Source organism: Alcaligenes phenolicus (assembly GCF_032063905.1).
Classification (GTDB): Bacteria; Pseudomonadota; Gammaproteobacteria; order Burkholderiales; family Burkholderiaceae_B; genus Alcaligenes; species Alcaligenes phenolicus.
In genome coordinates, this window is sequence record NZ_DAMBOE010000007.1 from 1 (window position 1) to 114,305 (window position 114,305).

At 57.0% G+C, this 114,305-nt stretch carries 107 protein-coding genes and 3 tRNA genes (1 of these 110 running past the window's edge); 53 read left to right on the forward strand and 57 right to left on the reverse strand.

The features are described from left to right. The first annotated feature begins 379 nt into the window (after positions 1-379). Positions 380-1,960, forward strand: a complete 1,581-nt coding sequence (locus U2949_RS14075; protein WP_257724059.1) for a phytoene desaturase family protein — start codon at positions 380-382, stop codon at positions 1,958-1,960. A 5-nt stretch (positions 1,961-1,965) separates the two neighbouring features. Here the strand turns inward: U2949_RS14075 and glcC are convergent, their stop codons facing one another. Further along, a complete protein-coding gene (gene glcC, locus U2949_RS14080) occupies positions 1,966-2,730 on the reverse strand; it encodes a transcriptional regulator GlcC (RefSeq protein WP_051316371.1) in 765 nt (254 codons plus the stop codon). Positions 2,731-2,925: 195 nt separating this feature from the next. Between glcC and glcD the strand changes: the two genes are divergently transcribed. The 3 genes from glcD to glcF are packed head-to-tail and all read left to right on the forward strand — an operon-like array spanning position 2,926 to position 6,715. Next, positions 2,926-4,425 carry a glycolate oxidase subunit GlcD gene (glcD, locus tag U2949_RS14085; RefSeq protein WP_026484614.1) on the forward strand — a complete coding sequence of 500 codons (1,500 nt, stop codon included), beginning with the start codon at positions 2,926-2,928 and terminating at the stop codon, positions 4,423-4,425. Continuing rightward, positions 4,425-5,510: a glycolate oxidase subunit GlcE gene (gene glcE, locus U2949_RS14090; protein WP_321288409.1), complete on the forward strand. Its 1,086-nt coding sequence runs from the start codon at positions 4,425-4,427 to the stop codon at positions 5,508-5,510. Before glcD ends, glcE begins: the two co-directional genes overlap by 1 nt. Then, positions 5,495-6,715, forward strand: coding sequence for a glycolate oxidase subunit GlcF (gene glcF, locus U2949_RS14095; RefSeq protein ID WP_321288411.1), 1,221 nt, complete (start codon positions 5,495-5,497; stop codon positions 6,713-6,715). Before glcE ends, glcF begins: the two co-directional genes overlap by 16 nt. A 226-nt stretch (positions 6,716-6,941) precedes the next feature. On the opposite strand, the gene U2949_RS14100 is transcribed toward glcF, so the two are convergent. The 8 genes from U2949_RS14100 to U2949_RS14135 form a co-directional block, all read right to left on the reverse strand. Then, entirely contained in the window at positions 6,942-7,895 is a 954-nt protein-coding gene (locus tag U2949_RS14100; RefSeq protein WP_026484611.1) for a Gfo/Idh/MocA family oxidoreductase, read from the reverse strand. A gap of 39 nt (positions 7,896-7,934) precedes the next feature. Next, the gene (locus U2949_RS14105; RefSeq protein WP_257724063.1) at positions 7,935-8,783 is read right to left on the reverse strand and encodes a class III extradiol dioxygenase subunit beta; all 849 of its coding nucleotides are present in this window, start codon (positions 8,781-8,783) and stop codon (positions 7,935-7,937) included. A 12-nt stretch (positions 8,784-8,795) separates the two neighbouring features. Further along, the gene (ligA, locus tag U2949_RS14110) at positions 8,796-9,188 is read right to left on the reverse strand and encodes a protocatechuate 4,5-dioxygenase subunit alpha (protein WP_026484609.1); all 393 of its coding nucleotides are present in this window, start codon (positions 9,186-9,188) and stop codon (positions 8,796-8,798) included. 16 nt (positions 9,189-9,204) lie between these two features. Then, on the reverse strand, positions 9,205-10,125 hold the full coding sequence (locus U2949_RS14115; RefSeq protein ID WP_257724064.1) for an amidohydrolase family protein: 921 nt from the start codon (positions 10,123-10,125) through the stop codon (positions 9,205-9,207). 10 nt (positions 10,126-10,135) lie between these two features. Beyond that, positions 10,136-10,819, reverse strand: coding sequence for a 4-carboxy-4-hydroxy-2-oxoadipate aldolase/oxaloacetate decarboxylase (gene ligK, locus U2949_RS14120; protein ID WP_026484607.1), 684 nt, complete (start codon positions 10,817-10,819; stop codon positions 10,136-10,138). Positions 10,820-10,851: 32 nt separating this feature from the next. Next, a complete protein-coding gene (locus tag U2949_RS14125; protein WP_026484606.1) occupies positions 10,852-11,880 on the reverse strand; it encodes an amidohydrolase family protein in 1,029 nt (342 codons plus the stop codon). 33 nt (positions 11,881-11,913) lie between these two features. Continuing rightward, positions 11,914-13,287 (reverse strand): MFS transporter, encoded by a 1,374-nt coding sequence (locus U2949_RS14130; protein ID WP_026484605.1) that lies wholly within the window; start codon positions 13,285-13,287, stop codon positions 11,914-11,916. 118 nt (positions 13,288-13,405) lie between these two features. Continuing rightward, the gene (locus U2949_RS14135; RefSeq protein WP_257724065.1) at positions 13,406-14,515 is read right to left on the reverse strand and encodes a 4-oxalomesaconate tautomerase; all 1,110 of its coding nucleotides are present in this window, start codon (positions 14,513-14,515) and stop codon (positions 13,406-13,408) included. Between the two features lie 136 nt (positions 14,516-14,651). On the opposite strand from U2949_RS14135, the gene U2949_RS14140 reads away from it, so the two are divergent. Then, positions 14,652-15,608, forward strand: a complete 957-nt coding sequence (locus tag U2949_RS14140; protein ID WP_022983202.1) for a LysR family transcriptional regulator — start codon at positions 14,652-14,654, stop codon at positions 15,606-15,608. On the opposite strand, the gene U2949_RS14145 is transcribed toward U2949_RS14140, so the two are convergent. The 6 genes from U2949_RS14145 to pobA all read right to left on the reverse strand — a co-directional run bounded on the left by U2949_RS14145 (position 15,605) and on the right by pobA (position 22,219). Further along, positions 15,605-16,978 carry an MFS transporter gene (locus tag U2949_RS14145; protein WP_257724066.1) on the reverse strand — a complete coding sequence of 458 codons (1,374 nt, stop codon included), beginning with the start codon at positions 16,976-16,978 and terminating at the stop codon, positions 15,605-15,607. The two genes, U2949_RS14140 and U2949_RS14145, sit on opposite strands and share 4 nt — an antisense overlap. 104 nt (positions 16,979-17,082) lie before the next feature. Further along, a complete protein-coding gene (locus tag U2949_RS14150; protein ID WP_026484602.1) occupies positions 17,083-18,534 on the reverse strand; it encodes an aldehyde dehydrogenase in 1,452 nt (483 codons plus the stop codon). A 36-nt stretch (positions 18,535-18,570) separates the two neighbouring features. Further along, the gene (locus tag U2949_RS14155; protein ID WP_257724067.1) at positions 18,571-20,136 is read right to left on the reverse strand and encodes an FAD-binding oxidoreductase; all 1,566 of its coding nucleotides are present in this window, start codon (positions 20,134-20,136) and stop codon (positions 18,571-18,573) included. Between the two features lie 10 nt (positions 20,137-20,146). After that, positions 20,147-20,638, reverse strand: a complete 492-nt coding sequence (locus U2949_RS14160) for a hypothetical protein (RefSeq protein WP_051316370.1) — start codon at positions 20,636-20,638, stop codon at positions 20,147-20,149. A gap of 10 nt (positions 20,639-20,648) precedes the next feature. Beyond that, positions 20,649-21,011: a c-type cytochrome gene (locus U2949_RS14165; RefSeq protein ID WP_051316369.1), complete on the reverse strand. Its 363-nt coding sequence runs from the start codon at positions 21,009-21,011 to the stop codon at positions 20,649-20,651. A gap of 38 nt (positions 21,012-21,049) precedes the next feature. After that, positions 21,050-22,219: a 4-hydroxybenzoate 3-monooxygenase gene (pobA, locus tag U2949_RS14170; RefSeq protein WP_257724068.1), complete on the reverse strand. Its 1,170-nt coding sequence runs from the start codon at positions 22,217-22,219 to the stop codon at positions 21,050-21,052. A 502-nt stretch (positions 22,220-22,721) separates the two neighbouring features. Between pobA and U2949_RS14175 the strand changes: the two genes are divergently transcribed. The 5 genes from U2949_RS14175 to U2949_RS14195 all read left to right on the forward strand — a co-directional run bounded on the left by U2949_RS14175 (position 22,722) and on the right by U2949_RS14195 (position 30,102). Continuing rightward, on the forward strand, positions 22,722-24,032 hold the full coding sequence (locus U2949_RS14175; RefSeq protein WP_257724069.1) for an alginate export family protein: 1,311 nt from the start codon (positions 22,722-22,724) through the stop codon (positions 24,030-24,032). Positions 24,033-24,237: 205 nt separating this feature from the next. Beyond that, complete coding sequence (locus U2949_RS14180; protein WP_026484598.1) at positions 24,238-25,704, forward strand: APC family permease; 1,467 nt, start codon at positions 24,238-24,240, stop codon at positions 25,702-25,704. Between the two features lie 126 nt (positions 25,705-25,830). Beyond that, complete coding sequence (locus U2949_RS14185; protein ID WP_257724070.1) at positions 25,831-26,778, forward strand: AraC family transcriptional regulator; 948 nt, start codon at positions 25,831-25,833, stop codon at positions 26,776-26,778. A gap of 197 nt (positions 26,779-26,975) precedes the next feature. Continuing rightward, a complete protein-coding gene (locus U2949_RS14190; protein WP_026484596.1) occupies positions 26,976-28,517 on the forward strand; it encodes an aldehyde dehydrogenase family protein in 1,542 nt (513 codons plus the stop codon). Positions 28,518-28,572: 55 nt separating this feature from the next. Beyond that, positions 28,573-30,102: an aldehyde dehydrogenase family protein gene (locus tag U2949_RS14195; RefSeq protein ID WP_080655561.1), complete on the forward strand. Its 1,530-nt coding sequence runs from the start codon at positions 28,573-28,575 to the stop codon at positions 30,100-30,102. Positions 30,103-30,173: 71 nt separating this feature from the next. Here the strand turns inward: U2949_RS14195 and U2949_RS14200 are convergent, their stop codons facing one another. From U2949_RS14200 to U2949_RS14210, 3 genes are all read right to left on the reverse strand, one after another. Further along, positions 30,174-31,472 carry an NAD(P)/FAD-dependent oxidoreductase gene (locus U2949_RS14200; protein ID WP_026484595.1) on the reverse strand — a complete coding sequence of 433 codons (1,299 nt, stop codon included), beginning with the start codon at positions 31,470-31,472 and terminating at the stop codon, positions 30,174-30,176. Between the two features lie 85 nt (positions 31,473-31,557). Continuing rightward, complete coding sequence (locus tag U2949_RS14205; RefSeq protein ID WP_026484594.1) at positions 31,558-31,980, reverse strand: Rid family hydrolase; 423 nt, start codon at positions 31,978-31,980, stop codon at positions 31,558-31,560. 74 nt (positions 31,981-32,054) lie between these two features. After that, on the reverse strand, positions 32,055-33,194 hold the full coding sequence (locus U2949_RS14210; RefSeq protein WP_197313692.1) for a tyramine oxidase subunit B: 1,140 nt from the start codon (positions 33,192-33,194) through the stop codon (positions 32,055-32,057). A 312-nt stretch (positions 33,195-33,506) separates the two neighbouring features. Here U2949_RS14210 and U2949_RS14215 point away from each other — a divergent pair, with 312 nt between their 5' ends. Beyond that, positions 33,507-34,610: an AraC family transcriptional regulator gene (locus U2949_RS14215; protein WP_321288422.1), complete on the forward strand. Its 1,104-nt coding sequence runs from the start codon at positions 33,507-33,509 to the stop codon at positions 34,608-34,610. Between the two features lie 50 nt (positions 34,611-34,660). Here the strand turns inward: U2949_RS14215 and U2949_RS14220 are convergent, their stop codons facing one another. Then, positions 34,661-34,882 (reverse strand): aldehyde dehydrogenase family protein, encoded by a 222-nt coding sequence (locus U2949_RS14220; protein WP_321288424.1) that lies wholly within the window; start codon positions 34,880-34,882, stop codon positions 34,661-34,663. A gap of 56 nt (positions 34,883-34,938) precedes the next feature. Continuing rightward, positions 34,939-35,373, reverse strand: a complete 435-nt coding sequence (locus U2949_RS14225) for a hypothetical protein (protein WP_321288426.1) — start codon at positions 35,371-35,373, stop codon at positions 34,939-34,941. Between the two features lie 304 nt (positions 35,374-35,677). Between U2949_RS14225 and U2949_RS14230 the strand changes: the two genes are divergently transcribed. Then, positions 35,678-36,736, forward strand: coding sequence for a DUF1176 domain-containing protein (locus U2949_RS14230; RefSeq protein WP_321288428.1), 1,059 nt, complete (start codon positions 35,678-35,680; stop codon positions 36,734-36,736). A gap of 328 nt (positions 36,737-37,064) precedes the next feature. Here U2949_RS14230 and U2949_RS14235 read toward each other — a convergent pair. After that, positions 37,065-37,140, reverse strand: a tRNA-Thr gene (locus U2949_RS14235). 111 nt (positions 37,141-37,251) lie between these two features. Between U2949_RS14235 and U2949_RS14240 the strand changes: the two genes are divergently transcribed. Then, positions 37,252-37,635 (forward strand): MAPEG family protein, encoded by a 384-nt coding sequence (locus tag U2949_RS14240; RefSeq protein WP_021446846.1) that lies wholly within the window; start codon positions 37,252-37,254, stop codon positions 37,633-37,635. A 104-nt stretch (positions 37,636-37,739) separates the two neighbouring features. Here U2949_RS14240 and U2949_RS14245 read toward each other — a convergent pair whose 3' ends face one another. Together U2949_RS14245 and U2949_RS14250 are read right to left on the reverse strand one after the other, a co-directional pair. Continuing rightward, positions 37,740-38,828, reverse strand: coding sequence for an AI-2E family transporter (locus U2949_RS14245; RefSeq protein WP_026484589.1), 1,089 nt, complete (start codon positions 38,826-38,828; stop codon positions 37,740-37,742). 243 nt (positions 38,829-39,071) lie between these two features. Further along, a complete protein-coding gene (locus U2949_RS14250) occupies positions 39,072-40,649 on the reverse strand; it encodes a Na/Pi cotransporter family protein (protein WP_257724075.1) in 1,578 nt (525 codons plus the stop codon). Positions 40,650-40,866: 217 nt separating this feature from the next. Here U2949_RS14250 and U2949_RS14255 point away from each other — a divergent pair, with 217 nt between their 5' ends. Continuing rightward, positions 40,867-41,313, forward strand: coding sequence for an IrmA family protein (locus U2949_RS14255; protein ID WP_257724076.1), 447 nt, complete (start codon positions 40,867-40,869; stop codon positions 41,311-41,313). Between the two features lie 114 nt (positions 41,314-41,427). Here the strand turns inward: U2949_RS14255 and U2949_RS14260 are convergent. Further along, positions 41,428-41,503: transfer RNA gene (locus U2949_RS14260), tRNA-Asn, on the reverse strand. 554 nt (positions 41,504-42,057) lie between these two features. Between U2949_RS14260 and U2949_RS14265 the strand changes: the two genes are divergently transcribed. Further along, positions 42,058-43,200, forward strand: coding sequence for a porin (locus tag U2949_RS14265; protein ID WP_321288432.1), 1,143 nt, complete (start codon positions 42,058-42,060; stop codon positions 43,198-43,200). A 261-nt stretch (positions 43,201-43,461) separates the two neighbouring features. On the opposite strand, the gene U2949_RS14270 is transcribed toward U2949_RS14265, so the two are convergent. Next, positions 43,462-43,537 (reverse strand) — tRNA-Asn (locus U2949_RS14270). Positions 43,538-43,867: 330 nt separating this feature from the next. Here U2949_RS14270 and U2949_RS14275 point away from each other — a divergent pair. Continuing rightward, positions 43,868-44,788, forward strand: coding sequence for a DMT family transporter (locus U2949_RS14275; protein WP_009456073.1), 921 nt, complete (start codon positions 43,868-43,870; stop codon positions 44,786-44,788). A gap of 18 nt (positions 44,789-44,806) precedes the next feature. Here U2949_RS14275 and U2949_RS14280 read toward each other — a convergent pair whose 3' ends face one another. Further along, entirely contained in the window at positions 44,807-46,030 is a 1,224-nt protein-coding gene (locus tag U2949_RS14280; protein WP_026484584.1) for a DUF3734 domain-containing protein, read from the reverse strand. A gap of 122 nt (positions 46,031-46,152) precedes the next feature. Next, complete coding sequence (locus U2949_RS14285) at positions 46,153-47,058, reverse strand: LysR family transcriptional regulator (protein WP_321288435.1); 906 nt, start codon at positions 47,056-47,058, stop codon at positions 46,153-46,155. Between the two features lie 100 nt (positions 47,059-47,158). On the opposite strand from U2949_RS14285, the gene U2949_RS14290 reads away from it, so the two are divergent. Beyond that, a complete protein-coding gene (locus U2949_RS14290) occupies positions 47,159-48,214 on the forward strand; it encodes a YeiH family protein (protein WP_026484582.1) in 1,056 nt (351 codons plus the stop codon). Between the two features lie 236 nt (positions 48,215-48,450). On the opposite strand, the gene U2949_RS14295 is transcribed toward U2949_RS14290, so the two are convergent. Both U2949_RS14295 and U2949_RS14300 read right to left on the reverse strand, forming a co-directional pair. Further along, the gene (locus tag U2949_RS14295; RefSeq protein WP_021446841.1) at positions 48,451-48,831 is read right to left on the reverse strand and encodes a SirB2 family protein; all 381 of its coding nucleotides are present in this window, start codon (positions 48,829-48,831) and stop codon (positions 48,451-48,453) included. A gap of 118 nt (positions 48,832-48,949) precedes the next feature. Beyond that, complete coding sequence (locus U2949_RS14300; protein ID WP_321288436.1) at positions 48,950-49,816, reverse strand: MBL fold metallo-hydrolase; 867 nt, start codon at positions 49,814-49,816, stop codon at positions 48,950-48,952. A 74-nt stretch (positions 49,817-49,890) separates the two neighbouring features. Between U2949_RS14300 and U2949_RS14305 the strand changes: the two genes are divergently transcribed. Genes U2949_RS14305 through U2949_RS14315 form a run of 3 tightly spaced genes read left to right on the forward strand, consistent with a single transcriptional unit; the run spans position 49,891 to position 51,056 of the window. Beyond that, complete coding sequence (locus U2949_RS14305) at positions 49,891-50,217, forward strand: ArsR/SmtB family transcription factor (protein WP_009456065.1); 327 nt, start codon at positions 49,891-49,893, stop codon at positions 50,215-50,217. After that, the gene (locus tag U2949_RS14310) at positions 50,207-50,635 is read left to right on the forward strand and encodes a YeeE/YedE family protein (RefSeq protein WP_026484580.1); all 429 of its coding nucleotides are present in this window, start codon (positions 50,207-50,209) and stop codon (positions 50,633-50,635) included. Before U2949_RS14305 ends, U2949_RS14310 begins: the two co-directional genes overlap by 11 nt. Positions 50,636-50,645: 10 nt before the next feature. Then, on the forward strand, positions 50,646-51,056 hold the full coding sequence (locus tag U2949_RS14315) for a DUF6691 family protein (RefSeq protein WP_009455401.1): 411 nt from the start codon (positions 50,646-50,648) through the stop codon (positions 51,054-51,056). An 18-nt stretch (positions 51,057-51,074) separates the two neighbouring features. Here U2949_RS14315 and cadR read toward each other — a convergent pair whose 3' ends face one another. Continuing rightward, a complete protein-coding gene (cadR, locus tag U2949_RS14320; protein WP_026484579.1) occupies positions 51,075-51,506 on the reverse strand; it encodes a Cd(II)/Pb(II)-responsive transcriptional regulator in 432 nt (143 codons plus the stop codon). Between the two features lie 78 nt (positions 51,507-51,584). Between cadR and U2949_RS14325 the strand changes: the two genes are divergently transcribed. Further along, complete coding sequence (locus U2949_RS14325; protein WP_257724078.1) at positions 51,585-53,906, forward strand: heavy metal translocating P-type ATPase; 2,322 nt, start codon at positions 51,585-51,587, stop codon at positions 53,904-53,906. Between the two features lie 185 nt (positions 53,907-54,091). Continuing rightward, positions 54,092-55,792: a SulP family inorganic anion transporter gene (locus U2949_RS14330; protein ID WP_026484577.1), complete on the forward strand. Its 1,701-nt coding sequence runs from the start codon at positions 54,092-54,094 to the stop codon at positions 55,790-55,792. 118 nt (positions 55,793-55,910) lie between these two features. Here the strand turns inward: U2949_RS14330 and U2949_RS14335 are convergent, their stop codons facing one another. From U2949_RS14335 to glpK, 4 genes are all read right to left on the reverse strand, one after another. Beyond that, on the reverse strand, positions 55,911-57,020 hold the full coding sequence (locus U2949_RS14335) for a formylglycine-generating enzyme family protein (RefSeq protein ID WP_026484576.1): 1,110 nt from the start codon (positions 57,018-57,020) through the stop codon (positions 55,911-55,913). Next, positions 57,007-58,728, reverse strand: coding sequence for an arylsulfatase (locus U2949_RS14340; protein WP_051316368.1), 1,722 nt, complete (start codon positions 58,726-58,728; stop codon positions 57,007-57,009). The genes U2949_RS14335 and U2949_RS14340 overlap by 14 nt, the downstream gene beginning before the upstream one ends. A 393-nt stretch (positions 58,729-59,121) precedes the next feature. Next, complete coding sequence (locus U2949_RS14345; protein WP_021446836.1) at positions 59,122-59,574, reverse strand: TM2 domain-containing protein; 453 nt, start codon at positions 59,572-59,574, stop codon at positions 59,122-59,124. 27 nt (positions 59,575-59,601) lie between these two features. Next, the gene (gene glpK / locus U2949_RS14350) at positions 59,602-61,095 is read right to left on the reverse strand and encodes a glycerol kinase GlpK (protein WP_321288441.1); all 1,494 of its coding nucleotides are present in this window, start codon (positions 61,093-61,095) and stop codon (positions 59,602-59,604) included. 200 nt (positions 61,096-61,295) lie between these two features. On the opposite strand from glpK, the gene U2949_RS14355 reads away from it, so the two are divergent. Then, the gene (locus U2949_RS14355) at positions 61,296-62,894 is read left to right on the forward strand and encodes a glycerol-3-phosphate dehydrogenase/oxidase (protein ID WP_026484573.1); all 1,599 of its coding nucleotides are present in this window, start codon (positions 61,296-61,298) and stop codon (positions 62,892-62,894) included. 123 nt (positions 62,895-63,017) lie between these two features. Here the strand turns inward: U2949_RS14355 and U2949_RS14360 are convergent, their stop codons facing one another. Continuing rightward, a complete protein-coding gene (locus tag U2949_RS14360) occupies positions 63,018-63,515 on the reverse strand; it encodes a C40 family peptidase (protein WP_321288443.1) in 498 nt (165 codons plus the stop codon). A gap of 437 nt (positions 63,516-63,952) precedes the next feature. Between U2949_RS14360 and flhD the strand changes: the two genes are divergently transcribed. From flhD to flhF, 14 genes are all read left to right on the forward strand, one after another. After that, complete coding sequence (gene flhD / locus U2949_RS14365; RefSeq protein WP_009455187.1) at positions 63,953-64,279, forward strand: flagellar transcriptional regulator FlhD; 327 nt, start codon at positions 63,953-63,955, stop codon at positions 64,277-64,279. 30 nt (positions 64,280-64,309) lie between these two features. Next, positions 64,310-64,960: a flagellar transcriptional regulator FlhC gene (gene flhC, locus U2949_RS14370; protein WP_026484571.1), complete on the forward strand. Its 651-nt coding sequence runs from the start codon at positions 64,310-64,312 to the stop codon at positions 64,958-64,960. A 191-nt stretch (positions 64,961-65,151) separates the two neighbouring features. Next, positions 65,152-66,027: a flagellar motor stator protein MotA gene (motA, locus tag U2949_RS14375; protein WP_026484570.1), complete on the forward strand. Its 876-nt coding sequence runs from the start codon at positions 65,152-65,154 to the stop codon at positions 66,025-66,027. Between the two features lie 12 nt (positions 66,028-66,039). Then, a complete protein-coding gene (gene motB, locus U2949_RS14380) occupies positions 66,040-66,978 on the forward strand; it encodes a flagellar motor protein MotB (protein WP_026484569.1) in 939 nt (312 codons plus the stop codon). 86 nt (positions 66,979-67,064) lie between these two features. After that, the gene (gene cheA, locus U2949_RS14385; protein ID WP_026484568.1) at positions 67,065-69,146 is read left to right on the forward strand and encodes a chemotaxis protein CheA; all 2,082 of its coding nucleotides are present in this window, start codon (positions 67,065-67,067) and stop codon (positions 69,144-69,146) included. Between the two features lie 16 nt (positions 69,147-69,162). After that, positions 69,163-69,663 carry a chemotaxis protein CheW gene (locus tag U2949_RS14390; protein ID WP_009455177.1) on the forward strand — a complete coding sequence of 167 codons (501 nt, stop codon included), beginning with the start codon at positions 69,163-69,165 and terminating at the stop codon, positions 69,661-69,663. 127 nt (positions 69,664-69,790) lie between these two features. Then, on the forward strand, positions 69,791-71,527 hold the full coding sequence (locus tag U2949_RS14395; protein ID WP_021446832.1) for a methyl-accepting chemotaxis protein: 1,737 nt from the start codon (positions 69,791-69,793) through the stop codon (positions 71,525-71,527). A gap of 4 nt (positions 71,528-71,531) precedes the next feature. Next, complete coding sequence (locus U2949_RS14400) at positions 71,532-72,374, forward strand: CheR family methyltransferase (RefSeq protein WP_026484567.1); 843 nt, start codon at positions 71,532-71,534, stop codon at positions 72,372-72,374. Between the two features lie 62 nt (positions 72,375-72,436). Further along, a complete protein-coding gene (locus U2949_RS14405) occupies positions 72,437-73,495 on the forward strand; it encodes a protein-glutamate methylesterase/protein-glutamine glutaminase (RefSeq protein WP_021446831.1) in 1,059 nt (352 codons plus the stop codon). Positions 73,496-73,539: 44 nt separating this feature from the next. After that, entirely contained in the window at positions 73,540-73,929 is a 390-nt protein-coding gene (cheY, locus tag U2949_RS14410) for a chemotaxis response regulator CheY (RefSeq protein WP_009458133.1), read from the forward strand. Positions 73,930-73,942: 13 nt separating this feature from the next. Next, positions 73,943-74,584, forward strand: coding sequence for a protein phosphatase CheZ (gene cheZ, locus U2949_RS14415; protein ID WP_021446830.1), 642 nt, complete (start codon positions 73,943-73,945; stop codon positions 74,582-74,584). 214 nt (positions 74,585-74,798) lie between these two features. Then, entirely contained in the window at positions 74,799-75,950 is a 1,152-nt protein-coding gene (flhB, locus tag U2949_RS14420; protein ID WP_021446829.1) for a flagellar biosynthesis protein FlhB, read from the forward strand. A gap of 5 nt (positions 75,951-75,955) precedes the next feature. Next, positions 75,956-78,067: a flagellar biosynthesis protein FlhA gene (gene flhA / locus U2949_RS14425; RefSeq protein ID WP_321288453.1), complete on the forward strand. Its 2,112-nt coding sequence runs from the start codon at positions 75,956-75,958 to the stop codon at positions 78,065-78,067. Further along, positions 78,064-80,412, forward strand: coding sequence for a flagellar biosynthesis protein FlhF (flhF, locus tag U2949_RS14430; protein WP_257724083.1), 2,349 nt, complete (start codon positions 78,064-78,066; stop codon positions 80,410-80,412). The genes flhA and flhF overlap by 4 nt, the downstream gene beginning before the upstream one ends. Before the next feature lie 74 nt (positions 80,413-80,486). Here the strand turns inward: flhF and flgN are convergent, their stop codons facing one another. The 3 genes from flgN to flgA form a co-directional block, all read right to left on the reverse strand. Next, on the reverse strand, positions 80,487-80,936 hold the full coding sequence (gene flgN / locus U2949_RS14435; protein ID WP_321288456.1) for a flagellar export chaperone FlgN: 450 nt from the start codon (positions 80,934-80,936) through the stop codon (positions 80,487-80,489). Between the two features lie 16 nt (positions 80,937-80,952). After that, a complete protein-coding gene (gene flgM, locus U2949_RS14440; RefSeq protein WP_035269036.1) occupies positions 80,953-81,243 on the reverse strand; it encodes a flagellar biosynthesis anti-sigma factor FlgM in 291 nt (96 codons plus the stop codon). A gap of 84 nt (positions 81,244-81,327) precedes the next feature. Continuing rightward, the gene (gene flgA / locus U2949_RS14445; RefSeq protein WP_021446825.1) at positions 81,328-82,032 is read right to left on the reverse strand and encodes a flagellar basal body P-ring formation chaperone FlgA; all 705 of its coding nucleotides are present in this window, start codon (positions 82,030-82,032) and stop codon (positions 81,328-81,330) included. Positions 82,033-82,207: 175 nt separating this feature from the next. Between flgA and flgB the strand changes: the two genes are divergently transcribed. The 16 genes from flgB (at position 82,208) to U2949_RS14525 (ending at position 99,063) form a co-directional block, all read left to right on the forward strand. Beyond that, a complete protein-coding gene (gene flgB / locus U2949_RS14450; protein WP_009458122.1) occupies positions 82,208-82,624 on the forward strand; it encodes a flagellar basal body rod protein FlgB in 417 nt (138 codons plus the stop codon). A gap of 12 nt (positions 82,625-82,636) precedes the next feature. Beyond that, complete coding sequence (gene flgC / locus U2949_RS14455; RefSeq protein ID WP_009458120.1) at positions 82,637-83,041, forward strand: flagellar basal body rod protein FlgC; 405 nt, start codon at positions 82,637-82,639, stop codon at positions 83,039-83,041. A 22-nt stretch (positions 83,042-83,063) separates the two neighbouring features. Then, positions 83,064-83,756, forward strand: a complete 693-nt coding sequence (locus U2949_RS14460) for a flagellar hook capping FlgD N-terminal domain-containing protein (protein ID WP_009458118.1) — start codon at positions 83,064-83,066, stop codon at positions 83,754-83,756. 54 nt (positions 83,757-83,810) lie between these two features. Beyond that, the gene (locus tag U2949_RS14465; RefSeq protein ID WP_083053889.1) at positions 83,811-85,199 is read left to right on the forward strand and encodes a flagellar hook protein FlgE; all 1,389 of its coding nucleotides are present in this window, start codon (positions 83,811-83,813) and stop codon (positions 85,197-85,199) included. An 8-nt stretch (positions 85,200-85,207) separates the two neighbouring features. Continuing rightward, entirely contained in the window at positions 85,208-85,957 is a 750-nt protein-coding gene (gene flgF, locus U2949_RS14470) for a flagellar basal-body rod protein FlgF (protein WP_009458114.1), read from the forward strand. A gap of 44 nt (positions 85,958-86,001) precedes the next feature. Continuing rightward, on the forward strand, positions 86,002-86,787 hold the full coding sequence (gene flgG, locus U2949_RS14475; protein ID WP_026484558.1) for a flagellar basal-body rod protein FlgG: 786 nt from the start codon (positions 86,002-86,004) through the stop codon (positions 86,785-86,787). Between the two features lie 19 nt (positions 86,788-86,806). Next, a complete protein-coding gene (locus U2949_RS14480) occupies positions 86,807-87,493 on the forward strand; it encodes a flagellar basal body L-ring protein FlgH (RefSeq protein ID WP_026484557.1) in 687 nt (228 codons plus the stop codon). Positions 87,494-87,519: 26 nt separating this feature from the next. Continuing rightward, the gene (locus U2949_RS14485) at positions 87,520-88,650 is read left to right on the forward strand and encodes a flagellar basal body P-ring protein FlgI (RefSeq protein ID WP_026484556.1); all 1,131 of its coding nucleotides are present in this window, start codon (positions 87,520-87,522) and stop codon (positions 88,648-88,650) included. Then, positions 88,650-89,615, forward strand: coding sequence for a flagellar assembly peptidoglycan hydrolase FlgJ (gene flgJ / locus U2949_RS14490; protein WP_035275244.1), 966 nt, complete (start codon positions 88,650-88,652; stop codon positions 89,613-89,615). The genes U2949_RS14485 and flgJ overlap by 1 nt, the downstream gene beginning before the upstream one ends. Before the next feature lie 105 nt (positions 89,616-89,720). Next, positions 89,721-91,436, forward strand: a complete 1,716-nt coding sequence (gene flgK / locus U2949_RS14495) for a flagellar hook-associated protein FlgK (protein ID WP_009458104.1) — start codon at positions 89,721-89,723, stop codon at positions 91,434-91,436. 35 nt (positions 91,437-91,471) lie between these two features. Then, on the forward strand, positions 91,472-92,689 hold the full coding sequence (gene flgL / locus U2949_RS14500) for a flagellar hook-associated protein FlgL (RefSeq protein WP_250756948.1): 1,218 nt from the start codon (positions 91,472-91,474) through the stop codon (positions 92,687-92,689). 68 nt (positions 92,690-92,757) lie between these two features. Further along, positions 92,758-94,182 carry a methyl-accepting chemotaxis protein gene (locus U2949_RS14505; RefSeq protein ID WP_282188399.1) on the forward strand — a complete coding sequence of 475 codons (1,425 nt, stop codon included), beginning with the start codon at positions 92,758-92,760 and terminating at the stop codon, positions 94,180-94,182. Continuing rightward, complete coding sequence (locus U2949_RS14510; protein ID WP_009458098.1) at positions 94,182-94,619, forward strand: hypothetical protein; 438 nt, start codon at positions 94,182-94,184, stop codon at positions 94,617-94,619. Before U2949_RS14505 ends, U2949_RS14510 begins: the two co-directional genes overlap by 1 nt. A 21-nt stretch (positions 94,620-94,640) precedes the next feature. Beyond that, on the forward strand, positions 94,641-96,347 hold the full coding sequence (locus U2949_RS14515) for a methyl-accepting chemotaxis protein (RefSeq protein ID WP_321288467.1): 1,707 nt from the start codon (positions 94,641-94,643) through the stop codon (positions 96,345-96,347). Between the two features lie 119 nt (positions 96,348-96,466). Beyond that, positions 96,467-98,377 carry a DUF294 nucleotidyltransferase-like domain-containing protein gene (locus U2949_RS14520; protein ID WP_321288469.1) on the forward strand — a complete coding sequence of 637 codons (1,911 nt, stop codon included), beginning with the start codon at positions 96,467-96,469 and terminating at the stop codon, positions 98,375-98,377. After that, the gene (locus U2949_RS14525; protein WP_026484548.1) at positions 98,374-99,063 is read left to right on the forward strand and encodes a 3'-5' exonuclease; all 690 of its coding nucleotides are present in this window, start codon (positions 98,374-98,376) and stop codon (positions 99,061-99,063) included. Before U2949_RS14520 ends, U2949_RS14525 begins: the two co-directional genes overlap by 4 nt. Here the strand turns inward: U2949_RS14525 and fliR are convergent. The 19 genes from fliR to fliD all read right to left on the reverse strand — a co-directional run. Further along, positions 99,060-99,845 (reverse strand): flagellar biosynthetic protein FliR, encoded by a 786-nt coding sequence (gene fliR / locus U2949_RS14530; protein ID WP_257724087.1) that lies wholly within the window; start codon positions 99,843-99,845, stop codon positions 99,060-99,062. The genes U2949_RS14525 and fliR overlap by 4 nt on opposite strands. Before the next feature lie 95 nt (positions 99,846-99,940). After that, a complete protein-coding gene (fliQ, locus tag U2949_RS14535) occupies positions 99,941-100,210 on the reverse strand; it encodes a flagellar biosynthesis protein FliQ (protein ID WP_003804652.1) in 270 nt (89 codons plus the stop codon). Positions 100,211-100,219: 9 nt separating this feature from the next. After that, positions 100,220-100,987 carry a flagellar type III secretion system pore protein FliP gene (gene fliP / locus U2949_RS14540; RefSeq protein ID WP_035269878.1) on the reverse strand — a complete coding sequence of 256 codons (768 nt, stop codon included), beginning with the start codon at positions 100,985-100,987 and terminating at the stop codon, positions 100,220-100,222. 7 nt (positions 100,988-100,994) lie between these two features. After that, positions 100,995-101,270, reverse strand: a complete 276-nt coding sequence (gene fliO, locus U2949_RS14545; RefSeq protein ID WP_026484545.1) for a flagellar biosynthetic protein FliO — start codon at positions 101,268-101,270, stop codon at positions 100,995-100,997. Positions 101,271-101,300: 30 nt separating this feature from the next. Continuing rightward, on the reverse strand, positions 101,301-101,804 hold the full coding sequence (gene fliN / locus U2949_RS14550; RefSeq protein WP_257724088.1) for a flagellar motor switch protein FliN: 504 nt from the start codon (positions 101,802-101,804) through the stop codon (positions 101,301-101,303). Continuing rightward, complete coding sequence (gene fliM / locus U2949_RS14555; RefSeq protein ID WP_009458081.1) at positions 101,801-102,808, reverse strand: flagellar motor switch protein FliM; 1,008 nt, start codon at positions 102,806-102,808, stop codon at positions 101,801-101,803. The genes fliN and fliM overlap by 4 nt, the downstream gene beginning before the upstream one ends. Further along, positions 102,809-103,294, reverse strand: a complete 486-nt coding sequence (locus U2949_RS14560; protein ID WP_321288473.1) for a flagellar basal body-associated FliL family protein — start codon at positions 103,292-103,294, stop codon at positions 102,809-102,811. 212 nt (positions 103,295-103,506) lie between these two features. After that, the gene (locus U2949_RS14565; protein WP_321288474.1) at positions 103,507-104,853 is read right to left on the reverse strand and encodes a flagellar hook-length control protein FliK; all 1,347 of its coding nucleotides are present in this window, start codon (positions 104,851-104,853) and stop codon (positions 103,507-103,509) included. A gap of 12 nt (positions 104,854-104,865) precedes the next feature. After that, complete coding sequence (gene fliJ, locus U2949_RS14570; RefSeq protein WP_009458076.1) at positions 104,866-105,315, reverse strand: flagellar export protein FliJ; 450 nt, start codon at positions 105,313-105,315, stop codon at positions 104,866-104,868. A gap of 2 nt (positions 105,316-105,317) precedes the next feature. Further along, positions 105,318-106,760: a flagellar protein export ATPase FliI gene (gene fliI / locus U2949_RS14575; protein ID WP_371477461.1), complete on the reverse strand. Its 1,443-nt coding sequence runs from the start codon at positions 106,758-106,760 to the stop codon at positions 105,318-105,320. Beyond that, complete coding sequence (gene fliH / locus U2949_RS14580) at positions 106,760-107,500, reverse strand: flagellar assembly protein FliH (protein WP_021446819.1); 741 nt, start codon at positions 107,498-107,500, stop codon at positions 106,760-106,762. Before fliH ends, fliI begins: the two co-directional genes overlap by 1 nt. An 85-nt stretch (positions 107,501-107,585) precedes the next feature. After that, a complete protein-coding gene (fliG, locus tag U2949_RS14585; RefSeq protein ID WP_026484542.1) occupies positions 107,586-108,596 on the reverse strand; it encodes a flagellar motor switch protein FliG in 1,011 nt (336 codons plus the stop codon). Further along, entirely contained in the window at positions 108,583-110,316 is a 1,734-nt protein-coding gene (gene fliF / locus U2949_RS14590) for a flagellar basal-body MS-ring/collar protein FliF (protein ID WP_026484541.1), read from the reverse strand. The genes fliG and fliF overlap by 14 nt, the downstream gene beginning before the upstream one ends. Before the next feature lie 104 nt (positions 110,317-110,420). After that, entirely contained in the window at positions 110,421-110,756 is a 336-nt protein-coding gene (gene fliE / locus U2949_RS14595; RefSeq protein WP_009458068.1) for a flagellar hook-basal body complex protein FliE, read from the reverse strand. A 142-nt stretch (positions 110,757-110,898) separates the two neighbouring features. After that, positions 110,899-111,219: an EscU/YscU/HrcU family type III secretion system export apparatus switch protein gene (locus U2949_RS14600; protein WP_026484540.1), complete on the reverse strand. Its 321-nt coding sequence runs from the start codon at positions 111,217-111,219 to the stop codon at positions 110,899-110,901. Then, complete coding sequence (locus U2949_RS14605; RefSeq protein ID WP_021446817.1) at positions 111,209-112,498, reverse strand: flagellar hook-length control protein FliK; 1,290 nt, start codon at positions 112,496-112,498, stop codon at positions 111,209-111,211. The genes U2949_RS14600 and U2949_RS14605 overlap by 11 nt, the downstream gene beginning before the upstream one ends. Further along, positions 112,495-112,830, reverse strand: a complete 336-nt coding sequence (locus tag U2949_RS14610) for a flagellar protein FliT (RefSeq protein WP_026484538.1) — start codon at positions 112,828-112,830, stop codon at positions 112,495-112,497. The genes U2949_RS14605 and U2949_RS14610 overlap by 4 nt, the downstream gene beginning before the upstream one ends. 78 nt (positions 112,831-112,908) lie before the next feature. Next, positions 112,909-113,340, reverse strand: coding sequence for a flagellar export chaperone FliS (gene fliS / locus U2949_RS14615; RefSeq protein WP_026484537.1), 432 nt, complete (start codon positions 113,338-113,340; stop codon positions 112,909-112,911). Positions 113,341-113,346: 6 nt separating this feature from the next. Next, positions 113,347-114,305: the 3' portion of a flagellar filament capping protein FliD gene (fliD, locus tag U2949_RS14620; protein WP_321288475.1), read on the reverse strand. It continues 430 nt past the right edge of the window; the window shows 959 of its 1,389 coding nt (coding positions 431-1,389); the start codon falls outside the window, past its right edge; it ends in the stop codon at positions 113,347-113,349.

The window sequence follows — 114,305 nt, forward strand, 5'->3', positions numbered from 1 at the left end:
GCCCAACCCTGGCAGGTCGGTCTTGGCATCCTGTGCCTGCACCCTAGGATTGACGGACAATGCGTCGCTGCTTACCTGTAGGGTGGTCGGCCGTTCCTCTCTTGCTGTACTGACTGTTTGTTGCTGAGACGCGGCGACAGACCACTACTTCTTCTTCTCTTCGTGCTCGTAGCATTAGCAACTGAGCTTTTCGCACCAATCAGCTTTGTCTACCAAGATTGGGGCCTGCAACTGCCGACATCTGTCTCCTTAGCTTAGGGCTGTAGCGTACTTAGTCACTGCCTGTATTCGTCCTTACTGATCCTCCTGAAATTCCTACTCAGTTTCCTCTTTGCGCCGTAGAATACGGATAAATACTTTAGAGCTAAAGGAGTTGCCCGTGGGTGCAGAGACGGTAGTAGACGCGATTGTGGTTGGAGCAGGGCACAACGGCTTGGCAGCAGCAGTTGAACTAGCCAGTAAGGGTTGGAAAGTTCAGGTTGTGGAAGCCAAAAGCTCTGCAGGTGGCGCGGTCAGCACTCAGGAGTTGACCTTGCCAGGCTTCAGGCATGATGTGTGCGCCATGAATCTGTCCTCCTTCGCGGGCTCTGCGTTCTTCCAACGCCATAAAGAAGCCTTGGCCCGCCATGGCTTGGCTTTCGTCCCCGCAGAGCATTGCTTTGCCAGCGTGTTCCGGGATCAAAGTTATTTGGGCGTCAGTACAGACCTGGAAACGACCTTGGAGCGTATTCGAGCTGTTTCTGAGAAGGACGCGCAGGCTTGGCAAGCCATGCTGGATGACTTCCAGAGCAAGGCTCCCCATTTGTTTGCTGTGCTCGGTAGCCCTATGCCTTCTTGGGGCTTGATGAAAAGCGCCTGGAAGAGCTGGCGGGAGCTGGGCAAGGATGGCGTTGCGGAGCTGATGCAATTGCTGCTGGCGACGCCTCGTGACTTTCTGGACCGCCATTTCGAGAGCGACTCAGTGAAAGCCATGATGGCAGCTTGGGGGCTACATGTGGATTTCACACCAGACACAGCCGGCGGTGCCTTGTTCCCTTATCTGGAGTCCATGGCCAATCAAGCCTTCGGTATGGTGATCGGGCAGGGCGGTGCTGACACGATTATCCGTGCCATGACGAGCTTGCTGCAGGAGCTGGGCGGTGAGCTGCTGTTGAATGCCCCCGTGCAGACAATTGAACAAGGGAATGGTCGCGCCAGTGGTGTTGTTTTGGCCGACGGTCGCCGCTTGAAGGCACGCAAGGCGGTCATCGCGAATCTGAATCCTCAGCTCGTCTTTGGGCGCTTGGTGCAGGCTGCTGCTGTCCCCAAGGATTATCAGAAGAAAGTCGATGCCTTCCGCCCCGGTTTGGGCACCATGATGATCCATTTGGCTCTGGATGGCTTGCCTGACTGGACAGCTGGCACCGAGCTACAGCGTTTCTCCTACGTGCATCTGGCTCCCGATATGGCCATGATGAGCCGGGTCTATGCAGAAGCAGCTGCAGGTTTATTGCCTGCCGAGCCCGTTCTTGTGGTTGGACAAGGTACAGCACTGGATCCTTCCCGCGCTCCGGAGGGGAAACATACCTTGTGGATTCAAGTGCGTGTGCTGCCTGCTAAGGTCAAGGGTGACGCTTCTGGCAAGCTTGCCGCTGGCGATTGGTCGCAGCTTAAGGATGCGTATGCAGAGCGCGTCCTGGATCTGCTTGAAAGTTACGCGCCTGGCCTGCGTAGCAAGATTCAGGCCCGCCACATCATGTCGCCCCAGGATCTGGAGCAGTTCAATGCGAACTTGATTGGTGGTGATAACCTCTCGGGCAGCCACCATCTGGATCAGAACTTCTTCTTCCGCCCAGTGGCCGGTTACTCCAAATACAAGACGCCGATCAAGGATCTGTATTTGTGCGGCGCTTCGACCTGGCCCGGTGCAGGGACCGGGGCTGGATCAGGTTATATGCTGGCCAATCTGTTAGCGAAGTAAGGGAGTTAGAGGCCATTCAGACGTTGCCGGGCGTGTTCCAGGCGCAGCTGTTTGGCCTCCATCTCCTGTAGTTGTCGTCGTATCCCATCGATATGTTCTTTGGCGGCGCGTCGGGCCAAGTCAGCTTGGCCTTGTGTGACGGCATTACATAAACGCGCATGTTGTCTGTCCAACCTGCGTTTGGAGTCATGGTCGGGATACAGGTGCTGCACGGATACGCGCACCGTCGATAACATCAAATCGTTGAACAGGCTGATCATGTGTACCAGCACCGGGTTGTGTGAAGCCTCACAGATTGCCGCATGAAAAGCATGATCTGCCCGCGCGACCTGTTCAGGCGCTGCATCCTGCATTTGCAAATCCTCCAGTTCCTGAAAGCGTCGTCGTATCATGATGTGATCGGCTTCCGTCCCCCTGGAGGCGGCTAGTTGAGCCGCCTCGCTTTCCAGCAGCTCACGCACTTCCAGCAAGTCATATAGAGTGCGCCCTTGCGCTTGAAGCAGGTGCTCCAGCGGCTTGCTGACGGCTGAATCAATCAGGTTGGCGACGAAGGAGCCTTTGCCATGTCGGGTTTCAATCAAGCCGCGCACGCGCAGGATTTGTAGCCCTTCGCGCAGGGCAGATCGGGACACCGCCAGTCTTTGCGTCAGTTGCCGCTCGGAGGGCAAAACTTGTCCCGGTTTCAGGACGCCATCCATAATAAAAGTTTCGATGCGTTGGGCGACCAGCTCGGCGGTGACTTCCAAACGCTTGGGTTCCTGCATTTTCATCCGTGGTCAGACCAGTTGTATGCCTGTGGAAATGATAACAAGCTGATTATCTATCTGTCTGATTTATAAGTATAAAGATAAACCCTAATACTCTCTTAGGGTAAAAACTGGTCGGACCAGTAGTCTGACGGCTGGACAAGCCAGCCCGCATCAAAGACCATCCGTTTCAGGAGACTTTAAAAGACAGGAGGCGTCATGAGCTTGCGCTACGACGAAAAACTGGACGGTGTGCTGCCCCGCGTGGACAGGATGCAGCTGCTTAGCCGTTTGCGTGATGATATTCCCGGCCTGGATGTGCTGCACACTGATGAGCAACTGCATCCTTACGAGTGTGATGGACTGAGTGTTTATCGCGCCAAACCCTTGCTGGTCGTTTTGCCCCGTAATGTGGAGCAGGTACAGGCCGTGATGCGCTTGGCTCACGAAGTCGGCGTGCCGGTGGTGGCCCGTGGTGCGGGTACCGGCTTGTCAGGCGGTGCCATGCCTTTGGAGCAGGGTATTTTGCTGGTGATGGCGCGCCTGAACCAGATTCTGGATCTGGACCCCATAGCCGGGATTGCTCGGGTTCAACCAGGCGTGCGTAACATCGCGATCTCACAGGCGGCTCAACCCTTTGGGCTGTACTACGCACCGGACCCGTCTTCGCAGATTGCCTGTTCGATTGGTGGCAACGTAGCGGAAAACGCGGGCGGCGTGCATTGCCTGAAATATGGTCTGACCGTACACAATATCTTGCGCCTGGAAGTTATTACCGTCACGGGCGAACGATTGATCCTGGGCTCCGAAGCCCTGGATACCCCCGGCTTTGATCTGATGGCCCTGTTTACGGGCTCTGAAGGGATGCTGGGCGTAGTCACAGAAATTACCGTCAAGTTACTGGCACGCCCTCCTTGTACGGTGGTGTTGCTGGCCAGCTTTGACGAAGTGGAAAAAGCAGCGGATGCCGTGGCACAGATTATTGCCCAAGGCATTGTGCCGGCAGGGCTGGAAATGATGGATCAAATGTCCATTCGTGCGGCCGAGGACTTTATTCACGCTGGCTATCCTGTGGATGCACAAGCGATCTTGCTCTGCGAGATTGATGGTGCTTTGGAGGATGTGCAGGATGATGTGGCCCGTGTCGAGCAGGTGCTGTTCAAGGCTGGTGCGCAAGAAGTGCGGGTTGCTCGGGACGAGCAGGAACGGCAGCGCTTCTGGGCCGGCCGTAAAAACGCCTTTCCTGCGGTGGGCCGGATTTCTCCCGACTATTACTGCATGGACGGCACCATTCCTCGTCGTCAGCTGGCGTATGTACTGAAGAAAACCGCCGAGCTTTCCGAAGAGTACGGCCTGCGTGTTGCCAACGTATTTCATGCGGGCGATGGCAATATGCACCCCCTGATTCTGTTCGATGCCAACGAGCCCGGCGAGCTGGAGCGAGCCGAAGCCTTGGGCGGCAAGATTCTGGAATTGTGTGTGGAAGTAGGCGGCACAATTACCGGCGAACATGGAGTGGGCCGAGAAAAAATCAATCAGATGTGTGTGCAGTTCAACGAAGACGAGCTGCAGTTTTTCCACGCGATCAAAGCCGCTTTTGATCCTAAAACCATGCTGAATCCCGGCAAGAACATTCCTACTTTGCATCGTTGTGCAGAAATGGGCGGCATGCACATCCATCACGGGCAATTGCCTTTCCCAGAGTTGGAGCGCTTCTGATGAGTACCGTAGAACATAAGAATCAGGATCGCAGCGCTGAACTGCTGGAGCAGGTTCAGCAAGCCCTGGAGACTAAAACCCCACTGCGCCTGCAAGGCGGCAATACCAAAGCCTTTCTGGGCAAAGCCGTGCAAGGGCAGGAGCTGAGTCTGGCAGGCCATGAAGGTGTGGTCGATTACGATCCGGCGGAACTGGTCGTCACGGTGCGTGCCGGGACCTCCGTGCAGGCGCTGGAAACGATCTTGAACGAGCAAGGCCAATGCCTGCCCTTTGAGCCGCCTCTGTTTGATGGCCGCGCCACTGTTGGTGGAGCCACCGCCTGTGGTTTGTCGGGACCGCGTCGTCCCTGGGTAGGTTCATTACGAGATTATGTACTGGGCTGCCGTTTGATCAGTGGTATGGGCACACATATGCGTTTTGGTGGCCAGGTTATGAAGAATGTGGCCGGTTATGACGTATCGCGCTTGATGGTCGGTGCACAGGGTTCTTTGGGTGTGATTACCGAGGTGTCTTTCAAAGTCTTGCCTCTCCCACGTAGTCGCGCCAGCCTGGTTCTGGAGGTAGCCCAGCAGGAAATCGCTGGTTTATTGCGTAGCTGGCGCGATCAAAGCCGTCCCATTACGGGCGCAGCTTGGCAGGACGGACGTTTGCATTTGCGTCTGGAAGGTGGTGATAGCTCGGTGCAATTGGCTCAAGAGCAAATCGGTGGCGAAGCTTTGGACTTGTCCTATTGGGACGATTTGTGCGAGCAGCGTCTGGAGTTTTTCAAGCAGCCCGGCACCTTGTGGCGAATCGCCTTGCCAGTCGATGCTCCCGTGCAAACATGGCCCGGCCAGATTCTGGTCGATTGGGGCGGGACACAGCTGTGGCTGAAATCCGATGCCGCTGCCGAGCAGATTCACGCGCAGGCTCAAGCCTTGAAAGGGCATGCCCGTTGCTGGTCCGGATCAGGTGCAGGGCAGGATGTCTTGCCCGAATCCTTGTTGATATGGCATCAGCGTTTGAAACAACAGCTGGATCCTGCTGCCATTTTTAATCCAGGTCGTCTCTTTCCTTTGGCGGAGTCCACATGCAAACACAACTGACACCATGGGCTCAGCAACTACCGCAAGCCGAGCAAGCCCAGGCCATTTTGCGCTCCTGTGTGCATTGCGGATTCTGTAATGCCACCTGTCCCACTTATCTGGACCAGGGCAATGAGCTGGACGGTCCCCGTGGCCGTATTTACCTGATCAAGATGTTCCTGGAAGGCAAGGCTACCTCGGAATTGACCCAGCATCACCTGGATCGCTGCCTGAGCTGCCGTAACTGTGAAACGACCTGTCCTTCGGGGGTGAAATATCACAATTTGCTGGATATAGGTCGGGCCGCTTTGGAACCCAAAGTAAAGCGGCCTTTGAAGGACCGCGCCATGCGAGTCGCCTTGACGCAAATTCTGCCTGAGCCTGGTCGAGTCGGTGCCTTGCTGGGGGTCGCGCGAACCATGCGCTCCTTGCTGCCATCTTCTTTACAGGAAAAAATTCCGCCCAAGCAAAATGCGGATTTGACGCGACCTGCACAGCGACACAGCAAACGAGTCCTGATGCTGGAAGGCTGTGTGCAGCCAGCCATGGCACCTTCTATTAACGCCGCGACGGCGCGAGTGCTGGATCGCTTGGGCATTAGCGTGACGCCCATCGCTCAGGCGGGCTGCTGTGGTGCCTCGTCCTTTCACTTGGGTGCGCAAGAGCAAGGCCTGGAGCAGGCGCGTCGCAATATCGACGCTTGGTGGCCGCAGATCGAACAAGGGGCGGTAGCGATTGTGCAGACCTCCAGCGGCTGCGGGGCCTTCGTGAAAGAGTACGTGGACTTGTTCAGAAATGATCCGGCCTATGCCGAGCGCGCTCGCCGTGTCAGTGAACTGGCCAAGGATCTGGTCGAAGTGCTGGAGGAGCAGCCTTTGGAGGAATGCCTGAACACGCAAACCCGCCCACGTCTGGCTTTTCATTGCCCTTGTACTTTGCAGCATGCGCAAAAACTGGGTGGGCGAGTCGAAGCTGTGCTGACTCGTCTGGGTTTTGATCTGGGCGCTGTGCCGGATAGCCACTTGTGCTGCGGCTCGGCTGGCACCTATTCGTTGACTCAACCCGAGATCGCAGGACGCCTGCGTGATCGCAAGATGGATGCGCTGGAAAGCAGCAAACCTGATCTGATTGTGACGGCCAATATGGCCTGCGGGAATCACTTGAATGGCGCAGGCCGGACCTCGGTCAAACATTGGATTGAGTTGGTGGATCAACTCCTGACGTAGGCGCAGGACGGTGGACTGCTTGAGCTGTCGGGTATCTTTCTGCTGCGCGTTGATGGGCTCAGAAAGGCCCGGTTCAAAGCAGTCGCACCGTCTGCGTGTGGATGTTGGGGCAGGCAGCGGCAAATTATGTGGTTTTGCTATTCTGCCTGCCGTTCGATAAATCCCCTTAAGGATGTGTTTGCCGCTGTTGTGCGGCAGTCTATGTTGCGGGAAGGGCGGTGCGGGCTTAGGCGATCAGTTGTTTTTCGAGCTGGTCCAGTGTTTCATAGCAGGCCAGCACTGAGGCCACGCTGGAGTTGGGCTCGCGATTTTCCAGAATGGCCGCGATGAACTCCCGGTCTTGCAGTTCAATCCCATCCATGGAAACATCCACCTGCGAGACGTCGATCACCTCGTCCTTGCCGGTGGACAGATCGTCGTAGCGGGCCAGATAGGTTCCTTTGTCGCAGATGTAGCGAAAGAAGGTGCCAAAAGGACCATCATTGTTGAACGATAGCGATAGCGTGCAAAGTGCGCCGCTCTCTGTCAACAACTGGATGGACATGTCCATGGCAATGCCAAGTTCAGGATGAATAGGGCCTTGGATGGCATTGGCCTTGATGACTTTGGAGCCAGTCTGGTATTGAAAAAGATCGACGGTGTGCGCGGCATGATGCCAGAGCAGATGGTCTGTCCAGGAACGCGGTTTGCCCAAAGCGTTGGTGTTGCTGCGGCGGAAAAAATAGGTCTGTACATCCATCTGCTGAATGTTCAACTCACCTGCCTGTATCTTTTGATGAATCCACTGATGGCTGGGGTTGAAGCGGCGCGTGTGGCCAACCATGGCCACTAGTCCCTTTTCCTGTTGTACTTGCAGCACTTCCTGGGCGCCGGTCAGGGTGTCCGCCAAGGGAATTTCAACCTGTACGTGTTTGCCCGCTTTCAGGCATGCCAGTGTTTGTTTGGCGTGCATTTGAGTTGGGGTACACAAGATGACGGCATCGACTTCCTTGCTGGCCAGCGCCTCGTTCAGATCGCCCGAGGCGTGGGGAACTCCGTACTTTTGCGCCACTTCCTGGGCCTTGGCCTGGGTGCTGGACACGATATAGTTGACTTGGGCTTCGGGGATGCGGGCCAGACCGTCCAGGTGCTTGATGCCGAAGGCGCCTGCGCCTACCAGTGCGATATTGACTTTCTTCATGTTTATTTCCTTTCGTTCAGAGTGTGGGGCCATGCCCGCTCACGCTGTCTCTTTGTTTTCCAGGATCAGGTGTCCGACCGCGGTATTGGAGGCGGGCACATGGTAGAAGCGGTGGCGCACATCGACGTGTGGATTCATGGCGCCACGTGCAACCAGCCACATCACCAGTTCAATGCCTTCCGAGCCTGCCTCACGCACGTAATCGATATGGGGCACCCGAGCCAGGGCATCGGGATCGGCGACCAGGCGATCCAGAAATTCGTTGTCCCATTGTGCGTTGATCAATCCAGCACGGGGGCCTTGCAACTGGTGGCTCATGCCGCCTGTCCCCCAGATCTGGACATTCAGGTCTTCGTCATACGAGGCGACTGCTCGACCGATCGCCCGGCCCAAATCCAGGCAACGTTGGCCGGACGGGGCCGGATACTGAACCACATTGACGTGCAAGGGGATCACCGGGCAGGGCCATTGTTCGACCTGTCCGAACATCAGGGACAGCGGAACGGTCAGGCCGTGGTCCACTTCCATTTTGTTGCATAGTGTCAGGTCGAAATCGTCCTGAATGACCGAGTGGGCAATGTGGGCTGCCAGTTCGGGGTGCCCTTGTACCGTAGGAACAGGGCGTTTTCCCCAGCCCTCGTCACTGGGTTCAAAAGAGGCGCCGGTGCCCAGGGCAAACGTGGGGATCAGGTCCAGGCTGAAGTTGTTGGCGTGGTCGTTGTAGACCAGGATGATGACATCCGGCTTGTTTTCCTGTTCCCATTGCTTGGAGAATTCGTAGCCGTCGAACACTTTTTTCCAGTAGGGCTCGGTGTGCTTGCCCAGGTCCAGCGCGGCACCGATAGCGGGAACGTGCGAGGTATAAACAGAGTGTTTGATTTTTGCCATGGTAGGTTCCGGTTATTTTTCTTGTTCGTGTAAGTAGCGGTTGCCTTGGGGGGAGCGGCCACCCTTGAGCATCATTTCCCGATAGTCCTGTTCGCTCATCCCGGTCATGCTGCCCGCCATTTGTTGGAAGGACAGGCCATCGGTAGCGCCGATCTTGGCCAGAAAGTAGATGTTGCCGCCCAGTTGCATGCAGCGATTCAGGTCACGGCTAAGTACAGCCTGTTTTTGCTCTGCACTCATTGGCCATTCATCCAGATAGGCGGACTCGTCCGCTTTAAAGCGGGCCCGATTTTCTGCTTTCATCAGTGACATGCAAAACTGGTTCAGGTGGTAGCCCTTACGCGATTGTTCCGAGTCAAAAATAATCGTGCCCGGTATATCCTGGTACGGTTTGTCCAGTGCCATCGTTATCTCCTCAAATTCATGTCAACTCTTCTGGCCAATACAGGCGCATCGGGTTGTCCACTAGTAGTAATTGTTGCTCTGTGGGACTGGGCGCAACTTGCGCCACATAGTCAACCAGCAAACCGTCATCGGGCATATGGTCTTTCAGGTTGGGGTGTGGCCAGTCAGTACCGAACAAAACGCGGTCGGGGAACTGCTGCATCAGCCTCCGGGCGAATGGTACGACATCCTGATAAGCATGCCGCTCGCCATGCAGGGCTGCAGGCCCGCTTTTGCTCAGACGTTCGGGACACGAGAGCTTGGACCAGATGTTCGGGTGTTCGGCCATCAAGCGTACGAACAGGTCGAACTCGGCACTTTCTGCCCCTTTGCTGACATCCGGACGGCCCATGTGATCAATGACGACTGTGGTCGGTAGACCGGTGAAAAAATCCCATAGTTCTGGCAAATCCTGTGCCTCGAAGTACACCACCACATGCCAGCCCAAAGGCGCTATTTTATGGGCAACGCTCAGCAGTTCTTCTTTCGGCGTGAAATCGACCAGACGTTTGACAAAATTGAAACGCACACCGCGCACGCCAGCCTGGTGCATGGCGTCCAACTGCTTTTGCGTGACATCCGAGCCCAGGGTGACAACGCCACGGGCCTTGCCTTGTGATGCCTGCAAGGCATCGAGCAGGGCGCTGTTGTCCTTGCCGTGGCAGGTGGCTTGCACAATGACGTTGCGGGCAAAGCCCAGGTGGTCGCGCAAGGCAAACAACTCCTGTTTACTGGCATCGCAGGGCGTGTATTTGCGCTCGGGGGCGAAGGGGAATTGCTCAGCGGGGCCAAACACATGACAGTGCGCATCAACCGCGCCTGCTGGCAACTGGAGTCGGGGTTTGGAGGGGGCGGCGTACCAGTCCAGCCAGCCGGGGGTTTTCTCGAAATGACTCATCTGCCTTCCTTCAGTCGATGTAACGGAGCCCGGCCTTCTCCAGGGGCTCGCGCATTTTGTACATATCCAGGCCCAGGACACCGCTGGCCAACTGGGCGCGTTTTTCCCCCTCGAAACTTTGTCGTTTTTGGGCAGCGGCCAGCGTGGCGGCGGCTTGGGCGGCGGGTACGCACACTACGCCATCATCATCAGCCACGATGACATCGCCAGGCGTGACCGACATGCCGGCACACACGACTGGAATATTGACTGAACCCAAGGTGGCCTTGATGGTGCCCTTGGAGGAGATGGCCTTGCTCCAGACGGGAAAGTTCATCGCCTGCAAGGTGTTGATATCGCGCACTCCGGCGTCAATGATCAAGGCGCGCGCCCCACGGGCCTGGAAGCTGGTGGCCAGCAGGTCACCAAAATAGCCGTCGCTACACTCCGAGGTCACCGCGGCGACCACGATATCGCCGGGCTGTATCTGCTCGGCGACGACGTGCAGCATCCAGTTGTCGCCCGGTTGCAGTAGCACCGTGACGGCGGTCCCCGAGACTTGCTGGCCGGGGTAAATCGGGCGCATATAAGGTTTGAGCAGACCGACACGGCCCATGGCTTCGTGGACAGTGGCTGAGCCCAGGGCTGCCAGTGCATCGGCGGCCTGGCGGTCGGCACGTTGAATGTTGCGGTACACGACACCCAGTTCGTACATGGTTGTTTCCTTGGTGAATGGTTGCAGGTGGCTTACAAGCCTTTTTTCTTCAGGGCAGCGTCCAGGCGCGGGAATACGCGGCGGGCGTTGCCTTCGTAGATCTGGTGGCGTTCCTGTTCGCTCAGGTTAAGCGTGGCTTCGATATAGCGTTTGGTATCGTCGTAGTAGTGGCCGGTCGTGGGGTCAATGCCGCGCACCGCGCCAATCATTTCGCTAGCGAACAGGATGTTCTTGACAGGGATAACCTCAGTCAGCAGGTCGATGCCCGGCTGGTGGTACACGCAGGTGTCAAAGAAGATGTTGTTGAGCAGGTGCTCGTCCAGCAGGGGCTTTTTCAGCTCCTGTGCCAGACCACGGAAACGGCCCCAGTGATAGGGCACAGCGCCGCCACCATGAGGGATAAGGAATTTGAGGGTGGGAAAGTCCTTGAACAGATCGCTGGTCAGGCATTGCATGAAGGCCGTGGTGTCCGCGTTCAGATAATGGGCACCGGTGGTGTGAAAGCAGGCATTGCAACTGGTCGATACGTGAATCATGGCAGGGATGTCGTACTCCACCATTTTTTCGTAAATGGGGTACCAGGAGCGGTCGGACAGCGGCGGGGCCGTCCAGTGACCACCGGACGGATCAGGGTTCAGGTTGATGCCGACGTTGCCATACTCTTCTACACACTTGATCAGTTCGGGAATGCAGGTTTTGGGGTCCACGCCCGGCGATTGCGGGAGCATGGCAGCCGGGATGAAATGGTCTGGAAACAGTTCGCTGACGCGATAGCACAGTTCGTTGCAAATGGCGGCCCAGGTGCTGGAGGTCTCGAAGTTGCCGATATGGTGGGCCATGAAACTAGCACGGGGACTGAAGATGGTCAGGTCCGAGCCGCGTTGTTTCATCAGCTTGAGCTGGTTGTTCTCGATGGTCTCGCGGATCTCGTCATCGCTGATCTTCAGATCACTGGCGCGGGGTGTTTGACTGGGATCTTTCAGGCCGGCGATCTGCAAGTCGCGCCAGGCCCCCAGTGCGGCGGGGGCGGTGGTGTAGTGCCCGTGTACGTCGATGATCATGGAAGGGTCTCCTGCGTCTTGATGATTAAGGGGTTAATGAGAGGGGGTTACCGTGCCGCCTTGCGTCTGCGCACGGCGGCTGTATTGCTTGATGAGGAGGGCGGTCATGGCGATGACGCCTGGGATCGCCACAACGGTAAAGATCTGGCTGAAATCCAGGTCACGTGCCGTCAGCTCGGCCACCAGGAAAGAGCCAGCAATGCCGCCAAAACGTCCGATGCCCAGCATCCAGGCCACGCCCGTGGCTCGTCCCCGGGTGGGGTAGTAGGCGGCTGCCAGCGCAGGCATGGAGGATTGCGCGGTATTCATGAGCGTGCCGGCCAGAAAGACGACCACGACCAGGCCGCCCAGATGTCCGGCCATCTGGCCTATCCACCAGATGGATAAAGCGGTCAATGCGTAGCCCAGAGCGATGATGCGGGTGGCGTTGAAGCGATCCATCAACCAGCCAGAGAGCACCGCACCTACACCACCCAACGGGAACAGGGCGGCCACCAGTGTGCTGGTCTGGGAGCTAAGCCCGGCCTCTTTGAACAGCACGGGCATCCAGTTCATCAAGGCGTAGAAAATGACCAGCCCCATGAAGTAGGCCAGCCAGAGCATGAGTGATCCCAAACGGTATTGACGCGATAACACGATACCGATGCCACTGTTGGCGGCAGGCTGGGGGCTGGTCTCGCTCAGGGTAAAGCGTTGGACGCCGTCCACGGCCTTGCCAGCAATGGGGGCCAGTACCCGGCGGATACGGTCGGCGCAGTCATTTCGGGCGACCATGTGGCGCACGGACTCGGGCAGCTTCGGGATCAGCACGAGCAGTAGCAGCAAGGGGGCAATGCCACCCAGTATCAATACACTGCGCCAGCCAAACTGGGGAATCATCCAGGAGGCCAGAAAGCCGCCCAGTGCGGCACCCAGAGGAAAGCCGCAGAACATGGCATTGGTCAGGGTGGCGCGACGGGCATCGGGGCAGTATTCGCTCATCAAGGTGACGGCGTTGGGCATGGCCGCTCCCAGCCCCAAACCGGTTACAAAGCGCAGAACAGCCAATGTCCAGATGTCCGGGGAGAAGCCTGAGGCCAGGCAGGCGAGGGCAAAAACCGCTACTGAGCTGACCAGTACCGTCTTTCTGCCCAGCCGGTCAGCCAGTGGCCCGGATAGCAAGGCCCCCGTTGCCAGTCCGAACAGAGCAGCGCTGAGTACGGGGGCCAGAGCAGGCTTGCTGACACCCCATTCGGCGATCAAAGAGGGGGCGATATAGCCGATGGCAGCCGTATCAAAACCATCGAGCAGCACAATCAGAAAGCACAAACTGAAGATGAGCCATTGAAAGCCAGAAAAGGGGGACTCGTTGAGCAAGGTTTGCACATCAAGGCTGGGTTGGTCTGTGTTGCTGGCTAGGGATGTCATGGTTTGTCTCGTCCAATATCATTGTTTTTCGGTGGGCACCGTATGCGCAGGCGCAGCCCACCCCCTGCCACCCCAGTGGCGCAAGCCCTGCGGTGTTCTTTTTTTGTTTGAAATGCGTTTAGTTCGAGTGCGGGACCAGAACGTCGCCGCGCATCAGTGCTCTTGCGGTACGCAGCAATGCTGCCTTGGTCACAATCTCGGGGTTTTCGGGGTCGCTATCGAGCGTGACGCTGAATTCGCCAGTGGGATGTTCGACTGATAACGTGACTGGACCTTGAGCTTGTTCGAAGCGGGCGATCCCCTCGCAAACCGTGCCGGGCAGTTTGATGGCCGTACCCACTGTCACGGCAGCCAGCACGCCAATGGCCTCATGGCATACATGGGGAATGAAACTACGGGTGGTCACAGCGCCGCCGTGTTCAGGCGGGGCGATCAGTGTCATCTTCGGGTAATTCTTGGTCGAGACATCGCCCAGTCCCATGCGTTCGGATATCTGCAGGCGCAACGCTTCTACGCGTTGCTTCAGTTCCGTATTGGCGTTGAGCTCAGCCACGCTTTCCAGACCGCTTACGCCCACATCGGTCGCCTTGAAAATCACTAGCGGCATACCGTTGTCAATGCAGGTGACATCCAGGGTGAACGGGGGCAAGCCATCCGCATGAACGGTGATGGTGTCTTTTGGGTTGCCCGTGGGTAGCAGGCCCGAGCAAACCGAGCCTGCCGTATCCAGAAAATTGATGGCAATCGGGGCGCTGGTGCCCGGTACACCGTTAATCGCGGCATCGCCGTCGTAGCTGATGACGCCTTCGGGGGTTTGCACCTGAATTTCGCTGACCATGCCGGTATTGAGCGTCAGGACTTTGACCGTGGTGGTGGGGCCTTGCGCCTGGATCAGGCCTTTTTCCAAGGCAAAGGGGACGACCGCCGCCAGCATATTGCCGCAATTGGGCTTGGTGTCCACCAGATCGGAGTCGGGCTGCAGTTGGGCAAACAAAAAGCTCAAATCAGCTTGGCCGGTGTTGCAGATGTCTACGATCCCCACTTTGCTGGTCAAGGCGTGGGCGCCACCGACGCCATCGATCTGCCTACGGTCGGGTGAGCCCATCAGCCTGAGCAAGAGTCGATCTCGTTCCTGGATATCGTCGGGCAGATCTTTGGCGTAGAAGAATGGACCTTTGGATGTACCCCCCCGCATCAGGATACAAGGAATGCTATATTGGCTGGCCATAGGTGGTGCTCCATAGGTCACTGAAAAAACAGGCAAACTGCGAGTCACATTGACTGTGTTCCCATTCGCTTTTGCTATGCGTACCTATTTTAGTAAGCCCGATAAAAGATAAAAGAACGAAACCCGACTAGTAGATATGTCAAAAAAACATAGCGAAGACAAGCGCCCTATGGAATACGTGATTGATCTCAAGCAATTGAGCTACTTCACGCATGTGGCCGAACTGGGCAGCTATACCCGAGCTGCAGAATTTACCAATGTGGCTCAGCCAGTCTTGAGCCGGCAGATTCGCAAGTTGGAAATTGATTTGCGGCAGAATTTGCTGATTCGTCACGGGCGCGGTGTCATGTTGACCGACGCTGGCAAGATCTTGCTCAAACACAGCCGCTTGATTTTGCGCCAGTTGGAGCAGGCGCAGGAGGATCTGAGTCTGTCTGAGGGCAAGCTGACGGGGCACATGTATTTAGGTTTGCCGCCTACGGTGGCGCGCACCATTTCTTTGGATGTCGTGCAGGCGTTCAAGGAACAATTACCCGATGCACACCTGACGATTATCGAGTCCCTGACGGTGAATCTGGAGGAGCAAATTCATCTGGATCGGGTCAATATGGGATTGCTGTATAACCCTTCTTCCTCGCCAACACTGGAGACACAGCTTCTGGCCGAGGAACAGTTGCACCTGATCTGCGGTGTGGACAGCCCTTATGCGCAGGGACGCAGCCGTATAGCGCTTAAAGATCTGGCCGATATTCCGCTGATCATGCCCAGCCTGTCCAACAGTTTTCGGATGTTGGTAGAAAAAGAGATGCAAAAGCTCAATCTGAAGCCGCAGATTGAGTTTGAGATCAACAGTGTGGGGGTGATCATTCAATTGTTGGCCAAAGGCATGGGGGCTGCCATTTTGTCCCGCTCGGTGTTGGAGTTCATCCCGCAAAGTGGCTTGCTGACGGCTATTCCAATCGAGCAACCGGCCTTGGTCAATCGTTTGTACCTGGCCTATTCTTCCAAACGTTTGCCCACCAAACTCCAGGTTAAAGTGCGGCAGATCCTGATTGATATTTGCCAGCGACATTTCCCTGGTCGGGATGATTAAGTGCCTTGCTTTTGGGTCATGTTATGTCCATCCATGGCATGCAGGCGTCGAAAAATGAATGCGGAGCTCAGGGTAATGAGCCCGACAATGACAAATGTGAACTGGAAGGCTGTGGTGGCCGTCTGTACGGATGAGGCGCCAAACAGGGCTTGTCCATAGCGCAGGAGCATGGCACCGATGGCGGTTCCCAAACCCATGGCCAGTTGCTGGTTTACCGCCATCAGGCTATTGCCGCTGCTTTTTTGATAGGGACGCAATCTGGCCATGGTCAGGGTGTTGACGGCGCTGAACTGAATCGAGTTGGCGGCTCCCAAAAGCAGTAAGTGCAGACTGATCCACACGGTACTGGTCTGCGCGTCAATAAAAGCCAGCGCCGTAATCAGCAGGCCGATCAGGATGGTATTGCTGAGTAAAATGGACCGATAGCCAAATCGGTTCAGCAATGGGTGCAAAAAGGGTTTGGCTACCATAGCGGAAATGGCCATGGGCAACAGTAAGAAAGCGGATTGCACGGGGCTGTAGGCAAGGCTGATCTGAAACAGCATGGGCAGCAAAAAGGGCAATGCTGCCATGCCGATCCGGCTAAGCAGATTGCTGCTCAAACCAATCCGATAGGTACGTACAGACAGCAGATGGCCTGGATACAAGGCGTTTTGTTTGTGCGTGCTATGGCGCTTGTAGCCTAGCAAAAGAAAAAAACCGGCCAGTATTAACATTCCTGACAAAGCGGGGCTGGCGATGTGGCCCGCCAATTCAAAGCCCAGCGTCAGCAGGCAGGCGCTGCCAATGAACAGCAGCAAGCCGTGCAGATCCAGTTTTCCCTGCGTTTCGGTGTAGTTAGGCATCCACTTGCTGGCAAAAAACAGGGACAGCAGGGCAAAGGGCAGATTGATAAGGAAAATCCAGTGCCAACTGGCATATTGCACCAGATAGCCGCCTACCAGCGGCCCCAGTATGGGCCCCAGCAGAGCGGGCATGACGGCATAGTTCAGTACACGCAATAACTCAGCATTGCGAAATGATTTCATCAGTACCAGTCGTGCCACTGGGGTCAGCAAGGCTCCGCCCATGCCCTGAATCACACGGGAGACCAGCAGCATGGACAACTGCGAGGACAGGGCACACAACAGCGATCCCAGGCCAAACAGAAACATGGCGGCCATGAAGATTCGTCGGGTGCCAAAACGGTCGCTCAGGTGCGCGCTGATGGGGATGCATACTGCCACAGTCAGGACGTAGCTGACGATGACCGACTGCATGTGCAGGGCTGAGGTGTTCAGGTCGCGGGCCATGCTGGGCAGCGCCGTGTTGAGTACGGTGACGTCCAGCATTTGCATGAAGATTGCCAACGCCAACAGCGCGGGCAACATGGTTTTTTGAAAAGGAGCAAGCGGTGCGGGGGCAGGGTGAGGCATGACAACAGGGCGCAGGGTCGGCCCGGGACCGATCCTGCGCCCGGGCCAGCATGCCAGATTTATAAAGGATACTGGCGGGGGGTCGTCTGGACGGTAATCCAGCGTAGTTCGGTGAACTCATTGATGGCGGACTTGCTGCCAAAGCGGCCATATCCGCTGGCTTTCATGCCGCCAAACGGGGCTTGGGCCTCATCATGGACGGTGGGGCCATTGATGTGGCAGATACCGCTTTGGATCTGTTTGGCAATACTCAGGCCTCGGTTCACATTCTGGGTGAATACCGCTGCCGCCAAGCCATATTCGCTATCGTTGGCCAAGCGGATTGCCTCGCTGTCCTCGTGATAGCGGGTCATGGTGACGACCGGGCCAAAGGATTCCGTGGCATAGAGCTGCATGTCGGGGGTGACGTCATTGACGATCAGCGGATGCATCAGGGCGCCCTCGATGTTCAGGGGGAGCGGCAAGGAGGCACCTTTGGCAACGGCGTCCTCTACCAGGGCTTTGATGCGCTGGGCAGACTGGGCACTTTCCAGATAGGCAAAGCGTGTGTCTGTCTGATCGGGTGAGCCAACCGGAATGGTCTTGATCTTGGCGACCAGTTTTTCCAGAAAGGACGAGGCAATCGACTCATGCACAATCAAACGCTCGGTTGACATGCAGATCTGGCCCTGGTTGAAGTAGGCGCCAAAGGCTACGCCGGCAACGGCCTGCTCCAGGTCGGCGTCTTCGCACACAATAACCGGTGCCTTGCCACCCAGTTCCAGCAGGACGGGTTTGAGGTATTTGGCGGCGGTGGCGGCGATGATCTTGCCGACCTTGGTGGAGCCGGTGAAGTTGATGCGTTTGACGGCCGGGTGAGCAATGAGCTGCTCGACGACGGCAGGCGCATCTTCGGGAGCGTGGGTAATAACGTTGATCACGCCGGCTCCGACCCCCGCGTCATTGAGCACTTGCCCCAGCAGAACATGGGTGGCCGGACACTGTTCGGAGGCTTTCAGGATGACGGTGTTGCCGCAGGCCAGGGGCATGGCCATGGCACGCGTGGCCAGAATTACGGGTGCATTCCAGGGAGCGATGCTCACGACCACGCCGCAGGGAACGCGATAGGCCATGGACAGGCTGCCGGGCAGATCCGAGGGGATGATGGAGCCGTCAATCTGCGTGGTCATGGCAGCGGCTTCACGCAAGATGTTGGCCGACAAATGTACGTTGAAACCATACCAGGAGTCGGTCGAACCTGTTTCCTGACGGACCGTGGCGATGAACTCGGCTGCGCGCTCGTCCATGAGGTCTGCCGCTTTGAGCAGGCGCAGGCGGCGCTCGGTGGGGCCCAGGGCTGACCAGTGCACAAAGGCTTGCTCGGCGGCCTGCAGCGCGGCTTGTACATCATCGGGCTGGGCGGCCGCCGCGACGGTTGCGGTTTGGCCGGTAACGGGATTCTGACGCGTAAATGTCTGTTGACCACTGGCCTCACGAAGCTGGCCATTGATCAGTAGTTGACTGGTGTTCATTATGTCTCCTGCAATGCTGCGGATAGATAGGCAAAGTTAAAACGGGTTGTTCAGGTCAATGCCCGATTTGCCCGGTGCCAGGATATTGTTCGGGTCCAGGGCGCGCTTGATCGCGTGTTCGACCTGGCGTTTCACCGTTCCGTATGATTGGGCGACCCGCTCCTGAAAGCGTGTATTGACCCGATACACGGCATACCCTTCTTTCTCGAACTCATCGAGCAGTTCATTAAAGCAGGCATCGGCCCGTGCCGTCTCTTGTGGATTGCTGCGATCGTAAAGCACATCGATGACATGGTGCATGTCTCGCCAGCCCACAATGAACTCACCGACGTAATCGAGCCCGTGCTTGTTCAAAATGGTCTTGGCCAGTGTTTTTTGCTTGTCGCATTCGCTGCCACGGGCCTGGCTGACGGGGGCGAACCACATGGAGCCACCGCCTCCGCGCCAGTTGTACAAGCCAAATTCCTGCAAATTGGGCACGCCCGACATCAGTTCGGCGCGGTATTTGAACGGTTGTGTGTCGCCTGCCTCTTCCTGGGTCACCAACGTGCCTTTACCCATTTTCTTGACTGCTTGCTGGACAATTTTCCAGTTCACATCCACTTGCTCTTGTGTACCGTACAGGGCGGCGTAGACGTTCCAGGCTCCCAGGTTCTTGTCTTTCTGGATTTGCTTCAGAACGCTATCCGGGGTGGCGCCCGGTTTACTCAGGTAGTCGCTGCGCCGCGTATTGCAGGTAGCGGCTTCCCACAGAATATTGGCAATAACTACCGAGTTGGGGATGACCTGGGCAATGCGCAAGGGGCGAATCATCTCCACGATATCGGCAATATCGGCCTCTTGCTCGAACTTGATTTCAAAGGGTTTGTAGACCGGGGGTTTGGGCATGAGCCAAAACCCCATTTTGGTGCAGATGCCGTAATTGGCCTGGGTAAACAACCCGTCCAGAGTGGGACCGTACCCCCATTTGAAAACTTGCCAGGCCTTGTCGCCCGGAACACTGCCCATGCCGGTACGCAATACCTGACCGTCGGCCAGCACCAGCTCCATGCCGCATTGCATCATGAAGTGTTCGCCGTACGGGGTATAGCCTACGCCACGATCCATCGTATTGCCCAGCGGGCCGGCAATGGCCGAGGGCGCAGAAAAAGACAGCATGAGAGGAATATTGTTGTCCTCCAGATAGTCGTAGAGCTGCTGATACGTCACCCCAGGTTCGACCAAAGCGGTGCACAGATCAGGGTCCACATGGAGGATCTTGTTCATTTTTTTCAGATCTAGCACCACCTGGCCCCGTTGTCCGGGCGCGGCCGAGCCATAACCGAAGTTGCGCCCAGTGGAAATGGTCCAGATAGGAATCGTGTGTTCGTTGCAGATCTTGACGATCTGCTGTACCTGCTCCACGGTGGTGGCCGACAGCACCGCCGAGGGTGTATGCGCCTCTTCGGGGACCGACATCATGATTTTGGTGTAGGGCTGAATCTGTGCCGACTCCAGCAGGACATTTTCCTTACCCAACAAGGTCTGGAACTGGGTCATCGCCTGTTGAAACTGGGACTGATCTACCCCTTTGGGTAGCACCATTTGTTTGTTGTTTTGCACGACCCCCTCCTTAAATTTCGAGCATGAACGACACGTGATGGCCGTTTACGTAGTGTGTGTTTTGAATGGCAGATTGTATGGGTGCGGCCCCGGCCAAGGCAGCGCCCAGACCTTGGCTGTCCCGGGTGCTGAGCTGTGGGTGGTGGGCCTGCCAATGCAGACGGCCCTGAGCGCTGCGCAGCAGATCGATCACAATGGTGGCGCTGGCATCATCGACCAGCCCCAGGATTTTTTTACGCCCTGTCTGCTCTAGCAGGGTTTGCCATTGGCGCAGAAAGGACAAGTCGGTGCTGGTGTACAGCACCTGGGGGGCTGATGCGGGCTGGTGTGTCTGTACGCCACTGAGAAATGCCGACGCGCATTGGCCCGGCGTAAGAATGACATGCAGGGGGGGCGCTTGCTGTACACGGTTTGCCCAGGCAGTGGCGCACGAACCCAGGCTGCCCAGGGCAGATCCTGTCAGTATCATGCCTTTGAGAACCTGACGACGTTGACTGTTCATGCCAGGCTCCTTATTTGCTGGTAGCGCTGGCGGGCACCCGGGCCGGGGAGGTGGACAGATACTGACCTAGCTCCTTGAGGGTGGCATCGCTGATATGGGTCTGCGGAAAGGCAGGCATGGCTCTTAGGCCGCTGCGCACAATAATGGCAAAGAACTCGGGCGGAAGCTGCCGGCCTTTCAGCTCCGGGCCGATTCCTGCTTCGTGACAGTAAATACAGGTTTTTTCGTAGGTTTTCTGCCCCAGTGTCTTTGCTTGTTCGGCGGCAGCGCCTGTCGAAAAACACAAGCTTCCCAGCCCCGCCAATGTCAGCAAGCGAGCCGTTCTGAGAGCGTGGCAAGTGAAGCCTTGTAGTGCTGGCCTGTGGTAAGCCATATCCGTCTCCTGGTTACGATTGATTTTGATGTTTTTTGTTAGTAGGGAAGACCAACGTAGTTCTCGGCAAGCAGGCGGGCGCCGTGCTCGGAGTTCATCAGTTGGTTAAATTCAGCTGCCTGAAGTTTGTGATCCCAGTGATTCATGTCCGGGAAGGTGTGCATCATCCGGGTCATGTACCAGGAGAACCGCTCCGCGCCCCAGATGCGTTTCAGACAACGATCCGAGTAGCTCTCTATTTTGTCGCGACACTGGTTCTGGTAGAAGTCCAGCAGCGCCTCCGAGAGGTACAAGACATCACTGGCGGCCAGATTCAGGCCTTTGGCGCCGGTGGGAGGAACAATATGGGCCGCATCACCTGCCAGGAACAGGTTGTGATGGCGCATGGGTTCAGTCACGAAGCTGCGTAAAGGGGCAATGCTTTTTTCAATGCTGGGGCCGGTGACCAGGTTGGCAGAACGTTCAGGCCCCAGACGAGTGCGTAGTTCGTCCCAGAAACGCTTATCGGACCAGTCTTCTATCTTGTCGCTCAAGGGCACTTGAAGATAGTAGCGGCTGCGCGTTTTGGAGCGTTGGCTGCACAGCACAAAGCCGCGCTCATGCTTTACATAGATCAGTTCGTCCGAGACTGGTGGGGTGTCAGCCATCAGGCCCAACCAGCCAAAGGGATACACACACTCGTAGGTTTTCAGGATATCGGCCGGAATGGCGGGACGCGATACACCATGAAAGCCGTCACAACCCACGATGAAGTCACAGTCCAGACGGTGTGTCTGCCCTCCGTGCTTATAGGTGACATAGGGGTGGTTGCTTTCTACTTCATGCAAGGCCACCTCTTGGGCTTCATAGACGGTTGTCGCGCCGATTTTTTCACGTGCCTGCATCAAGTCGCGGGTGACTTCGGTCTGGCCATAGACCACGACATGGCGATTGACCAGCTTTTCAAAATCGACTCGAAACGAGGTGTCGTCAAACACCAGTTCACAGCCATTGTGTACTAGACCGTTCTTTTTCAGATTATCGGTGACACCGGCCTGCTCCAAGGCATCGACGGTGACGCTTTCCAGCACGCCAGCTCGAATGCGGCCCAGAACGTAGTCTCCCGTTTGACGTTCAAGAATGATGTTGTCGATACCGTTTCGGGACAGAATCTGTCCCAGCAGCAAACCGGACGGGCCCGCTCCGATAATGGCTACTTGAGTTCGCATTTTTTTCTCCACCAAGATGTTGCTGTGTTACTCGCTGTTTGGCGTATTGTCGTGAAAAAAACAGCATACAAATACATCGAATATGTACTAGCAGCTATGCGTTTTTATGCGAACAGTGCTCTTTGAGTAGCCGAATCAATTTTAGGTATTTTGTCTGCACACTGGGCGTGCTTCTTTTTCCTTTTGCAAGGTGAGCGGATGAACTCAAGGCCCTGCCTGCCGGGTCAAAGCATTGTAGGTTCATTTTTTTGGCATGGCACGGCGCTGCCGTGGTGAGAGCAGCAAGGCCGGGTTATCCCTTGTCAAGATGAATAAGTGCAGGAAAGGGCTGCCATCTGCGTGAATGGGATAGCGGGACAGGAGGGGGGCTATTTAGCCTGATAGGGCTTGAATTTGTTGCTGCATGCCAAGGTTCTGGCGCTTAGCACAGGTTCTGCATACATCGGCATCCCACAGGATGATTTCAGGCTGTAGTTCCTATAAGAAAGAAAGGAGTTGCTCCATGCACTCAGTCATTCGCGCATCCTTGCTCGCTGCGGGCATCTTATGCGTCTCTATTCCTCAGTCTCAAGCCTACGAGCTCTATCGTGAAGAGGGTACTGAGCTCAATGCTGATTTGACCGTTGTCTTTGGTGTCTTGAACAGCAAGCATAACTATATAGGTCGTCCAGGCCGTTTTGGATGGCAGGAAGGGTTTGCCAAATATGGTTTAAGTGGTGAAACGGACCGCATTGGTGCTGGCTCTGTGTACGGTAGCCTGGCCTTGATCAGCTCTGGCACTTGGGGCGACGGCGACCCTGGCGGTTATTCGATAGGAAAAGAGAGGCGCACCAGTTTTGAGGATGCCTATGTGGGGTGGCGCTCGGGGAGCTTGTTTCCCTTCTTGGGCCAGGATGGCATTGATATTTCCTTTGGTCGGCAGAGCATCAAGGTTGGCCGAGGGTTTCTGGTCTATGACGATGCAGCCAATCCAGGCAGAGGTATGGGCAGGGAGTTTGATCGAGGTGGTGCTTACTATCTGGGCCCTCGTCATTCTTTTGCCAAGACCGCTGTTTTACGTTTGGGCGGCAAGGAGGGGCTGCATGGTAGTGCCATGTGGATCAAGTCCGACAACCCGGCAATGGCCAAGACGGAAATGGCGGTTGGGACGGTCGAGTACACCGCTGCTGAAGGGACCGTAGGCTTCAGTTATATCCGGGGTCTGGATGTAGATAAGCAGTACGCCGATGCCATGGCATTGGAGCGCAAGAATATGAACATTTACGGCCTGTTCGGAGAGGGAAGCGCGGGTATAGAAAATGCCAAATTCGGCTTCGATTTGGCTCGTCAGGACAAGCAGTCTGGCCATGAAACGGCGTGGTCTGTTCAAGCTGGCTACACCTTTGCCGATATGGCCTGGAGTCCGGAAATCAGTTACCGCTACAGCCATTACTCAAAGCGCTGGGATCCCTTCTTTACGGGTGGGTACTTGGATGATGGCTGGACGCATGGAGAGGTAGCAGGAAACTATGTCCCAGGTGCATTTGCCAGCAATCTGGCGGTACATGCCATCTCCTTGCGAGCCCGACCTTATGACAATCTGACTGTAGGCGCGATTTTCTATAACTACAGAACCGTTGCCAATCGAGATGTGCTCAACAGTGATGCCAATGCCGTCGATCTGTATCTGGACTGGGCGGTGACGGACCACATCACCATTACCCCTTTGGTGGGCTTGTACAAGCCACGCCAGTATGAGGCCAATGGCGGCAGCCAGAACAGAAATGCCTCAACCAATATCTATACGCAACTGGTCCTCAGCGCCAGTTTCTGATCCTGCTTTGAAATCCATGTGTTTGCTTGCGTTGAGCTGTCTTGGCACATCAGCTTGTTCGGTACCTGATTTTTTATGCATTTCGGCTTATTTGGCCGGAATTGCAAATTTTCGGGGAAGAACGGCAATACCTGCTTTCAGAGCGACAAATTAGCATTAATTGCACATGGCGCATAAATCACATAATACGAAAACGGAGACAACAATGAGCCTCATTGATGCGCGATCAGTGTCCACGCCGGGTTTGATTCCTGGTCAATTGGGCACTGCTGACATTATTTTCATGATTCTGGCCTGTGCTGCCCCTCTGGGGGTGTTGGGCGGGCTGGTTCCACTGGCTTTTGCGTTTGGCAATGGTGCGGGCACACCTGGCACCATGTTGCTGATTTGCCTGGTGATGCTGATCTTTGCGGTGGGCTATGTCCGCATGATTCCCCATGTGCGAAATGTGGGGGCCTTTTACGCCTATATTGCGACCAGCCTGAACAAACAGGTGGGGGTGGCAGCCGCCTATGTGGCCATCATTGCCTATATCTGCGCATCTACCTCAACCTTGGGGGCGATGGCCTTTTTTTCCACTGATTTTGTGCAAGAGGTTTTCGGCGTCACTACACGCTGGGAAATGTGGGCCGCGATCAGTGTTGCCTTGATTGCCTACCTAAGCTATCGAAAAATTACGATGGCGGCCAAAGTGCTGGCGGTGTTGTTGATTCTGGAGGTGGCCTTCATTCTGGTGCTGGATGTGCTGATTTTGTACCACGTCGGATTTACCGGCCTGGATTTCAGCAGCTTTACGCCTGCTGCCGTGCTGGCGCCTGGTTTTGGTATCTCCATTATCTATGCCATCAATGGCGTGGTTGGCTTTGAGGCAACCGCTATTTATCGAGAAGAGGCCAGAAATAGCCTGGTGACAATTCCACGGGCAACCTACGGTGCCATTTTGGTGTTGGGGACGTTTTATGTCTTTTCTTCCTGGTGCCTGGTGTTGAGCGTGACTCCCGAGAAACTGCAGGCAGTGGCCGCCGCAGACCCGGGACGTTTGCTCACCGGCATGGGTGAACAATATTTGGGCGAGTTAGGCCGTCATGCATTGAATCTGCTGGTTGTGACCAGCCTGTTTGCCGCTGCCCTGGGCTTTGCCAACAATATTGCCCGCTACTTGTTTGCGGTAGCGCGCGACGGTTTGATTCCGGCTGTGCTGGGCAAGGTTCATCCGCAACATGGTTCGCCGTATGTGGCGTGTCTCTTCTTGACCTGCATTTTTATTGTGGTGATTGGCGCTTTTGCCTTGGCCGGCCTGGACCCTTTGCTCAATCTGGCGACAAGTCTTTCATCCATGGGGGCCGTGGGCTTGATGTGTTTGCTCACGACTACATCTTTTTCTATCTGCGTCTTTTTCATCCGACGTGGTGAATATTCTTTGGCCAAGACAGGCGCCCCTTTGCTAGCGGGTCTGCTCCTGGCCATTGCGACCTGCTTGTCACTGGCTAATTATTCGGCACTGACAGGGACGGACTCTGTTCTGGTCAATAACCTGCCATTTCTGTTCCTGGTGGTGGTCATTGCGGGCTATCTGCATGGCAGTTGGCTGAAACGCAATCGGCCATCGGTCTACCTCAAAGTGGGCTCCACCCGAGTTGAGGAGGAGGTACTGGTACCCGCAGCCGCCTGATTGGCCGGTGCAGGAATTCTTGATTCAAGCGGAGGCGAGATGAGATACGAGACAATAGCTCAACGTCAGGCCCGAAGCCAGGCAGGGTGTGTGAACCCTGCGTTGAGGCTGGAGGGGTTTCCGGCGATGAATACACGGTTTGCGGATCAGGCGCGTGAACACTTGAGCGCAATTCTCGCCCCGCATCGGTTAGAACTGGATACGCGGCAAGCCGTGTGTTTTACGCATAATCGCTTGCTGCTGCAGGGACTCTCCTTGCATTTCATCGAGTATGGCGTACCCGCTGGTGTTGTCAGCCTTGAGGCCCAGGAGCTGAGCGATCACTACTTGTTCAAGATTCCGTTAAGTGGCATGGCCCAGTACCGTCAGGCGGGTGCTCATTTTGAGGTTCGGCCAGGTATGTTGTATGTCGTGCATCCCGGAGAGACATTTGTTTCCTCAATGTCGGCAGACTACACCCACCTGACCTTGCAGCTTAATGCGGCACTGATTGATTCCCTGGATGAGGAAGATGGGCTAAGTCCAGGGGGGCAGCGTGCCTTTTTTGAAATAGCTCGTATCAATGCCGACGGTCAGGCACGGGCCTTGTCAGGAATCTTGCAGGCGATTTGCGAGGACACGACCAGTGGCACTTCTTTGCTGGGCTTGCCCGCATTTCGGCAGACCATTGAAAAAATAGTCGTTAATGCCGTTCGTGCCTTGCCACGCAAATTAGCGCAACCCGCTTGCTCGGCAACAACGAGTCCGGCTCCGTTTTTCATCAAGCGAGCAGAAGAATATATGCATGCTCATTTAACGGCCCCCATCTGTGTTGACGATCTGGTGCAGGCGGTGGGCGTCAGCCGTCGCACCTTGCATGCCGGATTTCGCAATTTCCGGCAGACCACACCTGGCGCACAGTTAAAGCGCATGCGGCTGGAGGCAGCCCGATCCGCCTTGCTGGATGCTCGGGAAACAGGGGAGAACGTCACGGACATCGCGACACGTTATGGCTTTTTCCATCTGGGAAAGTTTGCACGTGATTTCAGGGTGCGATTCGGTCAAAGCCCCTCCGAAGTCCTCAAACCTCGCTGACGGCGACACGGCTCTTTTTTTGCTGCACTTAAGGGATAGTGGCTGCGCATTGGTGCCTATTGCCGCCGGAGCTGGATTGCTACGCTGGAGTGGCTAGCAGACTCCTGGTCGAAGTCCATGAGCTGTGCACTGAAGATTGAATCAACTTTGTTTTGAATGTTACCAAGCGGCCTGATCGTGCAGACCGCAGGGGCGGCATGTCTGTGGAGATTGAATTGCGTCTGGACAATGATTATGGATCGCTCGGGCAGAGCACGCGCTCTTTTCTGGACTCGTCACATGGCTTTCATATCGGTGGAAAGCAGGTCAGGGCTGCGTCGACGTATGCGTTGCAAGACCCAAGCACCGGGCAGGTTTTCGCCCATGCCGGACAGGCTCGGATGCTGGATGTGGCAGATGCCGTATCGGCAGCCAAAAAGGCTTTAGGGGGAGCTTGGTCAAGTTATCGCCCCCATCAGCGTGAGGCCTGTTTGCTGCGCCTGGCTGATTTGCTGGAGCAACATGCTCGCCCCTTGTCGGAAATCGAGACAGTGTGTAGCGGGCGCTTGTTGCAGAACACCTTGCATGTGGACGTGCATTACTCGGCTCATGTGTTGCGTTATATGGCGGGTTGGGCGACCAAACTGTCGGGGCGAACGACCCCTTTGTCGGTTCCCTATGTGCCTGACGGCGAGCTGGATGGTTTCACGTTTCGAGAAGCTGTAGGAGTGGTGGCTGCCATTGTCCCCTGGAATGTTGCTCTGGGGATTGCGATCTGGAAAATTGCACCGGCACTGGCGGCGGGCTGCACTATCGTTTTGAAGCCGGCACCCCAAACTCCGCTGACTGCTTTGTACCTGGCACAGCTGGCACTAGAGGCAGGCCTGCCTGAAGGGGTACTTAATGTGGTGACAGGCAGTGAGCCTGAGGTGGGGGTTGCGTTAGTGCGGGACCCGGATGTGGACATGGTGAGTTTTACCGGTTCTACCGAGGTTGGCAGGCAGATTGCGCTGGATGCGGCAGGGGCTTTTAAACGTTTCAGCCTGGAGTTAGGCGGTAAATCGCCCGTCATTATTGCCCAGGATGCCGATCTGTCGCGTGCTATTCCTCAGGCCGCTTGGGCCATCTTTGCCAATCATGGTCAGAACTGTTGTGCGGGATCACGCCTGTATGCTCATGCCCGTGTCTTTGATGAGGTTGTTGACGGTATTAGTGCGATTGCCGAGTCCATCACGTTGGGAGCTCCACTGGACTCGCAAAGTGCGATGGGCCCCTTGGTCAATCGTGCTCACAGTCAGCGTGTGCTCGCTTACGTGCAAGAAGGGATTCGAGAAGGAGCCTCGTTGCGCACGGGCGGGCAAGGCCTGGATCATCCTGGGGCTTATGTACGGCCGACGGTGCTTGCTGGGGTGAGCCCGCAGATGCGGGTCGTGCGTGAAGAAATATTTGGCCCTGTTCTGGTGGCTGCCTCGTTTGAGAATGATGCCCAGGCGGTGAGCTTGGCTAATGACTCCGAGTTTGGATTGGGTGCCAGCATCTGGAGTCGGGATCTGGACCGGGTGCGCTATATGACGCGCAAGCTTCAGGCCGGCTCTGTCTGGGTGAATACCCACAATACGCTTGATGTCAGCTTGCCATTTGGTGGCTGGAAGAGCTCGGGCATGGGGCATGACCTGAGCGAGGAGGCGGTTTTGGCACATACCCGTCTGAAGAGTTCCGTTCACCACTATCTGCAGATGGACACAACGGATTTGCCTTGATGGCACAGCCGTGCACGCACCACATCTATTTTTACTTGAATAAGCAGAGACACTTATGAAGCAAGCATCTGTTTTAAATCCGGACCTGGCCTTATCTGAAATACGTATGCCTGAAGGCCTGTTGTTATTGGATGGAAAGCTCAGTGGGGCCTCCCCGTCAGCACGACGGATTGATGTGCTCAATCCGGCAACGGGCGAGTTTATTACGACGATTCCAGCTTGTACGGCGGCGGATGTGGACCATGCTGTCATGGCGGCCCACCGTTGTTTTGAGAGTCAGGCCTGGCGGTCCATGCGTCCTTTGGACAGGGGGCGACTGTTGGAGCGTTTGGCTTTGCTGATCGAAGAACATGCAGAGGAACTGGCTCAGCTCGAGTCCCTGGATAGCGGCAAGCTGTTAAGTGTCACACGCATGATTGATATTCCTTTTGCGATCGAGGCGCTGCGTTATTTTGCAGGTTGGAGTTCTAAAATTTCCGGCGAATATATTGCCCTTTCACCTCTGGTTCAGGATGGGGCGTCCTACCGGGCTTATACCGAACGCAAGCCCATGGGTGTCGTGGGCGGAGTTACCCCTTGGAACTTTCCTCTGGGACAAGCTATTCAGAAATTGGCACCGGCAATCGCTTGTGGATGTACTGTTGTCCTCAAACCATCTGAAGAAACCTCCTTGACGACCTTGCGCTTGGGGGAGTTGATTCTGGAGGCGGGCTTTCCAGCAGGTGCAGTCAATATTGTCACGGGCTATGGCCATGATGCAGGAGCGGCTCTGGTCGAACATCCCCTGGTGCGCAAGATCTCGTTTACTGGCTCTACCGCGACAGGACAGCGAATTTGGGCAGCAGCGGCACCGACCATGAAACGTGTCACTCTGGAGCTGGGTGGCAAATCCCCCACCATTATTTTGGCCGATGCTGATTTGAGCCGAGCAGTGCCTGGGGCAGCTGCCGCTATTTTTTCCAATTCAGGTCAGATATGTACAGCGGGCTCGCGCTTGTTGATTGAGGCCGCGGTGTATGAGGAAGTGATTGCGGGTGTGGCCGATATCGCCAGGACGCTGAAATTGGGATGGGGAGCTGATCCGCAAGCTCAAATAGGTCCATTGATCTCTGCTCGCCAGCGGGAGCGGGTGGCTGGCCTGGTTCGCTCCAGTCTGGATGAGGGGGCGGTGGCATTGGCAGGCGGCGATATGATTGGCGAGGCAGGCTGGTTTTATCAGCCTACCGTGTTGACGGAGGTATCGCGTGAAATGCCCGTGATGCGTGAGGAAGTGTTTGGACCTGTGGTCTGCGCCTTGCGTATCGAGGAGTCCTCACAACTGGTCGATCTGGCCAATGACACGCCCTACGGTCTGGCTGCCAGTATCTGGACGCGTGATCTGGAGCGGGCTCATCTGCTTGCGGATCGAATTGATGCCGGGACGGTCTGGCTCAATACCCATAATGTGCTGGATTTGGCCGTGCCGTTTGGCGGCCGGAAACTGTCCGGGGTGGGGCGTGAGTTTGGTAGCGAGGCTATCCAGGCCTACACCGAACCGAAGGCAGTTTGTATGCGTCTGGATCGTGGAGCGATGGTTGGCTATTAATCTTTGAGTCTGCAGTGCCGTGTCTGAATGTCGCGGCGACCCCGATAGTGGAGGGGCGCCGCGATTTGTTTTTATTGTTGAAAACGATCGAGGCGATAGGGAGCCGGATCGACGAGAGGAGTAGTATCGCAGATCAGATCTGCGGCCAATTGACCAGCGGCCGGACCAGTACCAAAACCGTGGCCTGAAAATCCACTGGCCAAGGTGAGCCCAGGAATCTGTTCCAGCTTGCAAATGACGGGCAGGGAATCCGGGGTGACATCAATCATGCCCCCCCAGGCTTGCTTGATAATGGCGTGCTGAAAAACGGGCCAGGCTGCAATCAAGTTGTTCATGGCTTCTGTATTCAGAGCAGGCAAGGTAGGTGGGTCCATCGTTCTGATACGTTCGAAGGGAGAAATTTGATGTTCTTTCCAGCGGCGTCCCAACATAAGATCCGACAGGAAGTCACGGCCTAGAGAAATACGTACATTTTTCCATTGAGCACGCAGCATGGGCAGGTACTGCCTGCCCAGTAACAGACTGTCCAGCATCAAGGGAGCATACAGAGCCCCGCGTTGCGTAATGGTGAAGCCGCCGTCCAGGCGCTTGCGAAATGAGAAGTCGGGGGCACCGACGGCAATATCCGCAGGCCCCTCCAAAGGGGCGGTGCGCACGACAGAGGCCACCAGGGGTAGTGTTGGCAGTGAGACTCCCAGATTCCCCAGAAAGCGTCGAGACCAGAGGCCGCCTGCCAACAGCACCTGTTCGCAGTGTATTGCGCCGCGTTCGGTCATGACGCCACTGACGCGGCCTGCTGACATGATCAAGTTACGGACGGCACAGTTTTCGACGATCAGAACCCCTTTTTTCAGGGCAGCCTGCGCAATGGCACTGCAGGCCAAGGTGGGTTCGGCGCGACCATCAGAAGGGGTATAAATACCGCCCGCCCACCGACCCTGACCACCAGGCACCATATCATTGATCTGGGAAGGATTGAGCAGGCGAGAGTCCAGCGATAGATGCCGAACCGAGGCTAGCCATTGCTCATGCTGCTGCATTTCAGCCTCGCTGCGGGCCAGGTACATAATGCCAGCCTGACGGTAGCCCACATCGGCTCCGAGGCGTTCAGGCATTTGGGACCAGAGCTGGTCGGCGGCCAGGGCCAACGGTACATCAGGTGCCGTACGGCTCATTTTGCGCACCCAGCCTAGATTGCGGGAGGATTGCTCGCCTGCGATACGGCCCTTTTCAAGCACAACAACGGGGATGCCGCGTTCGGCCAGGGTCAGGGCGGCGCTAAGGCCAATGATGCCCGCGCCGATAATAACAACGGTTGAAGAGTCTGGCAGCTCGATAGAGCTGGATACAGGAGTGATGACGGGAGCCACAGCTCGTCTCCTTGGACTGTAGAGTAGACCGGATGTCTCGTTCCATGCGGCGCGACACCGGTCACCGTCAACCGCATGGCGCTTTTCAAGGGGTAATGGTCAGCTCTTTGATCGTGCCTTTGGAGGCACCGCGATAGGCCGTCACTTCAATTTCTACCCTGTACTCGGGTGAGCCCAGAGGAGGGCTGGTCATGGTGAGGGTTGGATTGATTCCACGCATTTTTTCACCATATACCTGCATGATGGTGTCCACATCCTCAGGAAACTGGATGAAGACGCGAGCAGCAACAATATCTGCCAGACAGGCGTCGACTGAGGTCAGTGCGGTTTCGATATTGCTCAGTACTTGCAATGTTTGTTCGCGCAAGTCGGTGGGAATAAGCTTGGTACGGGGATTGCGTCCGGCGGTGTTGGACATGAAGATCAGATTGTCGACGGCAACCAAACGCGAGTAGCTGCCCAACTCTTCAAATTTGGAGCCCGTTTTGACTTTGACGATAGAGGTCATGTTTATGTCCTGAAAGAGGCGGTGATGAAAGCGCCACACAAGGTGGTCAGGGCTGCTTGTGTGGCCACATGGGATTAACGCAGAACGGGTTCGTCCCAGAGATTGAGGCGGGTACCAATGCCTTGTTTGAGGGCATTGCGATACACCACTGTTCCCCAGGCCACGTCTTCAACCGGCATTCCGCCCACGGACATGATGATGATTTCTTCATCGTTTCGGCGGCCCGGTGCTTCTCCGGCCACGATCTGGCCCAGATCCTCCAGCTGATCGCGGGACATGCGGCCTTCAGCGATCAGATCCATGAAGCGAATCCCTACTACAGGCACACTGGCATGGACGGGTTTGGGGTTCTCTTCGTACCAGGCGTCATACAGACCGATATGGTCCAGAACCTTGCGAATTTCGGGGGACTCCATGTCCTGATCGATGTTGCCTAGCGCGGGCATGGCCAGAAAGGTGCCGGGGCGAACCCAGGCGCGCTTCACCGTGGGATAGGTGGAGGGGTCGCCAACCGCTCCCGAACCACAGAAGGTCACGATGTCACTGTCCCGAACCACAGCTTCATCGGTCTCCACAACCTGGACCGTGGTGATCTGTGGGAAGGTTTCCGCGAGCCAGGCCAGGAAAGCGTTCAGGTTTTTCTGGCCGCGTCCTTTGACCTTGACGGTGTCGATTTGCGGGCACACGGCCATAAAGGCAGACAGGGAGGTGCGAGCCATGACACCGGGGCCCAGGATGCCGACCACCTTGGAGTCCTTGCGTGCCAGATGACGCGCACCGACACCTGGAATGGCTCCTGTGCGATAGGCGGATAACAGGTTGGCAGACATAAATGCCAATGGTGCTCCGGTGTCCGCGTCATTGAGCACAAACATCAGGATGGAGCGTGGCAGCCCCTTTTCCCGGTTTTCTATATTGGAGCCGTACCATTTCATCCCCGCCGTACGGAAACGTCCGCCCAAATAGGCGGGCATGGCCATAAAGCGCCGGTCAGGGGTCGGTTTTGGCATGTCGGGGAAGGGGGAGTTCTCCGGAAAGACAACAATGGACCCGTGCGAGTTGTTGTTGGCTCCTGCCATTCGGTAGTCGTTATGGTGCAGCAGGCTGAACATCTCCTCCATCGTATCTACGCAACTGGCCATATCGGTCACGCCAGCACGAACCATGTCCTGTTCGGACAGATAGATAAAGTCGATCTTCGTCGAGGTGCTCATGTCTCATATCCTTGTAGTGCGTTATTTGCAATGACATGGTGCCCCAGCGACGAAGGTGGGGAAATTGCAAAGCGGGATAGAGAATTTGCAGAATAGGCCAGCTCGCATTGCCATTGATCTGGCGGGTAAATAATAAGGACAGGGGTAAATCCCGATATTGCAAGTAGCTGATTTTATAAATTATATATAGCGTGAAGCCCCTGATTGATTGAGGCTTGAAGATTTAAGCCGCAAAAAAAAGAAGCGATTTTACAGAGTGGCTTGATGGCGGTGAGTGTGTAGAAACAGGGAACAAAAGGGGGAGTTGCGAAGATGAGCCAGGGTCTTGACGAGTCGGTGGGGGTGGCTTGTGGCTTGGACACGGCCTGCCCAGATACCGTTAATCAGAATGAGGATAGGCAGGCCACAATACGAACCTTGTATCTGAGTGCTTTGGTTGACGCTTTGTCAGAGCATGGGCATCAGGTAGATACGCTGTTGCGTGAATACGGCTTTTATCGAAATCAGACGGCAACCCCTTACGAGCGCGTCCCCTTGCATCGCTACGTGTCCTTGCTCGAGCATGCCGCCAGGAAGTTTGATCGGCCTTATCTGGGATTGGAGATGGGGGCGCAGTTTGGCCTGGAAGAAATGGGGCCATTTCATGCTTTGTTTGTGGCAGCGGGGAGTTTGCGGGCTACGCTGGATTCGTTTGGCATGTTTCAAGGCCATTGGCAAACCAGAACATCCCTGGATGTGACCGCTCAGGCTGAGACCACGACGCTTAGTTACCGGATTCAGAATCGGGCCATTTGGCCGCGCAGTCAGGATGCCGAGTTCACGATGGCAGGTATGTCCTTGATGCTCAAGCAACTGGCGACACCCGGCTGGAAGCCGATTGAAGTTCATTTTGAACATTCGATTGTGGGGCGAGAGCAGACCTTGGTGCGTTTTTTCCGAGCTCCTGTCATTGGCAACCAGGTTGCCAATCAGTTGGTGATGCGCAACAGCGACCTGGATCGGCAGTTTTCCCGTGCCAGCGGGTTTCAGGATACCCGGCTCAAGTCTGTGCTGGAGTGTCATTTGCTGGACCTGATGGGACCAGAGATTACGGTGGCGAAAGCTGTGACAGAGCAAGTAGAGGAAGCGATTGCCCGGCGTTTGGGGCGTGCGCCGGTAGATTGCGATTCCATTGCTTTGGTTCTGGGGATGTCGGCTCGATCTTTGCGTCGACGCTTGATGGAAGAGGGGGCATCTTTTCGTAGCGTATTGCAGACCGTTCGCCAGGAGCGAGCACAAGCCATGTTGCAGTCTGCTGATCTGCCTTTGTCCGTTGTTGCTGAGCAGCTCGGTTATTCGGATACCGCGACTTTTTCGCGCGCCTTCAAAGAGTGGACGCGGGCTTCCCCGCGTCGTTTCTCCAGGCGGCAAAGCTGAGGCTGGCTTTTTTTTTCCCTTTTCAGCTCCGCCTTTGGTGCTTGCCTGGCTCAAACAGCAAACCCAGGTTGCGGTACGCTGTTTTGCACCGTGATGGCTTTCAGTTCCGAGTACATGCTCAAGGTTTCACAGCAATGTTCGCGTCCTATGCCGCTTTCCTTCATGCCACCAAAGGGCGAGCCGCTCGCCAGGTTGAAGTAACGGTTGATCCAGACGTAGCTCTGGATACAAGCCGGGCGCCAATTCGTTGGATGGTCTATGAGTGCTTTCAAACCGTTAAGGCTCGTCCCTGAAAACAGCGCGCAGGCTGTATGCCTGTGGCTGGTTTCTACCTGAGCTCACGTACCTTGCAACGAGTCTTCCCTAGCTCGTCCTCTCGGCAAGAGGTAGCCGCGGTACCGTCGGCATCAAAATAAATCCCCATATTTTCTTTCTTGTTGTTGGGCGGGCCGAAGCGATTGGCCGGGTTTCTGTTCTGCTCAAGCTGGGGCAGGCGGTTGCGCTCCAGTTGCTGTTCTCGTGCCGCTTGGCGTGCCTTTTCCTCATTGTTCATCGCCTTCTGGAAGTTTCTGCTGAACTCCGAGTCCTTGGCCGGATCTCTGGGTGTGGCTGCCGAGGGATACGCTTCGCGCGGCATGACGGAGGTCGAGCGCAGCTTTCTAAGATCTTCAGTCGTGACGGAAAAGTCCGGAGAAGCCGCATGGCTGGCAACGGCGAGGAAACTGAGCAAGCCAACTGCAATAGGGTTCAGATATCTGCGCATCAGAATTTACTCGACGTGGATGAGGTTTGATTATCTATCGTTTAATGGACATTGCATGTTTTTTCGTCTGCATTCTATACAAAGGATTTACACGAGCACAAACGGAAACAGGGTGGGCCAGGTGCTTGTGGCTTAGTTAGATAGCACCATGCTTGCAAGGGGCGATTGAACAGAATAATGTCACGAACGCACGTGGTCAGTCGTTTAATGTGGTTTTCTGACATGGGCTTGGGAGAACGCATTTAGCGTTGCCGCGACGTAATATGTGCTGTGTATCCAGATAACACCTTAGGGAGGAGAGAAAATGAGCGGGCAAAAACAAGATCACAGTGCGTTTTTTTCAGTACGAACCGCCGCCATATCGCTAGCGCTTTGTATGGGAGGTGCCGCGGCTAATGCTGCGTCAGTGACGTTTTCTCATAAAGACTGGGATCTACGTTGCGATAACACGCTAACCTGCCGTGCCGCCGGTTATGCGGCTGATGGTGAAGAGCTGGGTTCAACGGTGTTGTTGACGCGTAAAGCGGGCAGCGGAGAGCCGGTGGCAAATAGAGTCATGCTTGCACACTACAACGATCCCGAGTGGCCAAAAAACTCATTGCCAGAACTTGTTATTGCGGGCCGTAAAGCCGGCTCACTGAGTGTTGCGGGTGACGAGTCTTGGCAAATGAGTGAGGCGCAGTTAGCCCAGTTTTTGGCAGCCTTGAAAAAAGACGCCGTAATTTCCTTTCGTGGGAATGGCAACACTTATGCGTTCTCGGGGGCAGGCTCAAGTGCTGTCTTGTTGAAAATGGATGACGTTCAAGGACGTGTCAATACGCCAGGGGCTATTCTGCGTAAAGGGAAAGGCAGCGAGTCTACGGTCAAGGCACCTATTGCTGCGCCAGTTATCAACCGTGCTCCGGTAGTGGATAAAAGCTTGCGCCCCATGACAGCGCAAGAGGACGCCTTGATAAGGCCTGTGCTGTTGAAGGTGCTTGCTGCTGATGAGGAACAGTCCTGTAGTGCTGACATGCTGTCCGAGCCATGGGAAATTGCACGATTGAATCAGCAGTTCTCCCTGGTTGGCGCGCCTTGCTGGTTAGCCGCTTACAACGGTGGGGCAGCCTATTTTGTGATCAATAACAATATGCAGTCTGCTCCGGTGTTAGTGAGTACAAGCGCTACTGATTACGATAATGGAATGATCTCGTCCAGCATGAAGGGGCGGGGCTTGGGCGATTGCTGGAGTTACGAGGCATCGGTCTGGGATGGAACCGACTTTGTTGAAAGTGAACGCGGTGACACCGGGCGCTGTGCTCTGATTCGCGCTGGGGGCGCCTGGAATATTCCGGAGCATGTCAGCCAAGTGGTCGGGCCGTGAGCTTATAAAAAAGCTATCGATGTGGCCTTGGAGTATTGATCCCCCAGCTTTCGAGCCTGGGGGGTTATTTTTGTTGGTTCTCAGCTCGGCAATGGTGTGTTGATGAGCGGAGAAACCTAACGGTTTCTGGGCTGGGTTGCTATGGCCGCTGCATGTTTGGTATTGCTTGCCACATGCCTATTTTCATAAGGCTAGTCGTGGGGTTTTTTTTGGGGCCGTCTATGTGGAATAGTTGAAAGCAGGCGATTAATTGCTTCTGATGTCAGGAAGCTAAACCATTGATTCGATTAAATTATTGATTATTTTATTTCAATGGTTTTAGATTAGCTGGTGCCGATGAAAGGAATCGAACCCTCGACCTTCTCATTACGAATGAGCTGCTCTACCGACTGAGCTACATCGGCTAACCTAAGACGATAAGTATATCCTGTTTTTTTCGGGTTTGTAAATTCTGCGCACGCATTTGGGCTGCGGCGTGCTATGTTGGGCGTTTTCAGCCTGTGAAGGGGACGATGATGCTGGGGATCAAGATCAGTTTGGTGGTAGCGGCTTTCTTGCCTTGGTTGGCGGCGATTTGTGCCAAAGCCGGTGGGGCGGGCTTTACGAATCATGAGCCTCGTCCGTGGCTGGCCAGCCTGTCGGGCTGGCGTGGTCGGGCCAATGCGGCGCAGGCCAATGCATTTGAGGCTTTACCGTTCTTTTACGCGGCTGTCTTGCTGGCCTTATGGTCGGGGGCGGACGCCTTGCGCGTGCAAAACCTGATGATTTCCTGGATTGTGCTGCGCGTGCTGTATTTGCTGATGTACATAATGGACAAGGCCACCTTGCGTTCGCTGGTGTGGTTCCTGGCCTTGGCCGTCAATATCTGGATTGTGTTCCTGCCCGTGCTGCGGACTTGATGAAATGAAGAAGGGCCTGTTCTGTGCTTTTGATCAAGCATGGAACAGGCCCTGGGATTGCTTGTTTGGACTACTGGCAGGCCAGCCGCAAAGCTGGCCTGTTTTTATTTGCCGTTGCTTTCTTGCTCTTCCGCTTCCACGCGGGCGCTGACGGCCGAAGGGAACAGGTCCCAGCAGGCAATGAACATGGCGGCGATCAGCGGGCCAATCACAAAGCCGTTCAGGCCGAAAATCGACAAACCGCCCAGGGTGGAAATCAGGATCACGTAGTCCGGGATCTTGGTGTCTTTACCCACCAGCAGGGGGCGCAGCAGGTTGTCTACCAGGCCGATTACCAAAATACCAAAGGCGGTCAGGATGATGCCGGGGACGTAGTGGCCCGAGACAAAGAAGTAGATGGCAACCGGAGCCCAGATCAGCGAGGCGCCCACGGCAGGCAGCAAGGACAGCACGGCCATCAGCACACCCCAGAACAGTGCGCCCTGAATGTCCAGGAACCAGAACATGACCCCGCCCAGCGCACCTTGGGTGGCTGCCACAGCAATATTGCCTTTGACGGTAGCGCGTACCACAGTGGTGAATTTGCGGAACAGATGGGTTTTCTGGCCCTCGCTCAGAGGGATCAACTGGCGGTAATGACGACCCAGCTCCACGCCATCGCGCAGCAGGAAGAACAGCATGTACAGCATGATGCCCAGGCTGACCAGGAACTGGAAGGTGTTCTGGCCGACGTTCAGGGCCTGTTTGGTCAGGAACTGTCCGCCTTGAACAGCAAATTCAGAGAACTTCTCTTGCAGGGATGCAAAGTCATGCAGGCCAAAACGGGCGGCAAAATCCGTCACGCTAGGAGGCAGGGCATTCAGTATTTTTTGCAGGTAGGCGCCCGGATTGAGCTGACCGCTGTTCATCAAATCGTACAAAGAGGCGATTTGTTGAACCAGGGAAATGGAAATCAGGATGACCGGAATAATGACGATCAAAATGATGACCAGCAAACTGATCAGGGCAGATAGAGACCGCCGGCCTTTGGTTTTAGCCAGCAGTTTGCGTTGCAAGGGGGTAAACAAAATGGCCAGAACGGCACCCCAGAATATGGCGCCATAAAAGGGAAGAAGTATCCAGACAAAGGCAGCGGATACAGCGGCCAGCAAAAGCAAAAAAGTATGGAATTGTAGATTTGGCCGGGTGGACATGGAGTTTTTCCATTAGCGTGAATTTGAGCCGATTGTAAGGGGGAATCCTTACTATGAGCGTGAATCTTGGTATCTGTTTATTGGGTTTCTGTGGGCTTTAAAACACGCTTGTTTTGCATATTCTTGTCATATGAGTTTTGCGCGGCAGGAGAGCCCCAAAAGTTGCTTCAAGTATGAAGGGTAAGCTGGGGGCGCCTGCTTGCGGGTAGCGGCGCCAGCCGGGTTGATGCATGGGCTTGGGGCTTATTGCTCCGGTTGGCGAGCCAGCTGCAAGTAATAGCTGCTGCGCCAGATATGCTGGCTGCTGCGTTCGAACCAGCGGTGGGTGTCCGTAATGCGCAAGGTGCGCGAGACATCATCATGACCTTGTGGTGCGGCCAGAAGCTGGCTACGAACGGCGCTTAATAAATCGGCCAGGGCCTGGGCTCTGGCTTGTACTTGGTCCAGCCAATCAACAGGGGCCTGTCCGTGCAGGCCTTGCTGCGCCAGGGTATTGAGCTCTGTGGCCAGGGTTTGGGCTTGCTGGTAACGATTGTCCTGCAGGTCCGTGCTGGGCGGATGTTGCAATCGGCTGCGCAGGCGCTGCATGTGGTCAATGGTGTGCAAGAGCGCGCTGATACGGGCGGCAATGGCGGGATCATCGGCAGCGCTGGGGATGCGCAATACAAATTCGTAGGCTTGATCAAGGACTGTCTCGATTTGCTGCAGGTCGGCGGCAGCGGTGCTGGGGCGGCTCATGTTCAGACTGTGCTGATACAGATTTAGCAGGCGCTGGGCCAACTCTTCCAGAGTGCGTTGTGTGGTTTCCAGGGCCAGGGCCGGCACTTGCAGCAAGCTGTCGTCCAGATGGTGCTGGGGGCGGACAGCCCGATCGGGTACGAGACGTTGTACCCAGCGAGCAAACTGCTGGGTAAAGGGCAGGCACAAGGCAGCCCCCAGGCCGATGAACAGGCTGTGAAAGGCCGCCAGTCCTAATGCACCGGGAGGAACGTTGATGTAGGAGCCTGTGGCGTACATGGCTTTCAGGAACAAGGGCAGGATCAGCAGCCCCAATAGACCGGCAATAACGTTGAACAGAATGTAGGCAATGGCCGTGCGTTTGGCGTAAATGGTGCCACCGATGGCAACCAGTACGCCGGTCAGGGTGGTGCCTATGGAGGCACCTACGACAATGGCGGCGGCCTGGTCAAAGCTGACGGCACCGGCATCCAATGCGGTCAAGGTCATGGCGATTGCGGCGGTCGAGGATTGCAGCACGGCAGTCAGAGCCAGGCCGGTCAGCATGATCAACAGGTGTGCGCCATAGCCTCCTGTCGGCATATGGGCCAGGCTGAAGCTGGCTGCCAGCCCTTGCATGCCGTCTTGCAGCATGCCCAATCCCAGAAACAGAGTGCCAAAGCCCGCCAGGGCCCGGCCCAGCTCTTTATAGCGACCGGGGGCCAGCAGTTTGAGCAGGGCACCCAAGCCGATCAACGGCAGGGTGTAAAAGCCCAGATTCACTTTCAGCCCCAGGCCGGAGATGATCCAGCCGGTAGCGGTATTGCCCAGACTGGCACCGATGACTACGCCTATGGCTTGTGTAAAGGAGATCAGGCCCGCACTGACAAAGCCAATCAGTGTGACGGTGGTGGCGGTAGAGGATTGGGCCAGCGCGGTAATCAGGGCGCCGGAAGCAAAGGCCTTGATGGGCCTGCCGGTAAACGCCAGCAGGATCTGCTTGAGAGAGCCACCCGCAAAAGCCACCAGTCCTTCGGACAGCAGCATCATGCCAATCAGGAAAAGACCAAGCCCCCCTAAAAAGGGGAAAAGAGTATCAAGCATAAAAGAGTGCAAGCAGCGAAATAATCGGCAGGCTCCGGTGCGACAGACCGGGATAGAAATCAGGATGCTGCATTATCGCCAGTTACGCAGCCTATGGAGTGAAATACTTCAGTGTTGCAAACTGGACGTTTCTGGAAGCGTATATTGCAAACACAGCGGTCATTCTCTTTTTTGTGTATAAGAGCGCTTGGGCTTCTATTGCAAAAGAGAGGGCAATGTGGATTTTCGTAAAAGTGTGAAGCTGGCTGCAGGGGCCATGCTGCTGGGTAATGTGGTGGCTGGCCAGGCACAGGCGGTGCAGATGTGGCATTCCGATACGGTCTTTGCGAATCAGGGAATGTGCGCTGCGAATTTTACTTTTGATTCCCAAATGGAGCCGGTGCAGCAACTGAGGGTTCATATTCAGGTGCTAAGCAAGAAGAACAATAAGCTGGTGGCCGAGGATGTGATCGAGGTGGACGATTTTGGCAGTTCCAGTGCCGATCGCTATGCCACTGGTTATTGGTATAACGAAATCGCTTGCGATCAGAATTTGCGAGTGGTGGTGACGGGGGCGACTGCAGTGATGAATGGCGAGCGTGTTGATTTGCTGGCCAAGGATCTGCTGGAGGTGGAGAACTTCGTGCCATATGAGATCAGCATTACACCCGCAGGAGCCAAGTAAGCGATTCTGGATAGTGATCTTGCAGACAAGGCCTCTTGAGCAATCAAGAGGCTTTTTTCATGAGGCCAGACGTAGAAAAGCCCAGCTACTTGCGTAGCTGGGCTTTTGTATTTTTGGCTCCCCGACCAGGGCTCGAACCTGGGACCTGCGGATTAACAGTCCGTCGCTCTACCGACTGAGCTATCGGGGACCAGCAAAGAAAATAATTATAGGGTAAAGCTATTGATATTGTAAAGAGGTATTTTATGAGAAACCTATTTTCATAAATGCAAAACTGGATACGGCCTTGGCAATAGGCGTAAATCCTGATTTTTCCGTTGGGAACATACCGTCTGGTCAACAAGGCTCATACACCTGGTTTGTAGCAAATGGTTGCAAGCCTTTTGTTTATTGGCTTTGCGACCATTTAGCCCATTTTCTGCTGAATTCTCTGTAGGTGAAAAACTAGGGAAAATGCGTATGAAACCCAGTAAACACGACGGATTGAGTTTATTGACACCAATATTGTTTATGTCTGAAATATAAATGCTTGCAGTATATGTGTCTCAACTATCAAGCCCCTTTCATCCCTGTTTCAGGGCCTGGTTCATTGAGATTTCTTGCTTCAAGAAATAGGAGGGAGTGCAGGGGTTCGGCGCCGGGAAATCATCTTTTCAGGCGGTGGCACCCAGCACTTGAACAAGAGCCGGACAACGATAAGAAATCCGGCATTCAGACGTTTACAGAGAACAGAGAACAGAGAACATGAAAAAAACTATCTTGGCAGCCATGTTGATGCCTGTGTTGGCGATTCCTGCATACGCCGCATCGAACGTGACCTTGTACGGCGTGGTGGATACAGGCCTGGGCTACGAGCAGTGGAAAGGGAGCGACCTGAAAGGCGGCGCAGAAAAACAAAGCCGTTTTGGTCTGTACGATCAGGGTTGGATGGGTAACCGCTGGGGCCTGATGGGCAGCGAAGATCTGGGTGGCGGTCTGAAAGCCAACTTCATGCTGGAAAGCGGCTTTGATCTGAGCGATGGCAAGATGCGCCAGAACCGCTTGTTTGGTCGCCAAGCCACCTTGGGTCTGAGCGGCGAATCCTGGGGTCGTGTGGATCTGGGCCGTCAAACCACCGTGACTTCCCTGTACGTTGCCGGTGTAGCCAGTCCCTTTGGTGGCAACGGCTACCAGTACGGCGTGGGTGCTGCATTTGATGCGGCCAACACGGTTCGTTACGACAATATGGTCGCCTACCAGAGCCCCGAGTTCTCCGGCTTACAGTTCGGTGCTGGCTATTCTTTCAACACCAACGGCGCACAAAAGTGGGATCGTAGCGGTTTGACTGGCAATGCCATCAACAGCGACGACGCCAACGTGAAAGCCTTTAGCGTGGCCATGCGCTACACCAATGGTCCTTTGAAAGCGGCCTTGAGCTTTGACCAGGCCCGTTATGGTTCGGCTCGTGAGCAAGGCGGCAACCTGGTTCCGGCTGAAAGCGGCAATGTCAGCGCCTGGAACCTGGCTGCCAGCTACAAATTCAGCTTTGCCACCTTGCACGCTGCTTTTGGCCAAAGCCGTAATGGTTACATCGGTGGCTCGCTGCAAACCGAACAGTTTGGTCCCGGACTGCACAAAGACCTGAAGGTCAATTCCTACGCGCTGGGCGTGACAGTTCCTGCAGGCAAGGCCGGCTCGGTTCTGGCCTCCTGGACCATGGCTGACCCACGTTCCACTCCACGCAGTACCGATGATGCCAAGACCCAGCACGTGTTCAGCGCTGGCTACCTGCACAACCTGTCCAAGCGCACCAATCTGTACGCGATTGGCTCCTACGCTCGCAACATCGGCTACTACAGCGATCTGAAGAGCACAGTTGCCACGGTCGGTATCACGCACCGTTTCTGATCTTTCTGACTGATTCTGCCAGTTCCGGGTCGACGTAGTGCGTTAGCAGCGGCGGCATCGTCCCGGGCAGGGGCTAGGTCAGGGGAAAAGAGCCACAGCGGGGCTGCATCAACATGCAGTCCCGCTGTCTTTTTTGGCTGAGGGATTTTGTTTGTCCAAATGTTAATGGCGCCGTTGCTTCGTTATCGGACAGACGCGTTTTGTAAGGACAAAAAAAATCAGCCCAAAGCAAATGCTATGGGCTGATTTCAATGGTTTTCTTGGCTCCCCGACCAGGGCTCGAACCTGGGACCTGCGGATTAACAGTCCGTCGCTCTACCGACTGAGCTATCGGGGACCAGAGAAAAAGAATATAGCATGTATTTTGCGAAATGTGCAAGTTTTCATGGAGGAACAGCACAAAAGTTTTGGCATGTTGGTGCTGTTTTCACTGGTGGGCAGGCTAAGTCCTTGTCTTTATTGGGGAGTTGGCTCGACATCGTGTCATTCGCGATATTCCGGTTTTGGAGACTTGTTCACTCTAGTGGGCCATTGGCTGCAATAGTGGCAGGGTCAACGTGGCCGCTGCCAGAAGCAAAGAGTAGAATCGACGGCTTGTTGACTCTTTTTTCGCTGGGGCCAGCAGCTCTTGTGCTGACGGTGTCGCCCTGCAAAGTGATGAATTCCCATGCAAGCTAGTCAAAGCTCCAGTGCGCAGCGCAGTTCCTTTTTAATTGGACTGGCCCTGTCGGGGGGCGGCTCTATTCTTTTCTCCGCCAAAGCGGTGGTTGCCAAGCTGACCTACCAATACGATGTCAACGCCCTGACCGTTATTGGCTTTCGAATGCTCTTGTCGCTGCCTTTCTTTCTGGCTATTGCCCTTTGGCAAGTGAAGAAAGTACGGCAGGGCAAGCTGGCCGCGCTGACTGGTCGTCAGAAGCTGGAGCTGGTGGTGCTGGGCTTTCTGGGCTATTACCTGGCCAGTTTGCTGGACTTTATCGGCCTTGAATATATTTCGGCAGGGCTGGAGCGGCTGATTCTGTTTTTGTCGCCTACCTTTGTGCTGATGTTCTCCGCTATCTTTCTGAAACGACGCATTCTGCCCAAACAATGGCTGGCTCTGGCGCTGGCCTATTTAGGGGTAGGACTGGTCTTTGTGCAGGACTTGAGCCTGACCGGCGATGATGTGCTGCTGGGTGCGCTTTGCGTGTTGGGTTCGGCCATTTCCTATGCCATCTACCTGATTGGTTCGGGCGAGCTGCTCAAGGCCATTGGTTCTACACGGCTGGTGGCGTATGCCATGTCCTTCTCGGCGGTCTACACCCTGATTCACTTTTTTGCCGTGCTGGGCTGGCAGGGGCTGGTGCAGCCTGCGCCGGTCTATGGCCTGTCCATGATTCACGCCGTCTGCAATACGGTGTTGCCGACCTTTATGACTATGTGGGCAGTGGAGCGAGTAGGCGCGCCCATGAGTGCTCAAATGGGGCTGATTGGCCCAGTTTCGGTTTTGTTTCTGGCGAACTGGTTTCTGGGGGAGCCGATTACGCTCATGCAATTGCTGGGTACGGCCTTTGTACTTAGCGGCGCGATGGTCTTGAGCCGTCGCTAAGTCCCGGCGCAGGCTGGCTTACTTGCCGTTGTTGGCCAGCCGTTTTTCGATTTCATCGCGGTGCACGTCGTAGGTGGTGAAGCCGGCCAGGTTCTCTGGCATATTCAGCTTGTCCCTGTGTATCAGCGTCTGACGAATATCATCCAGACCGCTACGCCAGTGCTCGCGCATGGTCATGCGACCAAACTGATAATCCTTGTAGTGCTGCTCGTAGGGCTGGTTGCGGTAAATCAGGTGCACCACGTTGTAGCGCTTGTTGCTGGCCAGCTCTTCGGCCAGGCGGCACGGCAACAGGTCTTTGCGTTGATCTTCGGGGATCAGGGTAAGCAACTCTGACAGGATATGACGCATGTACTGCGAATGACGCATGTCTTCGGTCACCATACGGGTACGACTGGAGTAGCGGATCTCGTTCAAGCGGTCGCTGACTTCGCCCATATTGTTGGGCACCGGGCCACGCGCACTCCACAAGTCCACTTGAAACACCAGCGTGTCCCGGCGGGGCGACTGATCCAGCACATAAGAGAGCGGCGTATTGGAAACCAGACCGCCGTCCCAGTAATACTGACCATCAATTTCCACGGGGGCGAAAGCCGGGGGCAGGGCACCCGAGGCCATGAAGTGTTCGGCTCGCAAGGTGGTGCGATGGTTGTCAAAATAAACAAAGTTGCCCGTGCCTACATTGACCGCACCTACCGAGATGCGCTGACGCTTGTCGTTGATGCGATCAAAGTCACATAAACGCTCCAGCGTGTCTTTCAGGGCGCTGGTGTCGTAATAGCTGGCACCTTCGGGCACGCCCGGTGTGGCTTGCATCGGAGGGGGGAAACGGGGGCGGAAAAAGCCACGCTGTCCCAAGACCAGGGCGTTGCTGGCATTGAAGGCGCTGATGGCCTCACGCATTACATCGTTGATACCAAAGAGGGCACGCTCCAGGCAGGCTGGGCTGGACCAGCCATAGTAGGGCTCGCAAATGGTATTCCAGAACTCCCGCAGGCGTTCTACCTGTCGCTCGGGGGGATTGCCCGCAATAATCGCGGTGTTCAAGGCCCCAATCGAAATCCCGGATAAACAGTCTGGTTCGATTCCTGCTTCCAGCAAACCTTCATATACACCGGCTTGATAGGCTCCCAAAGCGCCGCCGCCTTGCAACACCAGAGCTACCGTTTCGTAGGGTGGCAAATAGGAGGGACGGGCAAAAGCGGGGACATCTTGCGCTTGTGGCGTAGGAACAGTGTTCATGGCATCACTCGGTTCAAGAGGTGGGCAGGAGAGCGGGACTTATGGTCCCTTCTGTTTGTGCTGCACTGCAGCAAGAATAACATTGCTGCAGGTGTCAACCATCATCAGAATGCAAACTTGCGTCAAGTTTCCGATGTGCTCGAACCGGACTCCGGGCTGTGTACATGTTCCGCAAAAGCGCTTAACACCTGGCTACGGTAGCGTTCTTTATGCAGGACCAGGGACAGGCGGCGCTTCAAATCCAGAAAAGGGGTGTCCAAGATGCGTAGTCGCTGATTGGCAACAGCATCCAGGGTAGCTGCCTGTGGCAGGCAAGCCAGGCCCAGTCCGGCGATGACCGCCTGTTTGATGGCTTCTACCTGACCCAGTTCCATCAGCACATGGCCGCCAGGCAGCACATTCAAGGCTTGTTCGGTCAGCGCTCGGGAGGCCGAGCCACGTTCGCGCATGATCCAGCTCATGCCCGCAAAGTCCTGTTTTTCCAAGGTGGCCTTGGTAGCCAGCGGGTGATCGGGGGCGGCGCAGACGACCAGCGCATCTTCGCGCCAGATCCAGGTTTCCAACTGAGGGTGATTGACCGGACCTTCCACGCAGGCAATGTCGCAGCCGTGTTCCAGCAATTGATTGATGATGTTGGCCGTGTTGTCCACGGACACATGCAGGGACACACGGGGATGCTGGCGCACAAACTGCCCCACCAGATCCCCGATCAGATAGTTGCCGACGGTATTGCTGGCTCCGATGCGGATTTCACCACGCAACTCGCTTTCTTCCTGCTGGCTTTGCATCTCCCGCAGGCGCTCCAGAATTTCGCGAGCGTGCGGCAGTAATTGCTTGCCGCGGCTGGTCAGCTGCATGCGCCCCGGCGTGCGTTCAAACAGGGGACAGTCCAGCTGCTTTTCCAGCTCGGCCAAAGCCATGCTGGCGGCGGGTTGGGACAAGTGAATCTGGGCTGCGCAAGCACGCACGGTGCCCAAGGTGGCAATGCCTACGAACACTTCCAGTTGTCTGATGCTGATCGCATTCATGATAAATAAAATTGATACTTACGATAAGTAATAATGAATTTTTTAATACTCGGGGTCAACCTAAAATTACTTTTACTTATTACATATCTGGAATGACGAGATGAGCAGTGTGACCGATTTACCAGCAGGAAGCACGACCCTGAAGGCACAGGGCAAATCGGGTTTCTCTCTGAAGCCGTCGCGTTGGTGGGGTTTTTTACTGGCGGTGGCCGTTGGTGTTGCGGCTATGGGCCTGGGCAAAGTGTGGCCTTTGATTGGCGGTCCGGTTTTTGCGATTGTCCTGGGGATGGTACTGCGTAACAGCATGGGCGTGGCTACGGTGTTTCAGCCCGGTTTGCGCTTTTCGTCCAAGGTGTTGTTGCAGTGGTCGATTATTGGTCTGGGTTTTGGTTTGAGCCTGCCGCAAGTGATGCGTACCGGTATGGATTCGCTGGCGGTGACCCTGGTGACCTTGACGGTGGCGTTTGTGACGGCACTGGTGCTGGGCCGAGCCTTGGGGATTCCATCCAAACTGCGCACCCTGATTGGGGTGGGGACGGCGATTTGTGGGGGCTCGGCCATTGCAGCGGTCACGCCCATTCTCAAGCCTGAGGAACATGAAACCGCACTGGCGATTTCCACCATCTTTATCTTCAATATTGTGGCCGTGCTGATTTTCCCCTTGGCCGGTCACATGATGAATATGTCGGACGCAGGTTTTGGGGTGTGGGCGGGAACCGCCATCAACGATACGTCTTCGGTAGTGGCTGCAGGCTATAGCTACAGCCGTCAGGCGGGTGACCACGCCACTATCGTCAAGTTGACTCGGGCAACCTTGATCATCCCGATCTGCCTGATTCTGGCGGGTCTGGAAGTGTGGCGCTCACGTCAGGCTGGCCGGGACTTTGACTTGATGCGTGTGTTCCCCTGGTTCATTGTCTGGTTCATGGTGGCCTCGGCTCTGCGCTCGCTGGGTTGGGTGCCGGTGGAGTGGCTGGAACCCCTGCGTTTTCTGGCTGAGTTCCTGATGGTGCTGGCCCTGGCAGCTATCGGTTTGTGTTCGGACTTGCGTGTGATGGCCCGAGCCGGTGTGCGGCCTGCCTTGCTGGGGCTGGGAGTCTGGATCGCGGTGGCGGTCAGCAGTTTGCTGGTACAGCGCTGGATAGGTGTCTGGTAAGACAGGTATGTAAAAGCCCCTGTCAGTGGAAGATAACTTTCACTGACAGGGGCTTTTTTGTCGCCGGGCCGTCCCAAGACAAAAAACTCCCCCTCGGGGGGGGGGGCAGCAAGCCGAAGGCGTAGCATGGGGGCTTGTTTTGTCGCCGGGCCGTCCCAAGACAAAAACTCCCCCTCGGGGGGGGCAGCAAGCCGAAGGCGTAGCGTGGGGGCTTTTTTTGTATGTGGGCTACTGGTTTAGACGAACCAGGACGCCGGGCTGCGATTCAGCGCCACGCCTACGATATAGGCAAAGATGGCAATCGCAATCAGCGCCGCCACGCCGCGGCTAAAGGCGGTTTTACCGCGCTTGATGGCATAGCTGCCCACTACGATGTAGACCACCAGCAACACAATCTTGGTTAGCAGCCAGGGCTGGTTGGCGGCAGCGCCCAACATGCCGGCCAGCGCCAGACCACAGACCAGCAAGACGGTATCGATGACATGCGGGGCAATGCGCACAAAGCGATTCTGCAAACAGGATGAGCCGGACACTGACCAGAAGGCCCGAATAATGAAAAACAAAATGCTCAGCCCGGCGGCTGTCATGTGCAAGTGTTTGAGGGCCACGTAAGTCATGCCTATTATTTCCTTCTGAAGTTCAGGGTGCAGAAAAGGGCAGTATACGCAGGCTGAGCCTTAAAAGTTTTTCTATGTCCGAGCCTGTGTCTGCCCGGACGCAAAAAAACAGTCGTATTCAAAGCAGATTGACGGGCAGTTTCAGATAGATCTGACCATTGCTTTCTGGTTCGGGAAAGTGTCCGGCGCGGATATTGACTTGAATGGAAGGCAGTATCAGGCGCGGCATGCCCAGGGTTTTATCGCGTGCGCGGCGGCGCTCGCAAAACTGTTCCTGGCTGATGCCGTCGTGTACGTGGATGTTGCCGTCCTTCTGCTCCTGAACCGTGCAGTAGAACTGGGGCTCCCGTCCTTCAGGCGGATAGTCGTGGCACATGAACAAGACCGTATCTGCAGGCAGGGCCAGCAGGCGCTGGATGGATTCATAAAGCTGGCTGGCGCTGCCACCCGGAAAGTCGCAACGGGCGGTACCGACATCGGGCAGGAACAAGGTGTCGCCCACAAATACGCCCAGACCTTGAACGTGATAGGCCATATCTGCCGGTGTATGACCGGGCACGTGCAAAGCCTGTACCTGAATGGCGCCGATCTGGAACGGTTCCTGATCCTTGAACAGCGTATCGAAGGGTGTGCCGTTGGCCTGTACTTCGGCCTCTATATTAAAGATGCGGCTGAACGTGGACTGCACTTGCTTGATGTGTTCGCCAATGGCTATTTTTCCGCCCACCTGTTCTTGCAGCCAGACCGCAGCGGACAGATGGTCGGCATGGGCATGGGTTTCCAGAATCCATTGCACCTCCAGTTGATGCTGGCGCACAAAGTCCACGACCTTCTGGGCAGACACGGTGCTGCTGCGGCCGGAGGCGGCGTCGTAGTCCAGCACCGAGTCAATGATGGCGCATTCGCGTTGACTTTCGGCATAAACCACGTAGGTGAACGTGGACGTGTCCGTATGAAAGAAGCTGGCGACCTGGGCTTGGAGCATGTCAGACCTCTTGTTGCTTATAAAATATTAAAAGATATTATATAATAATATATATTGTGTTTTTGTAGAACGTTATGAATCAAACCGAACTGGAAGCCCTGCGACAGGTAGCGGGCCGAGCCAGCAGCTTGCTGGGCAGCTTGGCCAACCCCGACCGCCTGATGATTCTGTGCACGTTGGTGCAGGGCGAATGCAATGTGGGGGAGCTGGCGCAGCGCAGTGGAATTTCACAACCTACTTTATCCCAGCAATTGACGGTTTTGCGGCGCGAAGAGCTGATTGCCAGCCGCAAAGAGGGCAAGTACGTCTATTACCGCCTGGAAAACCCGGCGGTGCTGGCTGTCATGCAAACTTTATATGGAATTTTTTGTGCCCCAGGAGGCATTGATGATCGCAATTGACTGGAGTTCCTTTACCCCGTGGAGCGCCTTGTTTGGCGGCGCCTTGATTGGTTTGGCGGCCGCGGTGCTGGTGCTGTTCAATGGTCGGGTGTTTGGCATATCCGGCCTGCTGTCGGGCACCTGGAGCGGGGAGGCGGGTGACAAGGGCTGGCGCTGGATGGCCTTGTTGGGCCTGGCGGCGGCACCCTGGCTGTACCGCCTGGCCGGGGAAACCGTACCTGTCGTGCAGCCGCAGCCCTGGATGTGGGTGGTGGTAGCCGGTTTGCTGGTGGGGTTCGGAACCCGTTTGGGGTCGGGGTGCACCAGTGGTCATGGTGTGTGTGGTCTGTCGCGTTTGTCACCCCGTTCTTTGGTGGCAACGCTGACGTTCATGGCCAGCGGCTTTCTGACCGTGTTTGTCTTGCGTCATCTGATCTAAGGAGCCCGCCATGCATTATTTCATCGCTTTAGTTTCCGGCCTGATTTTTGGCTTGGGTTTGTTGATTTCCGGCTTGGCCAACCCCAGCAAGGTGCTGGCGTTTCTGGATCTGGCTGGAGCCTGGGACCCGTCTTTGGCCTTGGTAATGGCCGCGGCAATTGCGGTGGCGATTGTGCCGTTCAGTCTTGCGCGTCGTCGTCCTTGTGCTTTTGTGACAGGCCAGCCCATGAATCTGCCCAAGCAGCGTCAAATAGACCGTCCCTTGGTGTTGGGTGCTTTGATTTTCGGCGCTGGTTGGGGTGTGGCAGGTTTCTGCCCTGGGCCGGCCATTGTGCTGGCAGCGTCGGGCGCACCGTTGGCTATTTTGTTTCTGGTCGCGATGCTGATCGGAATGTGGGCGGCAGGGCGGGTGCGTGGCTAAGGACCACGTCACACAGCCCTAGCCCAAATGGGTAGTGGGAGCCGGGACTTGATCCGGCTCCATATTCACCAAACCCTGCAAAATGCCGCAATGCTCCAGGCCACCGGCCTGCCCGCAGCGGCGACGCAGTTCAATCAGTTGTTTTTGCAGGTGTTCAAGCTCGGCAATGCGTACGGCCACATGCTCGATGTGTTCATCCAGCAAATCGTTGACCGGGGCGCAGTCTTGCGCCGGGCCGTCCATGAATGCCAGCAGGCCGCGAATTTCTTCGTGCGTCATATCCAGGCTGCGGCAGTTGCGAATAAAACGTAGCCGTTCCAGGTGGATACTGCGGTACAGGCGGTAGTTGCCCTCGCTGCGCTCCGGCTCGGGCAGCAGCCCAACTTTCTCGTAATAGCGGATGGTTTCCGTGTTGCAGTGGCTTTTTTCCGCCAACTCACCAATTTTCATTGCTTGGCCTCCAAAGGGCTTGACCTTGTAGTTACTTTAGGCTTTCTACTGGTCCCATGCAAGAAGCGAGGAACTGCTATGACATCAGCTAACAACACATCAAAGCTCGGCGTGGGGCAGTGCACAACATCAGCCTGCCAGACCGAGCACGTACATGACCATAGTCATGATCACGACCATGCGGCGGGCGATCACAGCCACGAGCATAGCCATGATCACGATCACAGCCATGCAGAACAAGCGTCGCACTCCCACGAGGAGGCGTGCTGCTCGGCACCCGCGTTTGGCCCATCGGTGACCTTGGCGGCCAGTACCTCTACGCGTCTGGTCGTGCATATTGCTGATATGGATTGCCCGGCGGAAGAGAACATGATTCGCTCCGGCCTGAAAAAGTTGGATCAGGTGCAGAACCTGGGTTTTGACCTGATGCAGCGGGTTTTGACGGTAGACCACGTGGATGGTGCCCGTGACAAGGTGCTGGGTGCGTTGCGCGGCCTGGGCTTTGAGCCCCGCATGGCCGATGAAGAGCCTGTGAAGCAGGTGTCGCCCAAGCAAGGCCTGATTCGCATTGCCGGCGCCGTGGTGCTCGCTTTGGCCGCCGAGATCAGCCACTGGCTGGCGGCCCCCGAGTGGCTGGTGATTGTTCTGGCTCTGGCAGCGATTCTGTCCGGTGGTGTGCAGGTCTACAAGAAAGGCTGGATTGCGCTGCGTAATGGTCAGCTCAACATTAACGCCTTGATGAGTATTGCCGTCACGGGTGCGGTGATCCTGGCCCAATGGCCTGAAGCCGCCATGGTGATGTCCCTGTTCAGCCTGGCTGAGTGGATCGAAGCTCGTTCCCTGGACCGCGCCCGTAATGCGGTGGACAGCCTGCTCAAGCTGGTTCCGGATGAAGTGCTGGTCAGTGCCGATGGCAAGGATTGGCAGCGCGTCCCGGCCAATCAGGTGCAGGCAGGCTGGCAAGTACGTGTGGCCCCCGGCGAGCGTTTTGGCCTGGATGGCAAAGTTCTGCAAGGGCTAAGCACGGTTAACCAGGCTCCAATCACGGGTGAAAGTGCCCCCGTGGACAAAGCGCCCGGTGACGAGGTTTTTGCAGGCACCATCAATGGCATGGGCGAACTGGTGTATCAGGTCCAGGCCGCGCATGATGAAACCTTGCTGGCCCGCATCACACGTTCGGTTCAGGAGGCCCAGGCCAACAAGGCTCCGATTCAGCGCTTTGTCGACCAGTTCTCCCGCATCTACACCCCGCTGGTTGTGGTGGCAGCGGCCTTGATGGCTGTAGCCTTGCCCTTGATCTGGGGAGTGAGCTGGTCGGAGTCCGTGTACCGTGCTCTGGTTCTGCTGGTGATTGCTTGTCCTTGCGCTCTGGTGATTTCTACGCCTGTGGCCGTGGTCAGCGCTTTGGCCAGTGCCGCACGTGCCGGTATTTTGATTAAAGGTGGCGTGTATCTGGAGCGGGCTCGTCAGCTGCGTTACCTGGCGGTGGACAAGACCGGAACGTTGACTTTGGGCGAGCCTTCCTTGAGCGAATATGGCAGCCTGCGCCCAAGCCTGTCGGATAGCGAAGTGCTGGATATGGCCGTTGCTCTGGCCGAGCGTTCGGATCATCCTGCCTCGCAAGCGATTGCCCGTGGCCGTGTGGCATCGGGTCTGGTGCGCCTGGATCAATTCGAAGCTTTGGCGGGTAATGGTGTGCAAGCACAAGGCACGACTGGCCAATTGCGTCTGGGCAAGCGTAGCTGGGTGCTGGGGCAGAACAAGGCTGAGTCCAGCCAGGCCGAGCAGCAAGCGGTAGAGAGCGGTGCCACCATGGTGTATCTGGGTGACGAGCACGGTCTGCTGGCCTGGTTCGCCATGATGGATACGCTGCGTCCCACCACCAGCCAGGCGATTCGCGATCTGCAAGCGCAGGGTGTTCAGGTGGAAGTGCTTTCGGGCGACCACGAGCAAGCCGTGCGTCATGTCGCCCAGCAAGCCGGAATCAAGGATTTCCGAGGTGGTTTGCTGCCACAGGACAAGCTGGACCGTATCGAGGAAAAACTGGGTAACGGTTTGGTGGCGATGGTGGGTGATGGCATCAATGATGCACCCGCCCTGGCTCGTGCCGATGTGGGTATCGCGATGGGAGCTTTGGGTTCGGACATTGCGATCGAGACCGCTGACGTGGCCTTGATGGACGATGATCTGGGCAAGATTGCCTTGCTGATGCGTCAGTCTCGAGCCTTGCATGCCGTGTTGTGGCAGAACATCAGCCTGGCTTTGGGTATCAAGGCCGTGTTCCTGGTGATGGCCCTGACTGGCCAGGCCACCATGTGGATGGCCGTGTTTGCCGACGTGGGTGCAAGCTTGCTGGTGGTGCTGAACAGTTTGCGTTTGCTGCGCGCCCGCAACCCTTGAATTCCGTGTTCGTTGTCACTAAGCCCCACCTCTTTTAGGTGGGGCTTTTTTTTCCTCGTCAAATAAGCCCATCACTAACGTGAAGTTTTTTTGACACGCAGTAGTATCATTAAGGCTTCATTTGGGTTGAGGCCCTGCTTGTTTCTCATCTGTGTCGAGCAGGCTGGGCATGACAAGGACGCGCGATGATTGCACTGCTGGAAGCGGGTCGAGCCGGACTCCTGGGGCGAAAACACTGGCTAAATAACCTGTTGGCTGGTTTGGTGGTGGGGGTGGTGGCCTTGCCGCTGGCCATGGCCTTTGCCATTGCCTCCGGGGTCAAGCCCGAGCAGGGTTTGTATACCGCCATTATTGCCGGTTTGGCGGTGTCTTTATTTGGCGGCAGCCGGGTTCAGATTGCCGGGCCGACGGGCGCGTTCATTGTCATCTTGTCCGGGGTGGTGGCCCAACATGGGGTGGCGGGCCTGCAAATTGCGACGCTGATGGCCGGGGTGATCTTGCTGCTGCTGGGCCTGCTGCGCCTGGGAGCTGTGATCCGCTTTATTCCCGATCCGGTCATCGTGGGTTTTACCGCCGGTATCGGGGTGATCATTTGGGTGGGCCAATGGCGGGACTTTTTTGGCCTTCCCGTCGTCGAGGGCCAGCACTTTCACGAGAAACTCTGGTTCTTGCTGCAGAACCTGCCGTCCCTGGATTGGGCAACCACGCTGCTGGGGATTTTGTCTCTGGCGATTCTGATTGTCGTGCCCAAAATCCCAAGTCTGGCGCGTTTGCCCGGACCGCTGGTGGCCCTGGTGGTCATCACGCTTATCCAGGCGATTTTCCGTTTTGAGTCGGTAGCCACTATCGGCTCCAGCTTTGGTGCCTTGCCCAGCGGCTTGCCGTCTTTTCAATGGCCGGAAATTACGCTGACTCGCGTGGTGGAGCTGATCGGGCCTGCGTTTGCAATTGCCATGCTGGGTGCGATCGAGTCCTTGCTGTCCGCTGTCGTGGCCGACTCCATGACAGGGACCCGTCACGACTCCAATCAGGAATTGGTGGGCCAAGGGATTGCCAACGTGCTCTCGCCCTTGTTTGGCGGGATTGCGGCTACCGGGGCCATTGCCCGTACCGCTACCAATATCCGTAATGGCGGTGACAGCCCCATTGCCGGCGTGGTGCATGTCATTTTCCTGGTGCTGGTTCTGCTGTTGCTGGCCCCGCTGGCGGCTTATATCCCGCTGACGGTGTTGGCGGCAATTCTGTTCATGGTGGCCTGGAATATGAGTCAGGCCAAGCTGGTCGTTCGCCTGCAGCGCCGTATGCCTACCGCTGACTTGTTCATTCTGTGGGTGACTTTCGCTCTGACGGTATTTGCGGATCTGGTCGTGGCCGTCAATATTGGGGTGATTCTGGCCATGCTGTATGTGCTCAAACGCACCTCGGATGGGGTGCAAGTGCGGGCCCTGGAAGGCCGCCGTTTACAGCGGGCACTGGATTTGTCCTTTAGCCAGGAGTTGCGCCAGGATATTTCGGTGCTGACTCTGGAAGGACCGTACTTCTTTGCCAGTGTGGAAGCGGTGAATCGTTCCTTGCTGACGGTGCCGGAGCAGGTTCGGGCCGTGGTCTTGCGCCTGAATTACGTGCCTTTTGTGGATGCGACGGCCATGCAGGCTTTGGAGACTGCCTTGGCGGAGCTGGAACAGCGCAATGTCATGGTGGCGCTGTGCGAGGCGAACGAGAAAGTGGGTCGCAAGCTGATTCGCATGGGTCTGTTCAAGCAGATTCACGCGCATCGCGTTTTTGATAGCTTGCAGAATGCGTGGGAAAGCGTCAGCGAGACCCTGGACCATCAGGCCGTCAAGCAGAAAGAAACGGCCACGCCTGAAACGGGAATGGCAACGTAGACCTTGATGCCTTGCTTGTCTGCCCTGAAAGAACTTGATAGTGAACAATCCCCTCGTCAAAAGCGAGGGGATTGTTGTTTGGTGCCGGGCTTGGCAAGGGCGAGCCCGGCTTTTGAGCTTAGTTTTTTATTTCATTAAGCACCGTACGAAAGCCCACATGCTGGGTAGACATGGTGGTTTCCTGGGGTTGCCGTGAAGCCGGGCGATAGCGCACGCAGAAGTTCGCCGCACACAGAAACGAGCCGCCCTTGATCACGCCTGTTGCCGGATTTCCGTTGGCATCCCTTGCTGCCGCGAGAAGGGGTTTGGGCATCAGGGGGCGATGCTGGGGTTGCCATGCACTGCGTGTCCATTCCCAGACATTGCCGACCGAATCCCACAGGCCATAGCTATTAGCCGGGAAGCAGCCCACGGGGGCGGTGCCTTCGTAGCCGTCGCGCAGCAGGTTTTGGGCAGGGAAATTACCTTGCCAGGTGTTGGCCATCAAGCGGCCGTGCACTTCAGGCGTATTGCCCCAAGGGTAGGTAGCGCCGTCCAGACCACCGCGCGCTGCAAACTCCCATTGCTCTTCGGTGGGCAGATCGCGTCCCAACCAGCGGGCGTAAGCCTGCGCATCCTCGTAGGCAATATGGACGACGGGATGATTGTCCCGGCCGTTCAGATTGGTATCGGGACCACCGGGATGCCGCCAGTTGGCGCCCGGCACCCATACCCACCAGTTGTAATTGCTGGGAGGGGCATGTTGATCGTGCCCATCGTGGTGATCGTGATCATGCGTTGCTGCCGGTGGCGTGAAGACGGCGGATCCGGGCTGACGATACTGCTCGGGAACCTGAACATGCGGCGGAAATTCCGGCACCCGTTCCGCCTGGGTGACATAGCCTGTGGCCGCCACAAATTGTGCGAATTGGGCATTGGTGACTTCGTGCTGGTCTATTTGAAAAGCCTGGACCTCCACGGGATGTACCGGCTTTTCTTCCGGATAGCCTTCGTCGGACCCCATCAGAAAGCGCCCCCCAGGAATGGTGACCAAACCAGCCTGATTGGCGGCTCCTTGCCTGGCCGGGCCGAAGCCTGTTGGTATGCCGCTATAGGCTTGGCAATCGTGGGCCGGAACCGGAGGAGGGAGAGTATCGGAGCCTTCTGCCGCTGCAGGCAGCGGGGCTGCTGTCAGCAGCCCGCATACCGTCAGCAGTGCCTTGGCTCGGGAGAGCTTAAAGGACTTCATCCAGATCCTTGTAGTAGTTCAGGCTGTTGCTGTAGCCTGGGCGCGAAGCCAGACCTTCAAAATCCTCCACCCCGTTGCGCTTGGCATATTGCTCGTATTCGGCAATCAGCTCTTTCAGTTTTTCAGGGTGTTTTTCGGACAGGTCATTCAGTTCGGAGCGGTCTTCGACCACATTGAACAGTTCCCAGCGGTCTTTGCCCCACGGTGCATTGGCGTACACGATTTTCCAGTCACCCACGCGCATGGCGCGGCGGCCATTCAGCTCCCAGCCTTGGCGGAAGGTTTCATGGACCTGATCGCTGCGACCGGTCAGCACATCCACCATGGAGTTGCCTTGCATGGGGATGACCTGGCGGCCACGGTATTCGCCCTTGGGTTGTTCGATCTGGGCCAAGGCCAGAATGGTGGGGGCGATGTCGGTTACGTGGGCCGGAGCGCGCACAAATTCGCCCTGACGCTTGCCACCGGGTACGCGCATGATGCTGGGCACCGAGATACCGCCTTCATACATAAAGGCTTTGTACAGATTGAAGGGGGTGGAGCCAACTTGCGCCCAGCCTGGGCCATATTCCACAAAGGAGCCGGGACGGCCCGTGTTTTCATAGCTGTTATCGCGATGCTTGTGGGCCCAGGCGCGGGTTTCACCTTCATCCAGCACGGTATTGCCGTCGGCACCGTTATCGGACATGAAGATCACAACGGTGTTGTCGTACTGGCCGGTTTGCTTCAGGTGCTCGATGACACGGCCAATCTGTGCATCCATGGCTTCCACCATCGCGGCGTAGACGGCCATACGTTTGCTTTCAACACGTTGCTGTTCAGGACTCAGCTCTTTCCAGCGTGGCCAGGCCGGATTGCCCACATAGCCTTGCATATCCTGGGGCACCAGACCCAGCTTTTTCATGCGTTCCAGACGTTCCTCACGCAGCACGTCATAGCCTGCGTCATAGCGGCCTTCATATTTACGTATGTATTCCTCGGGCGCGTGCAAGGGCCAATGGGGAGCCGTAAAGGCCAGGTAGGCGAAGAAAGGCTGGTCCTTGCGTTTGTCCGCATCGATATAAGACATCAGGCGTGAGGCAAAAAACTCGCTGGAGTAGAAGTCCTTGGGCAATTGCACTTCCTTGCCGTTCTCGCGGTACAGGGCAACCGGTGCTTTATTGGCATCAAAGGTGATGATGCCGCTTTGGTCAAAGTGGCTGGCGCCGCCGTGCATCAAGGCGTAGGACTGGTCAAAGCCGCGATTGGGCGGGGCGACTTCCTCTTTTACGCCCAGATGCCACTTGCCCGCCATATAGGTGCGGTAGCCATTGTCTTGCAGGACCAGGGGGAAGGGCAGGGCCTGGTCGCTTAGAAAGCCTTCGTAGCCGGGCAGGGCGCGCTGTTGGGGCGTCATCAGTTCGGCCATGCCACCAAAGCCAACCTGGTGGTTGTCCGCGCCGGACATCAGCATGGCGCGGGTGGGGGAACAGAAGGGGGACGCGTAAAAGTCGGTCAGTGCTACGCCGTCTTTGACCAGGGCATCCAGGTTAGGAGTGGAAATTTCCCCGCCAAACGCGCCAATGTCTGAATATCCCAGATCATCGGCCACGATCAGCAAAATATTGGGGCGTTGTGTCTCTGTGGCTGCGTGACTGCTTAGCGTACAGGCGGCCAAAGCCAGGCCCAGCAAGTTGCGCAGTAAATAGCTAGTTTTAGTGCGTCGCATTTTCTTGTGTCTCAATCTAGTTATGTTTATAGGTGGAACGGATGTGTAGACAGAGCCAGCAACAAAGGCCTCACACTTTTGATCTGAGCCGCCGCTGCCAGTCTTTTAGAGGCTGGCGTGTCTCCCCCAATTCGATTGGACACGAAGCGGCGTGGGGATTTCCAAGACTAAAAAGGTTTGCTTGTATACCTGGAAGGTATGGTGGCTAATATAAGTATTGAAAATCAAGGAACTAGGCTTGTACGTGGCATGGGCTGTGGTTTTCCCTGATGGGGCCACAAAATGTTCTGAATTGGGTCTGTCTGATTGCTGTTGTCGGGCTCCGGGAATGCGTCCGGCGCTCAGTCATGAAAAAAGCCCCAGCAAGTGGGGCTTTGGTGAGCAGTCTGGAAATTAACGGGCCAGCTTGAACTCGTCGTCGCCCATGAAGGCGTAACGCAAGGCGTCGATCAAGGCCAGGAAATAGGCCAGCGGCGACCAGATGGCAAAAAGCACCAGGAACAGCAAGCCCATGCCGATCTGGCCCAGGTAAAAGCGGTGCACGCCCAGCCAGCCCAGGAAAATCGCCAGCACAATCGCGATCTTGCGGTGGCTGTTGGGCTTGGACATTTCATCTTTCTTGTTCTTGGAAATCCAGATCACCAGCGGGACGGTAATGATCAAGGCGATCAGTGCCTTGCCCCAATGCACGGTCAGGTAGCGCTGAACTTGCTGCATCAATTCGATGAAGTCATGGAACAGGAATCCCAGGTACGAGGAAATGTAGTGGAAAATGGCCTCGCCAAAGGTCAGGCCCAACATCACGATCAGGAAGATGGCAATGCCCAGAATGATTTTTTGCAGCATGGTGTTTCCGTCAAAAAAACAGCAAGTTCAATAAGTGCGTGCCTGACGCACGGCTTGTTCCCAACTGAGCATCAGGTTCTGGGCTTCATCGCGCGACATGGCGGGTTCGAAAACCCGGTCGCATTGCCATAGCGCCGCAATCTCAGGCAGACCTGAATACAGACCGCTGCCCAAGCCTGCCAGATAGGCGGCGCCCAGCGCGGTCGTCTCAATAGTAACGGGACGCACGACAGGCAGGCCCAACAAGTCTGCCTGAAATTGCATCAGAAGATTATTGGCGCAGGCCCCACCGTCTACACGCAGCTCGTGCAAGGCCGGGCCGCCGTTGGCCTGTACATCCCGATTCATGGCTTGCAGCACGGCGGCGCTTTGGTAGGCAATGCTGTCCAGAGCAGCACGGGCAATGTGGGCCATGGTGGAGGCGCGTGTCAGGCCGGTAATGGTGCCGCGGGCTTGGGCATCCCAATAGGGGGCGCCCAGGCCGGTGAAGGCAGGGACCAGTCGTACGCCTTGTGCATCCGGCACGCTACGAGCCAGCTCTTCGACTTGCGCGCTATGTTCCAGTGCGCCCAGACCATCGCGCAGCCATTGGACAACTGCCCCTCCAATAAAGACGCTGCCTTCCAGAGCATAGGCGGGGGTGTCGCCATGATGGGCGGCGCTGGTTGCGATCAGGCCGTTATGGGATTGGGGGACTTGCGAGCCACAGTGCATCAACAGGAAGCAGCCTGTGCCATAGGTATTCTTGGCCATGCCGGGTGTTGTGCAAGCCTGGCCGAACAGGGCGCTTTGTTGGTCGCCCGCCACACCACAAATGGGAATGGGGCTACCCAGAATTTCGGGGCTGCAATGGCCAAACTCGGAGGCGGAGCTCTGTACCTGGGGCAAGACGCTGGCCGGGATGTTGAACAGGGCCAGCAATTCATCGTCCCATTGCTGGCTATGAATGTTGTAGAGCAGGGTGCGGGAGGCATTGCTGACATCGGTGGCATGGACTTTGCCGCCGCTTAAATGCCAGATCAGCCAGCTATCAATCGTGCCGAAAGCCAGTTCACCACGCGCTGCACGTTCACGGGCGCCGGGTACGGAGTCCAGCAGCCAACGCAGCTTGGAGGCCGAAAAATAGGCATCAATAGGCAGGCCGGTTTTGCCGGTAATGGTGGCTTCGTGCCCTTGTTCGCGCAACTGGGCGCAGAAGTCCTCGGCGCGTCTGTCTTGCCAGACGATGGCCTTGTGCAGGGCCTGCCCGGTTTGCCGATCCCATAGCACTGTGGTTTCACGCTGATTGGTAATGCCAATGGCGTGTATGTCCTGAGGGCGTAGCCCTGCCTGCTCAATCGCTTGCCGGGCGGTCCGGAACTGGGTGTCCAGGATTTCCTGGGAATCATGCTCCACCCAGTCTGTACGCGGGTAGTATTGCTGAGTTTCCTGCTGCGCCTTGGCCAGAATGCGGCCGTCTGCCGCTACCACAAGGCTGCGCGAGCTGGAGGTTCCCTGATCAAGAGCAAGTATGAATGTCATGCGAATGAGGCAGTAAAAGCGGAGCAGACCACAGTGTACTGGCTCTGTGTGGTCTGTGTCCGGTCGCAGAAGGGGACTTGATACGCGAGCAAACAAGTTTCACTGGACGGTAAAAGTTCAGGGGCTAAAATCAGGGTAAATCCCGAGCCAGTCAGTGTTTTTTTCGGGTGTCTGCTAATTTCAGGTCCAAAGCTCATCTTATGACTACATTAAGTTCCCCCTTATTGACCGACAGAGCCCAGATGCTGGGCGCCTTGGCGCGCACCACGCAGGTGGATATGGTCGTGGTGGGTGGTGGCGCTACCGGCTTGGGCGTGGCTCTGGACGCGGCCTTGCGGGGCTTGAGTGTGGTTGTGCTGGAAGCCTGGGACTTTGCCAAGGGCACGTCCTCGCGGGCGACCAAGCTGGTACACGGCGGGGTGCGATACCTTGCCCAGGGCAATGTCAGTCTGGTGCGTGAAGCCTTGCGCGAGCGTATGCATTTGCTCAGCAATGCGCCCCATCTGGCGCAGCGCCTGCCTTTTGTCATGCCCAGCTACAAGTGCTGGGAGACGCCGTTTTACGGGGTGGGCCTGATGGCCTATGACGGTTTGGCGGGGCGCGAGGGGCTGGGTCATACCCAATTTTTGAGTGCTTCCAAGATCCGGCAGCTTTTGCCCGGTGCGCGGCAAAGTGGCCTGAAAGGCGGTGTGAAATATTGGGACGGCCAGTTTGATGATGCCCGTCTGGCCTTGGCCCTGGCCCGTACGGCGGCACTGAATGGGGCCTTGCTCATCAATTACTGTCCGGTTGTGGATGTGATGCACAGCGAGGGCAAGGTCTGCGGCGTGCGCTGCCAGGACAAGGAAAGCGGTCAGACCTACGAGATCCAGAGCAAATGCGTGGTCAATGCCACGGGCGTGTGGGTGGATCAGGTGCGACAACTGGATGCACAGGAAGCCGGGCGTGAACTGCGCCCTATGGTTTCGCCCAGCCAGGGCGTGCACTTGGTGGTTGATCAGGAGTTCTTGCCCGGTGAACATGCCTTACTTGTGCCACGTACCAAGGATGGCCGGGTCTTGTTTGCCGTGCCTTGGTTGGGCAAGCTGATTTTGGGCACGACGGATACTCCCCGAGACGATATTCCGCTGGAGCCGCGCCCTTTGGCTCAGGAAGTGGATTTCATTCTGAAAGAGTCCGCGAATTATCTGCAAAAAGCGCCCACGGTGCAGGATGTGCGCAGTATCTGGGTGGGGCTGCGACCGTTGGTGCGCCCTGCAGCCGAGTCGGCCGCGGGGCAGACGCAATCCATCAGCCGGGAACATAGCATTACGGTGAGTGCGAATGGTTTGCTGACAGTCACTGGCGGCAAATGGACGACGTATCGTGCCATGGCCGAAGATGTGCTGGAACGCTGCCAGCAGTCCGGCTTGCTGGGGCCTTTGCCAGCCTGTCGGACTCAGGAGCAACGTTTGGTCGGTGCTTCTTATGTAGGCGACCAGCGTTCTCTGGGGCGTACAGCTGGTCTGGATGCGTATGGCAGCGAGGCCGATTGGGTGCAGACCTTGCCGGGAGCGGATCAGGAATTGGTGCCGGGCTTGAGTGTGGCCATGGTGCGCTTTGCTTGCCGCTTTGAATATGCCCGCACCGTTGAAGACATGCTGGCCCGTCGTTCGCGCCTTTTGTTCCTTGATGCGCGCCTGGCGCAATCGCTTGCCCCAGCGGTGGCGGCAATTATGGAAGAAGAAACCGGGCGCTCGCCCGAGCTGGAGGCCTTTCTGGAACTTGCCGAGCAATACGCCACCGTGCCTACGCGTTAAACGTATGGCAACAAGAAAGGGCCCGTTCATTACGGGCCCTTTTGCTTTCTGCGCTCAATGAAATTGAGCCTGTGAAAGATCAGGCCTGCTTCCTTTCAATGCCTGCGCTGGCTTGCCGATGAGTCAATCAAAGAAAGTGCGAGCTGTTTCAAAGCGTTTGGCGAAATAGGGATTGTCCAGTGAATCAATCCGCACGCGTCCACCACTGGAGGGAGCGTTGATGAATTGTCGCTTGCCTATATAGATGCCTACATGTGAGTTCGGGGTGCCCAGCGTATTGAAAAACACCAGATCACCTGGGCGCAGCTGTGAACGGCTGACACGCCGGGCTGCACTGGCCTGGTCGCCGGTGCGACGTGGAATGGGGGAGCTGGATTCCTGACTGAATACATAGTGCACCAGGCCGCTGCAATCAAAGCCGGTAGACGGTTCGCGTCCGCCGTAGCGGTAAGGCGTATCCAGCAAGCTCAGGGCAGACAGGACGATGGCTGAGCGGCGCTGCTCATCCACACCAATGGGTTTGCCGGCGGGTAGGCGGGAGGAGGGCGTGTGCGCACAAGCCGCCAGGATCAGTGTCAGGCACAAGGCAAACAGACGTTGCGTAAAAGCAGCAGGAACCATGGGCTGTTACAAAACCGATGTGGGGGCGGCGGGGAAAGCTGTCCCCAGAAGATTATCCGATATTTCAACGCTTTTTAGGCAGCGCATGAGATGGATCGTCGAAATATGAATTAATTAATGGCTAATGTATGCAACAAAACATAATTTTGATACAGGCGCTTTGATCTTTGTCATGTTACATCTCGTTTATAACTACAACATTAAGTGAGCATCTGATAATATTCTGCTGTGTCTTGATACGTTTATTGCATATATTTGATGTTTTCCATGTTTTTAGAGCATTAAAACAGGGTGTGTGTCGGAAGCGTCAAGAATGTAAAAATTATATTCATGCAATAGATTGCAAGGCATGATACATATTTATGTAACTTTACATGTTTTAAATGTGTTTTGTTACAAGAAACTGGCTGATTAACAGATTTACAAGGATGGCTGACATGCCCGTATCGGAAAATTCGCTGCTGAATGATATTCAGGAAGTCAATTTGTCGTACTTGTTACTCGCGCAGCGCCTGCTGCGGGAGAATTTTTCGGCAGGTATGTTCCGTTTGGGCTTCGATACCGATGTGGCAGAGACCTTGTTGCGTCTGTCGCCAGCCCAATTGGTCAAGCTGGCCAGCTCCAGCTCGTTGATTTGCGGCTTTCGCTTCAATGACTACGACCTGCTCACCACCTTGACGCAGGATGTGCTGGGAGGGGTATTGCAGCAGGCTCACTCCACCATTCTTCTGTCTCAGCGCGCGACGGCAGAACAAGCCGGTTAAACCGGCTGCGAACTTATTACATCAAGAACTATGGCTATAAAAAGCGTCGCCAAAGAAGCCCAGGAAATTGGGCTTGCTTCCGACATGATTGAGCTGGGGGCGCGCTTGCAGGTCCTGCAAGCAGAAACATCATTAAGTTACGACCGGCTGGCCCGTCTGTACCGTGAAGTCAAAGGCTGCTCGCCACCCAAAGGGATGTTGCCTTTTTCTGTCGACTGGTTCATGACCTGGTTGCCCAATATTCATTCCAGCCTGTTCTACAGCATTTACCAGTTCATGGCCGTACATACGCCGTGCGACAAAAGCCGTGCACTGGTCGAGGCCTATCGCCTTTACCTGGAGCAATCGTCGGCCGGGCGTCTGGAAGTGGGGCCGGACGAAGAGCCTGTGCTGAGTTTTACCCGTGCCTGGATGCTGCTGCGCTTTTTTGATAGCGGTTTGTTGCAGCTGTCCCAGTGCGAGCGCTGCAAGGGGGGCTTTGTGGCCCATGCGCACGATCCTGAGTCAGGCTTTATTTGTGCCATTTGCCGTCCGCCACCACGGGCTGGCAAGACCCGTGCCAGCAAGGCACGCAGTACACCTAAATCTGCGGGCGGCAAAAGTCGAAAATCAGAGTCGCTCAAGGAGCCGCAAGCCAGGGTCACGGGGCACGTCAACGCACAGGTAGACGTGCCCATCTAGCAATAGCTTTTGTCGTCAGTGTGCAGCAAAGCCGGATAGATGCTGGTTTTTGATGTGGATCTGATAAGAATCTGAATGTGTCAAGGCAACTGGAAGCGTCGATCTAGGCTGGAAAAAGGCCATTAACGCGTCGTTTTAGCCCGGTTGCTTGCCGCCATCATTAGCAGCGTGTATTTGAAGAAGGCGTATCCGTGCTTATTATCCTTGGATATATCATTGTTTTCGTCTCCGTTTTCGGGAGCTTTGTGGGGCTGGGCGGGCACTTGGGTGCGCTCTACCAGCCTTTTGAATTACTGCTGATTGGTGGCGCGGCCCTGGGGGCCTATTTTGCGTCCAACAGCGGCAAGTCCATCAAGCTGCTGGCCAAAGCGTTGCCGATTGCATTTCGCAGCAGCCCCTACAACAAGCAGTTGTACATGCAGTTGATGGGCATGTTGTCTGTGCTGCTGAACAAGGCTCGACGCGATGGCATGATGTCCATCGAAGCGGATATCGAAAACCCCGAACAAAGTCCCATCTTTGCCGATTACCCCAATGTGGTGAAAGATCCGGCTTTGATGAACTTTGTGTCCGACTACCTGCGTTTGATGATCAGCGGCAATATGAGCTCGTTTGAAATCGAAACGCTGATGGACCAGGATATCGAGACCCACCAGCACGAACGCAACGTGCCGGCACGTGCCTTGCGTGAAGTGGCTGACGCCTTGCCCGCTTTCGGGATTGTGGCGGCGGTGCTGGGTGTGGTGAAAGCGCTGGCCTCCGTAGACCAGCCGCCTGCCGTGCTGGCTGACCTGATTTCCAAGGCCATGGTTGGTACCTTCCTGGGTATCTTGCTGGCCTACGGCTTTGTCGCTCCCTTGGCGGCCACCATCGAACGCCGTACCTCGGATTCGGTCAAGGTGCTGGAGTGCATCAAGGTCACTTTGCTGGCCAATCTGAATGGTTACCCGCCCCAGCTTGCCGTGGAATTTGGCCGTAAAGTGCTGTTTTCCTCCGATCGCCCTTCGTTCCAGGAGCTGGAAGAGCATGTACGTCAGGCCCGCTCGGGTGCTGGTCGCAAAGCCTAAGCGGATGCGTTCATGAGCAATCATAAAGATCGCGTGGTCATCCGTCGCAAGAAGACGGCCCATGCCGAGCATCATGGTGGTAGCTGGAAAATTGCCTACGCTGACTTCATGACGGCGATGATGGCTTTTTTCCTGGTGATGTGGATTCTTTCCCTGGTTCCCAAGCAGGACTTGAAGGAAATTGCCGATTACTTCCGCATGCCCTTGATGGATGCCGTTTCGGGTGGCTATCAGGCCGACTATTCGCGCAGCGTCATTCCCGGTGGCCAGCCCAGCCTGGTTCCCAATCCCCATCCCGGCACGAACAACAGCCAGGCGGCCGATGATCGCCAGGATGTGGAGCGCCTGGAGGATTTGAAGTCGGCCCTGGAAGAGCTGATCCGCATTGACCCCGTCCTGCAAGAGTTCCGTCCGCAGTTGTTGCTGGACATGACCCAGGACGGTTTGCGCATCCAGATTATTGACCGTCAAAGCCGCCCCATGTTTTCCACGGGTAGTGCACAGGTACAGATTTACATGCGGGCCATTTTGCGCTCGCTAAGCGCTCCCTTGAACGAGATGCCTAACCGTATTCTGATTTCCGGTCATACCGACTCGCTGCAGTATGCCAGTGGCGAGCGTTTGTACAGTAACTGGGAGCTGTCGGCCGACCGTGCCAATGCGGCTCGACAGGAGCTGGTAGCTGGTGGTCTGGCCGAGGCCAAGGTCAAGCAGGTCGTGGGTTTGGCCGATAGTGTCAGCCTGGTTAAAGATAACCCCGCCGCAGCCGTAAATCGACGTATCAGCCTGCTCGTGCTCAATAGCCGGGCCGAACGACGCATGGACGAGCAAGCCGCAAGCGGTTCGGAAGAGTTTGATTTGCGCGAAGCCATGCAGGAGACCGAGGGGCCAATCAGTATTCATATTCCCGGTCTGCCTGAAATGCCTTCTGCCTTGCCAGTGGTGCCCTAGGGCTTGTTAACAGGCCCGACGGCCCAGGTGTTTGGGCTGTGCTTTTTGTTTTGTTGTTCTAAGCCATAACCAGGAAGGAAGTGTTCATGAGCTCCGGCGTAGATCTGAGTCAGTTTTACGAAACCTTTTTCGATGAAGCCGATGAGTTGCTGGCGGACATGGAGCGCTTGCTGCTGGAGCTGGATCTGGATGAGCCTGATCGCGATCAGCTCAATGCCATCTTCCGGGCCGCGCACTCGATCAAGGGCGGTGCAGGCACGTTTGGTTGCTTCGGCCAGCTGGCTGAAACTACCCACTTACTCGAAAATCTGCTCGATCTGGTCCGTAATGGCGAGATGCAATTGCGCAAGGACATGATTGACCTCTTTCTGGAAACCAAGGACGTGCTAACCGGACAAGTCAATGCCTACCGCGAGGAACAGGAGCCTGACGAGGAAGCCTATACCCGTATCTGCGCGCAATTGAGGCAACTGGCCCTGGAGCAAAAGGGCATTCTGGCAACGGACGCGAAAGGAACCGAAGCGATTCTGCAAGCCGAAGCGGAACCCGAGCCGGAACCGGCCGCCAACACGGATGGCTTGCCACTGTGGGTGTCCATGGGACCGGTATCGGATAAAGATGCCGAGGCGCTGCAACAAGAAATGGAGTTGATGGGCACCATCGTCCATCAAACCCGTGAAGGCGATCGCCTGGATATCTGGGTGGAAACCACAGGTTCAGCTGACGACATCCTGGCCGTGTGCTGCTTTATTCTGAATGCCGATCAGGTGTCGGTAAAACCGGCTGCAGCTCCTGGGCAAGCGGCGGCTCCAGCATCCGCCGCAGCTTCTGCTCCTGCCGCCGCCGTAGCTGTCGAGCCCGCCGCTGTCGCTCCGGCCGCTCCAGCACCAGCCCCTGTTGCGGCTGAACCTGAAAAAACCGAAACGCCTGCTCCTGCTGCTGCCCCCAAAGCCGCCGACAAACCCGCCAAGGCCGCCGCTCCCAAAGAGTCCGGCACGATCCGTGTGGGCGTGGAAAAAGTTGACCAGATCATCAACCTGGTGGGCGAGCTGGTGATTACACAAGCCATGCTGGTGCAAACCGCCTCGACGCTGGACCCGGTCGTGCATGATCGTCTGTTAAATGGCATCGAACAGTTGGAGCGCAATGCGCGCGACCTGCAAGAGTCCGTAATGTCCATTCGCATGATGCCGATGGATTACGTGTTCAGCCGCTTTCCGCGTGTGGTGCGTGAAAGCGCGGCCCGCATGAACAAGAAGATTCGTCTGGTCACCAAAGGTCAGGCCACCGAGCTGGACAAGAGCCTGATCGAACGCATTATTGATCCGCTCACTCACCTGGTACGCAACAGTATCGACCACGGCATTGAAATGCCCGAGGATCGTCTGGCAGCGGGCAAGGAAGAAGAGGGCGTGCTGACCTTGTCGGCCCAGCACCAGGGCGGCCATATCATTATTGAAGTGGTGGACGATGGTGCCGGCCTGAACCGCGAACGTATTCTGAAAAAAGCCATGTCCTCGGGCCTGCCGGTGACCGAGAGCATGCCGGACGACGAAGTTTGGCAGTTGATCTTTGCCCCCGGCTTTTCCACCGCCGACAAAGTCACGGAAATTTCCGGACGCGGTGTGGGCATGGATGTGGTGCGACGCAATATCCAAAGCATGGGCGGCCATGTGCAGCTGTACTCGCGTGCAGGCAAGGGAACGACCACCCGTATTGTTTTGCCGCTGACTTTGGCGATTCTGGATGGCATGTCGGTACAGGTAGGCAATGAGGTGTTCATCCTGCCGCTGGCTCACGTAACCGAATCCATGCAGCCTACTGAAGAGCAGTTGCGCAGCGTCACCGATACCGATCACGTCATGTTTGTGCGTGGCGAGTATCTGCCCCTGATTTCCCTGCGTGACATCTTCTCGGTTGAAGGGGCCGAGACCGATGTGACGCGCGCGATTGCCGTTATCTTGCAGGCCGAAGACATGCGCTTTGCCTTGTTGGTCGATCACCTGATTGGTCAGCATCAAGTCGTGGTCAAGAACCTGGAAGCCAACTATAGAAAAATTCCGGGTATTTCCGCTGCCACCATTTTGGGCGATGGCAGCGTAGCCCTGATTGTTGATGTTTTTGCCTTGCAACGTCTGGCGCGTGACCCCGCCTCGACGTGGGCCTGATTATTCGGAGATCTTTATGTCCAACGACTTTACTTCCCACTCCGAAGCTGCCGAGGCTGGCGGCAAGGAGTATCTGGTATTTACTCTGGGCGACCAGGAATACGGCATCGATATTCTGAAAGTTCAGGAGATCCGGGGCTACGACTCCCAGACCGTCACTCGTATCGCCAACGTGCCCAATTTCATCAAGGGCGTTACCAATCTGCGTGGCGTAATTGTTCCTATCGCGGACTTGCGGGTGCGTTTCAACATGGAACGGGTGGAGTACGACCACCAGACCGTCGTGGTGATTCTGAACTTGCACGACCGCGTAGTGGGTGTGGTGGTGGATGGTGTCTCGGATGTACTGGTGCTGCAATCGTCCCAGATCAGCGCTGCTCCCAGCTTCGGCACCGCCTTCTCGACCGAGTACCTGACCGGTATCGGTACGCTGGGCGAACGCATGCTGATTTTGGTGGATATTGAAAAACTGATGACCAGTGAAGAGATGGCTCTGGTTGACAGCGCAGTGGCCTGATCGCCCGAGTCTGCAAAGACTTGCCGGGCGGGGACTTGTTTAACGGGTCCTTCAAGGAATGTTCGGGCCGGGGGAGGCGTCACAAGCGCCTCTGATGTTCGGATCTACTCTAGACAAGGTGCTTGCAATGCTGGATGGATTACGTTTAGCCAATCTGAAGGTGCGGACCAGTCTGATTCTGGTACTGGTGTTTTTTTTAGCAATGCTGGTGGCAGGCGCCGCTCTGGGGATTTTGTCCTTGCGCGCCAATAACGGTGCGCTGCAAAGCATCGTGGTCAATCAGCGTGTAGGCTCGGCCATGTATCAGGCCATCGAGCGCTACAAAGAGACTCAAACCCTGATTGGACGAGCGGCCATCAGCTATGTGGTCAGCAATGATCTGCAAAACCAGGACTTGATGGCCGAATGGAGCGATGTGGCTCCCAAAACCTCGGCGATCAGCTCGGCAACCCGCGATGCCCTGGATGCCACGCGCAAGCAGTTTGAGCTGGCCCAGGAATCCTTCTTTGAATACCAGGGTGTCGCTACCCAGCTGGAAGGCACCAATGATTACTACCAGCGTGTCGATGCGGCGTTCATGTCCCTGATGCAAGGTGGCGTGCTGCCCTTGATCGCCTACCTGGAGCAAGGTGATATTGCGGGTTTCCGCAGCTATGTGGCGACTACCACCAAGTTCCTGGAAGAGGATCTGTACAGCGCCTTGAACACCTTGCAGGAAGCTCAGCAGCGTTCTATCGACTCGCAATACCAGAAAGAAAACGACCAGTACAACATGGTGATTCGTCTGGTGGGTCTGGCCATGGTGCTTTGTCTGTTTATCTCCTTGGCAGTGTATGTGTTCCTGAATCGCATGGTGTTGCGCCCCTTGCGTCAGGCTGGTGCGCACTTTGATCGCATTGCCAGCGGGGATCTGACCCAGCGCGTGGAAGTGAAGTCCACCAATGAAATTGGTGTGCTGTATGACGCCGTGCGTCGCATGCAGGGCAGCTTGCAGTCCATGGTGCAAACCGTGCGTCAGGGCGTGGAAGAGATCACCTTTGGTTCGCGCGAAATTTATGTGGGCAATACGGACTTGAGCAGTCGCACGGAAGAGCAGGCCGCCTCCTTGCAGCAGACTGCGGCCAGCATGGAGCAGTTGGCCAGCACGGTTCGCCAGAACTCGGACAATGCCCAGCAAGCGGACCAGGTTGCCAAGAATGCTTCCGAAGTGGCTCTGCGCGGTGGCCAGGCGGTCTCTACCGTGGTGCAAACCATGGAAGACTTGTCGGCCAGTTCGGGACAGATTGCCCAGATCGTGAACGTGATCGACGGCATTGCCTTCCAGACCAATATTCTGGCCTTGAACGCCGCGGTGGAAGCCGCCCGTGCGGGCGAGCAGGGCAAGGGTTTTGCGGTGGTGGCCGGTGAAGTACGCAGTCTGGCCCAGCGCAGTGCGCAAGCGGCGCGCGAGATCAAGGGCTTGATCGAGCAGTCGCTGGCTAAAGTTAAAGAAGGGACTCGACAGGTGGATGAGGCGGGCAAGGTGGTCATGGAAGTGGTCAGCTCGGTACAGAGCGTAACGACCATCATGGCGGAAATCTCCTCGGCCTCAAACGAGCAGTCCGAAGGAATTGAGCAGGTGAACCGGGCGGTTGCGCAAATGGATGTGGTTGTGCAGCAGAACGCGGCCCTGGTCGAGCAGGCTACCGCTGCGGCGGGCTCCTTGCAGGATCAGGCAACCCGTTTGTCCGATGCGGTGTCGGCGTTCAAAGTCAGTGCGCAAGACATTATTGATGATCCGTTTGAAGCGCCCGAGCCGGAACGATTACGTTCTACCGAGCGTCTGTCGGCGGGGCCTTTTAGCGGGACCTTGGCCAGCCTGTAGTTATATGAGCACATCTGTGGAACCTTTTGTTTATACATTGCCCTCGATCCCGCAAGCCTCGAGGGCCGACTGTGAGCGAGCCGCGCGCTTGCTCAAGTCGTATGCGGGCATCATCTTAGGTACCCACAAAGAAGATATGGTGGCCCGCACGCTGGGTATGCGCAGTCAGAACGCGGGCATGCGCGAGGTACGCCAGTACCTGGATATTCTGGAACAGGACACCCATAGCCAGGAGTGGCAGGACTTCGTCAACGCCTTCACCATCAATCACACCGCGTTTTTTCGGGAGCAGCATCACTTCGATATTCTGGGCAAGTTTGTCAGTACACGCGGCAAACCCCTGGATATCTGGTGCAGCGCCGCCTCTACGGGCGAGGAGGCGTATTCCATTGCCATGACGGTGCGCGAACACTGCCCTTCACCGGATGTGAACGTATCCATTCTGGCTAGCGATATTGACTCGGCAGCCTTGGACAAGGCCCGTCAGGGCGTGTATACCCTGGAGCGCATTCAGCCCGTGCCCGATTTGTGGCTGCCGCGTTACTTTCAGCGTGGCGTGGGCGCTCGCAAGGGGCTGGCACGCGTCAAACCCGTGTTGCGCAATATGGTGGAGTTCGAGGAGTTCAATCTGGTGGGGCCGGCCTGGCCGTCCTCCAGCCGTTTTGATGTGATCTTCTGTAGAAACACCATGATTTATTTTGATCGTGATGATCAGACACGCATTCTGGAGCGCTTTGCCGCCGTCACCAAGCCTGGCGGACTGCTGTTTGTGGGGCATTCCGAGAACTTCTCTTATCTGACCAAGGCCTTTCGTTTGCTGGGTCAGACGGTGTATGTCCGGAACTAGGGCCCATTAGTTTCACCCCGCCCCAAGCTCTGTTGGCGTTTGAAATCGGGATTATGAGTAGCATGAAGAAAATTCGAGTTTTGTGTGTAGACGATTCTGCCCTGGTGCGCAGCCTGATGGTGGAAATTATCAACAGTCATGCGGATATGGAAGTGGTGGCCGTGGCCCCTGATCCGCTGGTGGCGCGCGAGCTGATCAAAGAACACAATCCGGATGTGCTGACGCTGGACGTCGAGATGCCGCGTATGGACGGGCTGGACTTTCTGGAGCGACTGATGCGCTTGCGTCCCATGCCCGTGGTGATGGTGTCCTCGCTGACCGAGCGCAATTCGGACGTGACTTTGCGTGCCCTGGAGCTGGGCGCGGTGGACTTTGTGACCAAGCCCAAGCTGGGCCTGCGTGATGGCTTGCTGGATTACTCGGACCTGATCGCCGACAAGATCCGCGCCGCGTCCATTGCCCGTCCGCGTCGTGCGACCCCGGCCCCGGCAGGGTCCGCTCCGGCTCGTCGCCTGACGCACAACTTTTCGACCACTGAAAAGCTGATCATGATCGGTGCATCTACCGGCGGCACCGAGGCCATTCGTCAGGTGCTGGAGCCTTTGCCGGCCAATTGTCCGGCCATCATGATTACCCAACATATGCCAGCCGGTTTCACGCGCTCGTTTGTGAACCGTCTGGATGGACTGTGTTCCATGCAGGTGCACGAGGCCGAAGATGGTCAGCGCGTGTTGCCCGGCCATGTGTATCTGGCTCCCGGTGGCGTGGCGCACATGAAGCTGGCCCGCTCGGGTGCCAATTATGTGGTCAAGCTGGTGGACAGTGAACCTGTCAACCGCCACCGGCCCTCGGTTGATGTGCTGTTTCACTCTGCCGCCGAGCTGGCCGGACGCAATGCCGTGGGTGTCATTCTGACCGGCATGGGCAAGGACGGCGCGCAAGGTTTGCTGGCCATGAAACAGGCCGGTGCCATGACTTTTGCCCAGGACGAAGCCACCAGCGTGGTCTTTGGCATGCCGCGTGAAGCCCTGCAAATTGGCGCGGCGGACATCGCCTTGCCCTTGGGGCAGATCAGCGAACGAATTCTGGCCAGTGTGGGGGCCTTTGGGCACCGTGTATAAACGGTCCTGAACGCACTGGCATGCTACTCATTTGGAGAATGTAAATGGTACAAAAAAATATAAAAATTCTCGTCGTCGATGACTTTCCCACCATGCGCCGGATCATCAAGAACCTGCTCAAGGATCTGGGATACGAGAATGTAGACGAAGCAGAAGATGGTCAGATGGGCCTGGAAAAACTGCGCAACGGCAATTTCGAGTTTGTGGTCTCTGACTGGAATATGCCGAATCTGGATGGGCTGGAAATGCTCAAGCAGATTCGTGCCGATGCCAACCTGTCCTCTTTGCCTGTGCTGATGGTGACCGCCGAAGCCAAGAAAGAGAACATTATTGCCGCCGCCCAGGCGGGCGCCAATGGCTACGTCGTCAAACCCTTTACCGCCGCAACTCTGGAAGAGAAGCTGAACAAGATCTTCGAGAAAATGGCCGGTTAATACGGAGTACGTCATGGATCCACAGCAAACCCCGAATCATCCCGACCCCCAAAGCGTACCGGTTGATCTGGTCTACCGCATCGCCAATCTGACCCGCCTGCTGCGGGAAAGCATGCGCGAACTGGGGCTGGATCAGGCCATTAAAGATGCCGCGCACGCGATTCCGGATGCCCGTGATCGTCTGCACTATGTGGCTCGCATGACTGAGCAGGCCGCTAACCGGGTACTGAACGCGGCCGAGCAGGTGCGTCCTTTGCAGGAGTCCTTGCAAGAGGATGCCCAGGCCCTGGATGCCGAATGGGAACAGTGGTTTGAACAGCCTCTGGACCAGGACCAGGCCCGAGAACTGGTCAAGCGTACCCGCGGCTTCTTGCGCGATGTGCCCGTCAAGGCCCAGCAGACGCAGGACAATCTGCTGGAAATCATCATGGCCCAGGATTTTCAGGATCTGACCGGGCAGGTGATCACGCGCATGCTGGGTGTGGTTGGCACCATCGAGACCGAGCTGGTCCAGGTGCTGGTCGATAATGTCCCCACAGAAAAACGCGAAGAAACTCAAAGCCTTATCAACGGCCCGGTGGTCTCGCCGGTCGCCTCGGAAGTGGTCACCAGCCAGGACCAGGTGGACGACTTGCTGGCGAATCTGGGCTTTTAACCCCGCCCAAATTCGATCATCGCGTTTGCTTCAGAAAGGCGCTGCACCTTGCAGCGCCTTTTTGCTTGTGGGGAACAGCCTGCTTTTATCGGGCTTTCTCCGCGCTATCAGAGCCGCGGTGCTCTTTTAGAATGACCCCGCGGCCTGCAGTGCGAACGCGACATTCGTGCTGGGCGCGTGTTTCATTCTTTCAATTCCTGCGTCTTGGCAGTCCATGGCAGAAGACAGCGATCTCGAAAAAACAGAACCGGCCTCACCCCGGCGCCTGGAAAAGGCGCGGGAAGAAGGGCAGGTGGCGCGTTCCAGAGAGCTGACGACATTCCTGATGCTGCTGGCCGGGATTGGCGGAATTTGGGCCGGGGCCAGCTATTTGTACGAGACCTTCGGCGGCATTGTGCGTCGCAGCGTCTGGTTTGATCCGCGCGTAGCGCACGATCCCAGCGCTATGGTGGTACAGGCGGCCGGTCTGGCAGGCGAAGCATTAAAAGGTCTGGCACCGCTGTTCCTGCTGCTGGTTGTGGTCGCGATCTTTGCCTCGATCGCGCTGGGCGGCATGAGCTTTAGCGGCAAGGCCTTGCAGCCCAAGTTCGAGCGCATGAATCCGGCCAAGGGTATCAAGCGCATGTTTTCCATGCAGACCGTGATCGAGCTGATCAAGACCCTGGCCAAAGCCGGTCTGGTGGGCTCAGTGGCGGTGTATGTGATCTGGACCGAGCGCGAGCAGATGACGGCCCTGATGTATGTGCATCCCACGGCGGCCATAGCCACGGGGATGACGCTGATCATCAAGTGTTGTGCCCTGATCGCTGCCAGCTTGCTGGTGATTGTCTTGATTGACGCGCCCTGGCAGTTGTGGAGCTTTTACAAGAAGCTGCGCATGTCGCGCCAGGATGTGAAAGAAGAACATAAGGAAAGCGAGGGTGACCCGCATGTGAAAGGGCGCATCCGGCAGCAGCAACGGTCCATGGCCCGTTCGCGCATGATGTCCCAGGTGCCGGGGGCCGATGTGGTGGTTACCAACCCTACGCATTATGCGGTGGCCTTGAAGTATCAGGACGGCAAGGGCGGTGCCCCCCGTGTGGTTGCCAAAGGCACGGGGCTGATTGCTGCCAAGATTCGCGGGCTGGCCGCCGAGCACAAGGTGGCCATGCTGGAGGCGCCTGCGCTGGCACGGGCCTTGTACTTCAACGTGGAGCTGGAGCGCGAGATTCCTGTGGACTTGTACTCGGCCGTGGCCGAAGTGCTGGCCTGGGTTTATCAGCTTCGTAACTGGAACAAGGGGCAGGGCGAGCGCCCGATCATGCCCACCCGATTGAAAGTGCCAACTGGCATGGATGAAGGGCCACTGCGTTCGCGCAAACACTAAAAGCAATGAACAATTTTTTTGCCTTACTGAAACAAAACGGTGGTCAACACGCCCGGCTTTTAGCGGGTCCGGTGCTGATCCTCATGGTGATGGCCATGATGATTCTGCCCTTGCCGCCGTTTTTGCTGGACCTGCTGTTCACCTTTAACATCGCCCTGGCCGTCATGATCCTGCTGGTGGCCATGTTCACCAAAAAGCCACTGGATTTTGCTGCTTTCCCGGCAGTGCTGTTGTTTGCGACCTTGTTACGCCTGGCCCTGAACGTGGCCTCTACCCGAGTGGTACTGATGAACGGCCACAAAGGCCCGGACGCTGCCGGTCAGGTGATTGAGGCTTTTGGCCACTTTCTGGTGGGCGGTAACTTTGCCGTTGGTCTGATCGTGTTCGTGATTCTGGTCATCATCAACTTTGTGGTGATTACCAAGGGTGCAGGCCGTATTGCGGAAGTGGGGGCACGCTTTACCCTGGACGCCTTGCCGGGCAAGCAGATGGCCATTGATGCAGACTTGAACGCCGGCCTGATTGGCGAAGACGATGCCCGTCGTCGCCGTACCGAGGTTTCGCAGGAAGCCGAGTTTTACGGCTCCATGGACGGTGCCAGCAAGTTCGTGCGCGGGGACGCGGTGGCGGGCTTGCTGATCATGGTCATCAACGTGATTGGTGGTCTGATTATTGGTGTCCTGCAGCATGACTTGTCTTTCTCGGAAGCCGGTCGCGTTTACACCTTGTTGACCATTGGTGACGGCCTGGTCGCCCAGATTCCAGCCCTGATCATTTCTACCGCCGCCGGTGTGGTGGTGTCGCGTGTGGCGACGGATGAAGACGTGGGCCAGCAAATGGTCAGCCAGCTTTTCCGCAATCCCATGGTGCTGTACATCACCGCCGGGATTCTGGGTTTGATGGGTTTGATTCCCGGCATGCCCAATCTGGTGTTCCTGCTGCTGGCCGCGATACTGGGCGCTGGAGCGTGGATGATGCAAAAGCATCAGCTCGAACAGCAGCAGCAAGCCAGCGAACCCAATGATGAAGTCCTGGCCGCAGCCGATTCTGCCGCCAGTGAAGCCAGCTGGAATGATGTGTCCATGGTGGACCCGCTGGGCCTGGAAGTGGGCTATCGCCTGATCTCTTTGGTAGACCATGCGCAAAACGGCGAGCTGCTGCATCGTATCCGCAGCTTGCGTAAAAAGTTCGCGCAGGAAGTGGGCTTTTTGCCGCCTGTGGTTCACATTCGGGACAATCTGGAGCTCAAGCCCAACGACTATCGCATCCTGTTAGCCGGGGTGGAAATTGGCCGCGGTACCGCCACGCCAGGGCAGTGGCTGGCCATTGATCCCGGTGGCGTCACCATGAAGCTGCCCGGCACACCTACTACGGACCCGGCCTTTGGTCTGCCCGCCGTGTGGGTGGATGTCAGCATGCGCGAACAGGCCCAGATTGCGGGCTACACCGTGGTGGATGCCAGCACGGTAATTGCCACGCATATCAACCACTTGCTGCATCGCCACGGGGCCGATTTGCTGGGCCGTCAGGAAGTGCAGCAATTGCTGGATCACGTGGGCCGCGAAGCGCCCAAGCTGGTCGAAGATTTCGTACCGCAAACCTTGTCCCTCAGCCTCTTGCTCAAGGTCTTGCGTGGACTGTTGGCTGAAGATGTGCCGATTCGCGATATGCGCAGCATTGTGGAAACGCTGGCTGAACACGCACCGCGCATTCTGGCTCCCGGCGCGGTTCAGCCCGGCCAGGAGGCAGGCGAATTGCTTGCGGTTCTGCGCGTGGCCTTGGGGCGCGCTATTGTGCAGCAGTGGTTCCCTGGCGAGGGCGAGTTGCGTGTGATTGGTCTGGATGCCCGCCTGGAGCGGGTCCTGACGCAGGCGCTGACCAGCAGTGGTGCACTGGAACCAGGTCTGGCCGAGTCGGTACTGACTGATGCCATGCGTGCGGCCCAGTTCCAGGAGGAACATGGGGATCCGCCCGTGCTGGTTGTGCCGCCTGTTTTGCGGGCCACCTTGTCGCGTTTCTTGCGTCACCACATCCCACAACTGGGTGTCTTGTCCAACGCTGAAATTCCTGAAGAACGCATCCTTCGGGTCACCACCATTATTGGTCAGTCTGAATGAATATAAGTCGCTTTTTTGGTAGTACCAGCCGGGAGGCCATGCGTCAGGTGCGCATCGCTTTGGGCCCCGATGCCTTGATTGTGTCCAACCGCCGTGTCAATGGTGGCGTTGAGATTCTGGCTACCGACTCCAGTTCGGTACCGGGTGGCGCCACCGAACGTGCGCCCATGCCCAGCAGTGCACCGCATCAAGCCGCGGGGATACGTCAGCAGGAAATGGCACCGCCGCCTGCTGCCGACAATGTGATGGGTGCGATTGGGGCATTGCGTGGTGCCCTGGAAGGCCGCATGGATGATCTGGTCTGGAGTCACCAGATGCGGCGCTCGCCTGTAGCGGTGAATCTATTTCAGAGTCTTTTATCGCAAGGCTTCAGTACCGCCTTGTTGCGAGCCATGCTCAAGCGCCTGCCCGAAGAACTGGGCGCGCGTGCGGCCTTGCAATGGGTGCGGACCGAGCTGGAAACCCATTTGCCGGTGCTGCGTTCCGAGGACTCCTTGTGGCAGCCCGGCTTGGCCTTGGCTCTAGTGGGCCCCACGGGTGTGGGCAAGACCACCACGCTGGCCAAACTGGCTGCGCGTGCCGTGCGTCGTTTTGGTCCCGATAAGGTCGTTCTGCTGACGACTGACACCTATCGGATCGGTGCGCACGAGCAACTGAAAATTTATGGCGACCTGATGCGGGTAGCCGTGCATATCGTTCAGGACGTGGCGCAACTGCGTAGCGTGATGCTGGGTGTGCGGCCCGATCAGGTGATCCTGATCGACAATATGGGCATCAGCCAGCGCGACCGTTATGTGCGAGAACAAGCTGCCTTGTTAGCTAGTGCCGGACGTCGGGTGCAACGCTTGCTGGTCCTGAACGCCGCCAGCCAGGGTGATACCTTGGATGAGGTAGCCCGCAGCTATACGCAAGATGGTGGTACACCGCTAAGCGGTTGCATCATCTCCAAAGTGGACGAGGCGATCAAGCTGGGTGGGCCGCTGGATACGGCCATCCGTTTCAAGCTGCCAATTCATTACGTGTCCAACGGCCAGAAAGTGCCCGAGGATTTGCGTTTCATGAGTGCCGCCGATCTGGTCGACTCTGCCTTGCAGGTGCGCGAGAACCAGCGCCCCTTGTACGCGCCCAGTTCCGGTGATCTGGCTGCCTTGCTGGAAAGCGGTGGCCAGTCCGCCCAGGAGCAACAGGCTGAAGAAGAACGCCGTGCGCGTGTCTTGCCGCGTCTGTTGTCGGCTGCCTCTGCGGGTGGCCCTATCGCCCTGGAGCAGGCCCGTCGAGCAGCCGCCGATCTGGACGAGCGTCTGGCCTGCGCGGAAGCCTACGATTTCTGGCGCGATCTGCATGCGCAAAATGCCCCTGTGCAGGATGGGGCGGCGGCACAGCGTGCCGAAGGCCTGATGCGTGCCGCGTGTCAGGAAGTCAGTGAGGGCAATGTGTCCCGCTTGCTGGTGATCCATGCCGATCATCAGCTTGCCGGTAGCCAGGAGCAATGCTCGTTCAGTTTCCTGTTCAGTCCTAAAGGTCAGGCCTTGAGCGTGCCGTATTATCAACGCCAAACGCCCTCCCAATGGTCGGATGTACGGGGCGTGCGCAGCATGGAACGGCCGGGCCCGACACAGGCACTGAACCAGGCCATGCAGGTCTTGAATGCCCAGGCCCAACCGGTAAACTTGCTGCATATTTTTGAAGGTGGTTCGCCCACCATGTGGCGTCAATGGGCTGATCTGGAAGCCGACTGGCTGGCCTTGATTCCGGGTGCGACTTCCTTGTGGCACAAGGACGGCAAGACCACGCCTAATGCCCTGGGTAAACAGCTGGCCTTCCACGCGATTCCCGATCTGGCCGCACGCTTGCATCTGGAAACGCTGGGCCGCGCCAAGCAGGGTGAAATCGCCCTGTGGTACGCCGTGGAGCCAGTGCAACTGCGACAGCGCAATGCCGAGCCTGTGCATCTGGACCTGATCATCCTGCGCACCGTGCGTCGTCACGACGGCAAAGTGTTGAAAACCCGTTTTGCCTTGATGCACCAAGGCGCAGGCTCCGAGGCCATTGCCCCGGCCAGTCTGGCCTGCTACATGATGCTGCGTAGCGAAGTGCAGGAAATGGCGCGCTTGCTAAGCACTGTGCGTGGCATTTTGCCTGCCAGCAATTCCGCGTTTGAAGAAGAACTCAACTTGCTGGCCGCCGCCCAATTGACGCTGGCCGCCTGGGATTTGCTGCAGGCACCGGACAATCTGGGTGTGCGACAACTCAGCGCACGCTTGCTGGGCAAACCGGGGCTGAAGTCCAGCCACGCGGTTGATGCGCTGGTGAAGATGCTGGTGCTGAAAGAAGCAATGAGCTAAACCCAGCAAGATTGCAAAAGCCTGCCGTGTGGCAGGCTTTTTTTTGTCTGTCAGAGCGCAGCTTTGGCTTGGCCCTAAACCTTCAAGCTCAAGGAAGACTGCGTATTCTGTGTTTTCCCGGACGCGTCGTAAAAGGTATTACGACCCGTGAAGGCTTCCAGGGCGTCCAGGTTTTGCTGCGTGTCGACCAAAAAGGTATCCACCAGAATGCGGTTGTTGTCGCTGGCGTTGCGTACTTTCTCGCTCAGTTCGATCAGTTGGTCCAGCTCGTGTTCCAGTTCGTCTTCTTCGGCGGCGTAGCGCAGGCCCTGGATGTTGTTTTCCAGCTCGCGCTCTTGCAGGAGCTGGGCGCGAGCCTGGTCCTGTTGCTCGATACGTTCAACCAGCTGATATTTGCGCAGTGTGATCTGGGCCAGTTCTTGTGGCTCGAAGCTGCGCAGCAGCAGGGTGTTTTCTTCTACCAGCAACTGCTCGAAATCCAGCAGGGCCTGGTGTTGATCGGCAAGACAGGTTTGCAAAGACATGGCCGTTTCAGGTGAGTTACTTGAGAAGATCGCGCACGGAGGCAATCAGGGAGTCGGCGATCCGACTGGTGTCAATTTTGAGCTCGCCGGCTGCAATGGCCTCGCGCAAGGCTTCGACTTTTTTCATGTCGACATCGGCACTGCTGTCTTGCAGGGAATTGAGCTGGCGGGCTGCAGCGCTGAAGTCCACTTCGTTGGTGCTGCTGCTGTTGTTGTACGCGTGGCGCGCACGAGGGGATGCCGTGCTGCGCTCTGCAGCAGACGTTTCAGCAAGGGGTGTCTTGAGGGGGGAGGGGCTGATCTTCACGTGTTTCTCCGTGCGGCCTGTTCTTTGCGTTGATCTTGTAACGGCGCTCTGGACGCAAACTTTAGCATGCTCATCCGATTTAGTTTAGAGAACGACCTGAACCGTGGATGCATCCAGTACCGTGGCTGAAATCACTTGCCCCGAACTGGCCTTGATCTGAATCTGGGTGCCTGGTGAGCCGCTTTGCAGCGCCTGGCCCTCGCCGGTCGCTACAAAACCCATACCGCGCGCAATGGTGCGCACCATCTGGCCGCGTGTTACCGACTGCGGGTCGCGTAGAGCCGAAGCCCGTATCGCATTGCCCAAAGGAATACGCTGGCTGGCGACATACCCGATGATCTGGTTGGGATCAATGACCACGCCATTGGCCAGAGCCAGCAAATCCCCCTCGCGCTCAAGCAGATCGTCCTGATTGATGGTCTCGCCCGGATTGATGCGGCGGTTGGTGACGTAATAGTGTCCCTGAATAGACAAGGTGGCGCTGATGGAGGTGCTCCAGCTTTGTGGGCTCAGGCAGCGCACGCCAATACTCATGCGCGATCGCAGGCGTTGACCGCTGGGCAGAAATATCTGGTTCTGGGTGCAGGCAGGCATGGCGTTCAGGCGCGCGCTGTCCAGGGTGATCGTGGCGATACCGGGATACATTTGCGCCAGCTTGAGCAGATAGTCCTGCGCCTGGTCCTGCATGGCTTGCACGCTCAGCGCCTGAACGCTCTCTTGAGCGCGCACGTTCGCTGTTGCACCCAGAGCGAACAGGCATACGCAGATCAGGAGTCTATATAAGGTCATGACTGAATTTTACGGACTCAGTCGCCAGGTCAAGAGCTGAACTGGCCGATAAATTGCGTTTTGTTCCCTGATTTGTGAAGCAGTGCCTCTGGCTACCATTCTGTTATAGCGGTGAAAAGGCGTGCGCGCGTTCACCTGGATCTCAAACTTGAACACAGAATATTGGCTTGACTCCATGATTGATCGCATCGGTGAGCACCTGAAGTTTTACCAGACGGCCCTGGCTGTGCGCCAGGAGCGCCAGGAGGTGCTGGCCTCCAATATTGCCAATGCCGACACGCCTAACTACAAGGCCAGGGATATGGACTTTACGGCCACCTTGAAGGCCGCTTTAGGGGGGCAGGGCCAGATGGCATTGCCCAATACCAGTTTGTCCTTGACCTCAGCCCGTCATATTCCCGCCCAGGCAACCCGTCCGCCCAGCACGGACGAGTTGCTCTATCGCGTTCCTGTGCAACCTTCTCTGGACGGCAATACGGTCGAGATGGATGTGGAGCGCATGCAATTTGCCGATAACACCTTGCACTATCAAAGCACGATCAACCTGGCTTCCCAGCGCTTGAAAGGCTTGATGGCGGCCTTGCAACAGTAATAGCGAGTCTTCATGTCCAGTTTCAGTATTTTCCAGATTGCCGGTTCTGCTCTGACGGCACAATCGCAGCGCTTGAACGTGTCGGCCAGCAACCTGGCTAACGCCGATAGCGTGGTTGGACCCGATGGCCAGCCCTACAAGGCCCGCCAAGTGGTGTTTCAAATGACTCCTCAGGGCAACAGCCCCGTGGGTGGCGTGCAAGTGGTGGGTGTGCAGGAAAGTGATGCGCCCGGCCGTTTGCAATATGACCCCGGCAATCCCTACGCCGACGAACAAGGCTATGTGACTCTGCCCAATGTGGATGTGGTGGCCGAGACCGTCAATATGCTGGCTGCGTCGCGCTCCTATCAGGCCAATGTGGAAGTGGTGAACACCTCCAAGAACCTGATGTTGCGCACCTTGACCATTGGTCAGTAAGCCGGTTTACGGAAGATAGAACATGAGCACAGTCAATAACGATCGCACTGCCCTGGACCCCACCGCAGGGGCCATGGCTGGTGTGGATGCCCGCAACAAAAGCGCCATGGCGGAAACGGAAGACCGCTTTCTGACCATGCTGATTACGCAGCTGCGTAATCAGGACCCGCTCAACCCCATGGATAACGCTCAGGTCACGACCCAGATGGCGCAAATGTCCACGGTGGCGGGGATTCAGCAATTGAATAACACCTTGCTGGCTGTGGCCGGGCAAATGGACGTCAGCCAGTCCATGCAGGCCGCCAATCTGATCGGCAAGCAAGTGCTGGTGCCGGGCTCGAAAGTGTCCCTGGGGACTAGCCAGGATGGCGAAAAAGTGGCCATGCCCTACGGCATTGATCTGGTCAGCGGAGCGACTTCGACCGTGGTTCAGATCAAGGACAGCAGCGGCAAAGTGGTTCGTGAATACGATCTGGGCGCCAAAGACGCGGGCGTGTACTCGCTGGAGTGGGACGGCCTGGATAACGATGGTTCACCGCTGGCCGACGGTTCGTACACCGTCAGTGTATTGGCCAGTAATGACGGCACGGCCGTCACAGCCAGCCCATTGACGCATGGCAAGGTCGATAGCGTGGCTTATACCTCCAGCGGTTTGATGCTGGACCTTGGCCTGGCGGGTTCGTTCTCCCTGCTGGATATACGCAAAATCATGTAAGCGCCGCTTGCCCCAACAGCGGGCTGGGCCAACACGACATTAAAAGGAAAGTTCATGAGCTTCGGACAAGGATTGAGCGGCTTGAACGCCGCCTCCCAAAACCTGGATTCTATTGGTAATAACATCGCCAACTCGGGCACGGTGGGCTACAAGGCCTCGACCGTGCAGTTTGCGGACGTGTATGCCAACTCGCGCATCGGTCTGGGTGTGCAGGTATCGCGGGTCAGCCAGCGTTTCTCGGTAGGTAACGTCAGCAACTCGGGTAACCAGTTCGACATGGCGATTGACGGTGCAAACGGTTTGTTCCGCCTGGAGCAAAGTAACGGCGCTGTCCTGTTCTCGCGCAATGGCCAGTTCTATCCGGACAAGGCGGGCTATCTGGTTAATGCCCAAGGTCATTACCTGACCGGTTACGGCCCAGGTGGTAGCCAGCTGGAGCGCTTGCAAGTGCCTTCGGCCAACGTGCCTCCCAAAGCCACGACAGCCCTGGATTTCAAGCCCAACCTGCCCGGCGGTGCCGAAGCAATTCCAACGACCAAAACACAGCAAAAAGTTGATGCCAACGGTGATCTGGTATTCAAGCCCAAACTGGATGCCAACGGTAATCCTGAAATGACTCCCAAGCTGGACGCCAACGGTGATCCTGTTCTGGACGGAAGCGGTAACCCCGTCATGGAACCCGTGATGGAACCAGACATGGAAACCGTTGCGGTCAATGTGTTTGATCCCAAAGACCCCACGACTTACAGCAACGCATTCAGCTACTCCGTCTACGATTCGCTGGGTAACAGCCACGAGGTTTCCCAATACTTCGTCAAGCGCCCCGCCAATGCGGCCGGTGAGAGTGTGTGGGACGTGTACTACATGGAAGGCAGCACGCCCTTGTCGCCTGCCAGCGCGACCTTGACCTTTAACGGTTCAGGCGTGATGACCAGCCCCAATCCGGCTACTGTCAATCTGACCCTGGCCAACCCCGGTGGCAATGCGTCGCCTGCTGATGATCTGGTGTTTGATGTGCGTTATACCGGCACCACCCAGTTCGGTGGCGAGTTTGCCAAGGGCAAGCCTTACCAGGACGGTTATGCCACGGGTGAGTACGCTGGCATGAGCATCGACAAGGACGGCACCATGATTGCTTCCTACACCAACGGTGTAACGCAGCGTCTGGGTTCCCTTGTTCTGGCTGACTTCAGCAATCTGCAAGGTCTGAGCCCTGTAGGTGGTAATGCCTGGGCTGAAACCGGCGCATCGGGCCAGCCTATCCTGGGTCGCCCCGGCGAGAACGGCTTGGCCACGATCAAGGGTCAGGCGGTGGAAGATTCCAACGTGGATATGGGTCAGGAACTGGTCAATATGATTATTGCCCAGCGTACCTACCAGGCGAATGCCCAGACCATCAAGACGCAGGATCAGGTTCTGCAAACCCTGGTCAACCTGCGTTAAGAGCTGTCATGGATCGCCTGATTTACACCGCCATGAATGGCGCCCAGCGCACGCTGGAGCAACAAGACGTCATTACCAACAACCTGGCCAACGTGAACACGTCCGGTTTTCGCCAGCAGCTGGCGTATTACCGTTCCGTGCCCGTCACAAGCGATGTGGGTTCGCAAACCCGCGTAGGCACGGCCACGGTGACGCCTGGCAGCCGTTTTCAACCTGGCGCCATGGCCGAGACCGGCAATGCGCTGGATGTGGCCATTGCGGGCGAGGGCTGGTTTGCCGTTCGTGCGCTGGATGGTCAGGAAGCCTATACGCGGGCAGGCGATCTGGTGGTCAATGCCCAGAACCAGCTGGTGACACAAGGTGGCTTGCCCGTGCTCAGCGCCGATGGGCAGGTCATTGAAATCCCGGATCGCGGATCGATCACGTTCTCCAGCGATGGTCAGTTGACCGCGCTGGGTGCGGGTGACAACCCACGCGATATCCAGGTGATGGGCCAATTGAAGATGGTCAATCCCCCTTCTGCTGACTTGTTGCGGGGGCAGGATGGTTTGTTTCGCATGAGCAATGGTGCGCCGGCCCCGGCTGATCCGTCAGTGCGTATGGTTTCGGGCTTTATCGAGAAAAGCAATGTGAACCCGGCTGAAGCGATGGTGGCCATGATTGCCAATGCGCGCCGCTTTGAAACCCAGATGAAGGTCATCCAGGACGCCAGCGCACGCGAAGATCGGGCCAACTCTCTACTTTCTTTTAATGGCTAAGCCGCGCTGATTGCGCAGGCGCTAGCTGCAAGGACTACACACACATGATTCGCTCTCTGTGGATTGCCAAGACCGGTCTGGAAGCCCAGCAGACCAATATGGACGTTATCTCCAATAACTTGGCCAACGTGAATACCACCGGCTTCAAACGTACCCGTGCGGTGTTTGAGGACTTGATGTACCAAACCATTCGTCAGCCTGGCGCTCAAGTCGGTGCTGCCAACCAGTTGCCTACCGGCTTGCAGGTTGGCACCGGTGTGCGCACCGTAGCCACCGAGCGTATTCATACCCAGGGTGACATGAAGCACACGGGCCACAATATGGATATCGCGATTCAGGGTAGCGGTTTCCTGCAGGTGGAAATGCCGGACGGCACGTTTGCCTACACACGTGACGGTAGCTTGCAGCGCGACCAGAACGGTCAGTTGGTTACTGCTGGCGGTTATCCCATTCAGCCTCCCATCAATATCCCTGATAACGCGCTGGAACTGACGATTGGCCGTGATGGCACCGTGTCGGTGACTCAGCCCGGTGCCGCCGGTGCCAGCGTGGAAGTGGGCCAATTGCAATTGAGCACCTTCGTGAACCCGGCTGGTTTGCAGAGCATGGGCGAGAACTTGTACATCGAAACCGATGCCTCGGGCGCCGCCAACTTCCTGCAACCCGGCATGGACGGTGCAGGTCTGGTCATGCACAAGTACAACGAAACCTCCAACGTCAATGTGGCCGAGGAGCTGGTCAATATGATCAGTACCCAGCGCGCCTACGAAATCAACAGCAAGGCCGTTTCCACGGCTGACCAGATGCTGGCTCGCCTGACACAGCTGTAAATCTAAAGAGATCGTGACAATGTTCCAAGCTCTGATGAGCCGTCTTGCCTTGTGTGCGCTTGTGGTCCTGTCCGGTTGTGCGCTGGTGCCCCCTGAAGATGTGGTAACCGGCCCCCTGACGGCGGCCCCGCCACCGGCGGTGCCTGCCGCCGTAGTGGCCAATGGCTCCATCTACCAGCCCTCGGCTTACGGCAACTATCCGCTGTTTGAAGACAGACGGCCACGTAATGTGGGTGACATTGTCACGATCATGATCCAGGAGCGGACCAACGCGGCCAAGAATGTTTCGACCAATACGGATCGGACCGGAAGCGGTGGTCTGGACTTTACCGGCGTTCCAGCTTTCCTGCCTAACGAAGTGGGCAGCAAGCAGAACTTCGAAGTCAGTGGCTCGAACAAGGCCCAGGGCAAGGGCTCCAGCCGTGCCGACAATACCTTTAGCGGCACCTTGACGACGACCGTGGTCGGCGTTTTGCCTAACGGCAATTTGCAGGTGGCCGGTGAGAAGCAGATCGCCATTAACCGTGGCAGCGAGCACATCCGCTTTTCTGGTGTGGTAGACCCACGCTCCATTACCGGCAGCAATACGGTGTCCTCCACCCAGGTGGCCGATGCCCGTATCGAGTTTCGTAGCAAAGGGGTTATGGACGAAGTCCAGACCATGGGTTGGCTACAGCGTTTTTTCCTGAATATTTCTCCGTTCTGAGCCTTTTGCTTGCTATGGCGTTTTCCATGAGTCGTACTCGTTTTTCTTCTTGTCGCCAAGTGCTGCAAGCCGCCATGCTGGCGGCGGGCCTGTTGCTGGCTCCGGTCAGTCAGGCCGAGCGTATCAAGGATCTGGCATCCATTCAGGGCGTGCGAGACAACCCGCTGATCGGCTACGGTCTGGTCGTGGGTCTGGATGGCAGCGGTGACCAGGTGCGTCAGGCTCCTTTCACTCAGCAAAGCTTGACCAATATGCTGTCCCAGTTGGGGGTGACCATTCCCCAGGGCAGCAATATGCAGCTCAAGAACGTGGCGGCTGTCATGGTGACGGCCCGTCTGCCCGCCTTTGCCCGTCCTGGTCAGGCCGTGGATGTGGTCGTGTCCTCCATGGGTAATGCCAAGAGTTTGCGTGGCGGGACCTTGTTGATGACGCCCTTGAAAGGTGCGAACGGTCAGGTCTATGCCATTGCCCAAGGCAACTTGCTGGTGGGTGGGGCAGGGGCCGAAGCAGGTGGTTCCAGCGTACAGGTCAACCAGCTCAATGGCGGCACCATTCCAGGCGGCGCAACGGTCGAGCAAAGCGTACCCACGACTTATGCTCGGGATGGCGTGATCAATCTGGAAATGAATTCCTCGGATTTTGGTACAGCCCAGAACGTGGTGGCGGCCTTGAACAAGCAGTTCGGCCCTTCCACTGCAACAGCGCTGGATGGTCGCTTGATTCAGGTGCGCGGTCCCTTGGACCCGCAGGCTCAGACCGCCTTTATTTCGCATGTTGAAAACCTGCAAGTGAATCTGCCACCGGCACGGGCTCGCGTGGTGATCAATGCTCGTACGGGCTCGGTGGTCATGAACCGCACGGTCACGATTGATGAAGCCGCCATTGCCTACGGCAATCTGTCCGTGGTCATCAGCCGTCAACCGCAGGTCAGCCAGCCGGATACTCCTTTTGGTGGTGGTCAGACCGTAGTGGCTGACAGCACCCAGATTGAAATGCGCAGTGATAGCGGCTCCCTGCAACGCGTAAAGACCAGTGCCAATCTGGCCGATGTGGTACGCGCTTTGAACGCTTTGGGTGCCACCCCTCAAGACTTGTTGTCCATCTTGCAGAACCTGAAAAGCGCGGGCGCTTTGCGGGCCGATTTGGAGATCATCTAATGACGGTGCAGTACTTCCCACGTCCGGGCACGGGAACACAGGTTTCGATTTTTGACCCGCAGCAACTGGCCCAACTGCGTCGGCAAGCCGGGCAGGACGGTCAGAATCAGGCCACTCAGCTGCAAGTGGCGCGTCAGTTCGAGTCCCTGTTCATTCAAAATATTTTGAAGCAGGCGCGGGCTGCCAATCCCGAAGGCGGCCTGTTTGATACGCAGTCGGTGCGCATGGCGCAAAGTCTGGGTGATGAGCAATTGGCCATGCAGTTGGCTGACCCCGGCATTGGTTTGGCCAAAGCCTTGCAGGCCCAGATGAGCGGGCAGAACAGCGAGCCATTTGGTGTCGCGTCCCATGATCCGGAAGCGGCCTCTTCGCGTCGGGCGGATTTGCGTTCGCGCATGCCTAATGACCGTTCCATTGATGCAGCATCGATTGCCGAGCTGATCGACAAGCTCAGCAATAACAATACGGTGCAGCGTGTGTACTCCGCGATTCAGGGCGCGCCCAATCATATTCGCCAGTTTGTGGACCGCATGAACACGGCCGCCAAAGTGGCTGCCCAAGACAGTGGCGTCCCGGCCCAACTGATCTTGAGCCAGGCGGCGCTGGAGTCGGGCTGGGGCAAGCGTGAAATCATGCACGCAGATGGCTCCACCAGCCATAACCTGTTTGGTATCAAGGCCACGCCGTCCTGGAAGGGTAAAACGGTGGAGGTCATGACGACGGAATATCAGAACGGCGTGGCGCGAAAAATGACGCAGACCTTCCGTGCTTATGACTCCTATGCCGAGTCGTTTGCGGACTACGCGCGCCTGATCGGTAATAACAAACGCTATGAAAGCGTAAAACAAGCGGCTTCGCCTCAAGAAGCGGCGCAACGCATTCAAGAAGCGGGCTACGCCACTGACCCCTCCTACGCCAAAAAGCTGATCTCCATCATGGCCTACTTTGATGGCGGCAAGTCTTAATTATTGATACAGGTCTAAATATTGCACCAAGGTGGTCGTTAAAAAGCAGCATGTTCATTTTTCGCCTTGGACACTACGGGCCGGGCAGGACAGAAAGGATTTGATATGAATCTCGCCAACCTTGGTATTACCGGCTTGTTTGCCGCTCAAAAGCGCATGCAGGTGACGGGCCACAATATTAATAATATCGATACCGCTGGCTATAACCGCCAATCGGTCCTGGTTGAGACGGCTGGCTCGGTAGGAAGCGGTAATGGCTATTACGGCCGTGGCGTGCAGGTGGTTACCGTTCAGCGCTCCTACGACAACTTTCTGTATCAGCAGTTGGTGCGCTCGCAAACTACCGGTGCGGCTCTGGTTAGCTACGGTACGGAAATTGCCCAGCTGGACAATCTGTTCTCGGACCGCACGGTCGGCGTCAGTCCCGCCTTGCAAAACTTTTTCAATGGTCTGGAAGCCGTGGCATCGCAACCTGCGGATCCTTCGGCTCGCCAGGAACTGCTGGGCCGTGCAGAAAGCCTGGCTACCCAGATTCGTGACGCGACGTCCTACATGAACCGCGTCAACGAGAACATCAATACCCAGGTGGGTACCACCGTCACCCAGATCAACAGCTATCTGGAACGAATTGATAACGTCAACAAACAGATCGTTGCTGCCAAAGGCACTACGCCCGGTCACGAACCCAATGACTTGCTGGACCAGCGCGAACAACTGGTGTCCGAGCTGGGTCAGCTGATTGATGTGCGTACCGTCGAGCAGGATGGACGGATGAGCATCACCACGGCCGGCGGCCAGATGCTGCTGGGTGGCGAAAGTATTTACCCCTTGCACGCCGTGCGTTCGGCTGAAAACCCCGAGCGTATGGTGGTTGGCTTTACCTCCGCACTGAATGTGGACGGCAAGATGGTGGTGTCCGAGTTCCGCGAGGGCACCATTAAAGGCGGCACCTTGGGGGGTTTGTTGCAGTTCCGTCAGGAAAGCCTGGAGCCGGCCATCAATGCGCTGGGTCGCTTGGCTGTGGGTCTGGCTCACACGGTGAACGATATTCACCGTCAAGGTGTGGACCTGAAGGGTGAGGCTGGCAAAGACATGTTCAGCGTCAGCGGCCCGAAAGTGATTGCCAATGGCAATAACCCGGTCAGCAGCGGTGTGCCTGGTGTGTCTTTCTACAAAGACCCTGTTGATCCGGCTGATCCCAGCAAGGGCTACACCCAGCCAGTCGACAAGCTGACGGGCGACAACTACCGCATCGAGCGCGTGGATGGTCGTTTCCAGCTGCGTAACTTGAGCAGCAACGACGTTACCCCCTTGAACGGTCCGGACAAGAACGGTGGCATTACCCGGGTGGATGGTCTGGAAATTGATGTCTCCGGCTTGAAAACCCAATCTCAGGATGGCGACTCCTGGTTGCTGCAGCCCACCGTCAATGCAGGCAGCAGCTTGCAGGTGGAGATCAAGCGTCCACAGGATATTGCTGCAGCTGATAAAGATACCGGTTCGGCTAACGGTGCCATCGCCCAGAAACTGGCGGACTTGCGCAATAGCAAGGTGCTGGCCGACGGCTCCTTGAGCCTGAACGATTCTTTTGGTCAGATCGTGAACCGTATTGCGGTGCAAACGCAGCAAAACGGCACGGCGGCCAAGGCCCAGTTAAAGCTGATCGAGCAAAACTATGCCGCTCAGCAAACCTTGTCCGGCGTGAACAAGGACGAGGAATACATCATGCTCCAGCGTTATCAGGAGCAGTATCAGGCTGCTGCCCGTCTGATTGACGTCAGCTCCCAGATGTTTGACACCCTTTTAGGCCTGCGTAGTTGAGTACGGCTCTTTAGTCTTGAAATTGGAACCTTGCTATGCGTATCAGTTCTTCTCTTTTCTTTCAGACGGGCCTGACTTCGATCAACAAGCAGCAGTCCGATCTGATGCGGGTTTTTCAGCAAATGGGCTCGCAAAAGCGCATGATCACCCCATCGGATGATCCGCTGGCGTCGGCCCAGACCATTAACCTGGCCCAGTCCCAGGCCATGGACAAGCGTTACGGTGAAAACCGTGAAGTGGCCATGCGTGCCCTGGGTGAGGAAGAAAACCTGCTCAATGCCGTCAACCTGCAGTTGCAAGGCGTGCAGACCCGTCTGGTGGAAGCCTCTACCGGCACCATGTCCGACGCGGACCGCAGCACCTTGGCCACGGTGGTGGAAAGTGCTCTGGATACTCTGTTTGGCTTTGCCAATACCAAGGATGGTTCGGGTCAGTATCTGTTCTCCGGTGCCAAGGGCACGACACAGGCCTTCGAGCGTACGGGCAATACCTTCAGCTACACGGGCGACACCAACAGCCGCAATATTCAGGTTGAGCAAACTCGTCAAATGGATTCGGCAGATCATGGCCGCACCATTTTCGAGCGCGCCAATCCCGGCTCGACCGCCTATTTCACCCAGGCCAATGCCAATACGGGCTCGGCTGTAGTCAGTGCGCCTAATGGCAACTCCTCGCTGGCTGGTGCCCAAGCCCATTACACCATCCGCTTTACCTCGGAAACCGAGTACGACATCGAAGTGAATGGCGCGGTTGTCAGCCAGGGCGTATTGGACGAGAACGAGCGTCAGCGCATTAATCTGCCCGGTGGCGTCAGTGTCCAGATCGAAGGCAAGCCTGCCGTCGGTGACAGCTTCGAGGTCAGCTCGGTAGACAGCACCAGCTCGGCGGATATGAACATGTTCAACACCTTGCAATCGGTGGTTGAAGCCCTGCGTAAGCCGGTCAGTGGCGATCCCGCTGGGCAGGCAGAGTTCCGCAACGCGATGAACTCGGCCATGCAACGTATCGGAGAAAACTTCGATAACGTGCAGACCGTGATTTCCTCGGTGGGTACGCGCATGAACGAGATTGATGCGTTGAGCGCCAACGGCGCGGCTCGTGCTTTGAACTACACCAATGAACTCTCGCGTCTGGAGGATCTGAATATTTTTCAGGCTTCCACCGATCTGGAGTTGCGCAAGGCCGCGCTGGAAATGTCGGCCATGGCGTTCCAGACGATTCAGAGCATGAGCTTGTTCAATATGAATCGCTAAGCCTGCGTTCCTTTTTTGGGTGGTTTTTTCTTAAACCGGCAGTCAAGCACCACGTGCGGGAATCTTCTATGCTTTTTAAGAATTTGAGTCTAAAGGTCGGCATGACCTTTTGTATTGCTGCTCTGATGGCATTGACAGTGGCCATGGCAGGTTGGGCGCTGTATTACTTTCATGGCCTGCTGGCCCTGGGTTCGGGCGACAAAGTATTGCGCACCCTGCAAGAGCAGCAGAGCACGTTCAATATCGTCCTGACCGTTGTGCTGGTGCTGGCCGTGCTGCTGGGCCTGGCCGCGATCAGCTACTTCTTCCGTCGTGTGGTGCGTCCCTTGGGCGACTTTGCTGCGTACTTTGATGCAATTGCCAAAGGCGATCTGACTCAACGTATTCGCGTGCTGACCGCCAATGAAATCGGTGATCTGTTCGAGTCGCTGGGCCGCATGCAGGAATCCCTGGTCAAGACCACCACGACGGTACGTCTGGGCCTGGAAGAGATCCATGCCGGTGCGCAGGAAATTGCCCAGGGCAATACCAATATCAGCAGCCGTACCGAAGAGCAGGCCGCTTCCTTGCAGCAGACTGCTGCCAGCATGGAGCAGTTGGCCGGCACTGTTCGCCAGAACGCGGACAACGCCCAGCAAGCCAACCAGTTGGCCGCCACGGCATCGGATGTGGCTCATCGTGGTGGTAGTGCCGTCAATGAAGTGGTTGCAACCATGCAAGGCATTTCGGCCAGCTCCAACAAGATTTCCGACATTGTGGGCGTGATCGACAGCATTGCGTTCCAGACCAATATTCTGGCTTTGAACGCGGCTGTGGAAGCAGCTCGTGCAGGGGAGCAGGGCAAGGGTTTTGCGGTGGTGGCCGCCGAGGTGCGAGCCCTGGCTCAGCGCAGCGCCCAGGCCGCGCGTGAAATTACCGCCTTGATCGAAGACTCGGTACGCAAAGTGACGGAAGGTTCCTCGCAAGTGGAACGTGCCGGCGCCACCATGCAGGAAATTGTGGATTCCGTGCGTCGCGTGACCGACATCATGGGTGAGATTACCGCTGCCACGATTGAACAGTCCTCCGGGATTGATCAGGTGAATCGCGCAGTGTCGCAAATGGATGAAACAACGCAGTACAACGCCCGTCTGGTGGAGCAGGCCGCTCTGGCATCCTCTGGCCTGAGCGAGCAGGTGACCAAGGTCAACCAGGCCATCGCGTTCTTCCGTTCGCCCGGTACGGAAGTCATTGACGTCAGCGCGCGCCGTGTGGCCAACCGCCGCAGTGTGGCCGCTGCCTCCTCTGAAACAGAACAGCGTCGCAGCCCCGCCTTGAACGGCAGTGCCGCGACCGCCAAAGCCAGCCCCGCTACCAAAGGCTTGTCGGCGCCTGCCAAGGCTGCACCGGCTGCCAAGGCTACCGCTGCCCAGGACGATAGCCAGCGCCTGCTGCGCCCGGACCTGAGCAAAAGCAGCAGCGCTGCTTCGGATGATGATTGGGAGGAGTTTTAATGTCTCGCACCCGACTGAGTACCTGGGTCGGGCTGGGACGTAAGACGCTGATAGGCTTGTGCTTGCTTACCCTGGTTGCGTGTGCCACCCAGGGATCCTCCTTCAAGGCCTCGGGGTTGAATGATCTGATCCTGGGCCAAAGTACTCGTGCCGATGCCGAGCTGTCCTTGCAAGGTCGTCCTCATCAGGTCTACCGGCAGCTCGATGGCAGTGAAATGGCCGTGTGGTTCCAGGGCACAACCCTGGCAACGGATGCGGTCTATTTTCGACAGGAACTGTGGCTTCAATTTGATGCCCAGGGGCGTTTCCAGCAAGTGGTCAAACGCAGTCATATTCCTTCCATGTATCGCGAGCAAGCGCGTAGTACCACGACAGGCTCGGTCACGATTGAGCACCCTGGCACGGACATGATCACCATCTTGCCGGTCAGCCACTAGAGTTTTCTTTGGATTTAGCAAATGCTGGGTATTGAAAGCAGTCTTCCGTCCGCGTCCCGCGCTTCTAAACGTCGTTCCTCAAAATCATTTCGCCCCAGTCTGAAGTCCGCTTCGGGTCTGAAGATCAGCACCATGCTGATGATCTGCATGGGCTTGTTCATGGTCCTGATTGTGGCCGTGGGCGGCCTGGCGGCTTACTACCTGCAGCAAAGCGGCGATGCGCTGCGTACCATCAATCGTCAGGCAGATCGTTCCGCACAGGTTCTGCAGCTCAATAACAATATGATGGAAGCGCGCCTTAGCTTGATGAGCGCTGCTCGTTTTTATCAGGAAGCCGGCATCGATAACGACGCCAATATGCTGCAAAGTGCAGACAATCTGGTGATTATGGCCAACCAGAAGCTGGATGAAGTACGCAAGGCCTTTGCGGATATCCGTGCCAATATGCCTACCGAACCGGAGCTGCGTCGACTGGCCATGGGTTTGGTGGCTTCCTACCAGGCGTATCTGGACGATGGCATCGAGCCTATGGTTCAGGCCCTGGAGACACGCGACTACAGCACTTTTTACTTCGTCAGCGAAGGTTTTGGTGTGCTGCGTGCCGCCACTTTTCAGTTCCGTATTGAAGAGTTGAGCAAGTTCTACAACGATCAGACGGATTTGCTGCTGGAACAGGCTCAATTGCAAACCCGCGTTGCCAATAGCGCGATTGGTTTGGGCTTGCTGATTGGCTTGGCCATTATTGTGGCGCTGCGCCTGGTGCTGGGCCGTACCGCTTTGGCTCCCCTGCGTGAAGCCGGTGTGCATTTTGACCATATTGCCAATGGCGATCTGACCAAGAAGATTACCTATCGTTCGGCCAATGAAGTCGGTGTTTTGTATGATGCCATGCGCCGCATGCAGCAAAGCTTGCAAGGCATTGTGCTGACCGTGCGCCAGGGTGTGGACGAGATTGCTTCAGGTTCCTCGCAGATTTTTGCAGGCAATACCGACTTGAGTTCCCGTACCGAACAACAAGCCGCCGCCTTGCAGGAAACAGCGGCCAGTCTGGAAGAGTTGGCCAGCACGGTGCGCCAGAATGCGGACAATGCTCATCAGGCAGACCAGCTGGCTCATAACGCCGCCAAGGTTGCTCGCCAGGGTGGGGAGTCGGTCGGTGCCGTGGTCAATACCATGAACCAGATTTCTGCGCGTTCCGGCCAAGTGGCAGACATCGTTAACGTGATTGACGGTATTGCTTTCCAAACCAATATTCTGGCTTTGAACGCCGCCGTGGAGGCCGCTCGTGCCGGTGAGCAGGGCAAGGGCTTTGCGGTGGTAGCGGGCGAAGTGCGCAGCCTGGCGCAACGCAGCGCGCAAGCGGCCAAGGAAATCAAGGGCCTGATTGAAGCCTCGCAAAATGAAGTCCAGACCGGTACACAGCAAGTGGCCAGCGCGGGCGACATTATTCAGGAAGTGGTGCGCGCGGTAAATAGCGTGACCACCTTGATGAGCGAGATTTCCTCTGCTTCTCAAGAGCAAACGGCGGGTATCGAACAGATCAATACTGCTGTGGCACAAATGGATGTTGTGGTGCAGCAAAATGCTTCGCTCGTGGAAGAGGCGGCTGCGGCAGCAGGCTCTCTGCAGTCTCAATCCGAGACCCTGGCCGAGGCGGTCTGCCAGTTCAAGGTCCAGGAAGGTGATGTCATCGATATGGCCGAGCGCGACTACGATCGTTTGCGTTAAGCGCTTTGAGGGGAAAAACAGGCGCATGCCTATAGTTGAAATCCCCTAGAAAAACAGGGTCCGCGAGGGCCATGCTGCATGGCACAATAATTCTTTGCCTATAGCCAGCAGAGACGCCCATGTCCTTCGCGATTCCCGGTGAATCCGTGGCCAAGACGGCGGTGCGCCAAAAGGCGCCCGGCATCTTGGCCTGGTTGATTGCTTACCCGCCTTTCGATCAGATGCAGGCGCAGCACTGCGATTACCTGATCGAGCATAGCGAGCTACGGTTTTTTTCAGCCGGACAGGTGCTGTTGGAGGAAGGCGCGCGTGTTGACCAGCTCTACCTTGTTCGCCAAGGTCAGATCTCCAGCCAGGAACACGGTGAAACTCACGAGTATGTGGAAGGGGATCTTCTGCCCGTGCGTGAACTGGTCTCGGGTCAGGCTCTGGACAGTGATTACCTGGTACAGGAAGACTGCTTTACCTTGTGCGTGGCTGGTGAAGCCGTTGCCCATCTGCTGACCATCAGCGAGCCTTTTCGGGATTACTGCTTGCGTGGTACCAGCAGCCTGCTGGCCTCGGTCTGGCGCAGTGCCCAGAAAAGTGCCAGCGCCGACCTGGGTGCCAGCTACACGCTGGACATGAGTCTGCAAGCCCTGACAGAACGCGGTTTGCTCAGCTGTTTGCCGGATTGCCCTGTTGAGCAGGCGGTCAAGGACATGCACGAGCGTCAGGTCAGCAGCATGGTGGTGGTCAATCCGGACCAGCATTTGCTGGGCATCTTCACCTTGCGAGACTTGCGCCGTTTGGTAGCCGGTGGTCAATACGATCCGACCCAGGCCATGTCTCAAGTCATGACACCGGACCCGGTCTGGCTGGCCCCACAATCCTCGGCCTTTGATGCGGCTTTGCTGATGGTAGAGCATCAGATCGGCCATATTTGCCTGGTTCAAGACCATAAGGTCGTGGGTATGGTGTCCGAGCGCGATGTGTTCTCCTTGCAGCGCGTGGATCTGGTGCATTTGTCGCGTGCCTTGCGCTGTGCCCAGGACGTGTCCGTGCTGGTGCGTCTGCAGTCCGATATCGGTCGGCTGGTGGATGCCATGCTGGCTCACGGTGCGCGCTCTGAACAGCTGACTGCGGTGATTACGCGTTTGAACGATCACACGGTTCAGCGCACGATTGAATTGAGCTTGCCCGGCTCCGGGCTGGATGGCATCGAGTTCTGCTGGCTGGCCTTTGGTAGCCAGGCTCGTGGCGAGCAAACCCGTCATACCGATCAGGACAATGGCATTTTGTTTGCTGCCCATTCGCCCGAGCAGGCCCAAGCCCATCGCGCCCTGCTCCTGCCTTTTGCGCGTCGGGTGAACGAGGCCCTGGACCGCTGCGGGATGGCCTGGTGCACTGGCAATATCATGGCCAGCAATCCTGACCTCTGCCTGTCTGAAGCCGAATGGCTGCATCGTTTCCAGATCATGATTGAACGGCCTGCGCCCGAGCAATTGCTGGAGTCCACGATTTACTTCGATTGCCGCGCCATCTGGGGCCAGAGCGGTATGCTGCAACGCATGCAGCGTCGGGTACTGGGCATGGTGAACGATAACCCTGTGTTCCAGCGCATGCTGGCTCAAAGTACCTGTCAGACCCGTATTCCCAGTGGTAAAAAGCGCAGCCGCCTGGAAGCTTTGATGGGGCAGGGCGATGACAAGCTGGACATCAAGAAACAGGCCTTGGCGCCGATGGTAGATGTGCTGCGTGTGCTGGCCCTGGCGCATGGTTGTGAACTGGCCTCGTCCATGGACAGGCTGGCCGTGCTGACTCAGCGCGGTGTCTTTACAGACGAGGAGTCAGAGGGCCTGCGCGAAGCCTACCGCTATTTGCAATTGCTGCGCTTGCAACATCATCAAACCCAGTTGCAGCAGGGGCAGGAGCCCAACAATCTGGTGCGTTTGAGTGCTTTGGGTGCACTGGATGCACGTGTCTTGCGTGAAGCCTTGTCACAAGTGCGCCGTGCCCAACGTATTCTGGCTTTCCGGTATCGCTTATGAAACTGCTTTCCTGGCTACCTTGGCGTAAATCCTCTTTTGCCGCGCGCAGTCCCTCCTTGTCCTGGAGCGGGGTGGACGAACTGGCTTTGGACGAAGCGGCCTTTACTGTGCTGGATCTGGAAACCAGTGGTCTGGAGCCCAAGCGCCACCATATCGTTCAGATGGGTGCGGTCCGCTTGGAAAACGGTTCGATTGCCCTGGGCAATATCTGGTCCGGTCTGGTTCGGTCTCAGGGTGAACGCAGTCATGAAAGTCTGCTGATTCATGAAATCAGCCCGCAACAACAGGAAGAAGGCGAGCCACTACCCCAGCTGATGCGGGACTTTGCCCGCTATTCCGAAAACACGGTATGGGTCGCCTGGGATGCCGACTTTGATCTGGCGTTTCTGGATCGTGCCTGGCCGAAGGCGGGCCTGGAGCAGGCCCGGCCTTTGGCTCTGGATTTGGCTGAACTGGCTGCGTGTGTATTGCCCGACTGGCGTGGTCGTCGTCTGGGCCTGGACGATTGCCTGAAATATTGTGGCCTGCCCGTGAGCGATCGCCATGATGCCTTGGGCGATGCCTTGGTCAGTGCACAGTTGATGCAGTTATTGATCGGGCGTGCCAAGCAGAAAGGCATTCTGACCATAGGCCAGGCCCGGCGCTTGATGCAGTCGCACAAGCAACGGCAGGCCCACGCATTTTAAGAACCTGCCAGTCCCAGCGCGACCCGCATCATGGCCTCATAGCCGGAGTTGAATAGCTGGGTCAGGAAGGGCGTCGTCTGAGGAACGACCACGGTCAGCAAGGTCAGGCCGATTGTCAGCGTAATTGGGAAACCCACAGCAAAAATCGTCAATTGCTGAGCGGTACGGTTCAATATCCCGAAGGCCAGGTTAATGGTCAGCAGCACAATAATCAGTGGCAGGGCCAGCAACATGCCTGATACCCACAATTCGCTGCTCCAATCGAGCAAGGCACCCCAGCCATTGATGTTCAGGTCCGCGCCGATGGGCAGCACATGGAAGGTGCGCACCAGTACACCCAGCAAGAGCAGGTGGCCGTTCAGGGCCAGAAAGGTCAGCACCGCAATCACGTTCAGCAGCCGCGACAGCACGGCGGTATTCGCGCCAGTAGCGGGGTCAAAAAATGAGGCAAAAGACAGGCCCATTTGCAGGCCGATGAATTCGCCCGCTGTCTGCACCGCTGCAAACACGATGCGCATGGTCAAACCCAGCGCGACACCGATGAACACTTGCTGCGCGGCAATCAGCAGGGCCTCGTAAGAGGCTGTGGGCAGATCGGGCAGAGGGGGCAGTGAGGGCGCGATAATCAGGGTCAGGATAAAGCCCAGGCCTATTTTGGCCCGCTTGGGGATGGCCGATTCGCTGAAAAAGGGGACCGTGGCCAGGGTGGCCAGAATACGGATGAAGGGCCACAGAAAGGCGTTGAGCCAGGCATGGAGCTGGGCGGAGTTCAGGTCGAGCACGGCAAGCCTAGGGCCTGTTCAGTGGGCAAGGCATTGCACTTTGCCAGTCACGGATTTGCGTACTCACGGAAGGCTCCTTGTCGCGCTGGTCGGTCTTAGTTGACCAGCCCGGGAATGCCACGCAACAGGCCCTGCATGTAGTCGACCATATTGTTGATCAACCAGGGGCCTAGTAGCACCACCGTAATGCCCATGGCCAGCAGCTTGGGGATGAAAGACAGCGTCATCTCGTTGATCTGGGTGGCTGCCTGGAAAATACTGATGCCCAGACCTACCACCAGCACCACGATCAACATGGGACCGGCCATGGACAGGGCCAGTTTCAGGGCGGTATAGGTCATGGACATGACGGTTTCGGGAGTCATGGCAGTCCTTTATTGGTAGAAGCTGCGAGCCAGGGAACCCAGCAGCAGATGCCAGCCATCGGCCAGCACAAACAGCATGAGCTTGAAGGGCAGCGAGATGGTCACGGGTGGGACCATCATCATCCCCAGGGACATCAGGACGCTGGCAATCACTAGGTCAATGATCAGAAAGGGGATAAAAATCGTAAAGCCGATCTGGAAGGCGGTTTTCAGCTCGCTGGTGACAAAAGCCGGCACCAGTACGCGCAAGGGGACATCTTCCGGGGATTCCAGTTCTGCCACGCCCGCCATATCGCCAAACAGCTTCAAGTCCGCTTCGCGGGTCTGGTGCAGCATGAAGGTTTTCAGGGGCTGGGCGCCTTGCTCGAGCGCGGTTTCAAAGCTGATCTTGTTTTCCGACAAGGGCTTGTAGGCGTCCTGATACACCTGATCAAACACCGGTGACATCACAAAGAAAGTCAGAAACAGGGCCAGACCCACCAGCACGGTATTGGGCGGTGCCGTACCTGTTCCCATGGCATTGCGCAGCAGACCGAGCACAATGATGACGCGGGTAAAGCCGGTCATCATCAGCAAGGCCGCGGGCAGGAAGGACATCATGGTCAGCATGGCCAGCGTCTGGATGCTGAGTGACCAGGTTTGCGAGCCGTTCGGGCCTGCTGTGCTGGTAATGGCCGGAACAGCCTGGGCCCAGGCCTCGGAAGGCAGGAGCAGGCTGATCAGGGCCAGAAGCAGCATCAGGCCGATGCGCTGGGCGGGAGAGAGGAGTGCGGTCATGATGCGGTCAGCGGGGCGCACGGTGCTGGTCCAGATGGGCCTGGAAGTCCGGCTCGGAGCCAGCGGGCGTTGTGGTGTGCAGCAGGCTGATCTGCTGAGGGGTGATGCCAATCAGAATTTCGCGGTCATCAATCTGGACCAAGGCCACGCTGCTGCGCGGCCCCAGGCGTTGATTGTCCAGAATCTTGATGCGTTGCTGGTTTTTGTTTTTCAGCAGCCCGCCTCGGCGGGCAACCCAGGCTGCCGCCAGAATCAGGCCTACAACCAGCAGCAGGCTGAGCATGATTCTGACGAGCTGGGCTTGTTCCATGTTCTAGCGGCGGCCGTTCAGGCGTTGGATACGATCCGATGGAGTCACGATGTCGGTGACGCGAATACCGTATTTATCGTCCACCACGACCACTTCGCCTTGGGCGATCAGGTAGCCGTTCACGTAAATATCCAGCGGTTCGCCGGCCAGACCGTCCAGCTCCACCACCGAGCCCTGGCCCAGTTGCAGAATGTTCTTGATGGTCAGACGTGTGCGACCCAGCTCCACCGACAGCTGGACCGGGATGTCCATAATCATGTCGATATCGGTGGTGGCGTTCGCCTCGGCGTGCTCCATGGGCGGGAACAGATTGCTGGCCGGGCTGGGTTCGTGCACAGGCGTGGCTGCGCTTTGCTCGGCCAGTGCCGAGGCCCAGTCATCCTCCAGGGGCTGTTCCAGTCCTTGGGCTTGGGTGTTGCTTTGGCTGCCAGCCTGTTGCTCAGCCATCGCGGCTGCCCAGTCGTCCTCGGGCGCAGACCGGTCGTTAGGGTTGTGAGGGTCGCTCATAGGGACTTACCTTTAGTCAAATCGCTGTCGTTGGTGGCCAAGATGTTTTCTACCCGCAAGGAGTAGCGGCCACCGGAGGTGCCGTAGCGGCATTCCAGAACCGGCACGCCATCCACGTGGGCTTCAATAAGAGTGGGGATTTCAATTGGCAAGACATCATTGGCCTTTAACTGGGTCAGCTCGGCAATGGTCATGTCTATATTGACGAAGTTGGCAATCAGTTCAACTTCGGCGCTGCGCACTTGTCGTGACAATTGCTGGGTCCAGCGCTGGTCGATATCGTTGGTGCCTTTGTCCTGCAAGGGGCGGGTCAGCAGATCGCGCAGCGGCTCGATCATGGAGTAGGGCAGGCAGATATTCAGATTGCCACCCTGGGCACCAAATTCAATATTGAAAGAGGTCACCACCACGATGTCATTGCTGCTGCTGATGCTGGCAAACTTGGTATGCATCTCCGAGCGCATGTACTCCGCTTCCAGCGGGTAGATGGACTCCCAGGCACCGCAGTAGCTCTCCAGAGTCAGGGTCAGCAAACGCTGGATGATGCGCTGCTCGGTCGTGGTGAAATCCCGGCCTTCAACGCGGGTGTTGTAGCGGCCATGGCCACCAAACAGGCTGTCGATAATCAGGAAGACCAGGTTCGGGTCGAAGGTAAACAGCGACACGCCCCGCAAGGGCTTTAAGGCAACCATGTTCAGGTTGCTGGGCACAGGCAGGTTGCGCTCAAAATCCGAGTACTTCTGAATACGAATGGAACCGACGGTGATGTCTGCGTTGCGACGCATGAAGCTGAGCATGGTCGAGCGCAAACGACGGGCAAAGCGCTCGTTGATCAGCTCCAGGGTCTGCATGCGGTGACGCACTACCCGGTCTGGCGAGGTCAGGTCATAGGCCCGTACGCCAGTCAGGTTTTCGTTCAAGGGCTTGGTGTCAGCGCCTTCGCCGGTAACACCGGCCAGCAGTGCATCGACTTCGTCTTGGGATAGGAAGCTCTGATACGACATTTATTGGATGACAAAGGCGGTGAACAGGACATCATTGATGTTCGGTACAGCGGTGTTGGGCGCGTAGGGCTCTTTCAGGCCGGCGCTCAGCTGTGCAACCAGGGCTTGACGCCCTTCGGAGGTCTGGATGTAGGTGGGGCGCTGTTCAGCCAGAATCTTGAGCACGCGATCACGCACCATGGGCATGTACTCCACCAGCATGGAGCGCGAACCATCGTCCTGGACGCGCAGGGTGATGCCTACGTACAAGATGCGCGAGCGGCCATTCTCGTTCAGGGTGACGGTAAAGGGGTCCAGCGGCGCAAAAATGGGTTTGGCATTGACCTTGACCACCGGCGGTTCTTCCGGGGCAGGGGCCGCTTCAACCGATTGGCCTTTTTCTGCCCAGGCCAACCAGGCAGGCGTGCTGCTTTGTTGCAGGGAGTAGTACAGCGTTGCGCCCACGCTAGCGGCGATAATAAACAGAACCAGCAGACCGGTTTTCATCAGGCGTGCAAGTTTGGTGGGTGCTTTTCGGGCCATGTGATGTGAGCGATGAATTTTCTAGCGTATTACAAACAGACAAACGCATGTCGGGCCTGAGCCTGACTGCATGCCTGAGCTATTGTGCCGGAGGTCAGACAGGACAGGCCCGGCGAATAGACGCTGCTTTTCGAGCTTAATCATGCTTTTTGCCGGGCTGTCTGTGGGACTGTGAATCAGGCGAAGGTATCAACCAGCGCGTCGGGGTTCAGCGAGCGTGTGGCGCTGCTGTTCACCAAGGGGCTGCTTTCGTCAGCGGAAGCCACGCCGTTCAGGCTGAAGGCGGGTTGATCGCCTTGATTGCCCTTGGCGGCCAGTTGCTCGTGAAAGGCCTGGTGCGAGGCGTGCTGGTCGCCTACGTCAGCCTGTCCCAAGGTCAGCCCGTTTTCTGCAAACTGCTGTTGCAGCTGCTGCAAGGATTGTTCCAGGGCGTGGCGGACTTGAGCATGGGGCGAGGTGATCATGGCGTGGGCCATGCCATCCTGCATTTGCAAGGTAATGCGCAAGGGGCCCAGCTCGGGCGGGTCAAGACGAATATCGGCGCTTTGAACGCCGCCTTGAGCTTGTTGGGCCAAGGTAATCATTTGACGACCCATGGCCGCACCCCATTCGGGGGACTGGACCGGCGTGGCAATGGCCAGCGTCATGGGGCCGGGCAAGGCAGCCGGGCTGTTGGCCTGGACTGCGCTGGGTGCGGCGCCAAGTTGGGCTAGCAGGGAGGCATCCAGAGCGGGCAGGTTCTGATTCACGCCAGCACGGGCATCTTCAGCCATTTGTCGGCCAAAGCTTGCCAAGGACGCCGACGCCTCATCCATCAAACGTGTTTGGGACGAAGCCGTATTTACGGGGATGTTGGTGCCTAGCGGGTTGTTGTTCAGTACTTGTGCAGCATTGCTCGCCGGTTTGCGGGTGGCGGTGGCAGCCAGCGGATTGCTGGTTTCAACGGCTTTAGGCAAGACCAGTTCGGCGCTCAGATCAAGCTCGGCTTCTGCTTCAACAGCGTTCAATGACGCGGTCTGCGCTTGACGGCTACTTGGCTCGGCGGCCAGATTCTGGCGTGTGCTGATGGCGCTCAGTGGCAGTTTGCTATCGGTTTGGGCACTTTTGGGGTCGGCCTTGCTGCTCTTGATTGCCTGTACTTGCGACAGAATCGACAAGGCCATGGCAGGCAGGCCGCTATCGGCCGGGGCATCAGTGTCAAGTTCCAGATCGGTCTGATCGGCAATCAGCAGGGCCGGGTCTTTGATCAAGGGGTCCAGCTCGCTGGCACCTGCCTGTTCGGCCACGGCGTCAGCCAGCTTGGGGCTGTCGGCGGGAACCTGGGTTTTGCTGCTGTCCTGCTTGGCGGCTGCCGGTGTCTTGCCAGCCCCTTTGTGTTGCACCTGCTGCTGTTGGGTTTGCAAGTGCTGGGCAAAGCCTTCGTCTTTGGGCGCATGCGCAGCCGCAGGCCCGGCCGTGTTGGTGGCGGGGGCCGAGGGTGCGGCAGGGGCCGCAGGTAAAACCGAAAGAGTGGGCGAAGTCATGGCGGCGCTTGTTTAATAGGCGGTCTGGCTACGGGTAAAGAGACGAGCAGCGATTTCATCGCTGTTACGTTGTTCCATTCTTTGTTGCTGGACTTGCTGGGTCTGGAGACGGCGGTCGATCAAGGTTTCATACGCTTTCAGGCGTTGCTGATGGCCATACCAGACCTGACGTCCCTGTTCCATTTTCTCTTCCAGCGCTTGGATGACACTATTTTGCTGGGAAATGGCCTGGTCCAATGTCACGATAAAGCGCCGGAAATTGTGGTAGTTCGCCATGGTTACCCCAGTTTGGCCCACATCCAGCAGGCGCTGGGCGTAGTCCTGGCGATAGGTCTGCAACATTTCCAGCTGCGACTGGGCCGCATCGCGTTCTGTTCGCAGCTCCTGCAGATGGCGGGCCGCGTCGTCCACATTGTTCTGACTGAGATCGACCAGCGTATGTAAAGAGGCGTTGGCTTTCATGGCTATTGCTCGCTATTGAGAACGGCGTTCAATTCATCGAAGGCGCGTGGCACGTCCACACGTTGCTGCATGCCCTGGCGCAGATAGGCTTCCAGCCAGGGGAAACGATCAATGGCCTGATCAATGGCAGGATCATTGCCACGGGTATAGGCGCCCACGGCAATCAGGTCGCGGTTGCGTTGATAGCTGGAGAGCAGGCCCTTGAAGCGGTGCACCATCTTGATCTGTTCTGGCTCCACAATGCTGGGCATGACCCGCGAGATGGACGCTTCGATATCAATGGCCGGGTAATGGCCGGTTTCCGCCAGACTGCGCGACAGCACAATGTGGCCGTCCAGAATCGCTCGGGCCGAGTCGGCAATCGGGTCTTGCTGGTCGTCGCCCTCGGTCAGCACGGTGTAGAACGCGGTGATCGAGCCGCAACGCCCTTGTGCATTGGGTTCACCGTTACCGGCGCGCTCCACCAGGGCCGGCAGCTTGGCAAAAACGGAAGGAGGATAGCCCTTGGTGGCGGGCGGTTCGCCAATCGCCAAGGCGATTTCGCGCTGGGCCATGGCATAACGCGTCAGCGAATCCATGATCAGCAAGACGTTCTTGCCTTCATCGCGGAAAAACTCGGCCAGTCGGGTGGCGTACACCGCGCCTTGTAGACGCAGCAAGGGCGAGACATCAGCCGGAGCAGCGACGACAACCGAGCGTTGCAGGCCTTCTTCGCCCAGGTTGTGCTCAATAAATTCTTTAACTTCTCGGCCCCGTTCACCGATCAGGCCCACGACAATGATGTCGGCCTGGGTGTAGCGGGCCATCATGCCCAACAGCACACTCTTACCCACGCCGGAACCGGCGAATAGACCCATGCGCTGGCCACGGCCTACGGTCAGCAAACCGTTGATGGCACGTACTCCTACGTCCAGAACCGTGTCGATGGGACTGCGCTTCAGTGGGTTGGGTGTGGTGTGGCTGAGCGAGACGCACGCTTGCGCGTCGATCGGGCCCAAACCGTCCAGCGGATTGCCGCTGCCATCGACCACGCGACCCAGCAGGCCGGGGCCGACCGGAACATGGCGCGAACGCGCCTGGGCGGGCAGGCTGTCCGGTTGATCGGAGTCGGGCAGCGGAACCGGCGGCTGCAATTGAGCTTCAACCGGTACAACACGTGCACCGGGAGGCAGGCCGGAAATTTCGCTCAAGGGCATCAAATACAGCGATCTGCCTTCAAACCCTACAACCTCGGCTTCGGCCCAGATGTTTTGCGCGGCAGACAGTTCCACTTTGCAAGCGGCCCCTACAGCCAGCTTCAAACCTGTAGCTTCCAGCACCAAACCCGTGGCGCGGACAACGCGGCCGCTGCGCAAGCTGGGCTCAATGGCCTGGACCCGTTGCTGTGCCGACAGCATCTGGGCGCGCCAGCGTTCGGGGGAAGAGGCCAGAAGGGGCGTTGCCATCAGGGCTCCGAAGAGACGGGCAAGCCCAGGCTGGCCAGGGCGCGTTTCCAGCGGGTGGCAAAGGTGGCGTCAATATCGCCGTAGCTGGAGCGCACACGACATTCACCGCGTTGCAGCTGGGGGTCTTCTTGCAGACGCCAGGCGCGGGGCTCGCCTTGTTCAATCAGAAACTCACGCACCAGGCTGATGTCGTCCGGGTGCAAGCTCAGTTCCAGGGCGCTGGTATCGCCTGGATCACTACGCAGTACTTCGGCAACCAGATCGCGAATGCGGCTGGGTTCAGCCTTGATGGTGCTTTGCAATACATGCTCGGCAATACGTGTCGCCAGTTGAATCAGGGATTGGCCCATTTCCTGATCCATCAGTTCAATGGATTGGGCGCAGTTCTGATTCAAGGCGACAAATTCCTTGATGTACTGGTCAATCTGTTCTTGTGCCTTGGCCATTCCAGCCGCCATGCCGGCTTCATAGCCCTGGGCATGGCCACTTTCCTGGCCAGCAGCCAGACCGGCGGCGTGGCCCTGGTTGTAACCGGCCTGATAGCCCTGGGTATGGCCTTCTTCCTGCGCCTGGCTACGCTGGTTTTCCAGATCGCGCTGCAGTTCTTCCGGGGTAGGAGGGACGAACTCGGGCTCTTCCGGTTCCGGGGCGACGACAGGATCATCCAGCCCCTGCATTTGCCAGCGGCTCCAGCTTTCCTGAAGTTCCGAGTAGGCCGAGGCTTTACGGTGGCTGGACATTTACAGGCTCCCGCGCAGGCGGTTCGTGCCTGGGCACAAGCGAATAACGGCTTGGACGGGCAGGAGCTGCCCAAACGAGGCCGTCTTAGACATATTCGTCCCCACTCAGGCCGCCCAGCGTAATCTGACCGGCTTCGGCCAGGCGACGGGCCACCTGCACAATGGCTTTCTGTTCCTGTTCCACCTTGGACATGCGGATCGGGCCTTGGGCGTCGATGTCTTCGCGCAGCATTTCGGCAGCACGGTTGGACATATTGCGGAAGAACTTGTCGCGCAACTCTTCGGGCGCACCTTTCAGGGCAATCGTCAATGCAGAGGTCTCGATTTCCTTGAGCAGCAGCTGAATGGCAATGTCTTCCACATCGGCCAGGTTCTCGAACACGAACATCTCGTCCACGATGCGCTGGGTCAGGTCGGCGTCCATGCCGCGCAGACTGGTCAGGACGGACTCTTCCAGGCTGGCGTTCATGTAGTTCAGCATCTCGGCTGCCGTGCGTGGACCACCCATCTTGCTGCGTTTGGCACCCTGGCCCGATAGCATGCCGTTCAACACTTCGGTCAGCTCGTTCAGGGCCGTGGGCTGCACGCCGCCAAAAGTAGCAATACGCAGGACCACATCATCGCGCAAGCGATCCGGTATGTAGCCCAGAATGTCGGCGGCGCGATCACGCTCCAGATGCACCAGAATGGTGGCAATAATTTGGGGGTGTTCGTCGGCAATCAGCTCGGCCACGCTGGAGGCATCCAGCCAGTTCAGGGCATCAATACCGCTGCTGGAGCCTTCGCTGTTTTCCAGCAAGTCTTCGATCAGGCCAGCGGCCCGGTCCGAGCCCAGCGCCTTGTTCAGTACGGAGCGGATATAGGCGTTGGAGTCCAGTGCCACCGCCATGAATTGGTCGGCCTCCTGGCGAAAGCTCTCCAGAGCCTCGTCCATATCGGCACGGGTCAGTTGCTTCAGGGACGCCATGGCGGTACTGAGCTGCTGCACCTCACGAGGCGAGAGGTGGCGAAACACCTCGGCGGCGGCATCTTCCCCCAAGGACATCATCAAAATCGCACTGCGTTCGATGGAATCGTCCGGTTTAGCCGTTTTCATTTTTTTCATCTTTGTTCAACCAGGAGCGCAACACCATAGCCACGGCACGTGGGTCATCGTGAGCCATCGTGCGGGCGGTGTTCAGATTCTCTTCGTAGCGGCTCATTTCGGCGGCACGTTGTTCCGCAGCCTGTTCGCGAGCAGATTCTTCTTTCTGGCGCTCGACGCGGGCGTCAGCCACCGCCTTGGCCTGGATCAGGCCCTGGATGATGGGGTTGATGACGATGCGCCATGCCATGAACAGAATGAATGCAAAGACCAGATACTTGACCAGTTCCATAGCGAGCTCGCGGTACTCCGGATTTTTCCAGAAGGGGGGATCAATATCGCCTTGCTCGTTGAACTGTCCGTTCACCACGCTCAGGCTATCGCCTCGATCAGCCGAGTAACCAACGGCTTGTTTGACCAGATCGCGGATCTTGTCCAGTTCTTCCTGCTCCAGCGGTTGTTGGTCCTTGTCCGTATTGCGGTAGTTCACCACCACGGCTACCGACAGGCGGCTTAGCTGGCCCAAAGGACCCTTGACGTGGCTGATGGTGCGATCCACTTCGTAGTTCACGGTGGAGTCGTTACGCGCATTGCCGGTGTTTTGCAGCAAGCGGGCCTGTTCGGCCAGGGACACCAGTGAAGGGTCTGTACCGGCCGCTGCAGCGTTCGTGGCATTGGCGGTTTGTGCGGCGGCATTGGCTGGCTCAGTTGCCGGGGCGGCAGGTGTCTGGGGCTGATTCGGTGCAGCAGGCGGGTTCACCAGATTGGCGGTGGCATTGTTGGGAGCCTGATTGCTCAAGGCACCGGGCACGCCCTGGGGCTGCTGCGGGTTGCGTTGCAAGGAAGAGCTGGTCTGCTGGCTGCGTACCGCAGCCTGACCAGGTTGCTGATTGGGCTTGTAGACCTCGGACGTCTGCTCGCGGCGCGAGAAGTCCACCTCGGCCGTCACCTGGGCGCGGACGTTGCCAGCACCGACCAAGGGGTTCAGCAAGGTCAGGATGCGCTGGACGGCTCGGTATTCAATATCGTTTACAAAATTGCGCTGCTGATTATCAGCACCCATCTCGCCAGTGGGCGCGGTCAGCAAGCGGCCATTCTGGTCAATGATGGACACCTTGTCGGCATGCAGATTGGGCACGCTGGAGGAGATCAGCCAGCTGATGGCGGAAACCTGGCCTTCGCTCAGGTCGCGGCCCGGATACAGCGACAGAACTACTGAAGCGGTCGGAGACTGGCGGTCACGTACAAACAAGGTTTCACGCGGCATGGCCAGGTGAACGCGCGCTTCCTTGACGGCATGCACGGCCTTGATGGAGTTGGCCAGCTCGCCCTCCAGGGCGCGCTGATAGGTGACTTGCTCGGTGAACTGGCTGGCACCAAAGCGACTTTGATCCAGCAGCTCGAAACCGGCATTGCCACTGCGCGGCAAGCCTTGCGAGGCCATTTGCATGCGCACATCATGCACACGATCCTGCGGCACCAGAATGGCGGTACCGTTGCTGTTGAACTGGTAGGGCACGTTCATCTGGCCCAGGGCCGAGACAATCGCACCGCCATCGCGGTCGTCCAGATTGGAGAACAGTACCTGGTAGGTAGGGCCGCGGCTCCACAGCAAGAGGGCGACAATCAGAGCAATCAGTGCGGCACCCAGCCCGATCAGCGCTACCTTGGGCAAGGCGCGCAGTGTGTCGTAGCCAGGAAGTTTGTTCAGCAACTGTGCTGTCTGACTCATGGGTGAGGCAGAGGCAGGGTTCTGCATGGAATCAGGGGAGTTCAAATCAGGACGTGCTCAGGCAGCATTAAGGAAAGGGCGGCGGGCATGAAAGAATCAGGCGCTTATACCGGCATACTGGCAATTTCTTGGTAGGCGGCCACTAAGCGGTTGCGTACCTGGACGGTGGCCTGAAAGCCAACGCTGGCTTTTTGCAGGTCAATCATCACGTCGTTCAAGGAAATTCCGGGCTCGCCCATTTCAAAGGCCTGAGCCTGGGCATTGGCCTCGTTCTGCGCCTGGGAAACCCGGTTCAAAGAGCGGGCCAGCTCGGCGGCAAAACCACCGGGAGCGGCACTGCTGGCCGAGGAGGACACAGAACTGGAAGCCCCGGCCGCTTGCGCAACCGCGCGCATCTGGGCCAAAAGGTTTTCAATGCTGGAGAGATTGGAAATCGACATATTCGCTTGCCAGAAAGTCAGGATGAGCCACGCGCACAGGTGCGGGCAGCTTGCCGTGCTTAATGTAACGTTTAGAACGCGAGGCTAAGCAGGGTATCTAAGCCCAAAAACAGGGGCTTTTCAGCCCTTATAAATGGCAGGCTCAAGTTTTTGGGGCGTCGTGCAAAGCCTGCAAGGCTTGTGTGGCCTGGGGATGGCCCTGTTCCAGGGCGTAGAGCCAGGCCAGCAATTCAGCCACGGCTTGATAGAGCTGAGGGGGGATATGACGGTCCAGGTCTACCTGCATCAGCAGGCCGACCAGTTCGGGGGACTCGTGTACGTACAGACCGTGCTCGCGGGCGGTCTCGACAATTTTTTCGGCCAAGGTTCCGTAGCCTTTGGCGACCACCCGTGGTGCACCGTCCTTGGGGTCGTAGCGTAAAGCCAGAGCCTGGGGGCGAGGGGTGGGAGAATCATGGCTCATCGGGCTGGTCCTGCGGCAGGGTCGGGTCGGCTTCAATCTGCAATTGGCTCAGGATCAGGCCCTGGTCTTGCAGACGTTCGCGCAAGGGCAGGCTGTTCTCGTCCAGATAAGGGGCGGATTGATCGGCCTGAATATGGACCAGCAATTGCTGGTTCAGGAGGTTGAGCCGCAAGGTGATTGGGCCCAGCGTGGGCAGATCCAGTTGCAGGGTGCTGGACCAGTGTTCGGTTTCATCGTCCGACTGAGCCTCGTGTCGTTGCACCGTCCAGTTCATGTCGGCATCCGGCCAGGCCTGTCCTTGCCATTGCAGGTTCTGGTGGGCCAGCGTATCCAGTTGCTGACGCACCAGCAGGCTATTGGCCGGGTCCTGGTTGCTGGCCTGGGTCTGAGGACTCTGGCTTGTGCTGGTATGTGTTTCGGCCGCAGGGCGATTCAGGTTTTGCGGCTCTTGCTGTAATTCGCCAACGCTGCGTTGCCCAAAGTGCAGATCACTAAGATGAGACTCGTAGAACAACCCGCTTTGTTGCAGGGCCTGCGGCAAGGCTTGGGTGAAATGCTGGGCAAGGGCGGCGGTGCTGCTGGTGGGCAGTGCGCCATGGGCTGTTGCGCCAGTGGCCGCAGTGCCTGCGCCAGGCATTCCCGCAGGTGCTCCTGTTCCAGCGGCGCTGCTGCCTGCATTCGCGGCACTGGCAGAGCCTGTATTTGCTCCACCTGTTGCGGTGCCGCCGGGCAAGGGCAGTCGCTGTTGAGCCGGAGTCGCAATTGTGCTGGCAGTATTTTGTGCTGTGCCTGAGCGCGTACCCGCCTGGCTGTCGCCACCCGGGCGCGTGGATTCATTGCCGTCCGTTTGCATGGTGGGGCGGCCAGGCAGCAGGGCCTGTCGTCCCTGGATAGCAGGAGCTCGATCCGGGAAGCGCTCCAGCAAGGACAGAATCAGTTGGGCGGTGCGCCCCAGCGTTGTGGGCGCCGAGCTGGTGGTGGCCGTATTGGGGCCTCGTGCATTCAGAGCCGGGTCGGTCGAGGTTTGACCGCTTTGTGTGCGGATATTCCGGCTATCGCGACCCTGGGTGTGGGCGCGGGCTTGATCTACGCTTTGGCGTTGATCACGAGCCGTTTGGTTTTCGGCGCGCTCGGCGCGTTGGCTGCCCGGTGTCTGGCTGATGGCGTCCGGCCGGGCGCCCGTGGCGATATTGCTTTGCTGTCCAGTGCTGATACCCAGAACGGCATCAAGCCGTTGAATAAGCAGCGTCCCCAAAGGGGAGGGGCCGCCTATGCTCATGGGTGAACGCTAGGGCTGTAATACGCTTGCAACACGGTTTGCTGGCGCTTCATATTGCCCAGCAGTGCACCCAGACGCCCCAGTTCGGGGGTGGCCAGATGGCGGATCTGGGCGTCGTCTTCCAGAATTTGGGTCAGCAACTGACGGCGTGCCTGTTTTTCAGTAATAGACAGGTCTTCCATGTTCTTGAGCTTTTCCACGGCGAGTTGATAGTGTTCGGATTGTTCAAACACATCCTCCCAGCGAGCCGTTTGGGCAAGCTCCAGCATGTGACGGGTGATGCTGGCGATAATTTGATATTGATCGACGATCGGGTTAGAGGTATCGCTCATGTTCGTACCAGGCGCTAAAGGCGCAAAGGAGGTTGGAGGTGCAGGTCAGGAACAGAACCTGTCCCGCGAGCCCCGGAGTCAAGCTGGCTGCTTGGCACGTTGGGTATCAACATTGCTGCGCCAGGCATCGGCAATATCGGTCAGCAAACGCTCGGCCAGCGTCAGCTTTTCCGCGTCATTGCGAAGGTTGGCCAGCATCAGATTGTGCAAAATCAGGTCATAGGTAGCGACCAGATTGCGGGCCAGCTCTCCGCCCTTTTCGGTATCGACCGCCATTTTCAGGCCGCTATCGACAATATCAATAGCCTTCGATAGTGATTGCCCCCGCCCGGCAATATTGCCCTGTTCCATATGCAAGCGCGCTTGCAGCATGGCGGTGCGAGCACCGTTAAATAACAGGGTAATCAGATGTTCGGGGCTCGCGCTCAAGACCTCGGTTTCCAGACCTACTTGAGCGTAGGCGCGAACCGATTGTTGGCCAAAGCGACGGGAAGGGGCAGGATAGCTCATAGGGGGTTATTTATTGCTGTTCATATTGCCCAGCATGGACAGTTGCTGGCTTAGGTAATTGCTGGTGCCTTGCATGCGGTTGATCATGACGTCCAGTTGGACAAACTGCTTGCGATAGGCTTCCATTTTTTCTTCGATGCGCTTGTCGGCGGTATCGTACTGATCCTGCAAGGTTTTGCCGATCTTCTCAGCACCTTCCTGTGCCTTGTCAATACGTCCGCCTTTTTTGACAAAATCTTCTGCTGCTTTCTGAGCGCGACCAGCAATGGTTTGCTCGCCGACAAACATCTTCTGGACGTCAGCCATATTGTTTTTCAAGGCGGCGTCCAGCTTCTTGTCATCAATCTCCAACTCGCCGGTTTTGGGGTTAAGGTTAATGCCAAGACCAATCAGGGTACGTATTTCCCCATCTCCGTTTACATGGCCCAACGTCGCTTCTCGCATTTCGTTTTGGGCTTCGCGGGCTAAGGAGTCACCTGTTAGGGCCGAGCCTTGCTTCAGATCGGGGTTGTAGGCGGTTAGTGCGCGAATGGATGTATTGAACTTGTTGTAAGCCGCAACGTATTCTTTGATGGCTTCTGCAGCCTTAGTGTTGTCTTTAGTGACGTCGATGTTGATGGCTTCGGAACTTGCTTTGTTCAGCGTAATTTCTAAGCCTTCAATGGTGTCTTTTAATGTATTGCTTTCGCTGCTGATCTTAATGCCGTTCACGGTTAACTCGGCGTTCATCGCCTCTACTTCTGTTAAACCGAGGGCCGCTGGGTTGCCTGAGTTGAAGTCCAGTAGTTTGCCTAGCTCGTTGTTGCCGTCAACCTTGATCGAAGTAATGGAAGCGGCCTCACCTGTGTCGGCAGCCGACAATTGCAAACGGTAAGGTTGGTCGCCAGCTCCGGTATTAATGATAGTGGCTTTCATGCCCAACTCGGCATCGGCATTGATCGCATTCATTACACCTTGCAAGGACG

Coding starts and splice junctions, on each gene's coding strand:
- glcC (WP_051316371.1), bottom strand. CDS start 2,730: ATGAAAATGCAGGAACCCAAGCGTTTGGAAGTCACCGCCGAGCTGGTC.
- glcD (WP_026484614.1), top strand. CDS start 2,926: ATGAGCTTGCGCTACGACGAAAAACTGGACGGTGTGCTGCCCCGCGTG.
- glcE (WP_321288409.1), top strand. CDS start 4,425: ATGAGTACCGTAGAACATAAGAATCAGGATCGCAGCGCTGAACTGCTG.
- glcF (WP_321288411.1), top strand. CDS start 5,495: ATGCAAACACAACTGACACCATGGGCTCAGCAACTACCGCAAGCCGAG.
- U2949_RS14100 (WP_026484611.1), bottom strand. CDS start 7,895: ATGAAGAAAGTCAATATCGCACTGGTAGGCGCAGGCGCCTTCGGCATC.
- U2949_RS14105 (WP_257724063.1), bottom strand. CDS start 8,783: ATGGCAAAAATCAAACACTCTGTTTATACCTCGCACGTTCCCGCTATC.
- ligA (WP_026484609.1), bottom strand. CDS start 9,188: ATGGCACTGGACAAACCGTACCAGGATATACCGGGCACGATTATTTTT.
- U2949_RS14115 (WP_257724064.1), bottom strand. CDS start 10,125: ATGAGTCATTTCGAGAAAACCCCCGGCTGGCTGGACTGGTACGCCGCC.
- ligK (WP_026484607.1), bottom strand. CDS start 10,819: ATGTACGAACTGGGTGTCGTGTACCGCAACATTCAACGTGCCGACCGC.
- U2949_RS14125 (WP_026484606.1), bottom strand. CDS start 11,880: ATGATCATCGACGTACACGGGCACTACACCACCGCCCCCGCCGCACTG.
- U2949_RS14130 (WP_026484605.1), bottom strand. CDS start 13,287: ATGACATCCCTAGCCAGCAACACAGACCAACCCAGCCTTGATGTGCAA.
- U2949_RS14135 (WP_257724065.1), bottom strand. CDS start 14,515: ATGGCCAGCCAATATAGCATTCCTTGTATCCTGATGCGGGGGGGTACA.
- U2949_RS14140 (WP_022983202.1), top strand. CDS start 14,652: ATGTCAAAAAAACATAGCGAAGACAAGCGCCCTATGGAATACGTGATT.
- U2949_RS14145 (WP_257724066.1), bottom strand. CDS start 16,978: ATGTTGCCCGCGCTGTTGGCGTTGGCAATCTTCATGCAAATGCTGGAC.
- U2949_RS14150 (WP_026484602.1), bottom strand. CDS start 18,534: ATGAACACCAGTCAACTACTGATCAATGGCCAGCTTCGTGAGGCCAGT.
- U2949_RS14160 (WP_051316370.1), bottom strand. CDS start 20,638: ATGAACAGTCAACGTCGTCAGGTTCTCAAAGGCATGATACTGACAGGA.
- U2949_RS14165 (WP_051316369.1), bottom strand. CDS start 21,011: ATGGCTTACCACAGGCCAGCACTACAAGGCTTCACTTGCCACGCTCTC.
- pobA (WP_257724068.1), bottom strand. CDS start 22,219: ATGCGAACTCAAGTAGCCATTATCGGAGCGGGCCCGTCCGGTTTGCTG.
- U2949_RS14175 (WP_257724069.1), top strand. CDS start 22,722: ATGCACTCAGTCATTCGCGCATCCTTGCTCGCTGCGGGCATCTTATGC.
- U2949_RS14180 (WP_026484598.1), top strand. CDS start 24,238: ATGAGCCTCATTGATGCGCGATCAGTGTCCACGCCGGGTTTGATTCCT.
- U2949_RS14185 (WP_257724070.1), top strand. CDS start 25,831: ATGAATACACGGTTTGCGGATCAGGCGCGTGAACACTTGAGCGCAATT.
- U2949_RS14190 (WP_026484596.1), top strand. CDS start 26,976: ATGTCTGTGGAGATTGAATTGCGTCTGGACAATGATTATGGATCGCTC.
- U2949_RS14195 (WP_080655561.1), top strand. CDS start 28,573: ATGAAGCAAGCATCTGTTTTAAATCCGGACCTGGCCTTATCTGAAATA.
- U2949_RS14205 (WP_026484594.1), bottom strand. CDS start 31,980: ATGACCTCTATCGTCAAAGTCAAAACGGGCTCCAAATTTGAAGAGTTG.
- U2949_RS14210 (WP_197313692.1), bottom strand. CDS start 33,194: ATGAGCACCTCGACGAAGATCGACTTTATCTATCTGTCCGAACAGGAC.
- U2949_RS14215 (WP_321288422.1), top strand. CDS start 33,507: ATGAGCCAGGGTCTTGACGAGTCGGTGGGGGTGGCTTGTGGCTTGGAC.
- U2949_RS14225 (WP_321288426.1), bottom strand. CDS start 35,373: ATGCGCAGATATCTGAACCCTATTGCAGTTGGCTTGCTCAGTTTCCTC.
- U2949_RS14230 (WP_321288428.1), top strand. CDS start 35,678: ATGAGCGGGCAAAAACAAGATCACAGTGCGTTTTTTTCAGTACGAACC.
- U2949_RS14240 (WP_021446846.1), top strand. CDS start 37,252: ATGCTGGGGATCAAGATCAGTTTGGTGGTAGCGGCTTTCTTGCCTTGG.
- U2949_RS14245 (WP_026484589.1), bottom strand. CDS start 38,828: ATGTCCACCCGGCCAAATCTACAATTCCATACTTTTTTGCTTTTGCTG.
- U2949_RS14250 (WP_257724075.1), bottom strand. CDS start 40,649: ATGCTTGATACTCTTTTCCCCTTTTTAGGGGGGCTTGGTCTTTTCCTG.
- U2949_RS14265 (WP_321288432.1), top strand. CDS start 42,058: ATGAAAAAAACTATCTTGGCAGCCATGTTGATGCCTGTGTTGGCGATT.
- U2949_RS14275 (WP_009456073.1), top strand. CDS start 43,868: ATGCAAGCTAGTCAAAGCTCCAGTGCGCAGCGCAGTTCCTTTTTAATT.
- U2949_RS14280 (WP_026484584.1), bottom strand. CDS start 46,030: ATGAACACTGTTCCTACGCCACAAGCGCAAGATGTCCCCGCTTTTGCC.
- U2949_RS14285 (WP_321288435.1), bottom strand. CDS start 47,058: ATGAATGCGATCAGCATCAGACAACTGGAAGTGTTCGTAGGCATTGCC.
- U2949_RS14290 (WP_026484582.1), top strand. CDS start 47,159: ATGAGCAGTGTGACCGATTTACCAGCAGGAAGCACGACCCTGAAGGCA.
- U2949_RS14295 (WP_021446841.1), bottom strand. CDS start 48,831: ATGACTTACGTGGCCCTCAAACACTTGCACATGACAGCCGCCGGGCTG.
- U2949_RS14300 (WP_321288436.1), bottom strand. CDS start 49,816: ATGCTCCAAGCCCAGGTCGCCAGCTTCTTTCATACGGACACGTCCACG.
- U2949_RS14305 (WP_009456065.1), top strand. CDS start 49,891: ATGAATCAAACCGAACTGGAAGCCCTGCGACAGGTAGCGGGCCGAGCC.
- U2949_RS14315 (WP_009455401.1), top strand. CDS start 50,646: ATGCATTATTTCATCGCTTTAGTTTCCGGCCTGATTTTTGGCTTGGGT.
- cadR (WP_026484579.1), bottom strand. CDS start 51,506: ATGAAAATTGGTGAGTTGGCGGAAAAAAGCCACTGCAACACGGAAACC.
- U2949_RS14325 (WP_257724078.1), top strand. CDS start 51,585: ATGACATCAGCTAACAACACATCAAAGCTCGGCGTGGGGCAGTGCACA.
- U2949_RS14330 (WP_026484577.1), top strand. CDS start 54,092: ATGATTGCACTGCTGGAAGCGGGTCGAGCCGGACTCCTGGGGCGAAAA.
- U2949_RS14335 (WP_026484576.1), bottom strand. CDS start 57,020: ATGAAGTCCTTTAAGCTCTCCCGAGCCAAGGCACTGCTGACGGTATGC.
- U2949_RS14340 (WP_051316368.1), bottom strand. CDS start 58,728: ATGCGACGCACTAAAACTAGCTATTTACTGCGCAACTTGCTGGGCCTG.
- U2949_RS14345 (WP_021446836.1), bottom strand. CDS start 59,574: ATGCTGCAAAAAATCATTCTGGGCATTGCCATCTTCCTGATCGTGATG.
- glpK (WP_321288441.1), bottom strand. CDS start 61,095: ATGACATTCATACTTGCTCTTGATCAGGGAACCTCCAGCTCGCGCAGC.
- U2949_RS14355 (WP_026484573.1), top strand. CDS start 61,296: ATGACTACATTAAGTTCCCCCTTATTGACCGACAGAGCCCAGATGCTG.
- U2949_RS14360 (WP_321288443.1), bottom strand. CDS start 63,515: ATGGTTCCTGCTGCTTTTACGCAACGTCTGTTTGCCTTGTGCCTGACA.
- flhD (WP_009455187.1), top strand. CDS start 63,953: ATGCCCGTATCGGAAAATTCGCTGCTGAATGATATTCAGGAAGTCAAT.
- flhC (WP_026484571.1), top strand. CDS start 64,310: ATGGCTATAAAAAGCGTCGCCAAAGAAGCCCAGGAAATTGGGCTTGCT.
- motB (WP_026484569.1), top strand. CDS start 66,040: ATGAGCAATCATAAAGATCGCGTGGTCATCCGTCGCAAGAAGACGGCC.
- cheA (WP_026484568.1), top strand. CDS start 67,065: ATGAGCTCCGGCGTAGATCTGAGTCAGTTTTACGAAACCTTTTTCGAT.
- U2949_RS14390 (WP_009455177.1), top strand. CDS start 69,163: ATGTCCAACGACTTTACTTCCCACTCCGAAGCTGCCGAGGCTGGCGGC.
- U2949_RS14395 (WP_021446832.1), top strand. CDS start 69,791: ATGCTGGATGGATTACGTTTAGCCAATCTGAAGGTGCGGACCAGTCTG.
- U2949_RS14400 (WP_026484567.1), top strand. CDS start 71,532: ATGAGCACATCTGTGGAACCTTTTGTTTATACATTGCCCTCGATCCCG.
- U2949_RS14405 (WP_021446831.1), top strand. CDS start 72,437: ATGAAGAAAATTCGAGTTTTGTGTGTAGACGATTCTGCCCTGGTGCGC.
- cheY (WP_009458133.1), top strand. CDS start 73,540: ATGGTACAAAAAAATATAAAAATTCTCGTCGTCGATGACTTTCCCACC.
- cheZ (WP_021446830.1), top strand. CDS start 73,943: ATGGATCCACAGCAAACCCCGAATCATCCCGACCCCCAAAGCGTACCG.
- flhB (WP_021446829.1), top strand. CDS start 74,799: ATGGCAGAAGACAGCGATCTCGAAAAAACAGAACCGGCCTCACCCCGG.
- flhA (WP_321288453.1), top strand. CDS start 75,956: ATGAACAATTTTTTTGCCTTACTGAAACAAAACGGTGGTCAACACGCC.
- flhF (WP_257724083.1), top strand. CDS start 78,064: ATGAATATAAGTCGCTTTTTTGGTAGTACCAGCCGGGAGGCCATGCGT.
- flgN (WP_321288456.1), bottom strand. CDS start 80,936: ATGTCTTTGCAAACCTGTCTTGCCGATCAACACCAGGCCCTGCTGGAT.
- flgA (WP_021446825.1), bottom strand. CDS start 82,032: ATGACCTTATATAGACTCCTGATCTGCGTATGCCTGTTCGCTCTGGGT.
- flgB (WP_009458122.1), top strand. CDS start 82,208: ATGATTGATCGCATCGGTGAGCACCTGAAGTTTTACCAGACGGCCCTG.
- flgC (WP_009458120.1), top strand. CDS start 82,637: ATGTCCAGTTTCAGTATTTTCCAGATTGCCGGTTCTGCTCTGACGGCA.
- U2949_RS14460 (WP_009458118.1), top strand. CDS start 83,064: ATGAGCACAGTCAATAACGATCGCACTGCCCTGGACCCCACCGCAGGG.
- U2949_RS14465 (WP_083053889.1), top strand. CDS start 83,811: ATGAGCTTCGGACAAGGATTGAGCGGCTTGAACGCCGCCTCCCAAAAC.
- flgF (WP_009458114.1), top strand. CDS start 85,208: ATGGATCGCCTGATTTACACCGCCATGAATGGCGCCCAGCGCACGCTG.
- flgG (WP_026484558.1), top strand. CDS start 86,002: ATGATTCGCTCTCTGTGGATTGCCAAGACCGGTCTGGAAGCCCAGCAG.
- U2949_RS14480 (WP_026484557.1), top strand. CDS start 86,807: ATGTTCCAAGCTCTGATGAGCCGTCTTGCCTTGTGTGCGCTTGTGGTC.
- U2949_RS14485 (WP_026484556.1), top strand. CDS start 87,520: ATGAGTCGTACTCGTTTTTCTTCTTGTCGCCAAGTGCTGCAAGCCGCC.
- flgJ (WP_035275244.1), top strand. CDS start 88,650: ATGACGGTGCAGTACTTCCCACGTCCGGGCACGGGAACACAGGTTTCG.
- flgK (WP_009458104.1), top strand. CDS start 89,721: ATGAATCTCGCCAACCTTGGTATTACCGGCTTGTTTGCCGCTCAAAAG.
- flgL (WP_250756948.1), top strand. CDS start 91,472: ATGCGTATCAGTTCTTCTCTTTTCTTTCAGACGGGCCTGACTTCGATC.
- U2949_RS14505 (WP_282188399.1), top strand. CDS start 92,758: ATGCTTTTTAAGAATTTGAGTCTAAAGGTCGGCATGACCTTTTGTATT.
- U2949_RS14510 (WP_009458098.1), top strand. CDS start 94,182: ATGTCTCGCACCCGACTGAGTACCTGGGTCGGGCTGGGACGTAAGACG.
- U2949_RS14515 (WP_321288467.1), top strand. CDS start 94,641: ATGCTGGGTATTGAAAGCAGTCTTCCGTCCGCGTCCCGCGCTTCTAAA.
- U2949_RS14520 (WP_321288469.1), top strand. CDS start 96,467: ATGTCCTTCGCGATTCCCGGTGAATCCGTGGCCAAGACGGCGGTGCGC.
- U2949_RS14525 (WP_026484548.1), top strand. CDS start 98,374: ATGAAACTGCTTTCCTGGCTACCTTGGCGTAAATCCTCTTTTGCCGCG.
- fliQ (WP_003804652.1), bottom strand. CDS start 100,210: ATGACTCCCGAAACCGTCATGTCCATGACCTATACCGCCCTGAAACTG.
- fliP (WP_035269878.1), bottom strand. CDS start 100,987: ATGACCGCACTCCTCTCTCCCGCCCAGCGCATCGGCCTGATGCTGCTT.
- fliO (WP_026484545.1), bottom strand. CDS start 101,270: ATGCTCAGCCTGCTGCTGGTTGTAGGCCTGATTCTGGCGGCAGCCTGG.
- fliN (WP_257724088.1), bottom strand. CDS start 101,804: ATGAGCGACCCTCACAACCCTAACGACCGGTCTGCGCCCGAGGACGAC.
- fliM (WP_009458081.1), bottom strand. CDS start 102,808: ATGTCGTATCAGAGCTTCCTATCCCAAGACGAAGTCGATGCACTGCTG.
- U2949_RS14560 (WP_321288473.1), bottom strand. CDS start 103,294: ATGAAAACCGGTCTGCTGGTTCTGTTTATTATCGCCGCTAGCGTGGGC.
- U2949_RS14565 (WP_321288474.1), bottom strand. CDS start 104,853: ATGACTTCGCCCACTCTTTCGGTTTTACCTGCGGCCCCTGCCGCACCC.
- fliJ (WP_009458076.1), bottom strand. CDS start 105,315: ATGAAAGCCAACGCCTCTTTACATACGCTGGTCGATCTCAGTCAGAAC.
- fliI (WP_371477461.1), bottom strand. CDS start 106,760: ATGGCAACGCCCCTTCTGGCCTCTTCCCCCGAACGCTGGCGCGCCCAG.
- fliH (WP_021446819.1), bottom strand. CDS start 107,500: ATGTCCAGCCACCGTAAAGCCTCGGCCTACTCGGAACTTCAGGAAAGC.
- fliG (WP_026484542.1), bottom strand. CDS start 108,596: ATGAAAACGGCTAAACCGGACGATTCCATCGAACGCAGTGCGATTTTG.
- fliF (WP_026484541.1), bottom strand. CDS start 110,316: ATGAGTCAGACAGCACAGTTGCTGAACAAACTTCCTGGCTACGACACA.
- fliE (WP_009458068.1), bottom strand. CDS start 110,756: ATGTCGATTTCCAATCTCTCCAGCATTGAAAACCTTTTGGCCCAGATG.
- U2949_RS14600 (WP_026484540.1), bottom strand. CDS start 111,219: ATGAGCCATGATTCTCCCACCCCTCGCCCCCAGGCTCTGGCTTTACGC.
- U2949_RS14605 (WP_021446817.1), bottom strand. CDS start 112,498: ATGAGCATAGGCGGCCCCTCCCCTTTGGGGACGCTGCTTATTCAACGG.
- U2949_RS14610 (WP_026484538.1), bottom strand. CDS start 112,830: ATGAGCGATACCTCTAACCCGATCGTCGATCAATATCAAATTATCGCC.
- fliS (WP_026484537.1), bottom strand. CDS start 113,340: ATGAGCTATCCTGCCCCTTCCCGTCGCTTTGGCCAACAATCGGTTCGC.